The 113339-nt window shown below is 70.4% G+C and carries 102 protein-coding genes, 3 tRNA genes and 4 pseudogenes (2 of these 109 only partly in view); 46 read left to right on the top strand and 63 right to left on the bottom strand.

Annotated elements, in window-relative coordinates:
* The 5 genes from ftsH to tilS form a co-directional block, all read right to left on the bottom strand.
* Positions 1–861: the start of an ATP-dependent zinc metalloprotease FtsH gene (gene ftsH / locus EV187_RS13550; RefSeq protein WP_130353592.1), read on the bottom strand. 1158 nt of this gene lie to the left of the window's left edge; only the first 861 of its 2019 coding nucleotides appear in the window; it begins with the start codon at positions 859–861; its stop codon lies beyond the left edge, outside the window.
* A gap of 90 nt (positions 862–951) precedes the next feature.
* Positions 952–1665, bottom strand: a complete 714-nt coding sequence (locus EV187_RS13555; protein WP_130353593.1) for a DUF2652 domain-containing protein — start codon at positions 1663–1665, stop codon at positions 952–954.
* A gap of 47 nt (positions 1666–1712) precedes the next feature.
* On the bottom strand, positions 1713–3404 hold the full coding sequence (locus EV187_RS13560) for an MFS transporter (protein WP_130353594.1): 1692 nt from the start codon (positions 3402–3404) through the stop codon (positions 1713–1715).
* Positions 3405–3477: 73 nt separating this feature from the next.
* The gene (gene hpt / locus EV187_RS13565) at positions 3478–4029 is read right to left on the bottom strand and encodes a hypoxanthine phosphoribosyltransferase (protein ID WP_130353595.1); all 552 of its coding nucleotides are present in this window, start codon (positions 4027–4029) and stop codon (positions 3478–3480) included.
* 58 nt (positions 4030–4087) lie between these two features.
* On the bottom strand, positions 4088–5137 hold the full coding sequence (gene tilS / locus EV187_RS13570) for a tRNA lysidine(34) synthetase TilS (protein WP_130353596.1): 1050 nt from the start codon (positions 5135–5137) through the stop codon (positions 4088–4090).
* Between the two features lie 90 nt (positions 5138–5227).
* On the opposite strand from tilS, the gene ppa reads away from it, so the two are divergent.
* The gene (ppa, locus tag EV187_RS13575) at positions 5228–5713 is read left to right on the top strand and encodes an inorganic diphosphatase (protein ID WP_130353597.1); all 486 of its coding nucleotides are present in this window, start codon (positions 5228–5230) and stop codon (positions 5711–5713) included.
* 117 nt (positions 5714–5830) lie between these two features.
* Here the strand turns inward: ppa and EV187_RS13580 are convergent, their stop codons facing one another.
* Together EV187_RS13580 and EV187_RS13585 are read right to left on the bottom strand one after the other, a co-directional pair.
* The gene (locus tag EV187_RS13580; RefSeq protein WP_242609602.1) at positions 5831–7153 is read right to left on the bottom strand and encodes a C40 family peptidase; all 1323 of its coding nucleotides are present in this window, start codon (positions 7151–7153) and stop codon (positions 5831–5833) included.
* A complete protein-coding gene (locus tag EV187_RS13585) occupies positions 7146–8372 on the bottom strand; it encodes a M23 family metallopeptidase (RefSeq protein ID WP_165391193.1) in 1227 nt (408 codons plus the stop codon). Before EV187_RS13585 ends, EV187_RS13580 begins: the two co-directional genes overlap by 8 nt.
* Positions 8373–8691: 319 nt before the next feature.
* Between EV187_RS13585 and EV187_RS13590 the strand changes: the two genes are divergently transcribed.
* The 5 genes and pseudogenes from EV187_RS13590 to EV187_RS13605 all read left to right on the top strand — a co-directional run bounded on the left by EV187_RS13590 (position 8692) and on the right by EV187_RS13605 (position 10909).
* Positions 8692–8767, top strand: a tRNA-Glu gene (locus tag EV187_RS13590).
* 36 nt (positions 8768–8803) lie between these two features.
* Positions 8804–8877: transfer RNA gene (locus EV187_RS13595), tRNA-Asp, on the top strand.
* A gap of 89 nt (positions 8878–8966) precedes the next feature.
* Positions 8967–9039 (top strand) — tRNA-Phe (locus EV187_RS13600).
* Between the two features lie 927 nt (positions 9040–9966).
* Positions 9967–10200 (top strand): annotated as a pseudogene (locus EV187_RS18950) (adenosine deaminase); the annotation flags it as partial.
* Between the two features lie 31 nt (positions 10201–10231).
* A complete protein-coding gene (locus tag EV187_RS13605; RefSeq protein WP_423190892.1) occupies positions 10232–10909 on the top strand; it encodes an adenosine deaminase family protein in 678 nt (225 codons plus the stop codon).
* Positions 10910–11286: 377 nt separating this feature from the next.
* On the opposite strand, the gene EV187_RS13610 is transcribed toward EV187_RS13605, so the two are convergent.
* Positions 11287–11775, bottom strand: a complete 489-nt coding sequence (locus tag EV187_RS13610) for an adenosine-specific kinase (protein ID WP_130353599.1) — start codon at positions 11773–11775, stop codon at positions 11287–11289.
* A 760-nt stretch (positions 11776–12535) separates the two neighbouring features.
* Here EV187_RS13610 and EV187_RS13615 point away from each other — a divergent pair.
* From EV187_RS13615 to EV187_RS13625, 3 genes are read left to right on the top strand one after another with little or no spacing between them, the layout of a single operon-like run.
* Positions 12536–13408, top strand: coding sequence for an N-acyl homoserine lactonase family protein (locus tag EV187_RS13615; protein WP_130353600.1), 873 nt, complete (start codon positions 12536–12538; stop codon positions 13406–13408).
* Positions 13405–13875 carry a MarR family winged helix-turn-helix transcriptional regulator gene (locus EV187_RS13620; RefSeq protein ID WP_130353601.1) on the top strand — a complete coding sequence of 157 codons (471 nt, stop codon included), beginning with the start codon at positions 13405–13407 and terminating at the stop codon, positions 13873–13875. Before EV187_RS13615 ends, EV187_RS13620 begins: the two co-directional genes overlap by 4 nt.
* Entirely contained in the window at positions 13872–14282 is a 411-nt protein-coding gene (locus tag EV187_RS13625) for an SRPBCC family protein (RefSeq protein ID WP_130353602.1), read from the top strand. Before EV187_RS13620 ends, EV187_RS13625 begins: the two co-directional genes overlap by 4 nt.
* A gap of 169 nt (positions 14283–14451) precedes the next feature.
* On the opposite strand, the gene EV187_RS13630 is transcribed toward EV187_RS13625, so the two are convergent.
* The 3 genes from EV187_RS13630 to EV187_RS13640 form a co-directional block, all read right to left on the bottom strand.
* Positions 14452–15150: a TMEM175 family protein gene (locus EV187_RS13630; RefSeq protein WP_130353603.1), complete on the bottom strand. Its 699-nt coding sequence runs from the start codon at positions 15148–15150 to the stop codon at positions 14452–14454.
* 343 nt (positions 15151–15493) lie between these two features.
* Positions 15494–16282: a MerR family transcriptional regulator gene (locus EV187_RS13635; protein WP_130353604.1), complete on the bottom strand. Its 789-nt coding sequence runs from the start codon at positions 16280–16282 to the stop codon at positions 15494–15496.
* 14 nt (positions 16283–16296) lie between these two features.
* On the bottom strand, positions 16297–17088 hold the full coding sequence (locus tag EV187_RS13640; RefSeq protein WP_130353605.1) for an alpha/beta fold hydrolase: 792 nt from the start codon (positions 17086–17088) through the stop codon (positions 16297–16299).
* 307 nt (positions 17089–17395) lie between these two features.
* Between EV187_RS13640 and EV187_RS13645 the strand changes: the two genes are divergently transcribed.
* Positions 17396–17824: a helix-turn-helix domain-containing protein gene (locus EV187_RS13645; protein WP_130353606.1), complete on the top strand. Its 429-nt coding sequence runs from the start codon at positions 17396–17398 to the stop codon at positions 17822–17824.
* 62 nt (positions 17825–17886) lie between these two features.
* Positions 17887–18330 carry a VOC family protein gene (locus tag EV187_RS13650; RefSeq protein ID WP_130353607.1) on the top strand — a complete coding sequence of 148 codons (444 nt, stop codon included), beginning with the start codon at positions 17887–17889 and terminating at the stop codon, positions 18328–18330.
* 348 nt (positions 18331–18678) lie between these two features.
* On the opposite strand, the gene EV187_RS18580 is transcribed toward EV187_RS13650, so the two are convergent.
* From EV187_RS18580 to EV187_RS18790, 5 genes and pseudogenes are all read right to left on the bottom strand, one after another.
* Positions 18679–20697 carry a TIM barrel protein gene (locus EV187_RS18580; protein ID WP_423190899.1) on the bottom strand — a complete coding sequence of 673 codons (2019 nt, stop codon included), beginning with the start codon at positions 20695–20697 and terminating at the stop codon, positions 18679–18681.
* 71 nt (positions 20698–20768) lie between these two features.
* A pseudogene (locus tag EV187_RS18955) lies at positions 20769–21398 on the bottom strand (sugar phosphate isomerase/epimerase family protein); the annotation flags it as partial.
* A 46-nt stretch (positions 21399–21444) separates the two neighbouring features.
* Entirely contained in the window at positions 21445–23208 is a 1764-nt protein-coding gene (locus tag EV187_RS13665; protein WP_130353608.1) for a thiamine pyrophosphate-binding protein, read from the bottom strand.
* Between the two features lie 11 nt (positions 23209–23219).
* Positions 23220–24119: a citryl-CoA lyase gene (locus EV187_RS13670; protein ID WP_242609604.1), complete on the bottom strand. Its 900-nt coding sequence runs from the start codon at positions 24117–24119 to the stop codon at positions 23220–23222.
* Positions 24116–25567 (bottom strand): aldehyde dehydrogenase family protein, encoded by a 1452-nt coding sequence (locus tag EV187_RS18790; RefSeq protein ID WP_130353609.1) that lies wholly within the window; start codon positions 25565–25567, stop codon positions 24116–24118. Before EV187_RS18790 ends, EV187_RS13670 begins: the two co-directional genes overlap by 4 nt.
* Before the next feature lie 307 nt (positions 25568–25874).
* Here EV187_RS18790 and EV187_RS13680 point away from each other — a divergent pair, with 307 nt between their 5' ends.
* From EV187_RS13680 to EV187_RS13695, 4 genes are all read left to right on the top strand, one after another.
* A complete protein-coding gene (locus EV187_RS13680; RefSeq protein WP_130353610.1) occupies positions 25875–28568 on the top strand; it encodes an outer membrane protein assembly factor BamB family protein in 2694 nt (897 codons plus the stop codon).
* A gap of 207 nt (positions 28569–28775) precedes the next feature.
* A complete protein-coding gene (locus tag EV187_RS13685; protein WP_130353611.1) occupies positions 28776–29429 on the top strand; it encodes a TRAP transporter small permease in 654 nt (217 codons plus the stop codon).
* 3 nt (positions 29430–29432) lie between these two features.
* The gene (locus EV187_RS13690) at positions 29433–30713 is read left to right on the top strand and encodes a TRAP transporter large permease (protein ID WP_130353612.1); all 1281 of its coding nucleotides are present in this window, start codon (positions 29433–29435) and stop codon (positions 30711–30713) included.
* Positions 30714–30805: 92 nt separating this feature from the next.
* A complete protein-coding gene (locus tag EV187_RS13695) occupies positions 30806–31255 on the top strand; it encodes a type II 3-dehydroquinate dehydratase (RefSeq protein WP_130353613.1) in 450 nt (149 codons plus the stop codon).
* A gap of 47 nt (positions 31256–31302) precedes the next feature.
* Here EV187_RS13695 and EV187_RS13700 read toward each other — a convergent pair whose 3' ends face one another.
* A complete protein-coding gene (locus EV187_RS13700) occupies positions 31303–32664 on the bottom strand; it encodes an FAD-dependent oxidoreductase (RefSeq protein ID WP_130353614.1) in 1362 nt (453 codons plus the stop codon).
* 28 nt (positions 32665–32692) lie between these two features.
* Positions 32693–33781, bottom strand: coding sequence for a Gfo/Idh/MocA family protein (locus EV187_RS13705; protein ID WP_207221844.1), 1089 nt, complete (start codon positions 33779–33781; stop codon positions 32693–32695).
* 318 nt (positions 33782–34099) lie between these two features.
* Between EV187_RS13705 and dctP the strand changes: the two genes are divergently transcribed.
* Positions 34100–35158, top strand: a complete 1059-nt coding sequence (dctP, locus tag EV187_RS13710; RefSeq protein WP_165391194.1) for a TRAP transporter substrate-binding protein DctP — start codon at positions 34100–34102, stop codon at positions 35156–35158.
* Between the two features lie 67 nt (positions 35159–35225).
* On the opposite strand, the gene EV187_RS13715 is transcribed toward dctP, so the two are convergent.
* Entirely contained in the window at positions 35226–35990 is a 765-nt protein-coding gene (locus EV187_RS13715; protein ID WP_130353617.1) for an IclR family transcriptional regulator, read from the bottom strand.
* Positions 35991–35993: 3 nt separating this feature from the next.
* Positions 35994–36752 carry an IclR family transcriptional regulator gene (locus tag EV187_RS13720; protein WP_165391195.1) on the bottom strand — a complete coding sequence of 253 codons (759 nt, stop codon included), beginning with the start codon at positions 36750–36752 and terminating at the stop codon, positions 35994–35996.
* Between the two features lie 134 nt (positions 36753–36886).
* On the opposite strand from EV187_RS13720, the gene EV187_RS13725 reads away from it, so the two are divergent.
* From EV187_RS13725 to EV187_RS13740, 4 genes are read left to right on the top strand one after another with little or no spacing between them, the layout of a single operon-like run.
* Positions 36887–38734, top strand: a complete 1848-nt coding sequence (locus EV187_RS13725) for a bifunctional sugar phosphate isomerase/epimerase/4-hydroxyphenylpyruvate dioxygenase family protein (protein WP_130353619.1) — start codon at positions 36887–36889, stop codon at positions 38732–38734.
* Positions 38731–39033 carry a Dabb family protein gene (locus tag EV187_RS13730; RefSeq protein WP_165391196.1) on the top strand — a complete coding sequence of 101 codons (303 nt, stop codon included), beginning with the start codon at positions 38731–38733 and terminating at the stop codon, positions 39031–39033. Before EV187_RS13725 ends, EV187_RS13730 begins: the two co-directional genes overlap by 4 nt.
* 8 nt (positions 39034–39041) lie before the next feature.
* A complete protein-coding gene (locus EV187_RS13735) occupies positions 39042–39962 on the top strand; it encodes a shikimate dehydrogenase (RefSeq protein ID WP_130354077.1) in 921 nt (306 codons plus the stop codon).
* Positions 39959–40633 carry a TetR/AcrR family transcriptional regulator gene (locus EV187_RS13740; protein WP_130353621.1) on the top strand — a complete coding sequence of 225 codons (675 nt, stop codon included), beginning with the start codon at positions 39959–39961 and terminating at the stop codon, positions 40631–40633. Before EV187_RS13735 ends, EV187_RS13740 begins: the two co-directional genes overlap by 4 nt.
* A 6-nt stretch (positions 40634–40639) precedes the next feature.
* Here the strand turns inward: EV187_RS13740 and EV187_RS13745 are convergent, their stop codons facing one another.
* The 3 genes from EV187_RS13745 to EV187_RS13755 form a co-directional block, all read right to left on the bottom strand.
* On the bottom strand, positions 40640–41410 hold the full coding sequence (locus EV187_RS13745) for an IclR family transcriptional regulator (RefSeq protein ID WP_130353622.1): 771 nt from the start codon (positions 41408–41410) through the stop codon (positions 40640–40642).
* 3 nt (positions 41411–41413) lie between these two features.
* The gene (locus tag EV187_RS13750; protein ID WP_165391197.1) at positions 41414–42154 is read right to left on the bottom strand and encodes an IclR family transcriptional regulator; all 741 of its coding nucleotides are present in this window, start codon (positions 42152–42154) and stop codon (positions 41414–41416) included.
* A 185-nt stretch (positions 42155–42339) separates the two neighbouring features.
* Positions 42340–43302, bottom strand: a complete 963-nt coding sequence (locus EV187_RS13755; RefSeq protein ID WP_165391198.1) for a ThuA domain-containing protein — start codon at positions 43300–43302, stop codon at positions 42340–42342.
* Positions 43303–43592: 290 nt separating this feature from the next.
* Between EV187_RS13755 and EV187_RS13760 the strand changes: the two genes are divergently transcribed.
* On the top strand, positions 43593–44543 hold the full coding sequence (locus tag EV187_RS13760) for a YncE family protein (protein WP_130353624.1): 951 nt from the start codon (positions 43593–43595) through the stop codon (positions 44541–44543).
* A 125-nt stretch (positions 44544–44668) separates the two neighbouring features.
* On the opposite strand, the gene EV187_RS13765 is transcribed toward EV187_RS13760, so the two are convergent.
* From EV187_RS13765 to EV187_RS13775, 3 genes are all read right to left on the bottom strand, one after another.
* A complete protein-coding gene (locus EV187_RS13765) occupies positions 44669–45232 on the bottom strand; it encodes a carboxymuconolactone decarboxylase family protein (RefSeq protein ID WP_130353625.1) in 564 nt (187 codons plus the stop codon).
* Positions 45222–46127, bottom strand: a complete 906-nt coding sequence (locus EV187_RS13770) for an NADP-dependent oxidoreductase (protein ID WP_242609606.1) — start codon at positions 46125–46127, stop codon at positions 45222–45224. Before EV187_RS13770 ends, EV187_RS13765 begins: the two co-directional genes overlap by 11 nt.
* Before the next feature lie 61 nt (positions 46128–46188).
* Positions 46189–47391, bottom strand: a complete 1203-nt coding sequence (locus tag EV187_RS13775) for an epoxide hydrolase family protein (protein WP_130353627.1) — start codon at positions 47389–47391, stop codon at positions 46189–46191.
* A gap of 593 nt (positions 47392–47984) precedes the next feature.
* Here EV187_RS13775 and EV187_RS13780 point away from each other — a divergent pair.
* The 4 genes from EV187_RS13780 (at position 47985) to EV187_RS13795 (ending at position 52790) form a co-directional block, all read left to right on the top strand.
* Complete coding sequence (locus tag EV187_RS13780) at positions 47985–49007, top strand: glycosyltransferase family 4 protein (RefSeq protein ID WP_242609607.1); 1023 nt, start codon at positions 47985–47987, stop codon at positions 49005–49007.
* Between the two features lie 155 nt (positions 49008–49162).
* Complete coding sequence (locus EV187_RS13785) at positions 49163–50299, top strand: glycosyltransferase (RefSeq protein ID WP_130353629.1); 1137 nt, start codon at positions 49163–49165, stop codon at positions 50297–50299.
* A gap of 2 nt (positions 50300–50301) precedes the next feature.
* Complete coding sequence (locus EV187_RS13790; protein ID WP_130354079.1) at positions 50302–51327, top strand: glycosyltransferase; 1026 nt, start codon at positions 50302–50304, stop codon at positions 51325–51327.
* Complete coding sequence (locus EV187_RS13795; RefSeq protein ID WP_130353630.1) at positions 51324–52790, top strand: glycoside hydrolase family 130 protein; 1467 nt, start codon at positions 51324–51326, stop codon at positions 52788–52790. The genes EV187_RS13790 and EV187_RS13795 overlap by 4 nt, the downstream gene beginning before the upstream one ends.
* A 50-nt stretch (positions 52791–52840) precedes the next feature.
* Here EV187_RS13795 and EV187_RS13800 read toward each other — a convergent pair whose 3' ends face one another.
* The 3 genes and pseudogenes from EV187_RS13800 to EV187_RS18400 form a co-directional block, all read right to left on the bottom strand.
* Entirely contained in the window at positions 52841–53116 is a 276-nt protein-coding gene (locus tag EV187_RS13800; protein WP_130353631.1) for a hypothetical protein, read from the bottom strand.
* A 53-nt stretch (positions 53117–53169) separates the two neighbouring features.
* Positions 53170–53487 (bottom strand): annotated as a pseudogene (locus tag EV187_RS13805) (three-helix bundle dimerization domain-containing protein); the annotation flags it as partial.
* A gap of 22 nt (positions 53488–53509) precedes the next feature.
* A complete protein-coding gene (locus EV187_RS18400) occupies positions 53510–53647 on the bottom strand; it encodes a hypothetical protein (protein ID WP_165391199.1) in 138 nt (45 codons plus the stop codon).
* Positions 53648–53705: 58 nt separating this feature from the next.
* Between EV187_RS18400 and EV187_RS13810 the strand changes: the two genes are divergently transcribed.
* Complete coding sequence (locus EV187_RS13810; RefSeq protein ID WP_130353633.1) at positions 53706–54590, top strand: alpha/beta fold hydrolase; 885 nt, start codon at positions 53706–53708, stop codon at positions 54588–54590.
* A gap of 170 nt (positions 54591–54760) precedes the next feature.
* Here the strand turns inward: EV187_RS13810 and EV187_RS13815 are convergent, their stop codons facing one another.
* The 11 genes from EV187_RS13815 to EV187_RS13865 all read right to left on the bottom strand — a co-directional run bounded on the left by EV187_RS13815 (position 54761) and on the right by EV187_RS13865 (position 65215).
* The gene (locus EV187_RS13815; RefSeq protein WP_242609608.1) at positions 54761–55978 is read right to left on the bottom strand and encodes an acetyl-CoA C-acetyltransferase; all 1218 of its coding nucleotides are present in this window, start codon (positions 55976–55978) and stop codon (positions 54761–54763) included.
* On the bottom strand, positions 55975–56628 hold the full coding sequence (locus EV187_RS13820; RefSeq protein ID WP_130353634.1) for a CoA transferase subunit B: 654 nt from the start codon (positions 56626–56628) through the stop codon (positions 55975–55977). The genes EV187_RS13815 and EV187_RS13820 overlap by 4 nt, the downstream gene beginning before the upstream one ends.
* Positions 56628–57407 (bottom strand): CoA transferase subunit A, encoded by a 780-nt coding sequence (locus EV187_RS13825; protein ID WP_130353635.1) that lies wholly within the window; start codon positions 57405–57407, stop codon positions 56628–56630. Before EV187_RS13825 ends, EV187_RS13820 begins: the two co-directional genes overlap by 1 nt.
* Positions 57400–58623, bottom strand: a complete 1224-nt coding sequence (gene pcaDC / locus EV187_RS18795) for a bifunctional 3-oxoadipate enol-lactonase/4-carboxymuconolactone decarboxylase PcaDC (protein WP_130353636.1) — start codon at positions 58621–58623, stop codon at positions 57400–57402. The genes EV187_RS13825 and pcaDC overlap by 8 nt, the downstream gene beginning before the upstream one ends.
* Positions 58620–59825 (bottom strand): lyase family protein, encoded by a 1206-nt coding sequence (locus EV187_RS13835; protein WP_130353637.1) that lies wholly within the window; start codon positions 59823–59825, stop codon positions 58620–58622. Before EV187_RS13835 ends, pcaDC begins: the two co-directional genes overlap by 4 nt.
* The gene (gene pcaG / locus EV187_RS13840; protein ID WP_130353638.1) at positions 59822–60409 is read right to left on the bottom strand and encodes a protocatechuate 3,4-dioxygenase subunit alpha; all 588 of its coding nucleotides are present in this window, start codon (positions 60407–60409) and stop codon (positions 59822–59824) included. Before pcaG ends, EV187_RS13835 begins: the two co-directional genes overlap by 4 nt.
* Positions 60402–61259 carry a protocatechuate 3,4-dioxygenase subunit beta gene (gene pcaH / locus EV187_RS13845; RefSeq protein WP_130353639.1) on the bottom strand — a complete coding sequence of 286 codons (858 nt, stop codon included), beginning with the start codon at positions 61257–61259 and terminating at the stop codon, positions 60402–60404. Before pcaH ends, pcaG begins: the two co-directional genes overlap by 8 nt.
* Before the next feature lie 34 nt (positions 61260–61293).
* On the bottom strand, positions 61294–62478 hold the full coding sequence (locus EV187_RS13850; RefSeq protein WP_130353640.1) for a 4-hydroxybenzoate 3-monooxygenase: 1185 nt from the start codon (positions 62476–62478) through the stop codon (positions 61294–61296).
* Between the two features lie 107 nt (positions 62479–62585).
* Complete coding sequence (locus EV187_RS13855) at positions 62586–63341, bottom strand: IclR family transcriptional regulator (RefSeq protein WP_130353641.1); 756 nt, start codon at positions 63339–63341, stop codon at positions 62586–62588.
* Positions 63342–63378: 37 nt separating this feature from the next.
* Positions 63379–64158, bottom strand: coding sequence for a hypothetical protein (locus EV187_RS13860; protein ID WP_130353642.1), 780 nt, complete (start codon positions 64156–64158; stop codon positions 63379–63381).
* A gap of 127 nt (positions 64159–64285) precedes the next feature.
* Entirely contained in the window at positions 64286–65215 is a 930-nt protein-coding gene (locus EV187_RS13865) for an AraC family transcriptional regulator (protein ID WP_165391200.1), read from the bottom strand.
* Between the two features lie 271 nt (positions 65216–65486).
* On the opposite strand from EV187_RS13865, the gene EV187_RS13870 reads away from it, so the two are divergent.
* The 3 genes from EV187_RS13870 to EV187_RS13880 all read left to right on the top strand — a co-directional run bounded on the left by EV187_RS13870 (position 65487) and on the right by EV187_RS13880 (position 67064).
* Positions 65487–65894, top strand: coding sequence for a DUF7882 family protein (locus tag EV187_RS13870; RefSeq protein WP_479722874.1), 408 nt, complete (start codon positions 65487–65489; stop codon positions 65892–65894).
* A gap of 70 nt (positions 65895–65964) precedes the next feature.
* The gene (gene cmtR, locus EV187_RS13875) at positions 65965–66306 is read left to right on the top strand and encodes a Cd(II)/Pb(II)-sensing metalloregulatory transcriptional regulator CmtR (RefSeq protein ID WP_130353644.1); all 342 of its coding nucleotides are present in this window, start codon (positions 65965–65967) and stop codon (positions 66304–66306) included.
* On the top strand, positions 66306–67064 hold the full coding sequence (locus tag EV187_RS13880; RefSeq protein ID WP_242609609.1) for a cation efflux transmembrane domain-containing protein: 759 nt from the start codon (positions 66306–66308) through the stop codon (positions 67062–67064). Before cmtR ends, EV187_RS13880 begins: the two co-directional genes overlap by 1 nt.
* Here EV187_RS13880 and EV187_RS13885 read toward each other — a convergent pair.
* Entirely contained in the window at positions 67043–67393 is a 351-nt protein-coding gene (locus EV187_RS13885) for a gamma-glutamylcyclotransferase family protein (protein ID WP_130353645.1), read from the bottom strand. The two genes, EV187_RS13880 and EV187_RS13885, sit on opposite strands and share 22 nt — an antisense overlap.
* Positions 67394–67490: 97 nt before the next feature.
* Between EV187_RS13885 and EV187_RS13890 the strand changes: the two genes are divergently transcribed.
* Complete coding sequence (locus EV187_RS13890) at positions 67491–67703, top strand: hypothetical protein (RefSeq protein ID WP_130353646.1); 213 nt, start codon at positions 67491–67493, stop codon at positions 67701–67703.
* On the opposite strand, the gene EV187_RS13895 is transcribed toward EV187_RS13890, so the two are convergent.
* From EV187_RS13895 to EV187_RS13905, 3 genes are read right to left on the bottom strand one after another with little or no spacing between them, the layout of a single operon-like run.
* Entirely contained in the window at positions 67700–68740 is a 1041-nt protein-coding gene (locus EV187_RS13895; RefSeq protein ID WP_130353647.1) for a PHP domain-containing protein, read from the bottom strand. The two genes, EV187_RS13890 and EV187_RS13895, sit on opposite strands and share 4 nt — an antisense overlap.
* Before the next feature lie 20 nt (positions 68741–68760).
* Positions 68761–70065, bottom strand: a complete 1305-nt coding sequence (locus EV187_RS13900; RefSeq protein WP_130353648.1) for an ABC transporter permease — start codon at positions 70063–70065, stop codon at positions 68761–68763.
* A complete protein-coding gene (locus EV187_RS13905) occupies positions 70062–70757 on the bottom strand; it encodes an ABC transporter ATP-binding protein (protein WP_130353649.1) in 696 nt (231 codons plus the stop codon). Before EV187_RS13905 ends, EV187_RS13900 begins: the two co-directional genes overlap by 4 nt.
* A gap of 237 nt (positions 70758–70994) precedes the next feature.
* Here EV187_RS13905 and EV187_RS13910 point away from each other — a divergent pair, with 237 nt between their 5' ends.
* Positions 70995–71957 carry a LacI family DNA-binding transcriptional regulator gene (locus EV187_RS13910; protein WP_242609610.1) on the top strand — a complete coding sequence of 321 codons (963 nt, stop codon included), beginning with the start codon at positions 70995–70997 and terminating at the stop codon, positions 71955–71957.
* A gap of 112 nt (positions 71958–72069) precedes the next feature.
* On the opposite strand, the gene EV187_RS13915 is transcribed toward EV187_RS13910, so the two are convergent.
* Both EV187_RS13915 and EV187_RS13920 read right to left on the bottom strand, forming a co-directional pair.
* Complete coding sequence (locus tag EV187_RS13915) at positions 72070–73965, bottom strand: adenylyl cyclase (protein WP_130353651.1); 1896 nt, start codon at positions 73963–73965, stop codon at positions 72070–72072.
* 222 nt (positions 73966–74187) lie between these two features.
* Positions 74188–75231 (bottom strand): zinc-dependent alcohol dehydrogenase family protein, encoded by a 1044-nt coding sequence (locus tag EV187_RS13920; RefSeq protein WP_130353652.1) that lies wholly within the window; start codon positions 75229–75231, stop codon positions 74188–74190.
* 158 nt (positions 75232–75389) lie between these two features.
* Between EV187_RS13920 and EV187_RS13925 the strand changes: the two genes are divergently transcribed.
* Positions 75390–76436: an EamA family transporter gene (locus EV187_RS13925; protein ID WP_130353653.1), complete on the top strand. Its 1047-nt coding sequence runs from the start codon at positions 75390–75392 to the stop codon at positions 76434–76436.
* Positions 76379–77080, top strand: a complete 702-nt coding sequence (locus EV187_RS13930; RefSeq protein ID WP_130353654.1) for an alpha/beta fold hydrolase — start codon at positions 76379–76381, stop codon at positions 77078–77080. The genes EV187_RS13925 and EV187_RS13930 overlap by 58 nt, the downstream gene beginning before the upstream one ends.
* Before the next feature lie 369 nt (positions 77081–77449).
* On the opposite strand, the gene ypfJ is transcribed toward EV187_RS13930, so the two are convergent.
* Entirely contained in the window at positions 77450–78316 is an 867-nt protein-coding gene (gene ypfJ, locus EV187_RS13935; RefSeq protein WP_130353655.1) for a KPN_02809 family neutral zinc metallopeptidase, read from the bottom strand.
* A 306-nt stretch (positions 78317–78622) separates the two neighbouring features.
* Positions 78623–79573, bottom strand: a pseudogene (gene pip, locus EV187_RS13940) (prolyl aminopeptidase); the annotation flags it as partial.
* A 111-nt stretch (positions 79574–79684) separates the two neighbouring features.
* Between pip and EV187_RS13945 the strand changes: the two are divergent.
* The 4 genes from EV187_RS13945 to EV187_RS13960 are packed head-to-tail and all read left to right on the top strand — an operon-like array spanning position 79685 to position 82242.
* Entirely contained in the window at positions 79685–80179 is a 495-nt protein-coding gene (locus tag EV187_RS13945) for a DUF427 domain-containing protein (protein WP_130353657.1), read from the top strand.
* Positions 80180–80210: 31 nt separating this feature from the next.
* A complete protein-coding gene (locus EV187_RS13950; RefSeq protein WP_130353658.1) occupies positions 80211–81221 on the top strand; it encodes a malate dehydrogenase in 1011 nt (336 codons plus the stop codon).
* 28 nt (positions 81222–81249) lie between these two features.
* Positions 81250–82059 (top strand): glycoside hydrolase family 16 protein, encoded by an 810-nt coding sequence (locus EV187_RS13955; RefSeq protein ID WP_165391201.1) that lies wholly within the window; start codon positions 81250–81252, stop codon positions 82057–82059.
* A gap of 9 nt (positions 82060–82068) precedes the next feature.
* On the top strand, positions 82069–82242 hold the full coding sequence (locus tag EV187_RS13960) for an HPP family protein (RefSeq protein ID WP_130353660.1): 174 nt from the start codon (positions 82069–82071) through the stop codon (positions 82240–82242).
* On the opposite strand, the gene EV187_RS13965 is transcribed toward EV187_RS13960, so the two are convergent.
* Complete coding sequence (locus tag EV187_RS13965) at positions 82223–83032, bottom strand: TetR/AcrR family transcriptional regulator (protein ID WP_130353661.1); 810 nt, start codon at positions 83030–83032, stop codon at positions 82223–82225. The two genes, EV187_RS13960 and EV187_RS13965, sit on opposite strands and share 20 nt — an antisense overlap.
* A gap of 74 nt (positions 83033–83106) precedes the next feature.
* Here EV187_RS13965 and EV187_RS13970 point away from each other — a divergent pair, with 74 nt between their 5' ends.
* Positions 83107–84090 carry an ATP-binding cassette domain-containing protein gene (locus EV187_RS13970; protein ID WP_130353662.1) on the top strand — a complete coding sequence of 328 codons (984 nt, stop codon included), beginning with the start codon at positions 83107–83109 and terminating at the stop codon, positions 84088–84090.
* On the top strand, positions 84087–84938 hold the full coding sequence (locus EV187_RS13975; protein ID WP_130353663.1) for an ABC transporter permease: 852 nt from the start codon (positions 84087–84089) through the stop codon (positions 84936–84938). Before EV187_RS13970 ends, EV187_RS13975 begins: the two co-directional genes overlap by 4 nt.
* Positions 84939–85007: 69 nt before the next feature.
* On the opposite strand, the gene EV187_RS13980 is transcribed toward EV187_RS13975, so the two are convergent.
* The 9 genes from EV187_RS13980 to EV187_RS14020 all read right to left on the bottom strand — a co-directional run bounded on the left by EV187_RS13980 (position 85008) and on the right by EV187_RS14020 (position 96813).
* The gene (locus EV187_RS13980) at positions 85008–87137 is read right to left on the bottom strand and encodes an acyl-CoA dehydrogenase family protein (protein WP_130353664.1); all 2130 of its coding nucleotides are present in this window, start codon (positions 87135–87137) and stop codon (positions 85008–85010) included.
* 204 nt (positions 87138–87341) lie between these two features.
* The gene (locus EV187_RS13985; protein WP_130353665.1) at positions 87342–87737 is read right to left on the bottom strand and encodes a DUF7144 family membrane protein; all 396 of its coding nucleotides are present in this window, start codon (positions 87735–87737) and stop codon (positions 87342–87344) included.
* Between the two features lie 50 nt (positions 87738–87787).
* The gene (locus EV187_RS13990; protein WP_130353666.1) at positions 87788–88225 is read right to left on the bottom strand and encodes a hypothetical protein; all 438 of its coding nucleotides are present in this window, start codon (positions 88223–88225) and stop codon (positions 87788–87790) included.
* A 108-nt stretch (positions 88226–88333) separates the two neighbouring features.
* Positions 88334–88765 (bottom strand): DUF7144 family membrane protein, encoded by a 432-nt coding sequence (locus EV187_RS13995; protein ID WP_130353667.1) that lies wholly within the window; start codon positions 88763–88765, stop codon positions 88334–88336.
* A 160-nt stretch (positions 88766–88925) separates the two neighbouring features.
* Positions 88926–90809, bottom strand: a complete 1884-nt coding sequence (recQ, locus tag EV187_RS14000; protein ID WP_130354082.1) for a DNA helicase RecQ — start codon at positions 90807–90809, stop codon at positions 88926–88928.
* Between the two features lie 195 nt (positions 90810–91004).
* Positions 91005–91619 carry a copper resistance CopC family protein gene (locus EV187_RS14005; protein WP_165391202.1) on the bottom strand — a complete coding sequence of 205 codons (615 nt, stop codon included), beginning with the start codon at positions 91617–91619 and terminating at the stop codon, positions 91005–91007.
* A gap of 32 nt (positions 91620–91651) precedes the next feature.
* Entirely contained in the window at positions 91652–92359 is a 708-nt protein-coding gene (locus EV187_RS14010; RefSeq protein WP_130353669.1) for a YcnI family copper-binding membrane protein, read from the bottom strand.
* Between the two features lie 74 nt (positions 92360–92433).
* Positions 92434–93024: a hypothetical protein gene (locus tag EV187_RS14015; RefSeq protein ID WP_130353670.1), complete on the bottom strand. Its 591-nt coding sequence runs from the start codon at positions 93022–93024 to the stop codon at positions 92434–92436.
* A 123-nt stretch (positions 93025–93147) separates the two neighbouring features.
* Complete coding sequence (locus EV187_RS14020) at positions 93148–96813, bottom strand: ExeM/NucH family extracellular endonuclease (protein WP_242609649.1); 3666 nt, start codon at positions 96811–96813, stop codon at positions 93148–93150.
* Positions 96814–97084: 271 nt separating this feature from the next.
* On the opposite strand from EV187_RS14020, the gene EV187_RS14025 reads away from it, so the two are divergent.
* On the top strand, positions 97085–98041 hold the full coding sequence (locus EV187_RS14025; protein WP_130353672.1) for a DMT family transporter: 957 nt from the start codon (positions 97085–97087) through the stop codon (positions 98039–98041).
* 77 nt (positions 98042–98118) lie between these two features.
* Here EV187_RS14025 and EV187_RS14030 read toward each other — a convergent pair whose 3' ends face one another.
* Positions 98119–100656, bottom strand: a complete 2538-nt coding sequence (locus EV187_RS14030) for a DEAD/DEAH box helicase (RefSeq protein ID WP_130353673.1) — start codon at positions 100654–100656, stop codon at positions 98119–98121.
* A 105-nt stretch (positions 100657–100761) separates the two neighbouring features.
* Here EV187_RS14030 and EV187_RS14035 point away from each other — a divergent pair, with 105 nt between their 5' ends.
* Complete coding sequence (locus EV187_RS14035) at positions 100762–103101, top strand: beta-galactosidase (protein ID WP_207221847.1); 2340 nt, start codon at positions 100762–100764, stop codon at positions 103099–103101.
* A 36-nt stretch (positions 103102–103137) separates the two neighbouring features.
* On the opposite strand, the gene EV187_RS14040 is transcribed toward EV187_RS14035, so the two are convergent.
* Positions 103138–103866, bottom strand: a complete 729-nt coding sequence (locus tag EV187_RS14040) for an LGFP repeat-containing protein (protein WP_165391203.1) — start codon at positions 103864–103866, stop codon at positions 103138–103140.
* A 224-nt stretch (positions 103867–104090) separates the two neighbouring features.
* Positions 104091–104768, bottom strand: a complete 678-nt coding sequence (locus tag EV187_RS14045; protein WP_130353675.1) for a TetR/AcrR family transcriptional regulator — start codon at positions 104766–104768, stop codon at positions 104091–104093.
* A 97-nt stretch (positions 104769–104865) separates the two neighbouring features.
* Here EV187_RS14045 and EV187_RS14050 point away from each other — a divergent pair, with 97 nt between their 5' ends.
* The 3 genes from EV187_RS14050 to EV187_RS14060 all read left to right on the top strand — a co-directional run bounded on the left by EV187_RS14050 (position 104866) and on the right by EV187_RS14060 (position 109733).
* Positions 104866–105183 carry a hypothetical protein gene (locus EV187_RS14050; RefSeq protein ID WP_207221873.1) on the top strand — a complete coding sequence of 106 codons (318 nt, stop codon included), beginning with the start codon at positions 104866–104868 and terminating at the stop codon, positions 105181–105183.
* A 75-nt stretch (positions 105184–105258) separates the two neighbouring features.
* On the top strand, positions 105259–107337 hold the full coding sequence (locus EV187_RS14055) for a lipase family protein (RefSeq protein WP_130353676.1): 2079 nt from the start codon (positions 105259–105261) through the stop codon (positions 107335–107337).
* Positions 107338–107594: 257 nt separating this feature from the next.
* Positions 107595–109733: a hypothetical protein gene (locus tag EV187_RS14060; protein ID WP_130353677.1), complete on the top strand. Its 2139-nt coding sequence runs from the start codon at positions 107595–107597 to the stop codon at positions 109731–109733.
* On the opposite strand, the gene EV187_RS14065 is transcribed toward EV187_RS14060, so the two are convergent.
* A complete protein-coding gene (locus EV187_RS14065) occupies positions 109730–110521 on the bottom strand; it encodes a DUF1353 domain-containing protein (protein ID WP_165391204.1) in 792 nt (263 codons plus the stop codon). The two genes, EV187_RS14060 and EV187_RS14065, sit on opposite strands and share 4 nt — an antisense overlap.
* Before the next feature lie 71 nt (positions 110522–110592).
* The gene (locus tag EV187_RS14070) at positions 110593–111513 is read right to left on the bottom strand and encodes an AEC family transporter (RefSeq protein WP_130353679.1); all 921 of its coding nucleotides are present in this window, start codon (positions 111511–111513) and stop codon (positions 110593–110595) included.
* Between the two features lie 181 nt (positions 111514–111694).
* Between EV187_RS14070 and EV187_RS14075 the strand changes: the two genes are divergently transcribed.
* Positions 111695–112159 (top strand): aromatic ring-opening dioxygenase LigA, encoded by a 465-nt coding sequence (locus tag EV187_RS14075; protein ID WP_242609611.1) that lies wholly within the window; start codon positions 111695–111697, stop codon positions 112157–112159.
* Positions 112160–112170: 11 nt separating this feature from the next.
* Positions 112171–113339 carry the 5' end (the start) of a phosphoketolase family protein gene (locus tag EV187_RS14080; protein ID WP_130353680.1) on the top strand. Its footprint extends 1234 nt past the window's final position, so 1169 of the gene's 2403 nt are visible here — the first part of the coding sequence; the start codon lies at positions 112171–112173; its stop codon lies off the right edge, out of view.

Raw genomic sequence — 113339 nt, forward strand, 5'->3', positions numbered from 1 at the left:
CAGGGTCTGCTCGCGCTCATCGTGCCCGCCGCCGAGGCCGGCGCCGCGGTGACGGCCGACCGCGTCGATCTCGTCGACGAAGATGATGGCCGGCGCGTTCTGCTTCGCCTGGTCGAACAGGTCGCGCACGCGGCTCGCGCCGACGCCGACGAACATCTCGACGAAGTCCGAACCGGAGATCGAGTAGAACGGCACGCCCGCCTCACCGGCGACGGCGCGCGCGAGGAGCGTCTTGCCGGTTCCGGGAGGGCCGTAGAGCAGCACGCCCTTGGGGATGCGCGCGCCGACGGCCTGGAACTTGGCCGGCTCCTTCAGGAACTCCTTGATCTCGTGGAGCTCCTCGATCGCCTCCTCGGCACCGGCGACGTCGTCGAAGGTGACCTTGGGGCTTTCCTTCGTCACGAGCTTGGCCTTGGACTTGCCGAACTGCATGACGCGGTTGCCGCCGCCCTGCATGCCCGACAGCATGATCCAGAAGAAGAGGCCGATGAGCACGAGCGGCAGCAGGATGCCGAGCATCGAGAGGAACCAGTTCGGCTGCGGCACCTCGTCGTTGAAGCCGTCCTTGGGGTTCGCCGCGTCGACCGCGTTGATGACGTCCTCGCCGCGCGGAGTGACGTAGTAGAACTGCACCTGGGAGCCGAGCTCGTCGTCGGGCTCGGCGAGCGTGAGGTCGACCCGGTTCTCACCGTCGACGATCTTGGCCGCCGCGACCTTGTCGTCCTGCAGGAGCTGGAGGCCCTCCTGCGTCGACACCTCGCGGAATCCCGAGGCCGTGATGAGGCTCGATCCGATCCACACGGCGACGATCGCGAGCAGGATGTAGATGATCGGCCCGCGCAGGATCTTCTTCATGTTCATGGTGCTGCAAGGCTACCTCGGCGGCCCTGAGCGTCGGCTCACTGTTCGCTGAGGGCTGTGCAGCCCGCTGCTTCACACCCTCTTCATCGCCTATTGAGCGGATGCCTCGCGGCGGTAGCTTCGGAGGCCGAGCATGTACGGCAGGCCCTTGCCCACCGCTGCGAAGGTCCTCCCGACGCGACCCTGCAACGATGGCGCGGGGAGCGGCTCGGCCGAGCCGTCGAGATCCTCGACGTCGACGAAGTACGCGTGCACGGTTCCGAAGCCCTCGAGTTCTGGCGACACCTCGTGCACGGGATCGGGCAGCACGCCCTCGCCGATGCGGTAGAGCTCCTCGGAGACCAGGACGTATTCGGGGATCCCGACCGGGTTCTTGAGCAGGCGATGCACGAGGATGACGTCGATCCCGACGAGCTTGATGCGCTCGCGGATCGTCTGGGTGGCCACGTCTCCGATGTGCGCGACGAACTTCAGCTTGAGGTCGGCGGCCCCTTTGCAGCCCGTGCAGGGGCACAGGTTCGCCGTGACGTACTGCCGCTCGAGGTGGAAGGCCCGATGCATGGCGGTGGCGGCCTGGAGGATCTCGGCCATGGTGGTGCCGGTGTCACCGTCGGCCTGGCGGGAGAGGAACGCCGCGTCGCCCTCGATCTCGATGAGGTCGAAGCCGGGGGCGGCGTCGATCATCTTCTCGAGCATCCGCGCGGTGTTGACCTCGGCGTGCGCGAGACTCATGCGATGCGAGCTCATGTACTCGGTGTAGCCACCGATGTCCGCGATCAGCAGGACCGCACGGCCGGATTCCATGCCCAAGGGTCGCACCTCGGCCCGGGGTTCTCAAGAGCCCGAACGGGTCACGCCGGCGCCGGCGGCTCCTCGAACGGCTCCTTCGGCTCGTAGCGCTCGAGGCGGTCGTCGACGACCGCCGCCGCCTGCTGGGCACTCGGCGTGTACCCGAGGACGACGGGGAGGAACCGGTCGGAACCCAGCGCCTGCAGCTGGAGCTCGCTCCTGGCGACCACGGTCGCCGTGCGGCGGCTGCGGCGCAGCAGGGCGATCTCCCCGAAGCCCTCCCCCGGGCCGAGCGTGGCCACGACCCGCCCGTCGCCCACCACATCCGCCTCGCCCGACTCGATCACGTAGTACCGGTCGCCGACGTCGCCCTGACGGAACACCACCTGGTCCGCGGCGACGGTGACGGGTTCGAGGCCGCGGGCGAGCTGTTCGACGGCGGGCAGCGGCAGGGGATGGAACATCGGCACCTCCTGGAGCAGTCCGATGTCCGCGTCGAGCACGTCGACGGATCGGTCGAGCCGTCGCAGTCGCCGCCACGACACCACCGCGAGCACGGGGCAGACCAGCCCGATCGCGATCAGCGCGTTCTGGACCCCGATCCATCCGACCAGCGTCGACGCGACGACGGCACCGATCCCGATGAACACCGCCACCAGGCTCTCGAGCACCCCGAAGACACGTGCGAGCACCTCGTCAGGCGCCATGCGGGCGATCAGCGTGAACCCGGCGAGGTCGATCAGGGCGTTGCCCACGCCGATGAACGCCAGCAGGCCCAATGCCGCCGACTGCTGCGGGACGAGGGCGACGAGGGTGAGCGGAAGTCCCCACAGGCCGACGCCGACGGCGTACCAGGCGCCCAGTCGGCCGGAGCCGACGAGCAGCGAGGCGAAGAGCGACCCGAGCACCGCGCCCACCCCCACCGCGGTCATCAGGGCGCCGACGCCCGGCTCGCCGGTTTCCAGCAGCTCGATCGCGACCACGACGGAGAACACCGTGAGCGCGCCGCGCGTGAGGGCCTGCGCCGCCGCGAGACCGAGGATGAGGGTCAGGTCGCGGTTCTTCACGACCACGCGGACACCCTCGACGGCCTCCTTGGCCAGGTTGGGACGGCTCGGCGCGGGCGGTCGCGGCGGGGCGTCGTACCGCAGTCGCACGAGCAGGGCGGCCGCCACGAACGAGGCGCCGGCCGCGACCCAGAACACGACGTCCACGCCGGTGAACTGGAGCAGCACCGCCGCGACCAGTGGACCCACGAGGGTGGCCGCGGAGTCGAGCAGTCCGCGGACCATGTTGGCGCTGGCGAGCTCGTACCCGGTGCGGCACAGCGACGGCAGGAGCGCGGAGTGCGCCGGGCGATAGAGGGTGGCGGCGATCGTGGACAGCACGGCGAGCGCGTAGATCACCGCGGAAGGCCCCGACACCGCGACGACCACGGCGGCGGCGGCCGTCGCGGCGCCGCGCACGATGGACACCAGGATGAGCACCCGTTCGCGGCGCCCGCGGTCGGCGATCGGCGACAGCAGCGGCGCGAGGATGGCGGACGGCACCATGCGCAGCAGCCCGACGAGTCCCACGGCCGCCGCGCCGCCGTCGCGGTAGGCGACGATCCCGAGCGCCACGGTGAATGCCCACTCGGCGGTCCAGGCGCCGAGGAAGCTCAGTTGGGCGCGGCGGAGGCTGGGATTGCGCCAGTTGCTCGTGAAGGCAGCGCCAGCGTCGCCCAGCCTGCTCCGCCGTCGACCCTCGGCCATGAGGATGACTCTAGGGCCTGCGGTCCGTCGGAGTCAGGAGACACGAGCCTGCGCTCGCCCGGCTGGGCCAGGCTCAGCTGTACACGTGCGGCGCGAGGATCGCGACGTCGCGGAGGTTGCGGTAGCGCTCCGCGTAGTCGAGTCCGTAGCCCACGACGAACTGGTTCGGGATGTCGAAGCCGAGGTACTTCACGGTGACGTCGACCTTCGCGGCATCCGGCTTGCGGAGCAGCGCGCAGATCTCGACCGACTCGGCCCCGCGCGACTCGAGGTTGCCGAGCAGCCAGCTGAGGGTGAGTCCGGAGTCGATGATGTCCTCGACGATGAGCACGTGGCGCCCGGTGAGGTCGGTGTCGAGGTCCTTCAGGATCCGCACGACGCCGCTCGAATGGGTGCCCGCGCCGTACGACGACACGGCCATCCAGTCCATGCTCACGTGCGGGCGCAGCTCGCGGGCGAGGTCGGCCATCACCATGACGGCGCCCTTCAGCACGCCGACGAGCAGCAGGTCCCTGCCCTCGTAGTCCGCCTCGATGCGCCGGGCGAGCTCGGCGAGCTTCTCGCGGATCTGGTCTTCGGTGACGAGCACCTCGGTCAGGTCGCCGTCGATCTCGCGCGCGTCCATGCCTGCTCCCTGGTTCGTGGGCGAACGGATGCCACGAGCCTACGCCGTGGCGCCCGGCTCAGTGGTCGTGCGGCAGCACCTCGGTCGAGCCGCTCGTCGAGAACACGACGTGACGGCCCGCCCGCGTCGCGCGGACGCCGCCGGGGAGGTCGAGCGGTCCCTGTCCGTGCCAGTCCGTCACGAGGCGGGCGACGTCGAGGGTCTGCGCACGCGTGAGCGAGACGCCGAACTCGCTCCCGACGACGTGGCGGATGATCCGCTGCCGAAGGGCCGCCGGGTTGGCCGCCAGCACCCCGACCGACAGCGCGATGCCGGCCTCGGCGGGCTCGCACACCTCCTCGATGAACTCGTCGATCTGGCTGGTGAACGCCTCCTCGTCCTCGCGGAGCTGCTCGGCGGTGCGGGCGAGCGCCTCGGCGATGCCGGGTCCGAGCTCGGCCTCGAGCACGGGCAGCACCCGTTCGCGCACGCGCACGCGCGTGTAGGCGGGGTCGGCGTTGTGGGGGTCGTCCCACGGCGCGAGTCCCGCGTCGAGGCACGCCTGGCGCGTGGTCGCGCGACGGATGCCGATGAGCGGGCGGGCGTACCGGCTCGAGCGGGCGGGCATGCCGGCGAGGCTCGCGCTGCCCGAGCCGCGGGCGAGTCCGAGCAGCACGGTCTCGGCCTGGTCGTCGAGGGTGTGGCCGAGCAGCACCAGCGCGGCTCCGGTCTCGGCGGCGATCGCGTCGAGCGCGGCGTACCTGGCGTCCCGGGCGGATGCCTCGGGGCCGCCCTCCCCCGTCACCTCGACGCGCCGCACGACCACGGGGTCGAGACCGAGCTCACGGGCGGTGCCGGCCGCCGCCGCCGCGACCTCGGCCGAGGCATCCTGCAGCCCGTGGTCGACGATCACGGCGCCGGCGCGGAGCCCGGCGCGCGGCGCCTCGAAGGAGACGGCCGCGGCGAGCGCGAGCGAGTCGGCGCCGCCCGAGAGCGCGACGAGCACGAGCGGCGGGTCGGAGGCCGGGCCTGCGGCGTCCGGAAGCACCGCCCGCACCGCACGGCGCACGTCGGCGATCGGCGGCGTCAGTCGGGGGCGACGCTCGGCTGGAGGCTCCTCGGAAGGCATCAAGTAACCTTATTCCGCCGATCGCGCCCCATTCGGACCGGGCGGCGGGCCGAGCCTCGAGAACGAGCTTCCAGAACAAGGAGAACCAGCATGGGCGAGTACGCCGCCATCATCGAGATCCCGAAGGGGAGCCGCAACAAGTACGAGGTCGACCACGAGACCGGTCGCGTGTTCCTCGACCGCGTGCTGTACACGACGTTCGTCTACCCCACCGACTACGGCTACTTCGAGGACACGCTCGGCGACGACGGCGACCCGCTGGACGTGCTCGTGCTGCTCGACTACCCGCTGTTCCCGGGCGTCGGCGTGAAGGTGCGCCCCGTCGGCGTGTTCCACATGACCGACGACGGTGGCGGCGACGCCAAGGTGATCGGCGTGCCCGCGGGCGACCCGCGCTGGAACCACATCCAGGACGTCGAGGACATCCCCGAGTTCACCCGCAAGGAGATCGAGCACTTCTTCGAGCACTACAAGGACCTCGAGCCCGGCAAGTGGGTCAAGACCGAGGGCTGGGCGAACGCCGAGGAGGCCGAGGGCCTCATCCGGAAGGCGATCGAGAAGTTCCCCGGTCATTGACCAGGGCGTGAACCGAGCGGATGCCGCGCGCTCGCGGCATCCGTCGACGACGACGGGGCGAGCCTGACGGCTCGCCCCTTCTCGCGTCCGCGACGCGGGCCGGTGCGGTTGCGGGGGTCAGCCGGCGGGCCGGGCGGCCGCGGAGGGCGACCCCCAGATGAAGTAGTTGCGCACCGGCACGCCGTCGCGCGGCGCCTCGATGATGCGGCCGCCGCCCAGGTAGATCGCGACGTGGTAGTAGTCGCCGCCCGAGCCCCAGAAGAGCAGGTCGCCGCGCTGGATCTGCGAGAGCGGCACGGCGAGGCCGCGGCCGGCGAGCGTGCGGTACTGGTTCGTCGCCGAGTGCGTGCCGATGTAGATCCCCGCCTGCGCATACGACACCTTGGTGAGGCCCGAGCAGTCCCACACGTTCGGGCCCGCCCCGCCCAGTCGATAGGGCTCGCCGAGCTGCTGGCTGGCGAACCAGATGGCCGTCTCGACGGCGCCCGCGTTCGGTGGAGCGGGCGCCGGCGCGGGGGCCGGAGCAGCGCCGCCCGACGAGCCACCGGTGCTGCCGCCCGGGGACGCCGGCTGCTGCGCTGCGGCGGCGGCCGCTGCCGCCTGCTGGGCTGCCGCGGCTGCCGCGGCTGCGGCGGCTGCGGCCGCGGCGCGGGCCGCCGCCTCCGCAGCCTCGCGCGCCTGGCCCTCGACCCGCTGCCGTTCGAGCTCGGCCGTGGTGTCCTTGAGGGCCGCGAGCTGCGCGTACAGCTCGGTCGACTTCTGCTCCTGCACGGCCACCGCGGCGCTGGCCGCGTCGGCGGCGTCGCGGGCCTCGTCCGCGCGGGTCTCGGCGAGCGCGGCGAGCCGTTCGCGCTCGGCCGCGGCCTCCGCCGCCTGGTCGCGCAGCGAATCGGCGGTGTTGCGATCGGCCACGGCCTGCATGTAGACGTCGTGCGATTGCTCGCCGAGCTTGGACGCCATGCCCAGCTGCTGGAGCAGCTCGGTCGCGTCCTGGCCCGAGAACACGAGCTCGGCGGTGAGGTCGGCGCCGGCCGTCTTCGCGAGATGCGCCGCGAGCAGCCCGGCCCGCATCTTCGAGATCTCGGCCACGGCGTCGGCCGCGTCGGCCTGCTGCCCGAGCGTCCGTTCGCGCTCCGCCGCGCGGTCGCGCTGGTCGATGGCGACGCGCCAGGCCTCGTCCGCCTCCATCGACGCCTGCACCGCGGCATCCGCCGCCTGCTGCAGCCCGGCGAGGAGCTCGCCGACCCGGGCGATCTCGGCCTGCTTGGTCTGCTCGTTCTGCTTGGCCTGCTCGATCTCGCTCCACGACGGGTAGTCGGGCTCGGCCATCGCCGGCCCGCCGGCGGCGACGATCGACGCGGTGACGGCCCCGATGGCGACGGTGGAGAACACCGTCGCGGGCTTCACCCGGGAGATGGGTCGCGTGCGGTTCTCAACCAAGGCCGATCCCCCGATCCGCCATGAACGGGATGGGATTGATGCGGCCGCCGCCGCTCCACACCTCGTAGTGCAGGTGGCATCCCGTCGACGCGCCCGTCGTGCCGCTCGAGGCGATGTTCTCTCCGGACTCGACCCACTGGCCCACTCCGACGAACGTGCCGCCGGGCCGGATGTGGGCGTAGCCGGTCCAGATTCCGCCGCCATGGTCGATCTGCACGTAGTTGCCGTAGGTGCCCGAATAGCCCGCGAAGCGCACGACGCCGCTGTTCGCCGCGAAGATGGGCGCGGAGCATCCGGTGCCCAGGTCGACGGCGTAGTGGAACGAACCGGAGCAGCCGCCGCCCGAGCAGATCGAGCCGCGTGCGCCGTAGCCCGAGGTGATGCGGCCCGCGGCCGGACGCGCCCAACCCGACGAGGCGACCACGCCGGGGCTGCCGGCGCGCATGGCCTCCTCGCGCCGACGCCGCTCCTCCTCCTGTCGGATCCGTTCGCCCTCCTGGTAGGCCGCGGCGGTCTTCGCCTCGGTGTCCTGCAGGAACTTGAGCTGCTCCTCGAGCTGCACCTTCCTCGCCTGCGACTCCGCGAGGGCCGCCTCCGCGGCGGCCTGCGCGGCCTGCGCGATGACGAGGGCCTCCTCGGCCGCGATGCGGAGCTTCTCGCGCTCCGCCCGGGCGACCTCCGCCTGGCCCGCGAGGGCGGTCGCCGAGTTCTGCTTCTCCTGCGCGCGGTTGTAGATACCCGAGGTGCGCTCGACCATCTTCTCCATGCTGCCGAGCTTGGCGAGCAGGGCCTCGGTCGCGGCGGCGTTGCCCGCGTCGAGGAACAGGTTCACGCCCACGTCGCCGGTGCCGGCGCGGTACAGCTGCGCGGCCACCTGGCCGGCGTTGCGCTCTGCAGCCGCGGCCTCGGCGGCCGCGGCATCGGCCTGCGCCTGGATCTGGTTCGCGCGCATGACGGCGTCGTCGTGCCGCTGCTGCGCCTCGATGAGCTCGTCCGTGCGGCGCTCGGCCTCGGCCCGGGTCACGGCAACGTTCGTCTCGAGCTCGGCGATGAGCGACGTGATCTGCTGCACGGCCGCGGCGCCCGCCGCCGTGTTCGCCTTCGCGGCCTGCAGCTCGTCCCACGTCGGGTAGGTCGCGGCCTGCGCGCTCGCCGGCACCGCGACGGCTCCGACCACGGCCAGCGTCGCGATCGAGAGACCGGCCAGGACGTGTCGCACCCGCGCGCGCAACGCCCGCCCGCCTGGCCGGCGATGGCCCCGATCCGGGGTCGTCGCGCGGGCTCGGGCGAGCGGTTCGCGGTGTGTGGTTCGGTCCATGGTTCCCCGTCCACGCGGGCTCGAAGCCCCGCGCTCCTCGCTCTCGTGCGGGCAGTGGCAGCCTTCACGATAGGGGCGGTGCTTGCGCGATCCGGGCATTTGGCGCGCGTGTGGCGGATGCCGCCGACGGAGCCCCGAGGCATCCGGCGCCCTCGTTTTGCGCTCGCGCACGATGGCACGTATGCTTGCTTGTCGGCGGTCATGCCCAGCAGGACCACCCGGCCCCATCGTTTAGTGGCCTAGGACACCGCCCTTTCACGGCGGCAGCACGGGTTCGAATCCCGTTGGGGTCACCACGAAGGTCGCAGTACAATTCAATAGCTTCACATCGAGGCCCTGTAGCGCAGTTGGTTAGCGTGCCGCCCTGTCACGGCGGAGGTCGCGGGTTCAAGTCCCGTCAGGGTCGCTCAGGCGACAAGCCCTTTCCCTTACGAGAGAAGGGGCTTTCTCCTTATCGAGGCACTGCCCCCGGTTTCGATCGGTCGGATGCCCCGAGGCTCTGTAGCTCAGTTGGTAGAGCGTTCGACTGAAAATCGAAAGGTCACCGGATCGATGCCGGTCGGAGCCACAACGAAAAGCCCCGGTTATCCGGGGCTTTCTTGTCGTGTCTGGGCAAACTTTCGGATGCATGCGCATGCTTTGCCCACGATGCCCACACGCGCATCGTTGTGCGCAGCCTGAGCGGCGCCACCCAGGTGACCACTGTCGGCCGACGAACTCTCAGACCTCGAGACCCTCGCGCAGCGGATCGGCGTGCACGGCGCCCGGTATAACGAATCGCAGATGCAGTTACGTCAACCACTGACCCCGTTGCCGATGCACAGCGCTGAAGAAGTGCAGCTGCGGTCCTGGCCGGTGATCAGAAAGCCACGGGCCTGCGGACGTCCGATGATGGGCCGGTATTCGGGCCGCCCGCCATCTGCGTGCAGCCGTTCGCGACCGCCTTTCGAGCCCTTTCTCGTCCGATGGTGGCCAGACGGGATCGTCGGGTGGTCGCGGCAGCTGCACGAGCAGTGCGGGTCTCACAGGCGGCGGACAAGAGATAATGCTGCAGGTCCTCCTCCACCGAACGCCGCTCAAACCCGGCTGCCTGGGCCGCGTTCTGGTTCGCGCTGGCCGGCCTCGTGCTCATGCCATCCCGCTGTTCATCGGGCTGATCCTCGGCCGCGGCACCGTCTGGTAGGTGACCGGCCGATGGATCCGCTTCGGGACGTCCCCTAACGGACTAGCTGACAGACGCGTGCGTATGGACTGGCTGACAGACGCGTGCGCGGTGACGGCGAGGGGTGCCATGCTTCTGATGGGGTCTTCGCGGAACTAGCAACTCCCAAGCCGCGTCGACGGGCGTGCCGATAGCCGATCCCTTCACGCTGCAGCCGCTCGGCGCGCAGCTGCGCAGCTTCCGCCGGCTGCCTACCGAACGGAGCGGACGATGAAACTGCCAGTCGCAGAGCTGCACCTCCACCTCGAAGGAACCCTCGAGCCGGAGTTCATCATGGATGCCGCCACAAGGAACGGCGTCATGCTGCCATGGAAATCACTGGACGAACTGAGATCCAAGTACAGCTTCACCGACCTGCAGTCGTTCCTCGACCTGCTGTACATCAACCTCGAGGTCCTCCGCACCCGCGACGACTTCGAGCAGATGACCCGCAGCTATCTCCGTCGTGCTGCGGCTGCCGGTGTTCGCCACGCCGAGGTGTCGACCGACATCCAGGCGCACACCCGGCGCGGCATCCCCATCGATGTCGTGGTTGCCGGTGTCAGGGCCGCACTCGATACGAGCGAGGCCGACCGACTACGGCATCAGCACCAAGCTGATCATCTCCTTCTTGCGCGACCGCCCGCCTGTCGAAGCGGTCGACCTGCTCACCCAGCTGCTCGAGAAGGACGCACGATTCGACGGGATCGGCCTGGACTCGGCCGAGATCGGCTATCCGCCAGCGCTGTTCGTCGACCTCTACGACCTTGCCCGCGCGAACGGGCTGCACATCGTCGCGCACGCAGGGGAGGAGGGCCCGCCGCAATACGTCACCGACGCCCTTGACCTGCTGCACGTCGAACGCATCGACCATGGCAACCGCAGCCTCGAGGACGAAGCACTCATCGCCCGGCTCGTCGCAGAACGGATCCCGCTCACCGTGTGCCCGCTCTCGAATGTCAGGCTCCGCGTCGTCGACGATCTTGAATGGCACCCCATCCGAAGGATGCTCGCGCACGGACTCAACGTCTCGGTCCACTCGGACGACCCGGCATACTTCGGTGGTTATATCGACGACAACATCGACGCGATCATCGAACGATGCGGCGTGACGAGCGATGAGCTCGCCCGCCTGGCGCGCAATTCCATCGACTCGTCGTTTCTTGATGCAGAAGGGAAAGCCCGCCTTCGCTTGGAAGTCGATGTGTGGAGCGCGGCGCAATCACCGTCTCGATGAGCGGAGCAAGATCGTTGCCGAGCAGAACTGTCGAGGTTCCGATCGCGCGGCCGCACGGCCAACCACTGCAGCGACCGGGACATGACTGGCGACCGGTCTGTTATCGCCGTGGTGGGAACGAGCGATGAAGCGGTAACGAGCCGTGCCCCATTCCGTAGTTGACTGCTTCGTCACGTCTTCATCTAGATGTTCGCCTGCACTCGATCCGTGGCTTGTCTGCTTGGAGCGGACCTTTCGAGTGATCCGGAAGGGCGTCAGCAATCGTTCGGCGGTCGGCCCGACGCGCGGCTCGCGCGACCCGCCGACGCGGTGGCACTCCAGATAGCCGGTGGCACTCCAGATAGCCGGTCCCTCTGCGCCCGTCGGTCCGATCCGCGTCAGAGCTTGTAGCCGATCGCGCGAAGTAGGTCTTTGCGGTCCGTGACATCCTGCTCGTTCTCGACACCGACCGGGGGTTCGCCGTCGATCACTCCAGCCACGCCGCGGCCGGCGTCGGTGACGGCGACGAGGATCTGCACCGGATTCGCCGTGGCGCAGAAGATCGAGCACACCTCTGGCACCGCTTTGACCTGGTTGAGCACGTTCACGGGGAACCCGTCACGCAACATGATCACGAAGGAGTGCCCGGCACCGACGGACATCGCTGCCGCGACCGCGAGGTCCACGAGTGAGCCATCGTTGCCGGTGCGCCTGACCAGCCGCGCACCGGAAGCCTCACAGAACGCCACTCCGAACTTCAGGGCGCCGCCGACCCCGGCGAGCGCCTCGTGCAGGTCTTCGACCGTCTTGATGAAATGAGATTGACCGACGATGACGTTCACGTCTTCCGGCTTCTCGAGCGGGACGATCTCGATGTCGACAGTCACGGTGAGCCTCCTTCGACGCCGTCAGCATAGACCCGTACCAGTGCCGCCGCGCCGGCGTCGTTTCGATCAGCTCCTGTGCCTGCTTCTCCTTCGCCCAAACGGCTGAGCGCTGGCGATCGCCGACTCGTCCGTGAGACGGTCCCTGTGCGCCCATAGTCGCGGCGAGCCGAATACACGCTTGCGCGAATCGTGCGATGCCCGTTTACCTCGCCCGATGAAGATGCCCGCTGAAGGGACGCCAACCGCAACAGGGATGTCCGTCGGGAAGGTCAGGTCATCCGACGGGCGCGCCCGATGCCGCTTGAGAGCCGTGCCCACATACTGCCCACAACTGCCCACCATTGATCCGGATGCACGGTGATCACATCGCGTCCAGATAGCCCGAATTCATCGGGCTGTCGGTCCCCAGCCCACAGATTGCGTTGCATCCACGCGGACTGAAAATCGAAAGGTCACCGGATCGATGCCGGTCGGAGCCACAAATGAAACCCCCGGTTCGCCGGGGGTTTTCTCGTCGCGCTGGGCAACTCCCGATGTATGCGCATGCTTTGCCCACAACGCCCACACGCGCGTTGTTCGTGTGAATCCCTGAACGGCTGCTCGTGATGCGAAGAGACTCGCTGCCGCCCCCGCCGTAGCCGACGCCCAGGATATCCTCGGGTCCCCGGACGGCGGTCGGGATCATGAATATCGCGAAGCGGAGCGCGGTGTGGTAGATATATGACACGACACTAAATGACACGACATGCAAAGGATTCGAATGACCCCCATCCGCCGCATCTCGGTGCTGAGCACCGGAAGCGTCCAGATCAGGCCACAGCACGTCGAGTCGAACGGCACTCCGCTCATGTGGTGGTTGAACACCTCGACGAAGTGGACCGCACCACGGCCCATCAACGTCTACGTCATCGAGCACGAGGAGGGGCTCGTGCTGTTCGACACGGGCCAGGACCGCCGCTCCGTGACCGACCCCGACTACTTTCCGAAGGGCTTTGCCGGTCACATCTACGCACGCCTCGCGAAATTCGACGTGCCGGCCGAAGGGACGCTCAGCGAAGGCCTGCGCGGTCTCGGCTACAGGATCGACGACGTGCGCACTGCGGTGCTCTCGCACCTGCACCAAGACCACATCGGCGGTCTGCCGGAGCTGGCCGCGACCGCGGCCGAAATCGTGGTGAGCGCTGCCGATTGGGCGGAGATCGCCAAGCCCCGCGCCGTGTTCGCTGGACTGCTCGAGCAGCACATCGACCTGCCCGGCCTGCGCTGGACGAAGGTGACGCCGCGATCCGTCGACGACCCGTCGATCGCCCCCTTCACCGCCGCATACGACCTCTTCGACGATGGCAGCCTGGTGCTCGTGCCCACGCCCGGCCACACGCCAGGCTCCCTGTCCTTGCTGCTGCGCCAGCCCGGGATGCCGCCCATGCTGTTCGTCGGCGACCTCACCTACGACGTCAAGCTTCTCGAGGAGGAGCGCATCCCGGGCGTCGGCCACCGAGCGGGCCTGCTGGAATCGACCCGCGCGGTGAACGCCCTCAATCGTCGCCACCCCGATCTGTTGATCCTGGCTGCGCACGACCCCGCCGCGGCCCCCATGCTCCGGCGCGCGCTGGTGGGGAGGGTGACGTCGTGACCCCGGCCGAACTCATCCGCTATCTCGTGCTCGCCGCCCAACGCGAGGGCAACCGGCAACTCGGCCACGCCCTCCGTGCGCTCGGCCTGACCCCGGCGCAGTCCGAGGTCCTCCGTATCCTCGGCGAGCACGAGCCCCTCACCCTGAGCGGTATCGGCGAACTGCTCGTCTGCGAGAGCGGCTCCAACCCGAGCCGCCTCGTCGACCGCCTCGTCTCGGCCGGTCTCGTCGAGCGCGTCGCGTCCGCGGGCGACCGGCGCCAGGTCACGCTGACGCTCAGCCCGGAGGGCAGGCAAGCCGAGTCGCGTGTACGCGAGATCGAGACGGCGCTTTACGCCCGCATCGACGCGGCCCTCGAGGGCGTTGACACCGAACCGGCGCTCGAACTGCTGCGCCGCCTGAGCACGGGCCAACCCGCCGGCGAGGCGCTGGCCAAGCGACTCGCGGCGACAGAAGCTGCCCGATGAGCATCGGATCCCGAACGATCGCCGCCCCCGCAGAGCCCATTCGCGGCATCCTGTTGCGACCGCTCGCCCTGCCGGAGTGGAATCCGGCGTTCCTCGCGATCGGCGGCAGCGCCGACGCGGCGATCGGTCACATCCATTCGCTCACGGTCACCGGCGGCCTCCGCGGCGAGTTCCGGTACACCGCCATCGAGCCCACCCACGTGGACATGGAATGGAACGTGCCAGGCATGCTCGAGCACTGCTCATGGGTGCTCGAGCCAGAGCGCCGCGGCACACGAGTGAGCCACGAAGTGCAGCGCACCGGACCGCTCGCGATCGTATTCCGCAGCCAGACGGAGGCGCTGCCGCGCCTTCGGCTCGACCGCCTCTCGGACGTGGCCACCGGGCGCACACGGCTCACGGCCTGACGACACTCGGGACTCGCGACGCCCGATGGGCCGCTGGCGCACCCCCGCTCTTTGCACGCGAACGCTCGCGCCCGGGCATCCGTTACCCACTCGAGGGCTCTGATTCACGACAGATGGCCACTTGCGACAGGATCTCGACGAGGTCAGCGTCATGGCGGGCGGCAGATGGTCAACCGCCTTTCGGCGAGTGATCGCGCCCGTCGTCGTCGCCGCCGCCGCCGCGGAGGAAGGCCGGTCCCTGGTCGAACCCGTGGCTGGTGAGGCCGTAGAAGGCAGGCAGGAACAAGAAGATCACCGACGCCACCAGCGGGTGGATGAGCACACCTGCCGTTCCCGCCGCCAAGTACAGCACGACCCCGATGAGCGCGCGCGGCCGCTCGCGCGCGAAGTACGAATCGTCTACCTCCTCCTTGGTGAGCTCGGGGTGCCGTGCCAAGTGGGAGAAGAACACCAGCCACGACAGGCACAGCAGCGCCCCGACCAGCGCGTAGAGCGCGACCGCGACCCGCTCGTCCGCCAGGTTGCCCGTCCTTGCCGTTTCCGCGATCACAGCTGTCGGCCACGGCACCAGCGCGAGCGTCGCGAGGATCCCCAGATTCGCCCATTGCAGGCCGCGGTCCATCTCCCGGATTCGGGTGAAGGCGGCCTTGTGGTTCAGCCAGATCACCGCCAGATACGTATACGAGGCCGCATACGCCAAGTAGGTCGGCCACTCACCCAGCAGGGCATCCAGCAGCCCTCCGGGCTCGGTCTCAGGCGGCCTGAGATCAAGCACGAGCAGCGTGATGACGATCGCGATGACCGCATCGCTGAAAGCCACCGCACGGCTGGTGTCCGACCGGGTGGCCTTGCTTCCCCGCTTTCGCATGCGGCCCTCGTGTTCTCCTGTCGGCGAGCCTCTCCAAGAGGCGTTCTCGGCTGCGAACGCCGCCACACTAGGCGCCGTCGACCGTGCGGCAGAGGGACTTCACAGACGCCGACGCCGGGAGTACAGTGTGGGTCCCGCAGCTCAGCCGTTTCCGCATCCCCCTGGTCGATGCCAGCGACGAGGGCACTTACGATCGGCGGGGTGATCTCCGTGATGCTGATCGGCGTCATGCTCTGGTCGCAGATCCGAACGGCCGTGGCGAGCTGCCCCGTCACTCGAGGACCCTTCAGCGGGCTGGTGTGGGAGTACCGGACCGTGATCCTCCGAGGGGTGGGTAGCGGTCTCAGCGATCGCCTCGGATCTGCTCTTCGGGGACTCGTTCGAGCTGCGTCCAGCCACGCCACCCGCGTTCCTCGAGGATCGACAGGAGCCGTCCGGCGACCGGCGTGGAGTCGGTCATGGCCGCGTCGAGCAGGGCCGAGAACGGGTCCGACGCATCGGCGCCGCCGATCTCCACCTCACCGCTCTCGACTGCGCGGATGCGGAGCTGCTCGATGATGTCGGCGAGTTCGACGACTCGGGGATCGTCCGGCGGCCATTCCGGCGCGGAGCTCAGGAGGCGATAGAGCCTGGTCATGTCGGGGTTCTCGTCCAGCTGGCGGTGCTTCTCGGCGATCACGGCGTCGATGTCCGGAATCTGCGCGGCGAGCATGATCCACGCGTCCCGCTCGAGCTCGACGTAGGTCTCGCCGATCCCGAGCACGCGCAGCCGGTCCAGGTAGTCCACGACGACTTGGGGGAGAGCCAGGTTGTCGCCGGCAGCGAGCTTGGCGATCCGCATGCGGTTGCTCTGGAGACGACGGATGTCGGCGCTCAAGGCCTTGTCGATCTCCTCGACTGCTCGGGCGAACTCGTCGGGGCCGGCGACGAGGAGTTCCTGGACGCGGGCGAGGGGGACGCCTGCATCGGCAAGCACGCGGATCCGGATCAGCCGCACGACGGCGGCTGCGTCGTAGCTGCGGTAGCCGGAGTGGTCGCGTTCGGGCTCGGCGAGCAGGCCGATCTGGTGATAGTGCCTGACTGTTCGCACCGTCACCCCGGCGTAGGAGGCCAGTTGGCTGATCGTGAGCATGGCTCCAGACTGCCTCAACCGGCGACGCCGCGGAGCGCCGTGGCGATCGCGCGGAAGTCCTTGCGGAGGATCGCGCCGTGATTGCTCGCGACCTTGGCGTGAATCGTGATGTGCGGGTTGCGTTCGGCCACCGCGGGCACGCTGGCCCGGATCTTCTCCTGCCCATCGCCTTTGCTGCCGAACGACGTTCCGGATGCGAGGACATACCGGGTCGGGACGGTGATCCTGTCCATCACCGGACCGAGTTCCCGTTCGCGCGCGAGCCTGCCGGTTTCGATGTTGCTCTCAGCCATCTCCAGGGCGGTCATTCGCGGCGTGAGTCCGGTCACCCGGAGGGGCACCATCAGCCATTGCAGGCGACGGAAGGTCGTTCGGATCCCGTGCTCCATCTCGTCGGTGAGCCAGTCGTGCGGCTGCGCCCCATCGACCAGCACCGCGCCGATCGTCCGGTCCGGATTGCGGCTCGCCCAGTGTGCGGCGACGAAGGCGCCGTACGACCACCCGACCACGAGCGCCCGGTCGATACCTCGAGCGTCGAGCACGGCATCGACATCGCGGACGGCGGCCTCGAACGAATAATCCGCCGAACGTCGGGACGTCCGCCCCCGAGCCCGCTCGTCGTAGGTGATGTGCCGCCAGTCTGGCCCGAGTTCGGCGATGACACGCCTCCAGTAGCCCTGGGTCGCGAACTGGCCGTTGAGATAGATCACCGGCGTCCCGGAGCCACCCGAATCGGTGACGGCGAGAGCAGTGTCGTCGACCGGCACCATGCCGGTCCACTTCGGGGTCGCGGTCGCGCTGATCATGGCGTCTCCGATCCGTCTTGCAATGTGGGACCAGCATGCAGGGTTGACGCTGCGTCAGGGTCAACCTGACGGATGGGTGCTCACCAGCCTGGTCCTCGTTCGGTCAAGTGCTCACGGGTGGCCAGAACCAGGCCGATCACGCGCGCGTGCTGCGACGTTCGCTGAGGGATCCCTTTGCGTGCGCACCGAGGTCATGGGCTGGTGTGCAGTCTTTCTGGACATGCTTGTGATCTGCGAGGAGCGCAACTGCGTCGCATGGTCTCTCGTAGGACCCAAGCATTCGCGTCGTTTCGCCTAGCCTTGGAGGGTGAGCCGCGAAGCCGAAGAGCTCAATCGGCGCCTGTTGCGTGCCCGTGACGCGATGGACCGGTCCTACGCCGAACCGCTCGACGTGCGGGCGGTGGCTGCCGTGGCCCACATTTCGCCTGCCCACTTCAGTCGCTGCTTCCGCGCTGTCTTCGGTGAGTCACCCCATCGCTACTTGCAGCGGCGGCGGGTCGAGCGTTCGATGTTTCTGCTGCGCGAGAGTGACCGCACCGTGACCGACATCTGCTTCGACGTAGGCTTCAGCAGCGTCGGGACATTCAGCCGAACCTTCCGTGAGATCGTCGGGCAGACGCCGAGCGCGTATCGGGAGGGGCACGGACCGATCGTGGCGCCCCACTGTGTCCAACTTGCTGCCATGCGACCTCGGAGCAGCGCTGGGCGCCCAGCACAACAGAGCACGATTGGATAAGCCACCCCAAGTGACGGCTGCATAAGATCGGGCCCATCACGAGAACGGAGCGGGAGAACAAGATGATAACCGCACTGAATGTCGCTTCCATCTACGTCCTGAGCCAGGATGAGGCGCTCGATTTCTACGTCAACAGGCTGGGTCTTGAGAAGGGCAATGACGTGCAGCAGGGCGACTACCGCTGGCTCACCGTTCGCGTCCCTGGCGGCGGAGCCACCGAGATCTCACTTGAGCGGCCCGGCCCGCCGCTCCACGACGAAGAGACGACTGAACGAATCCGCGAGTTGATCACCAAGGGCGCTCTGAGTGGCCTCGTCTTCATCACCGACGACGCGCGCGCGATGTACGAGACGCTCCGCGAGCGCGGCGTCACCGATTTCACCCAGGAGCCCACCGAGCACTTCTACGGTACTGACATGGGCGTTCGAGACCCCTTCGGCAACCCCATCCGGATTCTGCAGCAGGGAGAGGTCGCCCAAGCGGGTCCTGTACGGGACGCCGGATGACCAAACGACGCCGGATGTCCCAATAGGGGGATTCCGCTGCGGGCAGCGGGAGCTAGTCGACTTCGAGGTCGACCACCTACCCGGTGAAGCGCGGGACGGGCGGTGCTGTCAGGCCCGCATCCTCTCTGTGTCCGCCGAGCCGAACGTTCGCTTGTGGGCGAATGGTGCGATGCCCGCATACCTCGACCGGTGAAGATGCGCGCTGAGGTACGCCAACCGCAACAGGGATGTCCGTCTGGAAGGTCGGCTCAAGAGACAGGGTCGCCCGAGGCCTCACCGGATCGATGCCGGTCGGAGATACAAGTGAAACCCCGCGGTTCGCCGGGGGTTTTCGCGTTCTCACCCTCATCATCTGACCAGGTGGGCCGCATCGAGGTGGCCGCGGGCAGCGCTGATCGCGAGGCGGGCGTGCTCCTTCGCGCCGACCTGCGCCACGAGCATCGCCCGCGGGATCTCCAGCGCGAACGGGATGCCCGCAGGCAGGGCCGCGAGGATGCCGAGCATGTCGATCTCACCCTCGCCGGGAAAGAGCCGCTCGAAGCGTGCCGTGTGGATCAATCCTGCCGTGGTGGCCGGAATCTCGCCGGGGGCGTCGCACACGTGGGCGTAGTGGAACCACTCGGGCGGAAGCCCTCGCAACTCCTCCACGCTGGATCCCGACCGGGCGAAGTGCAGGAGGTCGATGAGCAAGCCGGCGTTGGGTTGATCCGCCGCCCGCAGGACCCGGGTGGCCTCCGTCAGGTTCGGGGTCTCCGTCCACGACGGAAACTCGAGGTCGATGGTCAAGCCGAGCGGCTCGGCCAACTGACACAGCTCCGCGAATCGATCGGTCTTGCGCGAGAAGTCCGAATCGGGCAGTTGGGTGATGACGTGACGGGCTCCGAGCTCGACACCGGCTTCCAGGAAGCGCAGGTAGTCGCGGGGGCTGTCTCCGGATGTGATACGCGCGAGTTCGATGTCGAGGACCTCGATGCCGGTCGCTGCGAGGTGCGTCTTTGTGGCCCGCATCAACGCCGGATCGTACGCCAGCGGGTAGTGGGGCTCCTGCGCCGTGACCTTGGTCATCCGCAGGCCCACATACCGATAGCCGGCCGCGGCGGCGGCATCGACCAGCTCCGGAGGCGACAGGCTCAGCGCGGTCAGGTGAGCGAGCGAGTAGTCGTGCCGGTGTTCGGTCGTAGCCTCCGTCGGCGTGCTCGCCAGCATGCGCAGTCGCTGGCGGCGGTGCGCGGCCATGCGCAACGGAACACTGTGGAGGTCACCGAAGGCGTCGTAGCCGTCGACGCGCTGAACCACCTCGAAGAAGACGCGGGAGCCGAGCATCTCGGTGAAGAAGTGCAGGAACTCACCACGCTCGCCGCGGTCGTACAGGATCGAGTTCTCGCGAAGGCTGTCGACGAATCCGGCCGGCAGGGAAAGGCGGGCGTCGAGGTCGTCGTAGTAGTTGCCCGGCATCTCGAGGATCGGTGCCCCGCGCTCACGCATGATCCTCGCGCACGCGATCGCGTCATCCGTGGCGAAGGCGACGAGTTGAGGACTCGACACCCCGGGTGCCCAATCGCCACGACGGAGCGGCGTGGTGCTCAACGCGATGCGAACGCGTCCGCTGGGATCCGTCGCCGACCAGTTGCGGATGAGACCGAAGGGGGCCGTGACCTCCGTGGACTCCCCCGGCACGAGGCCGAGCACCGTACGGAAGAACAACGCGGACTGATCGAAGTCGTCGATCGACTCCGTGATCGACACGTGATCGATCTGCCCGAGCAGTGGGGATGGACCGGCCGGTGCCCCGGTCGGACGGAAGTCGTCCAGCCAGCTGGACTCGAGGGTGGAGTCGCAGAAGAACAGGGCGATGCCATCCGGTGCGGCCACCGAACTCAGGTCGGTCTCATCGGGTCCGCGGGGCCTCGCGAGCTTCGGTGCCAGCAACCTGTCCGCACGTCGCATCGAGGCGGTCGGGTCGGTGCTCTCCACTGCGAGCGCAGAGATCGATGCGGTGGCCGGGTCGATCGATCGTTGCGGGGCGAGATTGAGCAGTACTCGAGCATCACCCTGCTCCCACAGCTGCACCGGCTTGGAGCGATGCTGGCCGGTATGGGCGAATCCGAGCGCGCCGAGCGCACGTGAGAGCAGGGGGGCGGAAACCTCGTCCACCGCGAGCTCGGCGAACGCGAAACCGGCGAGCCGAGGAGCCGGTGGCAGGTCGCCGTTCGACGGCGGCTCGGTGACCTCCGCCGAGCCACGCATGGCCACCGCCTCCGCGAGCGCACGCATCGAGCGCATCGCGTCGGTGGCGGCGTGCCTGGGATCCTCCTGTTGATAGACGTCGTTGAAGACCTCGAGAGCGATGGTGCCGGCGTATCCCATGGCGAGGACTGGCTGAGGAAGCCCGCCACGTCGAGCGAACCCTGTCCCGGGAACATCCGGTAATGGAGGCTCCACTCGCGGACATCCATATTCAGTCGCGGTGCATCCGCGAGCTGGACGTGGAACACCTTGTCGCCCGCGATCGGGGCGATGACCGCTGGGTCGTTCTCGATCGAGAGGATGTGGAAGCTGTCGAGACACAGGCCCAGCGCGGCGTGGTCGACCTGCTGGACGATCCGCCAGGCATCCTCGTGCGTCCGGATGCGTCCCCGTGGCACGGCTTCGTACGCGAGCCGCAGTCCGCGCTGCTCCGCGCGGTCCGCCAGGTCATTCAACTGCTCCACGGTGAGATCGTCGTCGTCACGTCCCGTCGAGGTTCGCGAGGAACAGCACACGAGGACGCGCGCGCCGAGCTCGGCCAGCAGGTCGAACTTCCGCTCAGCGTGACGCAGGCTGGCGGCGAACAGGTCGGGAGGGACGGTCTCGACATGGAACGGCTGATAGACCTCGATCGAGAGGCCGAGGCCCGCAGCCTCCTCGGCCAATCGGCCAGGAGACCACGGCGACATGATGAGGTCGTACTCGAGCATCTCCACCCCGGCGAAGCCCGCCGCGGCGGCCGCGCGCAACTTGTCCTCGAGCGTGCCCGACAAGCACACGGTCGAGATGGAGACGTTTCGAGCATCGGGAACGAATCTCATGAGTGGACCGCCGAACGATCGGTGAGGCGAATCGCTGACCGCGGAGTCAGTGCGTCGCGACGTGCTCGACCGTCTCACCGGGCGAGTAGATGTCGAGGATGTTCCAGTGGCCCGTCGTCGGCGTCGGCACGTTGACCATCGCCACGTCGATGACGACCGGGCCCTCCAGCGCGATCGCTCGCTCGAGGGCGGGCTTGAACTCCGCTGCGGAGTCGACCTTGATGCCGGTGACCCCGTACGCTTCCGCGATCGCCGCGAAGTCGGTGTACATGGGATCGTCGGCGTCTCCGAACACGGTCCCGTACGTCGTGTCGAAGGCGGCCTGCTCGAGCCCCGCGATGGTGCCGAAGGCGTTGTTGTTCATCACGACCCAGACGACGGGGACCTTCTGCTCGCGCGCCGTGGCGAGCACCGCCGGGTTCTGCCCGAAGCCGCCGTCGCCCACGAGCGAGACGACGACGCGGTCCGGGCGGGCGATCTTGGCACCGACGGCGGCCGGCGCGCCGAAGCCCATGGTCGCGAAGCCGCCCGGTGTGAGGAACGTGCCAGGAGTGAGGATGTCGAACTGCTGACCGACCCCGTTCTTGTTCCAGCCCACATCCGTGGTGATGATCGCGTCCGGCGGCAGCACCTCCCGAGTCTCGGAGAGGATCCGCTCGGGCCGCATCGGCCAGTCGTCGGAGACCTGCGCATCCGCGTTCTGGAGCTTCACCTGCGCGCGGTTCACGGCGATCTGCGCGAGCAGTTCGTCGCGCTGCACACCTTCAGGAGCGAGTCGGCGCGCGACGCGGACGAGCACGGTCAGCGCGGCCTTGAGGTCCGCCAGCGCGCCGATCGCGAGCGGGTAGTTGCGCCCCAGCTCAGCAGGATCGATGTCGATCTGCATGAGCTTCGTGCCCGGGATGTCGAAGGTGTACTCGGCATACCATGAGCTCGAGTCGGCTTCGGCGAACCGGGTGCCCAGCGCGAGGATCCAGTCGGCCGTGCGGGTCGTCTCGTTGGTGAAGGCCGTTCCCCAGAAGCCCGTCATGCCGAGGACGAGGGCGCTGTCGTCGGGCATCGCACCCTTGCCCATGAGGCTGTGCGCGACGGGGAGCGACAGCAGCCCGGCGAACTCGGCGAGCTCGGCTGCCGCATCCGCCGCGATGATGCCGCCACCGACGTAGAGCACGGGCCGTTCCGCCTCGAGCAGGTTCTGCACGATGCGCTCGGCGACCGTTTCGTCGAGGCTGGGCCTCGCGAGCGAGCGGGTGTTGCCGACCACCTTGTCGAACAGCTCGACGTCGATCTCCGCGGAGAAGACGTCCATCGGCACGTCGACGAGCACGGGCCCCGGGCGGCCGCTCTCCGCCAGGGTGAAGGCCTTGTCCAGCACCTCGGCGATGAGGTGCGGCTGATCGACGCGCCACGCACGCTTGACGAAGGGCCGGTAGATCTCGTACTGCGCCGCATCGGCGTGGAGATTGATCTCCTGGTGCGGATGCTTCCCGAAGTAGTGCGTGGGGACGTCGCCGGCGATGACGACCATCGGGATGGAGTCGAGTGCGGCGTTCGCCACCCCGGTCGTGGCATTCGTCAGACCCGGACCGAGGTGAGTCAGGACAACCCCCGTCCGCTTGGTCACCCGCGCGTAGCCGTCCGCCGCATGAGCGGCGATCTGCTCGTGACGCACGTTCACGAAGGAGATCCGGTCGCTCTGCTCCAGCGCCGCGAGCAGTGCGATGTTCGTGTGCCCGCACAGCCCGAAGACGTGCTCGACGTCGCGCGCTTCCAGGTAGCGGACGATCTGGTTGGACACCAGGTCCTTCATGTGGGTCTCCTTCATCTGTCGAGGTCGTTGGGAAGGGGTCGGCGCGCGGGACCCGTGTACGTGTAGCCGATGGATTTCGGCATCGGACCCTTGATGCGCCCTCCCTGCGTCATCTGCTCGACGGCGTGCGCCAGGATGCCGACCGAGCGCGCGAGGATGAAGACACCGCGTCCCTGTTCTGGAGTCAGGCCCAGCTCGCAGTAGATGATGGCCGTCACCCCGTCGACGTTCATGGGAATCCGCTTCGGTCTCCCCTCGCTGATCGCGTCCTCGACGGCGCGTCCGATCGCCGCGAAGCGGCCGTTCACGACCCCCTCCGCAGCCGCGGCGTCGACGAGCGACAGCAGGCGCGGCGTGCGCGGATCGAGCGGATGGAATCGGTGGCCGAACCCGGGGAAGTAGCGGACACCCGCGTCGCGGTGGCGCTGCAGGACGAGCCGGGTCGCTTCGTCGAGGTGCACCATGTCGTCGAGATGCCCCACACGCCGGAGTTCGGCGTCGATCTCGAGGTACAACTCCATGCACTGCTGGCCGGGACCGCCGTGGACGTCGTCGAGCACATTGATCGCCGAGGCCATCGCGCTGTTGACGGGGGCACCGCAGGTGGTCGCCATCCTGGCGATCGCGATCGAAGGTGCCGCGGGTCCGTGGTCGACGGACGCCACGAGCGCAGCCTCGAAGAGGGCCGCCTGTGCACGCGACGGCAGCTCGCCTCGCAGCATGAGCCAGATGGTGTCGACGAACCCGACGTTTCCGATGAGCTCCTGGATGGGATAGCCGCGAAGCGAGATCTCACCCGGGCGGACGTCGATGATGTCCGTCTGCCACCAACGTCGTGCTTCGTCGACGAGCTCCTGGGGCGACGCGGTCGTCGGCACGCGCTCGTCACCGTGATCAGTGGTCGTGCTCACGGCGCGGCTGCCATCGTCGCGTCCGCCGACTCGAGCACGGCGTCGTAGAAGTCTCCGAACAGCTCCTCGTCGGACGGCCGATCCTCCGCAATGGTGCGCGAGACCCACGTCGTGTTCAGGTAGTGACGGAGGGAGACGTTCTCGGATGTGATGTTGCCTCCCCACGTGCCGCATCCCATCGACGAGGTCATCGGCATCCCGTTCGTGAACGATCCCGCGTTCGCCTTCGAGTTGGGCTGGCGGACCATGATGCGCGACACCGGCATTCGACGCGCGAAGTAGTCGATGTGCGCGTCGTCGGTCGACGCGATGCCGCAGGAATGGCCCTTGCCGCCGATGTCGTAGAGGCGCTTGGCGAGCTCCACCCCGTCTTCGAAGCTCCCCTCGTAGGCGTGGACCGCCATCAGTGTCGTGAGCTTCTCCTTGCAGAACTGCCGGTCCTCGCCGATACCGTCGCCCTCGACCAGGATGAACCTCCGGTCCGCCGGGATGTCGAACCCCGCGGCGTTCGCGAGTGCTTGCGGTGAGACCGCCACGGTGTCGGGCAGACGGTGTCCTTCCTCGTCCCACATCACCGACTGCAGCGCCGCGCGCTCGTCCGCTGAAGCGAGGTAACCGCCTTCTGCCTGGAGCGCTTCGAGCATCTCGCGATATCTCGCCGACGGCACCAGGACGTTGCCATCCGCCGAACAGCCCGAGCCGAAATCCGAGGTCTTCGAGAGCATGCAGTTGCGCGCCGTCTCCTGGAGGTCGGCCGTCTCGTCGACGAACTCAGTCGCGTTCCCCGCGCCCACGCCGTACGCGGGCGTGCCAGAGCTGTACGCCGCCCGGACGAGCCCTTGGCCGCCGGTCGCGATCACCAGGTCGGACCGGCGCATGATCTCCTGCGACGCCGCGAGGCTCGGAAGGGTGATGCACTGCAGGATGTCGGACGGAGCGCCCTCCGCCTCCAGCGCCTCGCGCATGAGCCGGACGGTCTCGAAGGTCGTGTGCTTCGACCGCGGGTGCGGTGAGAACACCACCACGTCGCGAGCCTTGATCGCGTAGATGGCGTTGCCGGCGGGGGTCAGGTCGGGGTTGGTCGTCGGGACGACGCATCCGATGACGCCGACCGGCTTTCCGTACTTGACGAGCCCCTTCTCGGCATCCTCCTCGATGATGCCCACCGAGGGGCTCCGGAGTGCGTCACGAAGGACGCCGCGTATCTTCATCCGCTTGTTCATGCGACTGTCGAAGTCGCCGAGGCCGGACTCCTCGATGCCCATCTCCACCAACCGACGGAACGCGGAGCGGTTCGCGACCGCCCATGCGACGGCCTGGACCAGACGATCGACGCGGTCCTGGTCATAGGTCTCGATGATCGCGAGCGCCGCCCGCGCACGCGCGAACACCTCCTCGAGTTCCTGTTCCTGCTCGGGCGACAGGGATTTCGGTGCTGAAGCAGCCATGACAACTCCGTCCATGGGCGTGGGTGCCGACTGCCGCATGGTAGGCACACGCCGTCGTCGTCGACAAAGCGTGTCCCATTGGGCAGAAAGGGCATCGGAAGTCCGGTGGGCGAGGCCGCACGACGGGGGCAGTTGTACCACTCGATGGGTCGCACGATTGCCCGCTCCAGCTTCCAGGGTTAGCGTCCGAGCGCTGGCCGGAATGACCGACCCCGCAGGTCGGGCAGGTCGGGCGGCATCCCCAGGTGACGTCGGAGGGGCGCGAGCCCCTCCGACGTCGGATCAACGACGATCAAGGAGTCAACGGATGCGCAAACGACTGACCATGAGGTTGGGAGCGGCGGGAGTCGGGGCACTGGTCGTGCTCGCCGTGGCCGCCTCACCCGCCTACGGACTGGTGCGACCCGCCGAACCCGTCCCGCCCGCCGGGCTGACGGGCCTGGAGCCGACCGGCGCCGACATGCCGACCGTCGGCGGCAATCTCGGCAACCAGCACTACTCGGGGCTGACCCGGATCACGAAGCAGAACCTGAAGGATCTCGCACCCACCTGGCGAACCCACGTGTCGGCGGTCGCGCCGGCGTCCGATGACGCGGGGCAGCAGACGACCCCGATCGTCGTCGATGGCGTGATCTACCTCGACACCCCGAGCGGCGGCGTGATCGCCGTCGACGGCGCGACGGGTGATCCTGTCTGGAAGTGGGAGAACGACGTCTACGGGCTGTCGGGCACGCGCCGAGGCGTCTCGGCCGGCGATGGCAGCATCTTCACGCTCGCCGGCGGCAACCGCGTCGTCGCGCTCGACCAGGCCACCGGGGAGGAGATCTGGGCCGTGCAGCCCACCGGCCCCCAGGGTGAGGATCTCGGACGCGTCGGGAAGGTCGCGACCGTGTACTTCGACGGGATCGTCTATGCCCACGCTGCAGACGGCGACCGCGGCGCCGTCGTCGCCCTCGACGCGACGGACGGTTCGTATCTGTGGCACTTCTTCGGCGGGCCGAAGCGCGGCCAGCAGTTCACGGGGGTCGACGGCGTGACGTTCGACGCGTCGCAGACGTGGGGTCCCGTGCTCCCCGACGGCACCGACTGCGCCGAGGAGGGCGGCGCCACGTCATGGATGCACGGCGCCGTGGATCCCGAGCTCGGCATGTACTACATGACGTTCGGGAACGCCCGCAGCTGCACCTCCTCGCAAAACGGGTCCCTCCGTCCCGGCGACAACCTCTTCTCGAGCACGATGGTGGCCGTCGACGCCACCACGGGCGAGTACAAGTGGCACTACCAGTCCATCCGCCACGACGTCTGGGATATGGACAACGTGCACCCGCCGACGCTGGCCGACATCGAGATCGGCGGCGAGGAGCGAAAGGTCGTCTTCTACGGCAGCAAGTCGGGCCATCAGTTCGTGCTCGACCGCACGAACGGCGAGCCGGTGCTCCCGGTGATCGACGAGCCGATGATCACCGACTCGCGGCAGAACCACGCCGTGACCCAGCCCTTCCCCGCGACGCGGCTGCTGCCCGACTGCGTGGTGTGGCAGAAGCTCGACCCGGACGACATCCCCGGAGACCCCTGGCGTGCAGTGCCCAACTACAACGGCTACCAGCCGGACGCGGACGGGAACCTCGTCTTCGATCCCGACAGCTATGTCGCCGTGGACGAACCGTTCCTCACCTATCCCGAGGGCTCCCCGTCGGACCATCGCGAGGGCTGCATGTACGACCCCCAGTGGGACGCGCCGATCCTCTCGACCACCAGCCAGAACGGCGGCGCCGACTGGTCGAACCACTCGTACAGCCACAGCACGAATCTCGTCTACTACCCGTACGGCACGAACCCGGTGGCGCACTTCAACGGCGCTGCCGCGAACGGCCTGCGGCCCATCGGGCAGTACCAGACCGGAGGCATCCTCGCCTACGACGCGTCGACCGGCGAAGTCGCGTGGCGCAACCACCTCGGCACCGACATGTCGCACGGTCAAGGACCGCTGACGACCGCGTCCGACCTGCTCTTCGTCGGGCAGATCGATGGCAGGGTGCTCGCCATGGATGCGGCCAGCGGCGACGTGCTCTGGGACTTCCAGACGGGATCCGGAATCGCAGCTGCGCCCGTCACCTACGAGATCGACGGTGAGCAGTACGTGGCGGTGTTCGCGGCCGGGTCCACCAACCCGTACGGCGGGTCGGTCACAGAGGGCGACTCGCTCTGGGCGTTCAAGCTCGGTGGGAGCTACACGACCGAGTCCGGGAGCCAGGAGGCGCCGGACACGGCACCGCTGACGATCCGTCGCCCGGTGGGCGGCGCTGCCGTCGCGGGCGAGACGGTCGGCAACACGGTGCTCCTCGCACGGACCAGCCGCACCGCCGACACCGCATCAGCGCGCGACAGCGTCTCCCAGAACGGGATGCAGCCCACGCACCTGCGGGTGCCCGTCGGCACCACGGTGACGTTCCGCAACCCCGGAGCCGAGACGTTCCCGAACTTCCCGAACCTGAAACCGCACTGCGCGACGCAGTTCTTCGAGGGCGAGTTCAACGTCGAACTCCAGCCGGGAGAGACGTACCAGCACACGTTCGACCGTGCGGGCGAGTACTTCTTCAACGACTGCACCGATCCGCGTCCGACCGGCAAGATCGAGGTGTACCTCGAGCCGCAGGATCAGCCGGGGTCGCTGACCTTCACGCCGAGCAGGCTCGAGCTCGGCTCGGGAACCGGGCTCTTCACCGGGGTGAACGGCAAGGTCACGGCGCAGTTCGAACTGCCCGCGGGAACCGAGTACGAGGGCGGTGCCGTCCTGCTCACGCCGCTGTCGCCGACTCCGATCGCGGCTTCGAAGGTGACGGCGAACGCGAACCGCATCATCGTCCAGTTCGACGCCGCCGACGTCGACAACAACGTGCCGACAGGGGAGGTGACGCTGACCCTGAGGGCCAACGTGCGCATCGCGCAGGGGGTTCAGGAGCAACTCGCTTCGAGCGCGACGGTGACCGTCATCAAGTAGCCGATCTCCCACGCGCACCGATCCGTCTCCGTCGTCCTCGACGGAGACGGATCGGCCTGTGCGCACCGTGTCCCATTCGGCGAGACTCGACTTTGCACACACCGGATCGCAGACCAGAGTCGCAGGGGCAGCGATGTGCGCGAGCACGCTCGGCCCCGCATCAACAGAGAGGTTGGCAATGCACCCTGACACCGTGGCGGTGACGCCATGACCGACAAGGACCCGGGGCCGGAGCCCGAGGAGGGCGAGCCCGTCGAGCCCGAGAACGCAGCCAAGGCGTCGGAGGCCGCCCTCGGAGACTCCATCTACCCGCACACCGACACCTTCTACGCAGGCCCCGAGCTCAACAAGGGCGTTCCCGCCGACCCCGTGTTCATCCGGGTCCTCTCCGCGATCGAGATCGCCATCGGCGTCACGCTGTTCGCCTTGATCGTCTTCGGCGTCATGTACCAGGTGCTCGGACGGTACTTCCCCTCGATCAGCTGGGTCGGCGCCGGCGAGGTCGCCCTCATGTCGATGATCGCGATGACCTTCATCACGACCGGATACCTCGTGGGCCGCAACGGCCATATCGTGCTCGAGATCTTCGACGAACTGCTCGCCGGAAGGCGGCTCTTCGTCGCCCTGCGGGTCACCTCGGCGGTCATCATGGTCGCCACGAGCCTCGCCCTCGCATACGAGGCCTTCGTGAAGATCGAGACCGAGTGGGGCAGGCTCAGCGCGGCGATGCACGTGCCGGTCGGGACGCTGTACCTCTTCGCCCTGGTCGGGTTCCTGTCGGCGGCGATCCACTCCACCTTCAAGATCCCTTTCGCGAACCGTCCGGAGCGCAAGCTCGACATCGGCGAGATGGAAGGCTGATTCTTGGACCTCTGGCTCTACTTCCTGCTGTTCGTCGTCCTCCTCCTGCTCCGGGTGCCCGTCGCGTTCGCGATGATCGCGTCGAGCATGCTGTACTTCTACAGCCACGGCCTGTCGGCGGGCTACGCGATCTCGTCGATCGTGAACGGGATCAACAGCTTCCCGCTGCTCGCGGTTCCGCTCTTCATCTTCGTCGGCACCATCGCCAACCATCTCGGCATCGCCACGCGGCTCTACGACCTGGCCCGGGCGCTCCTGCCTCGGCTGCGCGGCAACCTCGCCTACGTGAACCTCGGCACTGCGATCGGCTTCTCCTGGATCAGCGGCTCCGCGCTCGCCGACGCCGCTTCGACGAGCAAGGTTCAGATCCCCCAGATGCTCAAGGCCGGCTACCCATACGGATTCTCGGCGGGCCTCACGGCATCGGGTTCGCTCATGAGCACCGTCATGCCTCCGAGCATTCCCGCCGTGCTGTTCGCCGCGACCGCGTCCATCTCGACCGGTGCCCTCTTCGCCGGCTCGATCATCCCGGCCATGCTCATGGCACTCGGATTGGCCGCGTACATCTTCTTCTGGGTGCGCCGGCACCCCGACGTCGCGGTGAGCCGGCCGTTCGTCGGTTCGATGCTCGCCAAGGCGGCCGTGCGAGTGATCGGACCGGCCATGCTGCCCGTGATCATCCTCGGCGGCATCTTCAGCGGGCTCTTCACCCCCACCGAGAGCGCGGGCATCGCGGCGGTCTACATGCTCGTCCTGGGTGCGATCTACCGCACGCTGACCTGGCGGGTGTTCTGGAATGCCGCGAAGGAGACGGTCGTGATCTCCGCTGGGATCCTCCTGATCCTCGGCGCGTCGAACCTCATGGGTCAGGTGCTCGCCCGCGAGCAGGTGTCGCGGACGTTGGGCGAGTGGCTCACGGGATTCACCGACAACCCGATCGTGTTCCTGCTGATGCTCAACGTGCTGCTGATCCTGCTCGGCATCCCCCTCGAGGCCCCGCCGGTGATCCTCGTGCTCGTGCCGATCCTCATGCCGATCATCGCGCAGTTCGGAATCGATCCGGTGCAGCTCGGCGTCATCATGATCCTCAACCTGATGATCGGATCGCTGACGCCACCGGTCGGCGCAGTGCTGTTCGTCGTCGGGTCGATCACGCGCAGGCCGATGGGGGAGCTGTTCCGTGGCATCCTGCCGTTCCTGATCCCGCTCGGAATCGTCCTGCTGCTCCTGACCCTGTTCCCGGTGATCGTCACGAGCCTGCCGACGCTGCTCGGCTTGATGTAGCGCGGCCGCCTGCCTCCGATGCGCTCCGCGGCGCGGAGCCCGCGACGCGGGACATCGGAGGAACCCGGATGGTCGCCGGAAAGGAATGACGCATGGCCAGGAAGCTGTTCGTGCTGAACGGCTCGAACCTGAACATGCTCGGTCTGCGCCAGCCCGAGCTGTACGGCTCCGCGACGCTGGACGACGTGCGCAGCGACTGCGAGCGGGTAGCAGGCGAGCTGGGGTTCGAGCTCTTCTTCGCGCAATCCAACGCCGAGCACGAGATCGTCGAGTGGGTGCACGACGCCTTCCGCCAGCAGGCGATCGTCGTGATCAACCCCGCGGGCTTCAGCTTCCGGTCGGTGCCGCTGCTCGATGCGCTCAGGATGCTCGCCCGCCCCGTCGTCGAGGTGCACATCACGAACATCCACGCCCGCGATGCCGTCTACCAGCACTCCCTCATCTCGTCGGTCGCGCGCGTGGTGATCGCAGGCGCGGGCGTGTACGGATACGAACTTGGGATCCGCGCCGCCGACCGGTTGGCGCCCGAAGGCGGCGAGTGACGGCGTGATCTCCGAAGCGGCGGTGATGTTGCGATCGGGGCGGCGGCTCAGCCGAGGGCGATCGCGTCGGCGGCCTCGATTCCGAACACCAGCGCCTTCGTCAGTGCCGTCCCCGTCATGTAGGACGCGCCGTGGAAACCGCCGACGACCTCGCCCGCGGCACAGAGTCCGTCGATGCGGCTTCCGTCGACGCGCTTCACCGAGGTGTCCACCGCGACGCTGAGTCCGCCGAAGGTCGACGTCATCGCCGTCACTGCCGGGTACGCGTAGAACGGCCCGGTTGCCACGGGCACGAGCGCGCCCACGCCGTTCACGAGACCCGTCCGGCCGAGCGGGTCGTCATGGCGACCCGACACGCTCCCGTTGTACTGCGCGACCGTGCGCTCGAGCCGTTCCGGAGGGATTCCGAGCTCGCGGCCGAGCGCCGGGATGGTGGGTGCGCTCACGAGGTGCCCGAGCTCCTCGAGCCGCTCCATGTCCGAGAGCGGAACTCCGGGCTTCGAGCGTGCCCGCACGACGGAGTCGAAGATCTGGAAGGCCATCCGCCCCGGCTGGCTCAGCACCGCGGATCCGAGGTCCTTGTACGACTCGGACTCGTCGGCGAAGCGCTCGCCGCGAAGGTTCACGAGGATCGCACCGAGATAGTTGGCGGTCAGCAGCTCGTGCTCCTCGTCGTTCGTTTCGGCATGCTGGCCATAGGTGCCTGCGACGTGCCCGACGTCGGCCAAGCCGGCACCGAGCATCCATGCCATTCGAAGCCCGTCGCCGGTGTTGCCGACGCCGCCGTACGGCATGGCGTCAGCCTGGTCCGGCACGAACAGCTCGAGCAGCTCGCGTGAGCGCGAGAACCCGCCGCTGGCGAGGACGACCCCCGAGTTCGCCACGAGGACTCCGCGCTCGGACCTGATGCCGACCACCCTGGAGCCATCGGTGACCAGTCCATCGGCCGCGTGCGCGGGGAGGATCATGGCACCCGCGGCCACCGCCTCGTTCTCGAGGTGCGCGAGCAGATCGCCGATGCGGATGAGATGCGCCCGCGCGACCGTCATCCCGGCACTGACCTTGAGCTCGTCGGTCCACGCTCCGGCACGATCGATCGCGGCGACCGCGTTCGCCTGCCGGTGGACGAGCGCCTCCAGCAGCGCCTCGTCGGCGTAGCCCCCGCCGGTCTCCGACATGTCCGCGAGGAAGAGGTCGTCGGAGTCCTCGACGCCTGCACGGCGCTGGAGCGTCGTGCCGGACAGGGCGAACCATCCTCCGCTCATCGCGGAGCTTCCTCCGAGCCGGTCGCGCTTCTCCACGAGGGCGACCCTCCGTCCGTGCGCCGCGAGGCGCCGCGTCGCCGCCAGGCCCGCGAGTCCGCCGCCGACGACGATCGCGTCGAATTCCCGGCCCTCTCGCTCCGTCATCGCCGGGCCTCCCCGTCATGCGATGGGGTCACGATCGCTCCGACGCCTCGGTATCGGCCAGGAACCCGGCGACGTCGACCGTTTCGCCGGTACGGCCGGCGAGCGCTGCCGCCTCGACCAGCGCGAGCGTGCGTGAGGCATCCTCGGCTGAGACGAGTGGCTCCGCCGATCCGCGCGCGACCTCGACGAAGTGGTCGAGCTGTGCCTGGAACGAGCCCCGCGGCGCGACGGGAAGGTAGGTGCGCGACAGTGGCGAGTGCCAGTCGGCGGGCACGGAAGGGTCGTAGGCGTACTTCGCGAGGTTCGGCACCGACAGCGCTCCGCGCGTGCCCACGATCCGGTAGGCCACCCCATCGGGCAGGAATGGGAAGGCGAGCGTCTCCTCGGTGGCCTGGTCCCAGCCCCACGGCGACGCCCCGGCGTCGGAGGCTAGGAGGCTTCCGACCACTCCGCTCTCGAACCTGAGGTTCAGCGACACCGTGTCCTCGACCTCGAGACCGCGCGCATGCGAGCTCCGCATCGCCTGGATCTCGGCGACCTCGCCGCACAGGTACCGCAGAAGATCGAGGTCGTGCACGACGTTGATCAGCGTCACGCCGGCGCCCGCCTCGCGATGCCAGGGGGTGTCCGTGAAGTACGCGTCCTCCTTGCGCGCAGACCAGAGACCACTGACGGCGACGACCTGTCCGAGTTCGCCGTCGCGGATGGCGCTGCGGGCGCGCGCGACCGCGGGATGGTGCCGCCGATGGTGACCGACGAGGAGTCGTCCATCCAGACGGGTGACGGTGTCGACGAGCAGGCGGGACTCCGCGTACGTCCTGGCCACGGGCTTCTCGAGGAGTACCGCGACGCCGGCCTCGAGGCATTCGACGGCCGTCTCGACATGGAGCGGGTTCGGATTGGCGATGATGACTGCATCGAGCCGCTCCGCTTCCAGCATCCTCGCGGCGTCCGCGTACGCGGGACACCCGAGATCCACGTCGAGAGGCGGGACGGGGTCGGCGATCGCTGCCAGGGCCGCGCCGGACGCCGCATGGATGAAGCCGATGTGCTGGCGCCCCATGAAGCCGGCTCCGACCACCCCGATGCGAACGGGCACGGGTTCGGATGCGGTCACGGCGCCTCCCTGCATCGTCGCCGTCGCGATGGTCCGGACCGAGCGTATGCCACGATGGAGCGACGCGCTGGAGTCGTTCCATTCAGCGGCGAACGCCACCGCCGACAGCCCGGAACCGGATGTTCCACTCGACGGGACATGGCTTTGCGAACCGATCGAAGTCCGTCAGAGTCGGCACTGCCACCGGGCCGTAACCTGACAGCGTGGTCGACGAGGATCTCGCCCCGTGCGAGCGGTGTCGACCGGATGTCGCGCTCCGGCCATCGAATGTCACGTCAGAGCTCGCACGAGGACGTGCGCAAACAAGAGGAGAGTCCCATGGGCACAGCCCGCTCGACGCGCCGAGGCCGAATCGCCGCGTCGGTGCTCGCAGCAACCACCCTCGTCGTCACCGGCTGTGCCGGAGGCGGCGGCGCTCCCGAAGAGACCGGCGACGCGGGCGCGTCTGAGAACAAGCCCGTCACACTCAGTGTGGCGACGAGCCAGAACGAGCAGACGCCGAACTACTTCTGCGGCGTCGAGCTGCTGAAGGAGCGCCTGGAGGAGGCCGACATCGGCTTCACCGTCGACCTGTATCCGGCCAGTCAGCTCGGACCGGACGCCGACCGCTTCCCGCAGGTCCAGGCAGGTGACATCGACATCGACCTGCAGGGTGCATCCGCGCTCAGTGCCACGTACGAGCCGATCGGCGTCGTGGATGCCGCGTACGCGTTCAACGACGTGGACCACGCGTTCGAGTGGATCGATGAGAGCTCGGAGGACCTGTTCTCGGGCTTCCACGAGGCCACGGGTGTCAACATCGTCGACGGCTGGTACTTCGGCAACCGTACCTTCACGACCAAGGACGTCGAGGTGCACGGCCCCGAGGACCTGGCGGGCGTGCCCATCCGGTTCCCGAACTCCCCGATCTTCCTCGCGAACGCGGAGGCGCTCGGTGTGACCAACCCCGTCTCGGTTGCGGTGGAGGAGGTCTACACCGCCCTGCAGCAGGGGATCGCCGTGGGCCAGGAGAACCCCATCGTCGCGACGCGCTCGTCGAGCTACGACGAGGTCCTGAACACCGCGATCCTCAACGACCACAACGTCGGCATCCACTGGATCCTCGTCAGCGACAAGACGTACGAGAAGATGAGCGAGGAGCAGACGGCACTGCTCGAGGAGACGATCCACGAGATCCGCCCCGAGAACCGCGAGTGCGTCGATGAGGCGACCGAGGAGATCCTCGACGAGTACCGCGCGAACGACGCGTTCACGGTGATCGAGCAGGAGGACATCGACATGGATGCCTTCATCGGCCAGGCGGAGGAGTACTTCGAGGGATACTTCACCGGCGAGAACCTCGAGGCCTACCAGGCCATCCGCGAGACCGCCGGCTGACTCCGGCGACCGGCGAACGGGGTGGGTGCGAATGGGCACCCACCCCGTTTCCGTGGTGGTCACCGGATCAGTGCTGGCCTGCGGCGGCGATCCGACGACTCAGCGTGATGGCCGCGGCATGAACGGCCGGCGCGATGCGATCCGGAACCACGTTCGAGACCGAGCCGGTCGCGGAGATCGCGGCGATGGGCGCCCCGCCTTGGCCGAGGATCGCGCTCGCCGCGCAGGCGCGGCCGTTCACGCTCTCCTCCTTCTCGGTCGCCACCCCGAGCCTGCGGATGTCCACCAACTCGCGCAGGAACGCCGACGGTTCGGAGACGGAGTGCCGCGTGTGCACGTCCGGTCGACCCTGGATGATGCGCCCGACGACATCTTCTGGAGCGAACGCCAGGATGGCCTTTCCGAGCGCCGTCGCGTGCGCGGGGAGGCGGCCGCCGATCCTCGCCAGCGGGGTGCAGGTGGGCTCTCCGTGCACGATCGCGACGAAGACCACGTCGGCGCCGTCGAGAACAGCGAGGTTCACCGTTTGACCGGTCGCGTCGCGCAGCTCGGTCATCACGGGGAGCGCGAAGTGGCGAAGCCTTCGCGGCTGCTCGACGCTCTGGGCCAGCTCGAAGAGGCGGACACCGAGAAAGAGCCTGTCGCCGTCGCGGTCGAGGAAACGCTGCGCGACGAGGTCGGCGGCGATCCTCGAGACCGTGGACTTCGGAAGGTTGGCGCGCCGGGCCAGCTCCGAGACTCCCAGCCCTTCGTCGTGCTCGCCGAACGCGTCGAAGACGGCCGTCACACGGTCGAGCACGCTGACCGACTCGGTCCAGTCGGCGGTCCGCATGTCTCACGCAGCCGAGAGTCGACGACTGACGGACGTGCCTGCGGCACGCACCAAGGGCGCGACGCGATCCGGGTCCATCGCTCCGCTGGGACCGGCGATGGAGATCGCGCCCAGCACGATGCGGTCACCCGAGAGCACGGGACTCGCGACCGCGAGGATGCCGGGGTACGAGACCTCCAGGTCCGTCGCCACGACCGCAGCGCGCACGTGAGTGAGCTCGTCGCGGAACCGGTCGGCGGCGGTGTCGATGAGCGGCGCACTCACGCGGTCCACGACGCCCTGGTCGGCGCAGAAGGCGAGGTAGGCCTTGCCGCTGGCGGTCGTCAGTGCGGGCGAGTGCATGCCGGCGCGGGTGGGGAGCATCGGAAGGCGGCCGGCGACGGCGGCGATCGACACCATGTCCGTCCCCTGCTGGACCCAGAGCCCGACGCGTTCTCCCGTGATATCCCGGAGTTGCCGGATGACGGGCGCCGCGGCGGTGAGGAGCCGGCGAGGGAGGCTCGCGCGGGCACCGAGCTCCCAGAGACGGAGCCCGAGCGTCACGCCGTCGTCCGTGCGCTCCAGGTAACGCTGGCCGGTCAGCTCCGCGACGAGGCGCGAGACGGTGGATTTCGGCAGGTCGGTGCGCATCGAGAGATCGGTGATCGAGATCGAGCCGCCGGATTCCTTCACCGCGTCGAGGATCGCGATCATGCGACCGAGCACGGAGACCGGTGCGCCCGAGGGAGCGGGGATCGTGTTCCATTCGGCGAGACTCGTCATCGAGTATCCCCTTCCAGCGGCTTGAATCGTCGTCGATCGCCCTTCGACTTCGAACGTACTAGTTAGTACAGATCCATGCAATGCTGTTCCGAGAAACCCGCGGGTACCATCGCCGGTGGCCGCAGAAAGGCGCCATGCGCACATCGATCGCCACGGTCTGCCTGAGCGGCACACTCGATCAGAAGCTCGTCGCGGCACACGAGGCGGGATTCGATGGAGTCGAGGTATTCGAGCCGGATCTGGTGGCCTCCCCCCGGTCGCCTGAGGCGATCCGCGCGCGAGCCGAGCAGCTCGGGCTGTCGCTCGACCTGTACCAGCCCTTTCGCGATTTCGAGGGCGTCGGCCCCGAACTCCTCGAGCAGAACCTTCGTCGAGCGGCGGCGAAGTTCGCCCTCATGAATCGCCTGGGCATCGCGACCATGCTGCTGTGCAGCAATGTCGCGACGGCCCGCAGCGGGGATGAGCAGCTCGCCGCGGTCCAATTGCGGCAACTGGGGGACGTCGCCGACCGCTTCGGTGTTCGCATCGCCTACGAGGCGCTCGCCTGGGGCCGATTCGTCGACAGCTATGAAGCGGCCGCCCGAATCGTGCGCCTCGCCGACCATCCACGCGTGGGCCTGTGCCTGGACAGCTTCCACATCCTGTCGAAGGGGCATGATCCCGAGGCGATCGAGACCATACCCGCCGACTCGATCTTCTTCGTCCAGATGGCCGACGCCCCACTCCTCTCGATGGACGTGCTCTCGTGGAGCCGGCACCACCGCCTCTTCCCAGGCGAGGGCGGCTTCGACCTCGGGACCTTCATGGCGCACCTCGTCCGCACGGGCTACGACGGTCCCGTCTCGCTCGAGGTCTTCAACGACACGTTCCGCCAGGTCGATCCGCTCGCTACGGCGGTCGAGGCCCGACGCTCACTGCGCTGGCTCGAGCATGTGACGGCCCTGTCCTTGGGCTCCGCTGCCGGCGGCGGCGCCGCTCGGATGTCGACCGCCTCGCTTCCGGCCGTCGCGCCGCCTGCCGACGTGAACTACGTGGAGTTGCGAACCGGCGAGCTGCAGGAGCTCAGGCGCCTCCTCATGCAGTTGGGCTTCCGCTCCCATGGAGAGCACCGGACCAAGCGCGTCGAGCTGTGGTCGCATGGGGCCGCTCGGGTCGTGATCGGAGCGCCGGACTCCGAGCACGTGCAGCCGACGGTGGCCGGCATCGGCCTCTCGGTGAGGGATCCGGCCACCGCATTGCGACGGGCGAAGGACCTCTTCGCGTCCGAGGTTCCCCGGGACGAGCGACCAGGCGAAGAACCGCTCCTCGGTGTTCGAGCTCCCGACGGGTCGGAGGTGTTCTTCGGCGCCGAGGGGGCAACGGAGCCGAGATGGGTGAGTGAGTTCGGCATTCCCGGACACGATGACCCGCACCTGATCGAACGTGTCGATCACGTCAACCTCGCCCAGCCCTGGCAGCGCTTCGATGCCGCGGTGCTCTTCTTCCACTCGGTGCTCGATCTCGGCGCCGAGGCATCGATCGACGTGGCCGCACCGGTGGGCCTCGTACGCAGCCAGGTCCTTCGCAGTGCCGACGGAATCCTGCGAATCGCCCTGAACCTGGTGCCCTCAGGAGCCAGCGACGATGCGATCCTCCCGCAGCACATCGCCTTCGCGTCCTCCGATGTCATCGCGCTCGCCCGAGGGGCGCGCGAGCGCGGCTTCGAACCGCTCGACATCCCCGGCAACTACTACGACGATGTCGAGGCGCGCTACCAGCTCGAACCCGGCCTCATGGAGGAGCTCAGGGAACTGAACGTCATGTACGACCGGGACGAGGACGGGGAGTTCCTGCACTTCTATACCCATCCCATCGGGACCGTGTTCCTCGAGGTCGTCGAGCGACGTGGAGGATACGCCGGATATGGCGCGCTCAACGCGCCCGTCCGGCTCGCTGCCCAGTACGAGCATCGCCGCGTCGCAAGTCAGGGAGCTCCCGCGTGATCCGACACGTCGCCGTCTTTCGATTCGTCCCCGAGTTCACGACCGAGCATCGGGAGCACTGGATGGCGCTCGTGCGGGCCCTGCCGGACCGGATCCCCCAACTGCGCAGCATGACCGTCGGTGCGGACGTGCTGCGTGGCCCGGCGTCGTACGAGCTCGCGATCGTCGCCGACTTCGATGATCTCGACGGCTTGGAGGCCTACACGCGGCATCCGGCACACGCCGAGGTGCTGAGGATCTCCGCACCGGTGAAGGCATCGCTTGCGACGGTCGACTTCGAGATCCCGGATGCGTCGTGACCGATCAGATGCGAGCCCCCGGATCTCCTCCCGGGCCGCGGCCCGGACCGTTCCTCGTCGGCCTGATCGGCGAAGGCATCGGAGCATCGTTGACCCCGGCGATGCATGAAGCGGAGGCCACGCAGATGGGACTCGACTACGAGTACCGCATCTTCGACCTCATCGAGCTCGGCCGGCCAGCCGGCGACGTCGGAGCGATACTCGCCGAGGCGAGGGCCGACGGCTTCACGGCGATGAACATCACCCACCCCTGCAAGCAGCTCGTCCTCGAACTCGTCGATGAGCTGGACGCGGATGCCGCACACCTCGGAGCGGTGAACCTCGTGGTGTTCGACGACGACCGCCTGGTCGGGTACAACACGGATTGGATGGGGTATCGCGACGGTCTCACGACGGGCCTGCCGGGAGCGTCGTTCGAGCGCGTCGTGCAGATCGGCTGCGGCGGCGCGGGCGCTGCGACCGCATACGCGCTCCTGACGAAGGGCGCGGAGCGGCTCGAGCTGTCGGACGTCGACGACACTCGCGCGGAGGATCTCGCCGCCCGGATGCGCGCCCATTTCCCGACGCAGACCATCGTGACGCTCGAGCCGGGCGACCTTCCCCAGGCCATCGCCCGCGCAAGCGGCGTCGTCCATGCGACACCGTTGGGGATGCTCCACCATCCGGGGACGGCGTTCGACCTCGACCTGCTGCGGGAGGGAGCCTGGGTGTCGGATGTCGTGTACCGACCGCTCGAGACGGATCTCGTGCGGCAGGCGGCCGAGCGAGGGCATGCCGTGCTCGACGGCGGTCGGATGGCCGTGGGCCAGGCATGCGCTAGTCTCCGAATCATCACGGGCATGCTGCCCGATCGTGACCGGATGCAACGGCACTTCCGTGCGCTCATCAGCGCTGAGGAGCAGTTCGGCGCTGGAGGGGGCCAACAATGAGCGAGCGGTTGAGCGAGGTCAGCGACAGCGGGATGACCGAGCGTGCCATCCGGACCCAGGGCGACATCCTCGAGGTCGCCACCGCCGAGTTCGCAGCGAACGGCTACGCGGGTGCGCGGGTCGACGAGATCGCCGCCCGCACGCGCACGACGAAGCGCATGATCTACTACTACTTCGGCTCGAAGGAGGGGCTCTACCTCGCGGTCCTGGAACGCGTGTACGCGCAGATCCGACGGGTCGAGCGCGGCATCCACATCGACGAGATGTCACCGGACGAGGCGCTGCGCACGCTCGCGGAGGCGACGTACGACCACCACACGACGCACGAGGAATTCATCCAGCTCGTCAGCATCGAGAACATCCATCGGGCCGAGCATCTGCGTCAGTCGCAGACGATCCTGCGCGAGAACGTCACGGCCATCACCCTGCTCGAGCAGGTCATCGAGCGAGGTGTGCGTGAGGGCATCTTCCGCGACGATGTCGATGCGCTGGACGTGCACATGGTGATCAGCGCCTACGCGTGCTTCCATGTGGCCAACCGGCACACGTTCGCTGCCATCTTCGATCGGGACATGCTCGACCCCGCGCTCCAGGAATCGCACCGACGACTCATCGGCGACATGATCGTCGCCACGATGACGGATCGTCGCAGCGCCGGAGGCGAGCGCTGAGGGGCGTCAGACCGCCCTCGACCCGCCCGGGGCCAGGCGACGCGTGAGCATCAGCGCAGCAGCCCGGATGGCCGGAGCGAACCGGTCGGCATCGAATCCGTCCGCGCATCCCGAGACCGACACCGCCCCGACGAGCCTGCCCGAGGGCGCGAACACCGCGCTCGCCGCGCAGGACACGCCGGCCCCGAATTCCCCGACCTCGGTCGCGAGTCCGCCCCCTCGGATGTCGTCGAGCTGACGGCACAGCACCGCCGGATCGCGGATCGTGTGGGCCGTCCATGCCTCGAGTCCTGCGGCGACGACCTCCTCGACGTCGGCAGCGGGTGCGTGCGCGAGCACGGCCTTCCCCAGCGCGGTGGCGTGGATGGGGAGCCGCCCGCCGATGCGGACGGTCGGCGGTGCTGCGAAGCGACCGCGCATGACGGCGATGCAGACCATCTCGCGCCGGTCGCGGATGGCCAGGTGCACGTTCTCCCCCGTCGTGGTGCGAAGGTCGGCCATCACCGGCAGGGCGGCGGCCCTGAGCTCCCGCGGCTGCTCGGCGAGCTGCCCGAGCTCGAAGAGCCGCAGGCCCAGATGGATCCGCTTCCCATCGCGCTCGAGGTATCTCTGCCGCACGAGCGTCGCGACCAGCCGGGAGACCGTGGACTTGGGAAGGCCGGCGCGCAGCGCGAGCTCGGAGATGCCCAATCCCCGGTCGTCCTGGTCGAAGGCCTCGAGGATGGAGGTCATGCGGTCGAGGACGCCGAGCGCGTCGCCTGCGGCAGCGTCGCGCATGGATCACGCCACCTGCAGTGCCAGCCGGTGCGTGAGGGCGAGCGCCGCGTGCCGCACCAGCGGCATCATCCGGTTCGCGTCCATGTTCGTCACCGGGCCCGCGACGGAGATCGCGGCGACCGGCAGCCGTTCCGGTGACAGGACCGGGCTTGCCACCCCGACCACTCCGGGGAACGTCTCGCAGCGGTCGACGGCGACGGATTCCGTGCGAACCGTGGCGAGCTCCCGTTCGAGCATGTGACGCCGCTGGGGGTCGAGGCCGGCCATCACGCTGGCGAGGATGGACTCGTCGCTCGTGAATGCGAGGACCGCCTTGCCGAGCGCGGTCGTCGCCGAAGGCACTCGGACTCCCGCCCGGGACGGGACCGGTCGCAACCGGCCCCGCACCGAGATCACCGAGAGCATGTCACGCCCCTCCTGAACCGCGACGTTCAGGTGCTCGCCGGTCGCGTTGAACAGCTCGGCCAGCACCGGCAGTGCCGCGATGCTGAGGCGCCGCGGGGTGCTGGCGCGCGCTCCGAGCTCGAAGAGCCTCAGGCCGATCACGACTCCGTCTTCGGCGCGCGTCAGGTATCGCTGCCGGATGAGGTCGCCGACGAGCCGTGACACGGTGGATTTCGGGATGCCGGTGGCCAGCGCGAGCTGGGTGATCGTGGTCGTGCCGTGCGACTCGCGGACCGTGTCGAGGATGGCGAGGATCCTGTCGAGCACGGACACCGGCTCGTCTCTGAGAGCGGATCGCATGAGTGCAGTATCCGTCGAGTTCACGGGGGCGGCAAGCGCGCCTCGCATCGACGCTGCCATGGTCCCACTCACTGGAACATCGGCGTCCGTGGGCGCCATCGCGTGGCGCGCAGCGGGGGCCCGAACTCGTCCACGCGGACGGGTTCGGACCCCTTCTCGTCGGGCCAGCGTGCCGTGATGCGGCGTCAGGCCGCGCAGAACGGCTTGATGCCCATGGCGCTTTCGAGGCCCCCCAGCACGTGCTGCTTGAAGAACTCGTCGCCCGCCAGCGGAGCATCGGTCCAGGCAGCAGCGTCGTGACCGAGCGTCGTCAGCCACGCCCGACCGCCGTCGTAGTACTGGCACCAGCTCACGGGGTGGGATTCGCCGTGGCCGGCCGGGGTCGCCTCGCTCGTGGCCTGGTCGACCTCGAGCAGCACGTTGACGAAGCTGGGATACGGCACCAGGTTGTACCACTCGTCCTTGAACGCCCACGTCTCCGGCAGGAACGACGTCGAGACGTCGTTGCGGTTGATGGTCTCGACCGTTCCGTCGCGGTTCGGTCCGTGGTTGTAGAAGTTCGCTCCGCCCAACAGGCCTTCGTAGTACGGCCAGTGGTACTCGGCTCCGAACGCGTTGTGGATGCCGACGAAGCCGCCGCCGCCGCGGATGTACTGCATGAGCGTCGTCTGCGCCGAGTCGTCCAGCGTGTCGCGGTTGGAACTCAGGAACACGACCGCCTGGTAGTTGTTCAGGCGGAACTGCGAGAGGTCCTCGGTGTAGTCGGCTGCGATCCCTCGCTCCGCCGCCCAGGCGATGAGGGCGGCCTGGGCGATGTTGTTGGCGTTCAGCGGCGGGTTCAACCCCGGTGCCAGCGGCGTGCCGAGGTGGGCGTGGCGCGGACCCGCGGTGCGGCTCCAGATGAGGATGCGCTTCGGCTCATCCGCGGTCCAGCCGTTGCCCCATTCGTTGTAGCAGGCGGGATCGGCACCGCGGCACACGCCGTAATCCTTGATCTCGTCGAGGTAGATCTGGCTGGCGGTCGCGGGCTGTCCGGAGAGTCCGTTCCCGGGGTCCTTGTCATTCAAGGCCGTTCCCCCGACCGCCATGCCCGCGCCGAGCGCTGCCGCGGCGACGAGGGCGACTCCCGAGCGTATGAGCGATTTCATGTGATCTCCTTTGATCGTTCGTGCTGATGCCTCGGGTGCGCCAAGCGCGATCGGCCCGGGGGTGGTGTGAATCTAGGCGTCCCCGAAGCCGGCGGGCAAAGCTCGTTCCACCCAGTAAGCCGGCCGGGTCCTGCAGCCCGTGAGATCCGTTTCAGGCGCTCGCCAGGGGTGGATCGGTCGGCTCTCGCCTGGGCGACGAACCTGCGTCGATGGCCGTCGCCCGTCTCAGTGGATGGATCCGGGATGGACACGGACGTCGGACGTGCCCTTCACTGGAGAGCGGAGGCGCGATGGACGACGGACGATTGCTCGTCGTATGCAAGGACGACAGCTCGCTCGAGGTGATCGACCTGGAGATGTCGAGAGCCGCGGGGGCGGTGCTCGCCTCGGGCTTCACGCCGCATGAAGTCGTGGCGACGCGCGACGGACGACGTGCCTACATGCCCGTCTACGGCGACACGGGCGTCGGGTCCGCGGGAAGCGACGGTCAGCGGGTCGATGTCGTCGATCTCCTCACGTTTCAGCTCGTCGGCGCAATCCGGCTGCCCTTCCCGAGCCGTCCGCACCAGTCCGGTCTGCTCCCGAACGGTCGCGTGATCGTCTCGACGGAGCTCGACGAATCAGTCAGCGTCATCGACCCGCGAACCCTCCGCGTCGTCGCGCGGCTGCCGACCGGCCAGGCGGAGTCCCACACGTTCGCGGTCAGCGTCGACGGACGTCGCCTCGTGACGGCCAATGTCGGGCCTGGGAGCGTGAGTGTCATCGATGTCCCGTCGCGTAGGCTCCGCGGCGTCGTGCCGGTCGCAGGGAAGGTGAATCGCATCTGCCTCGAACCCGATGGACGGCTCGGCTACACGGCTGACCAGGGTTCGCCTCGCATCGCCGTCATCGATGCACAGCTCATCGAGCAGGTCGCCTCCATCGAGCTGCCATCGATCGGATTCGGCACGGCGGTGACGTCGGGCGGTTCGCACCTCGTCGTGGCGCTCAGGACGGCGTCGGAGATCGCGGTGGTCGATCTCCGATCCCGCGAAGTCGTGCATCGAGTCGCGACGCCGGATCACCCGCAGGCGATCGTCCTTCATCCGGACGGCGTCCGCGCGTACTCCGCTTGCGACGCCGCCGCCTGCGTCGTCGAGGTCGACATCCGGGCGGGGCGGCTGCTGCGTCGCATGGAGACCGGTCGCAATCCCGATGGGATCGCCTGGTGCCCGCGCCCCACGCCGGCCTCGAAGGACTGATACGCCGTATTCATCTGGCCGTCGCTCCCGAGCCGCGTGATTGCGCGGCATCCGCGCGGACTGGAACTCGAAGAGTCACCGGATCGATGCCGGTCGGAGCCATTTGCAACCATGCGTACTCATGCTCAGAGCTCCGCCGACTCCGGACCGAAGTCGCTCGGGACTTGCTCGGTCATTCGGGACGGTCTCGGCGCGGTGGGAGCCTCGTCTGCCACAGGTACGGCTCCCTGCGCGAGTTTGAGACGAGTCCAGACGTTCATGTTGATGATCACCGCGGCGATCTCAGCGACCTCCTTCTCGTCGAAGTGGGTGCGGAGCTCATCGTGCAGCTCGGCGAAGTGCGAGATGTCGTACTGCGTGAGGCCCTCGCAGTACGCGAGCGCGACCTTCTCGGCGTGCGAGAACCTGTCACTCTCTCGCCAACTCGGGAGATGGGCGACCACATCCGACGGGATCCCCAGTCGGGCTGCCACCTCGGTGTGAAGGATGAGACAGTACGAGCACGGGTTGAGCTGGGCCACCCGCAGGCGCAGGAGTTCGGCAAGACGTGGACTCAACGACAGCTCGGCCCTGTAACCGAATCGCGCCGCCATCTGCTTCGCGAGGTCGTGGAACGGCGTGAGGTCGGGATCGAAGCGGGTGTTCTCGAACCGAACTCCCGACCGGCGGATCTCCCTGTCAGCGCGCATCCGCCGCGCTGTCGTTCGAGTCGGCGACCGTCACCGCGATGATCGTCCGGCCCCGAATGCGCTGGCCGGGCTCGAAGGCCGCAGCGGCTTCACCGAGCGGGCGTACGGCGCCGACGATCGGCCTGAGGCGACCGTCCTGAAGCCGCCGACCCAGATACACGAGGCGAGCCCGGTCGGGCTCGACGACGAAGAAGATCGCCTGGCCAATCCGCGGCTGTCGTGGCGGGGGCTCGGCCATGGTGACGATCCTCCCGCCGGCACGCAGGACGCCGAGGGACCGCTCGAAGACCTCGCCGCCGATGACGTCGAAGACGACGTCCACCGGGTCGATGCCCTCGAGGTCGTCGGATTGCAGATCCACGAATGCGTCGGCTCCGAGCTCCATCACGAAGTCTCGATCCTGGGCGCGGCCCGTGCCGACGACCCGGGCGCCGGCATCGCGAGCGAGCTGCACGGCGATGGAGCCGACGCTGCCGGCCGCGCCGTGGATGAGGACGGTCTGCCCTGTCTCGAGGCATCCGTGATCGAAGAGTCCCTGCCATGCCGTGAGGCCGGAGATCGGCACAGCGGCTGCGGTGACGAAGTCCACGCTCGCCGGCAGCGGTGCGAGGTTGCGCGCCTCGACGGCGACGTACTCGGCCAGCGAGCCGTTGCGGGTCCAGTCCGTCAGACCGAACACACGCTGCCCGACGGTGAGCCCGGTGGTGCCGAAGCCCAGTTCGGCGACGACACCTGCCACCTCGTGACCCGGGACGCTCGGGGAGCGGTCCCGCCCCGCACGGTCGACCCAGGTGCCGGCCCACGTCAGTTCGCCGCGCGTGAAGCCGGCTGCGTGGACGCGGACGACGACGTCGTTCTCGAGGCTCGGCGGGTAGTCGATGTCGGTAAGCGTCATCGATTCGACGCCGTCCCCCCTCTTGGCCACGGTGATGGCCTTCATGACGAGCTCCCCGCCTTCAGCGCAGTGAACGGAACGCAGCCCTCAGTTCATCGGTGAAGAGTCCTGGTTCCTCCCAGGCGGCGAAGTGGCCGCCCCTGTCGGCCTCGCTGAAGTAGGCGAGGTCGGGATAGACCGCTTCGACCCAGCTCCGGGGGGAGGCCCAGATCTCACCAGGGAATGTCGTGAAGCCGACCGGCACGCTCACCGGCGGCGGCGCCTGCCCGCTCGCCAGCGATGCGGCCAGTGCTCGTGCGTCCTCCCAGTACGACCGTGCCGCCGAGTCCGCCGTGCCGGTCAGCCAGTACAGGGTGATGTTGTCCAGGATGTGGTCCCGCGTGAGATTGCCCACCGGCGCGTGGTCGACGAAGGCGCGGGTGATCTTGTAATAGCTGTCCGTGTCGTGGTCGAGCATCCAGCCCGCCAGCCCGACGGGTGAATCCAGCAGGGAGTAGCTGATCGTCTGCGGTCGCGTCGCCATCTCGAGGAAGTAGCCGAAGCCGTCCTCGCGGAACGTCCCGAAGGCCGTGGCCGCGGCCCGTTCCTGTTCGGATTCCCTGGGCAGGTGATCACCGACCGCGAGCGCCGCGGTGAGCAGGTTCAGGTGGTACCCGGCGAGGCCCTCGACCGCCTGCCGGCCCATCAGATCCGTGACCAGCGCACCCACGTCACCGCCCTGGGCGACGTAACGGGTGTAGCCGAGGCGGCGCATCAGCTCCGCCCACGCACGAGCGGTGCGGGCGGAGTCCCACCCGAGCTCGGTCGGCTCACTCGAGAACCCGTAACCGGGCAACGACGGCAGCACCAGGTGGAATGCGTCGTCGGCGGTGCCGCCGTGCGCGGTCGGGTCGGTCAGCGGGCCGACGGTCTCCAGCAGCTCGATCACCGAGCCGGGCCAACCGTGCGACATGATCAGCGGCAACGCGTTCTCATGCGGCGACCTGACGTGGATGAAGTGGACCTGCACCCCGTCGATCTCGGTCGTGAACTGCGGCAACGCGTTCAGCTTCGCCTCGCACCGCCGCCAGTCGTACTCGTCCGTCCAGTACCGGGCCAGCTCCTGCAACGTCGCGAGCTGCACCCCCTGAGAGCGATCCGAAACCAGCTCTTGGGTGGGCCAGCGCGTCGCAGACACCCGCCGACGCAGATCATCCAGCCGCTCCCCGGGGATCTCGACCTGGAACGACTGGATTTCCGACGTGGTACCGATGGTGTTGCTCATGATGTCTCCTCAAGCGCAGCGGCCTGAAGGCACCACCGATCCCAGTCGTGGAGAGGTCCGGCTCATGCCAGGCCGCAGGGGTGGTTTGGGATCTCGCTTCGCGCGACCTGAGGGGTCGATGACCTCGCCAAGGGTACTCTCCTGCTCCGCATCTCGCACCCGTCGAAGGCCCGACTGCTGGGGACCCCGAGTCCGTCGGAGTCCTCGTGCGCTTCGCCGAACTCATCGGCCCCGCCGGACACTCATTGCCCCGCCGCACGAGTCCGGGCCGGGCTGAGCGACTCCTCGCCAGAGGATCGGCGACTCATCGGGTAGGGCGGCCCCAGGTTCCGACGGGCGCTCCTCCGGGCCGATGCTGATCCAGATCTCGATGGGGTCGGGCGCGCCGACCGACCACGTGCTTCCAGCCTCCGGCGCGGGGATGGGGCGTAGTGTCGCAGCGTGACGAGAACAGCTCCAGCGCGGCTCGGCGGGGACACGTTTCGTCGTGCTCGGTGTGCCGATCGCAGGAGTGCTCGAGCCGGTGACTCCATCGTGATGGCCGAGATCGGTGCCGGCGCGCGGCGCGAGCGGCCCCGGCGATGAGGGTGGCGATGCTCGGCCCGATCGCGTGGCGCACGCCGCCGCGGCACTACGGCCCGTGGGAGCGGGTGACGAGCCTGCTCACCGAGGGGCTCGTGCGCCGGGGCGTCGACGTCACCCTCTTCGCGACGGCCGACTCGCGGACGTCGGCGACGCTCGAGTCGGTGGCTCCGCATGGCTATGCCGAGGACGCCGACATGGACGGCCGGGTATGGGAGGCACTGCACATCGCGCATGCGATGGACCTCTCGTCGGGGTTCGACCTCGTGCACAACCAGCTCGACTGGCTTCCGCTCGCCTTCGGCGCCCAGTGGGGTGCGCCGATGGTCACGACGATCCATGGCTTCTCGGGTGACGCGATCCTCCCTGCCTATGAGCGGGCGCGTTCGACGTTCGTCTCGATCTCGGACGCCGACCGCTCGCCCGCCCTCACCTACGCGGCGACGGTGCAGCACGGCATCGACATGGCCGAGTTCGACACGCCGGATGTCGCCACGACGGCGACGGCGCGCGACGACCTCGTCGTCTTCGGCCGCATCCACCCCGACAAGGGCATCGCTGACGCGATCGAGATCGCCGCCCGCGTGGGGCGTCGACTCGTCATCTGCGGAATCGTGCAGGATGCCGCGTACTTCGCGGATCAGGTCGAACCACGCGTCGACGGTGACCGCGTCGTGTATCGCGGATCGGTGGGCCCCGAGGAGCGGACCGAGGTGCTTGCGTCGGCAGCAGTGCTGCTGCATCCGATCCACTTCGCCGAGCCGTTCGGCCTCTCGGTCATCGAAGCCATGGCATGCGGAACACCCGTCGTCGCCTTCCGACGAGGTTCGATGCCCGAGGTGGTCGAGGACGGCTTGACGGGGTTCGTCGTCGATGGTGTCGCCGAGGCCGTCGAGGCGGTGCCTCGCGCCGCCGCCCTCGACCGCACCGCCGTGCGGCGGCGAGCGCGCGAGCGCTTCGACGTGGAGCGCATGGTCGACGGCTATCTCGAGGTGTACCGCACCGTGCTCGGACGAACGGGGAGGCTCGCATAGCCGTGGTGTATGGTGCGGAGCACAGCGCGCCCCTGCTCCCGGGCCGCGTGAACCGGACCGCGGCAGCGCAGGCGTAGTTCCACGAGGGTTGCCGTTGGCAGACGTCTCGAAGGCACCGGGCATCGACAGGTGCTCGGCCGAAAGAGAAGGTCGCCATGCCCCGCTACGGATTCCTCTCCACCTACCCGCCGACCCGTTGCGGGCTCGCGACGTTCACCGAGGCCCTCGCGGGCGCCCTCGTCGGCAACGGAACCCGGGATGCCACGATCGTGCGCGTGCTCGATTCCCCCGTCGACCGATCGGATCCGACCGTCGTCGGCCGCATTCCCACCACGCGCGAACTCATCGCGGACGACATGGTCAGTCTCGGGGCGTCGGTTCGCGCCCTCGAGGAGTGCGATATCGCGATCGTGCAGCATGAGTACGGCATCTACGGCGGACGTGACGGCGACGAGGTCGTCACGCTGCTCCGGATGCTCGGCACCCCGACGATCGTCGTCCTGCACACCGTCCTTGCGGCGCCGTCGAGGAACCAGCGCGAGGTGCTGGAGTCGGTCTGCGAATCCGCCGCAGCGGTCGTGGTCATGACCGAGAACGCACGCGACATCCTGATGAGGACGTACCGCGTCATGCCGATGAAGGTCCGCGTCATCCCCCACGGAGTCCCCGTGCAGCACGCGGCCTCCGCGCCCAGGCGCAACTCGACCAAGCGGGTGCTGACGTGGGGGCTGATCTCGCCCGGCAAGGGCCTCGAGTGGGGCATCCGCGCGATCGCAGAACTCGGCGACCTCACGTCCCCCGTCGAGTACGTCATCGCCGGTCAGACCCACCCGAAGGTGGTCGCACGCGACGGCGAGCGATACCGCGAGGCACTGCAGCGACTCATCACCGAGCTCGGGCTCGACGACACCGTCACGATGGACGACCGGTACCTCGACGCTGCACAGCTCGCCGACCTGGTGACGACGGCGGACGTCGTGCTGCTGCCCTACGACTCTCGCGACCAGGCGACCTCCGGCGTCCTGGTCGAGGCGATCGCCGCCGGGGTGCCCGTCGTCTCGACCGGATTCCCCCACGCGGTCGAGCTGCTCGGCGGCGGGGCCGGCCTGATCGCCCGGCACGGCGACCCGGAATCGATGGCGGCCGCGATCCGCACCATCGTGGAGACCGAGGAGACGGCCAGGCAGATGCACGAGGCCGCCCTCCGCGATGCGCACGACTCGTCGTGGCCGGTCGTCGGCGAGCACTATCGCGCGCTCGCCGCCCGGATCGCAGCGGCGCGCGCCGCGTGACCATGTCGGGCCGCGCGCCGTCCTATTCCCACCTCGTCGCGCTGATGGACGAGCACGGCATCTTCGAGCATGCGCTGTTCGACGTCCCGCGTCGGGGCGATGGCTACTGCGTCGATGACGTGGCTCGCGCCCTCATCGTGCTGGTACGCGAACCGGACCAGACGCCCGAGCTCGCCGCCCTCGCCGAGACGTGCCTCGGGTTCCTGGAGGATGCGGTCGAAGTCGACGGCCGCGCGCACAACCGCATGGCGGCCGGCGGCGGCTGGACCGACGACCCCGCGCTCGGCGACTGGTGGGGCCGCGCGCTGTGGGCGCTCGGCGTCACGGCCGTCCGTGCGCCGACGGAGACCGCGCGCACGCGCGCACTGGTCGCGTTCCACCGTGCGGCATCCGCCAGGTCGCCGCACGGACGGGCCATGGCGTTCGCGACACTCGGTGCCGCCGACGTGCTGGCCGCACACCCTGACGACCTCGCCGCGTGCTCGCTGCTGCTCGACGGAGTGGCGACGATCGAGATCCCGCGAGACGACCCCTGGGGCTGGCCGGAGCCTCGACTCCGCTACGCCAACGCGGTGCTTCCCGAAGCCCTGCTGGCCGCCGGGATGGCGATGGTCAGCCCTCGTATCGTGAGCCGCGGGCTCGGGATGCTGCGCTTCCTCGTCGGGGTCGAGACGGCCGGCGGACGCCTCTCCGTGACGGGTGCCGGCGGTCGTGGTCCCGGGCAGACGGCGGCCCAGTTCGACCAGCAGCCGATCGAGGTCGCCGCCCTCGCGGATGCCTGTGCACGCGCGTTCGACATCACGGACGAGTCGTCGTGGCGCCACGCCGTCGCCGCGTCATGGGCGTGGTTCATGGGCGACAATGACGCGACGACCCCGATGTTCGACGAGGAGTCGGGTGCCGGTTTCGACGGACTGGAGAAGGACGGGCGGAACGAGAACCGCGGGGCGGAGTCGACGCTCGCGGCGCTGAGCACCTATCAGCAGGCCCGGCGCCTCGGCGTCCTCGAGACGGTGCGCTCACGATGATCCACGCACACCCGGCGCACCTCGAGCACGATCCGTCACGAGTCGTCGGCAGGTTCTTCCTGCCGGGAGACGGGCTCCCATCGTCGCACTCGCGCGTCACGCAGATCGTCGCTCGCGTTCTCGACAGCCCCCCTCGGCTCACCCAGGAGACCGCCGCTCGTCTCGTTGACGAGCTCGCGGAACGACACGCGGGGGCGGCCGAGCTGATCCTGGCGAACGCCCGGGCGGTCGGCAGCCGGGTCCGGAACTCCGCCGTGCTGACGGAGTCCCAGGCACTCGTGGTCGGTGCGGCGTTCACGGCGGAGTATGCGGTCGAGGGAGCCGCGCTCTGCAACCCGAGCGCAGTCGCGCATCCGTCCCAGGAAGGTCTCGCTCCCGACGACCTCCGGGTGGCGATCGCGCTCCGCTGCATCGGCGAAGGACACATCTCGTCGATCGGCTTCGCCGAAGCCGTGATCGGCGCCGACGGCACGTGGACATTCTCGCCGAGGGCGGCGCCGATCACCGGCCCCGTGGTCTCGGGAGGTGACTGGTCACGGCTCCACTTCGGTCGCGCACTCGAGCACGAGGGCCATCTCGGCGATCTCGCGAACGCGGTCGTGGGCAACCTGCCCGAACGCTTCACGAGCGTCGAGCTCGAGCAGGCGCTGCTCGCGCTGCCGGAACAGCTCTCCACACGTCCGGACAGCCGTGAGCCGACGCAGTCGTTGCGCGACATGGCGGCATCCGCGTATCGCGCCGAGTTCCCCGAATCCGTCCCGCTGAGTGCACGCGTGCTGCTCCCCGTCGCCGCCGAGGAGGACCACGGCATCGAGGATGCCCGCTTCGTCCGTTTCACGGACGTCGACGGGACCATCGGGTACCGCGCCACCTACACGGCCTACGACGGGCGGGACGTCGCACCCAGGCTCATCACCTCTCCCGATCTGACCTCGTTCGCCGTCCATCGCCTCACCGGCACCGGCGCTCACAACAAGGGCATGGCACTGTTCCCACGCCTCGTCGCCGGCCAGCACCTCGCCCTCAGTCGCACCGACGGTGAGAACATCTCGCTCGCGCGGTCGGCTGACGGCGTGATCTGGGACGACCTCGGTATCGTGCATCGCCCCATGGAACTGTGGGAGCTCGTGCAATTGGGCAACTGCGGTTCCCCGGTCGAGACCGACGCAGGGTGGGTGGTGCTCACCCATGGAGTGGGACCGCTGCGCACGTACTCGCTCGGCGCACTCCTGCTCGACCTCGACGACCCGTCGCGGGTCATCGCGCGCACGACCATGCCGCTGCTGGAGCCGACCGGCGACCTGCGGGATGGCTACGTCCCGCGGGTCGTGTACTCGTGTGGCGCGATCCTCCACCGGGGGACCCTGTGGATCCCCGTGGGCGTGGGGGACGCCCGCATCCGGGTGTTCTCCGTTTCGATCGATGAGCTCATCGCGTCGATGACCCGGCCTTCTTCCAGCTGACGCGTTCGTGACGCGCGAGTACGGCGCTCACGTCCGCAGATCGGACTCCGTCACGAGTCCGAATCATCCGTGATCCGGACCTGGCTGAGGAAGCATTGCTCGACCACGTCGTCCAGGTCCTCACCGGAGCCGAGGACATCGACGCGTCCCGACGGATCCTCCGATCCGTATGCGATCCACCGCGCGTTCTCGTGGAAGACCGCGCCGAGGTAGAGTCCGTCGGGATCATCGTCGCCGACATGGACCACGAAGCCGAGAGCCTCGGAGAGCGGGAACGCCGTCACGGTGAGGGCACCCTCGCTGAGGTAGATCCGCGGCGCCGCCATGCGTGCAGGGTACCGCCGGGAACGAACGGACGGAAGGCGCCGCCGACCGGCGGTCAGACCGATCCGCCGCCGAGGTCGCCGAAGAGGAATCCCGCTCGCTGCTCGCGTGCCGTCCGCTCGATCTCCATCGGGTCCATCTCCGCGGCGTCGTCCGCGACCACGGCCGGGCCGCCGGGATCGCCGGCGGCGACGCTCACCGGATCGGCCTCGCCACGGAGGCGCTCGTCGGCGGCGTGCTCGACGAGCGCCGGAATGTACTCACGCACCCGGCCGGCCTCGAGGCGGGCGAGCTCCTCGTCGACCACCTGCTGCACGCGATCGCGAGCCAGCGTCGGGAAGCGCTCGGTCAATCGTGCGATGACGTTCTCGACCGCGTGGTGCTCAACGGATCACTCATGCGTGCATTGTCTTCCGGTCGCGGGCATCGAGCAACGGCCGGCCGGTGAAGAGCACATGAACACGCTGGTGGATCCTCCGGTCGAGCCGGTGGTGCCGGACGCCGCCCGCGCCGACCTCGAGCGTGCCCTGCATCGTAGAATCACCGTGAGATCGGCGCTGAACGGCAGCGCGCACGTGGATCGGGGGCCGCATGGTGGAGGCGGACTCGCCGCACCGGGAACGGCGAAGCCCTCGGCATCCCGCATCGACCCTCACCGAACGGTGGACGAGGATCGACGGCGTCGACGTGTTCTATCGCGAAGCCCCCGGCCCGCCCGGCGCGCCCGCGATGGTGCACGTGCACGGGTTCGGCCTCTCGGGGCGATACCTGCTGCCGACGGCGGAACGCCTGAGCGACGAGTTCCACACGCTCGTTCCCGACCTGCCCGGATTCGGCCTGAGCTGGCGGGCGCCCCGAGCGCTCGACATGCCCGGCCTCGCCCACGCCGCAGCGAGCTTCCTCGACGATCGAGGGGTCGAGTCGGCCACGCTCGTGGGCAACTCCATGGGCTGCCCGGTCATCAGCGAGTTCGCCTACCGCTATCCCGAGCGGATCGACCGGGCGGTGCTCGTGTCGCCGGCCGGAGGCAAGTACAACCAGCCGCTGATCGGCGCGATGACCCAGATCGCGCGCGACGGGACGCGAGAGCCCAACCAGTTGATGCGGGTGGCCGTTCCCGACTACCTGCGCTTCGGCATCCCCAGCACGGTGCGGATGTTCCGCGCCCTCACCCGCTACCCGACCCTGGAGCGCCTGCTCGGCCTGCGCATCCCGACGCTCATCGTCGTCGGGGACCGGGATCCGCTGATGCCGCCCCCGTCGGTCGTGCGCGAGATCGCGGCCAAGACCGACAACGACTCCGCGGTGCTGGTGATGATCGAGGGAGCGGCGCACGCCATCAACTTCAGCCATCCCGCCGAGCTCGCCCACATCATCCGCCTCTTCATGGCGGATCGGCCGATCGTCGACGATCCCGATGCGCCCGGCAACGCCCGCGCGGTGGAGCTCCACCGGGGGACCCGTCCCCCCGCGTGACCGCGGCCGACAGCGACCGAGAGACCCGCACCGCATGCAGCTCCGCCCCGAACGCCCCGGCGACGAGGACGCCATCCACCACCTCACCGCGATCGCCTTCGAACCCATGCCGTTCGGCGACGGCTCGGAGGCGCAGGGGTAGCGACCGCCCTCGGCGCCGCTCCAGCGCGTCACGCGGCTCGTTCGAACACCGCCGCGAGGGCCTGCCCGCCACCGATGCACATGGTCTCGAGCGCGAGCTCGCCGTCGAGTGCGGGCAGCTCGTGCGCGAGGGTCGCGAGCATGCGGATGCCGGTGGCGCCGATCGGGTGCCCGATCGAGATGCCGCTGCCGCGCGGATTCAGTCGGGGATCCTCCGCATCGAGGCCCCAGTCGGCGAGGCACGCGAGCACCTGCACCGCGAAGGCCTCGTTGAGTTCGATCACGTCGAGGTCATCGAAGCGGATGCCGGCGCGCCGCAGCGCGAGGTTCGCCGCGGGAACGGGAGCCACGCCGAAGTGCAGCGGGTCGTTGCCCGCCACCGCCCACGACCGGAGCCGCAGCATCGGCGTGAGCCCGAGCTCGGCCGCGCGCTCGGGCGTCGTGACGATGCACGCGGCGGCGGCGTCGTTCTGCCCGCTGGAGTTGCCGGCCGTCACGGTCGCCGCGGCATCCGCGCGTTGCAGGAGGGGGCGCAGGGCGGCGAGCGCCTCGAGCGACGTGTCGGCCCGAGGATGCTCGTCGCGATCGACGGTCACGCTGCCACGCCGCCCCGAGACCTCCACCGGCACGAGCTCGGCGTCGAACGCGCCCGACTCCTGGGCGGACACCGCCCGCCGGTGCGAGCGCAGGGCCAGGGCGTCCTGGACCTCGCGAGGGATGCCGTACTCGGCGCGCAGCACCTCGGCGGCGCCGACGTTGCCCTCGGGCGTCGGGAACCGGGAGCCGCCGACCGTCGCCCGCCCCCGGGCGAGCGCGTCATGCAGCATGAGCCCTCCGCCCGGGATGCCGCGACGGCCCTCGACCGTGTAGAGCGGCGCGTTCGACATCGATTCCGCTCCGAGGGCGATCACGACGTCGGCGATACCCGTCTGCACCTCCATCGCCGCGTTGGCGACCGCCTGGAGCCCCGAACCGCAGCGACGGTCGAGCTGGTAGCCGGTCGTCGTCTCGGGGAAGCCGGCGTCGAGCGCCGCGACCCGGCCGAACGCCGGCGCCTCCATCGTCGGGTATCCCTGCGCGCCGATCACCCCGTCGACCACGGCGGGGTCCAGGCCCGTGCGGTCGAGGAGCGCGCGCAGCACCGTCGTGGCCAGCTCCAGCGCCGACGCGGGCGCCAGCACGCCGCCCATGCGTCCGACGGGCGTGCGCAGCGGCGAGCAGACGACGACCTCGCGCAGCTCGGTCACGACGTCGCCGACAGCTCGGCGGGCACGCGGAGCGGTGCGCCCGTGGCATCCGTCACCTGCTCGACCGTCACCCCCGGCGCGAGCTCGACGAGCACGAGCCCGTCGGCGGTGACGTCGATCACCGCCAGGTCGGTGATGATCCGGTCGACGCACGCCCGCCCGGTCAGCGGCAGCGTGCACTGCTCGACGAGCTTCGCCGAGCCGTCCTTCGCGATGTGCTCCATGACCACGATGACCCGCTCGGCGCCGTTGACGAGGTCCATCGCCCCGCCCATTCCCTTCACCATCCGGCCCGGCACCGCCCAGTTGGCGATGTCCCCGTGAGACGACACCTGCATCGCCCCGAGCACCGCGGTCGTGATACGGCCGCCCCGGATCATGCCGAAGCTCGCGGCCGAGTCGAAGTACGCGGCCCCGGGCAGCACGGTCACGGTCTCCTTGCCGGCATTGATGAGCTTCGGATCCTCCTCGCCCTCCCACGGGTAGGGCCCGACGCCGAGGATGCCGTTCTCGGAATGGAGGACCACCTCGACCCCGTCGGGGAGGTGGTTGGGGATGAGCGTCGGCAGGCCGATGCCGAGGTTCACGTAGGTGCCGTCCTGCAGCTCGCGGGCGGCGCGGGCGGCCATCTCGTCGCGGGTGAGCGGCATCAGGCGTCCCTCCTCGGACGGGTGGTGACCTTCTCGATGGGCAGGTCGGCGGACTCCTCCGGACTCAGCACGACGATGCGGTCCACGTAGATGCCCGGCAGGTGGATGTCGTCGGGATCGAGCACGCCCGGTTCCACGAGCTCGTCGACCTCGGCGATGGTGAACCGGCCGGCCATGCCCGCGAGCGGGTTGAAGTTGCGCGCGGCCTTCTCGAACCGCAGGTTGCCGTGCCGGTCGCCGACGGCGGCCCGCACGAGGCCCACGTCGGTGCGGATCGCGCGTTCGAGCACGTACTCGCGCGTGCGGCCGAACGCGTCGAAGGGGCGCAGCTCCTTGGGGTCGCTCGCGAGCGCCACGGAGCCGTCCGCCGCGTACCGGATCGGCATGCCGCCGTCGGACACCGCGGTGCCCGCGCCGGTGGCGGTGTAGAACGCCGGGATGCCGACGCCGCCCGCGCGGAGCCGTTCGGCGAGGGTGCCCTGCGGGGTGAGCTCGACCTCGACCTCGCCGCCGAGGTACTGGCGGGCGAACTCCCTGTTCTCGCCGATGTACGACGCGATCACGCGCCGGATGCGACCGGCGGCCAGCAGTTCGCCGAGGCCCCAGCCGTCGACGCCGCAGTTGTTCGAGACCACCTCGAGGTCGCGGGTGCCCTGCGCGAGCAGCGCCCGGATCAGCACGATCGGCACCCCCGACAGCCCGAACCCGCCGACGGCGAGCGATGCGCCGTCGGGGATGTCGGCGACCGCCTCGGTCGCGCTCGCGTACGTCTTATCCATCGGTCTCCTCGGCGTGGGTCTCTTCGGTGAACACCTCGCGCGCGATGGCGAGGGCGGTGTTGGCCGCCGGCAGGCCGGCGTAGAGGGCGGTGTGCAGGATGACCTCGGTGATCTCGGCACGCTCGAGCCCGTTGCGCCGGGCGGCCCGAACGTGCATCCGGATCTCGGCCTCGTGGCCGCCCGTGACGAGGCTCGCGAGCGTGGCGATCGAGCGCTCGCGTCGCGACAGGTCGGGACGCGACCAGATCTCGCCCCACGCGTAGCGGGTGATGAAGTCCTGGAACGGCGCGGTCTCGGGAGTGGCGGCCGCGACGGCGGCGTCGACGTGGGCGTCGCCGAGCACGGCACGGCGCACGGCCATGCCGCGGGTCGCGGCGTCGGCCGGCGCGGCGGGGTCGCCCTCGGAGGCGCCGGTCGCGGCATCCGTCGACGCCACCCGTTCGGCGATGAGCGCGGCTACCTCGTCGGGCCGGTCGAGCGGCGGCAGGTGCGCCGAGCCGGCGAGCTCGACGAACCGCGCACCCGGCACCTCGGCGGCGAGCGCGCGCATCGCCTCAGTCGTGGTGACCCCGTCGTGCTCGCCCGCGACGAAGAGCGCGGGCACCGCCAGCCCGGTGGCCTCCACGGTGCGATCGAACCCGCCGAGTGCCTCGCAGCAGCGTGCATAGGACTCGTCGTCGACGTCGACGAGCAGGCGCAGCGCGCGCCCGCCCGGTCCGTCGGGCTCCCGCTCGAGGTAGCCGGGAGCGAACCAGCGCTGCGCGCTGCCCCCGACGAGCGACGCCGTGCCCGACGCCCGCACGCTCGCGGCCCGCTCGGCCCAGCCCTCGGCGGTGCCGATGCGGGCCCCGCTCGCCAGCATCGTGAGGCTCGCGATCCGGTCGGATGCCGCGACCGCGAGCTCGAGCGCGATGACGCCGCCGAGGGAGTCGCCGGCGACGTGGAAGCGTCCCCCGCCCACCTCGTCGACCACGCGCAGCACGCCCTCGGCGAGCTCGGGGATCGTGAGCGGATCGCGGGCGACCGGGCTGGCGCCGTGTCCGGGGAGATCGACCCGGAGGATCCGCACGGCGGGGAGCGTCGGACGCAGCGCCGCGACGACGCGGTCCCACAGCTCGGTGGTGGTGCCGAGCGAGGGCAGCAGCACGAGGAGCTCGGTCGCGTCGGCCGTCGGAGCCGCCGCGGTCACCGATCCGGTGAGGCGGGGAACGGTCATGGTGCGACCTCCGTGGCGGCGCGGTATCGGGCGACGGCGTCGTCGACGACCGTTCCGGCGGCAGCGACGACCGCGGCGCGGTCGCGCACGAGTTCGGGGCCGAGCGCCAGGGTGCGCTCGATCGCGTCGTGCACGACGGCGAGCCCGGCGACGAGGTCGGCGGCGGCATCCGCGCTCTCGGCAGCCAGGCGCAGCAGCGATCGGAACGCCTGCCACTCGGCATGCCACTCCCCCGTGGGCCGGGCGTCCGCCGACACGGCCGCCGCGTGCAGCGTGGCGACGAGGCCCGCGGCCCGCAGTCCGTTCGCGGTGAGCAGCACGGCGTCGACGGGATTGCGCTTGTGCGGCATGGCCGATGATCCGCCGGCGCGCGCGACCGCGACCTCGCCGATCTCGGTGCGGGCGAGGAACGCGACGTCACGTCCGAGGCGGGCGCAGGCCGCGACCACCGCCGCCGCGGCGTTGCCGAGGGCCAGCACGGCGGTGCGGTCGGTGTGCCACGCGCGTCCCGGGTCGTCGAGGCCGAGCCGTGCGGCCGTCGCGGCACGCAGGCGGGGCGTGACGCCGGGCTGCCGCTCGTCGAACGCGAGCCCGGTGCCGACCGCGCCGCCGAGCTGCACCGGGAAGGCGACGGCGTGCACGACCTCGATCGCGCTCGTGACGGCGTCGAGCCAGGTCGCGACCTGCGCGCCGACCGTCGACGCCTCGGCATGCTGGCCGAGCGTGCGGGCCATCGAGACGGTCGCGCGCTCGGCATGGGCGAGTCGGGCCAGGCCCTCCCCCGCCGCGATCAGCCGGGCGCGCCCGGCGTCGAGCACGCGCTTCGCGACGAGCACGAGGGCGGAGTCGAGGATGTCCTGGCTCGTGGCGCCGTCGTGCACGCGCGATCCCCATCCCGGGTGGGCCGCGTCGGCCTGTGCGCGGAGCTGTACCACGAGCGCGATCACGGGCACGCCGCCCTCGCGCGCACCGGCGAGCAGCGCGTCGGCGTCGAGCGCCTCGACGCGGAGGGCATCGGCCACGGCCCGCGACGCGCCGCGGGCGGCGTCGGCGTCGGCCGCGTCGGACACGTCGCCCCACGCGAGCACCAGCGCGCGTTCCACGTCGACGAGTGCTGCGAGCACGGCGTCATCGGATGCCGCGGCGGCCGCCCCGCCCAGGGGCTCGAGGAGCCCCCAGTCGAACGCCGCCGGTGCCGTCATCGCGCGACGCCCTCGAACTGGAGGAACACCGTCTCGCCGTCGCCCTGCAGCCGGATGTCGAACCGATAGCCGCCCGAGGCGTCGGCCTCGGCGATGAGCGTCCCGCGCCGCGAGGCGTCGACGCTCGCGAGGAACGGGTCGCGTGCGTTGCGCTCGTCCTCATCCGCGAAGTAGGCCCGGGTGAAGAGGTGGTGGGTCAGTCCGCGGGCGAACACGGTCACCAGCACGTGGGGTGCGGCATCGGGGCGCGCGGCGCCGGGCTTGATCGTGGTGAACGCGTAGTGGCCGTCGCGGTCCACCGCGGTGCGCCCGAAGCCCGTGACGCCGTGGCCGTCGCGCTCGAGGCTGCCGCGCACGGCGATGGGGCGACCCGCGGCATCCGCGTGCCAGATCTCGACGACCGCGTCGGGCACCGGATCGCCCGCGCCGTCGTACACCGTGCCGTGGAAGCGAACGGCGTCGGGATGCCACGGCGGCGCCACGTCGGGACCGCCGGGGTAGGGCAGCGCGTAGCCGAAGAACGGACCGACCGTCTGCGACGGGGTCTGCAGGAACGGGCCCTGCGGCGACGGGGTGTCAGGCATGATCGGCGTCCTCCGGTTCCATCCAGGTGGCCCGCGACCCGGTGAGCACCACGTCCCACCGATAGCCGAGCGCCCACTCCGGTTCGCTCACGTCGTGGTCGTATCGTGCCACGAGCCGCTCGCGCGCCGCAGGGTCGACGATCGACTGGTAGATCGGGTCGAGCGCGAACAGCGGGTCGCCGGGGAAGTACATCTGCGTGATGAGGCGCTGCGTGAACGCCGAGCCGAAGAACGAGAAGTGGATGTGCGCCGGCCGCCACGCGTTGCGGTGGTTCTTCCACGGGTACGCGCCCGGCTTGATGGTCGTGAGCCGGTACCCGCCGTCGTCGCCGGTGATCACGCGGCCGACGCCCGTGAAGTTCGGATCGAGCGGCGCGGGATGCTGGTCGCGCTTGTGCACGTAGCGGCCGGCGGCGTTCGCCTGCCAGATCTCGACGAGCTGGTTGCGCACCGGGCGGCCGTCTCCGTCCAGGATCCGCCCCGTCACGATGATGCGCTCGCCGAGCGGCTCGCCCGTGTGCTGGATGGTGAGGTCGCCCTCCTCGGCGGCCACGTCGGTGTGCCCGAACGCTGGTGAGACGAGCTCGATCTCCTCGGGGTGAGCGCGCACGAGCTCGTGCGTCGGATGCCGCAGCGTCGTCGAGCGGTAGGGCGCGAAGTCGCGCGGGGGATGCACGGGCACTGCGCGGCCGGCGGCGGACGCGTCCTCGCGGACGGCCCGATGGCGTTCGGCGATCTCGGCCGAGATCGTCGCCTGCTCGAGCGTCGGCTGGCCGCCGACGACGACCCGATCGGCGGCGGGCTCGAGGCCGGCGTGGATCTCGGGTTCGTCTCGGTCGATGTCGGTCATGGTGCTCCTCGGGTGGACGGGGGTGCGGGTCGACTCAGAAGGGAAGGCCGGCGTACTGCTCCGCCAGGCTGCGCATGGCGTGCTCGGAGCCGGTCACGTACTCGAGCTGGCCGACCTGGCTGCGGTAGCGGAACGCGCGCGCCGAGGCATCCGGAACCTCGTGGTGCACGTGCAGCATCTCGGTCATCCACTGGGAGAAGTGCTGCACCTTCCACTGGCGCGCGAGCGCCCGGTCGCTGTACCGGTCGAGGCCGGTGGAGTCGCCCGCCCGGTGGTCGAGGAGGGCTCGTCCGAGCATCGCGACGTCGGCGATCGCCGAGTTGAGGCCCTTCGCGCCGGTGGGCGGCACGATGTGGCCGGCGTCGCCGGCGAGGAACATCCGCCCGCTCGACATCGTCGAGACGACGAAGCTGCGCATCGGGGTGATCGACTTCTCGGTGATCGGGCCCTCCTGCAGCTCCCAGCCGTCGACGCCGAGACGTGTCTGCAGCGCGTCCCAGATGCGGGCGTCGCTCCATGCGTCGATCGACTCGTCGGGGCCGACCTGCACGTAGAGGCGAGACACCTCGAGCGAGCGCATGGAGTGCATGCCGAATCCGTCGGCGTGAAGCGCGTAGATGAGGTCGTCGGTCGAGGGCGGCACGTCGGCGAGGATGCCGAGCCAGCCGAACGGGTAGCTGCGCTCGAAGACCTGCAGGTCGCCGGCGGGCACCCGCTGGCGGCAGATGCCGTGGTAGCCGTCGGCGCCCACGACGAAGTCGCACGCGAGCTCGTGCACCTCGCCGTCCTTCGTGTAGATGACCTCGGGACGCTTGCCGGCGATGCCGACGGGCTCGACGTCCTCGGCCTCGAACACGATGCGCGAACCGAGGCGCTCGTGCTCGGCGAGCAGGTCGGCGACGAGCGCCTGCTGGCCGTAGACGGTGACGGTGCGGCCGACGAGCTCCTGGAAGTCGACGTGGTGCCGCTGGCGCTCGAACTGCAGGTAGATGCCGTGGTGGGTGAGGCCGCGCTCGCGCAGCCGGGCGTCGAGGCCGAGCTCGGCGAGGATGTCGACCGATCCCTGTTCCAGCACGCCGGCGCGGATGCGGCCGAGCACGTGCTCGCGCGACGAGCGCTCGAGGATCGTGAACGGCACCCCGGCCTGGCCGAGGATGTGGCCGAGCAGCAGGCCCGCCGGGCCCGCGCCGATGATCGCCACTCCGGTGGTCTGGTGCACGGATGCCGCCTCTTTCGCGTCGCTGGGAGGATGGGTCGATCCTCGCCTTTCCCCCGCCGCGCCGGGGCGCGACTTCCACCCAGTGGAAGAATCGGACGGTCGCGGCGTCAGGGCCGCCAGCCGAGCGCCGTCGAGACGCCTCGCGCTGCCATCCGCACGCCGAGCGCGAACTGCGGCTCCGACACGCGCTCGACGTGCGCGATGATCGACACCGCCGCGACGACCTCCCCCGAGGCATCCCGCACCGGCGCGGCGACCGAGAACGCGCCCGGCGTCAGCTCCTCGACCGCCGTCGAGATGCCGATCGAGCGGATCTCGGCGAGGCGGATCCGCAGCTCCCGCTCCTCGGTGAGCGTGTTGGGCAGGTACTTGCGCGGATGCGACGCGAGCACCTCGCCGAGCACCTCCGGCGGCGCGTGCGCGAGCAGCACGAGGCCGACACCCGTCGCGTGCAGCGGCAGGCGCGATCCCACGTCGGAGATCACCGGCACGGCGTCGCGCCCGGAGAGCCGCTCGAGGTAGATCGCCCCGAGGCCGTCGCGCACCGCCAGGTGCACGTGCTCGCGCGTGGACTCGAGCAGGTCCTCGAGGTACGGCAGCGCCGCGCTGCGCAGGCGACGGGCGGTGGGCTGACGAGCGCCCAGCCGCCAGAGCTTGAGGCCGAGCCGGTACCGTCCGTCGTCGCCGCGCACCAGGCCGCCCCACGCGACCCACTCGGCGACCAGGCGGTGTGCGGTCGACAACGGCAGACGCGCCCGCGCGGCGATCTCGCTGAGCGAGAGGTCCTCCCCGGTGGCGAAGGCGTCGGCGATCGCGAAGAGCTTGTCCGCGACCGAGCGATCGTCGGCAGCACGACCCGACATGCGCCCACTCTAGTGACGACGCGCGCGAGGCCGCCGGTCAGAAGGCCCTGAGGCCCAGCGCCACCGTGCCCGCGGAGCTGAGCCGCGCGACCGCGAGCCCGTAGCCCCTCGCGCCGTACTCGACCGCCAGCCCGTCGAGCGGGAAGATCCCGTTCACCGTGCACGCGCGGCGGAACGGACCGTTCGGCAGCACCAGCACGAGGCAGACGTCCACGCCGTCGACCGTGCGCACGAAGTACGCGGACGGCCCGTCGGTGCGGACGGCGAGCAGCCGCACGGACGACTCGTCGATGTCGTCGTCGAGCCCCGCCACCCTCGGTGCCTCGTCCGCGAGCGGGAGCCGATCGAAGAGCGGCAGGAGGAGCGTGTCGCCGAGCGGAACCCCCGGAGCCGGCGTCCACTCCGCGTAGAGCGTCGGCGACGAGGTCGAGCGCTCGGGCACCCGCTGGCCGGCGGTCCACCCGAGCGCCGCACCGAGCGAGATCCCGACCAGCCCCGCGACCGCCGCCCACCGCACGACGCGGCGACGGTTCGCGTGGTCGTCGACGGGCGCGGCGGGCGGCTGCGCGAGCTCTGCGGCATCCGACCCCGCGGCCTGAACGCCCGCTGTCTGCCCCGAGGACTCCGCCGCCGCGGTCGCCACCTCCGCGTCGACCGGCGCGTCGGCGTCGGCGCCCGCCTCGGTCGGCGTCGTGTCGCGGTCGGCCTGCTCCGCCGCGGCGAGCGCGGTGAGCTCTGCGGCCGCTCGCGCGCGGTCGGCGTCGCTGGAGTCGGCGCCGTACGCGATCCGCTGCAACGAGCGGAGACGGCGCTCCATGGCGTCCACCTGGTCCCCTTCACCGCTTCGGGCCAGCATGCAACACGGATCGCCCGGCGGCAAGGGCGGCAGAACGGGGTGCCACGGCGTCGCGGGTCGCCGCCCCGCACCGGCGTCAGCGTCAGCGTCAGCGGCGCAGCGTCTCCGACGGGTTCTCGCCGAAGGCCCGCCGGTACGCCTCGGCGAATCGCTGCAGGTGGGCGAACCCCCAGCGCCGGGCCACCTCGGCGACGGTGGCCTCGGGCCCGGCGGCCAGGAGGTCGGCGCGCGCGCCGTCGAGCCGGATCCGCCGCAGGACCTGCGCCGGCGACTCGCCGAGGTCGCGGGTGAACGCGTAGTGGAGGCCGCGCGTGGAGATGAACGCGGCCGCCGCGACATCCGAGATCGTGATGGGCTCGCCCGCGTGGGCGTGCATGTAGTCGACGGCGCGCCGGACGACGGCCGAGCCGCCCTTCCGGCCGTCGGCCTGCTCGAGCCAGTTGGTCGGGAACGCGTGCAGGAACGCCGTCGCGAGGTGGCGGAAGGTCGCCTCCGCCAGCAGTGGCTCGTCGAGCATCTCGGGCGACGCGTCGAGCGTCGAGCGGATGCCGCGCAGCAGCGTCGCCCAGTAGACCGCGAGCTCGGGCGACAATGGCGCCGTGCCCGTGCGCCGCAGCCTGAGCGACGCGTCGCCCGACGCGACCCGTGCGATCTCCTCGACCGCGGCGAGGTCGAGCACGACGATGCTCGCGTGATGCGTCTCCCAGCTGGCCGCGAGTTCCTCGGCCGGCGCGAGGAAGTGGCGGGGATCGATCTCGGTCCGCCCGTGGGACAGGCGGTAGCCGCGTCCGCCGCTCGCCACGACGGTCAGATCGGATGACCCGGTGATCGCCGCTCCGGGCACGTCCCATGCCGCGTCGACGAACGAGAATCGATCGGCCGTCGCGACCTCCATGCGAACGCTGACGCTCGCCCGGTCGACGGAACCGTACCGGAGCGCCGGGAAGAACCCGCCGAGGGCCTGCTGGACGCCGTCGAGGTCGTGGAACGACCGGGATTCGCGCTGCAGCCCGACCATGCTCGGCTCCTCTCGTCCGGCGCTGTGGCCGGGCATCCATCGTAGGACCTGCCGGCGGATCAGCGAACGGTCCGATTTCAGTACGGCTCGGTCCGCAATCGGACGGACATGCCCGGGTGGCGCGGCATCCGGTCACGGGGACCCTAGCGTTGGCCGCGGGCAAGCGGAACGGCGAACGGGGGACGCGCCGCTCCGCACTCGGCTTCGGCCGCCCGCCGCATCGGATCACCCGACGATGCGGCAGCAGCATCGACAGGAGACCCCCGTGGGCATGCTGGTCTACAACGGTCGAATGACCCTCTCCGTGGACGACCGGGTGCTCGCGCACCTGCAGGTCGTCGTCATCAACAAGCTCCGCCGACGCGAGTCGTTCACGTTCACGTGGGACGACGGCTCTCAGGAGGCGGTCTGCTGGATCGGTCCCTCGATCCCGCTCGAATTCGTCTACGCCGGCAATCGCCGGCCCCTGCTGAATCGCGAGTGGCTCGAGCTCATGGCGTCGTCCGCGAACGCGAACTCCGGACTCGTCGTGATGCCGGAGCCGACGCCGACCACCCGCATCGACGAGCCCAGACGACCTCACCAGCCGCAGCCCGAGGAGCCACGGCGGCCCGCGCGGCCGAGCCGGCCGTCGCCGGAGCCGGCGCCCGCGCCGACCGGCGAGCCCGTCAGCGCCTGAGCCGCTCCGCAGGCCGGCTCGTGCGTTCGACCCGACCGTCGCGCCGTCGCAGCCGCGGTAGAGTCAGCACATGCTGACCATTGCGACCCGCCTCGACGTGATGAACCGCGTGGGCCGAGCCCTGGCCGACCCGACGAGGTCGCGCATACTGCTGAGCCTCCTCGACGCTCCCGGATACCCGGGCGCCCTCGCGCGAGAGCTCGACCTGACGCGCACGAACGTGTCGAACCACCTGGCCTGCCTGCGGGGCTGCGGGATCGTGGTGGCGGTGCCCGAGGGTCGGCGGACCCGGTACGAGATCGCCGATCCGCACCTCACCCGCGCGATCGGCGAGCTCATCGGCAGCGTGCTCGCCGTCGACGAAGGGGCCCCGTGCATGGACGAGCGCTGCACCGTTGCGGGCTGCTGCTGATGGCCGCCGATTCCATGCCCGCAGGGGTCGACCGGTCCATCTCGCCCCGCACGGCGCTGCTGCGCCGACGCATCCGATTCATCGTGGCGTTCACCATCGCCTACAACGTGATCGAGGCGACCGTCGCCCTCCTCGCCGGCGGCGCGGCCTCGTCGGCGGCCCTCATCGGCTTCGGGCTCGACTCCATCGTCGAGGTGCTCTCGGCGGCGGCCGTGGCCTGGCAGTTCGCCGCGCCCGACCCCGAGCGGCGCGAGCGCACGGCGCTGCGCGTCATCGCGCTCTCGTTCTTCGGCCTGGCCGCCTACGTCTCGGTCGACGCCGCGCTCTCGCTCGCCGGACTGCGCGAGCCGGAGCACAGCCCGGTGGGCATCGCGCTCGCGGCGATCAGCCTCATCGTGATGCCGACGGTGAGCTGGATCGAGCGACGCACCGGGCGCGAGCTCGGGTCCGCGTCGGCCGTCGCCGACTCGAAGCAGACCCTCGTCTGCGCATACCTCTCGGGCGCGCTGCTCGCGGGCCTGCTCCTCAATTCGCTGCTCGGCTGGGCATGGGCCGACTCGGTCGCGGCGCTCGTGATCGCCGGCTTCGCGATCCGCGAGGGCATGGAGGCGTGGCGCGGCGATGCATGCGCCGTGCCGGTCGCCGCCCTCACGGGCGAGCGGGTCGTCGAGCACGACCACCACGGGCACGACCACAGCCACGAGCAGGGGCCGGCGGATGCCGCTGGCCCGCCCGATCACTCGCCGGGGCGCACGTAGACCCACGCCTCGCGTCCCGACGCGAGGCGCACCGAGACGCGGTGGTAGTCGTCGACCTCGTACGCATCGGCCGCGTCGAGCTGGTCGGCGGACAGTTCCAGCACCGCACCGGCGACCCGGTCGTGCGCGTCATCGGTGCGCTCCAGGATCGGATGCTCCGCGCTCCCGCTGAGGGCCACCACCGCCGGGTCCGTGATGCGCAGCACGCCGAGCCGCCAGCCGACCAGTTCGTCGTCGCTCGTCGGAAGCTCGGCGCCGAACGTCGCGCGCTGCACCTCGGGCAGGCGAAGCGTGCCGTAGCTGAACAGGGACTCGCTCCGACCGGCCATGCCGACATGCTGCCATGCGTGGCTCCGAGCCGGAGCATCCGCCGGTGCGGCTGTCAAGGGGCGGGCGGGGCCGCCGCCCGCGTGCGACGCTGGCTCGATGGACACTCAGGATGCACCGATCCAAGACGGCAGCGACGAGGCGACGAACGCCGAGAAGATCGCGGGCCTCGCCCAGCAGATGCGCGCCGACGCCGACGCCGGAATCGTCGACGACCTCCGGGGAATGGCGCGACAGCGGCTCGAGGAGGCGCAGCTGCCCACCGACGAGGCGACCGTCGACCAGGTCGTGGGCGGCATCCGCCCGTCCTAGGCGGCGCGCTTCTTCGATCCCGCCCACTCCAGCAGGCGGTCGACCGGCCAGGTCGTGACGATGCGATCGGCGGGCACCCCGTTGGCCTCCGCGCGCGCGGCCCCGAGGTCGAGAAACGAGAAGTGGCCGGGCGCGTGCGCGTCGGTGTCGATGCTGAAGCGGCATCCGGCCTCGAGGGCGACCTGGATGAGGTCGTCGGGCGGGTCCTGCCGCTCGGGCCGCGAGTTGATCTCCACGGCGACGTCGTGCTCGGCACAGGCGGCGAAGACCGCACGGGCGTCGAAGGTCGACTGGGGGCGGGTGCCGCGGGAGCCCTCGACCAGGCGCCCGGTGCAGTGCCCGAGCACGTTCATGCGCGGATCCTCGATGGCACGCAGCATCCGCTCGGTCATCTCGCGCGACTCCATGCGGAGCTTCGAGTGCACGCTCGCGACGACCACGTCGAGGCGATCGAGCAGCTCGGGGGCCTGGTCGAGCGTGCCGTCGAGCAGGATGTCGGTCTCGATGCCCGAGAGCAGCCGGATGCCGCCGCCGCCGAGCTCGTCGACGGCGTTCAGCTCGTCGAGCACGCCGAGCTGCTCCTGCAGGCGCTCGGCGCTCAACCCGTTCGCGACCGTGAGATTCGGCGAGTGATCGGAGATCACGAGGTACTCCAGTCCGACGAGCCGCGCGGCGCGCGCCATCGTGGCGATCGGGGTCGTGCCGTCGGACCACTCGGTGTGGCTGTGCAGGTCGCCCTTCAGCTGCGCTCTCAGCCCCAGCCGCGACTCCGCGATCGCCGGGCCGCTCCGCTCCCGGAGGTCGGCGAGGTAGGCGGGCACCGCTCCCCCGACCGCCTCGGCGATCACCGTGTACGTCGTGTCGCCGATGCCCTTCGTTCGCTTCAGCCGCCCGTCGCGCACCCGGGCGGCGAGCTCGTCGGCGGAGTACGCGCCGATGACGTCGGCCGCCCGCCGGAACGCCTTCGACTTGAACGAGGAGGCGCGGTCGCGCTCCAGCAGGAAGGCGATCTCCTCGAGTGCGGCCACGGGGTCCATCCGCCCATTCTGGCCCTGCGTCACTCGTATCGCAGCGATTCCACCGGGTCCTGTCGCGCGGCTCGCGCCGCCGGCAGGGTTCCGGCGAGGAAGGCGACCCCCATCACCACGAGGATGATCACCGCGATCGACACGGGATCGAAGGCGATGAGCGTGAGTCCCGGCAGGTTGGCGAGCAGGGCTCCCGAGAGCGCCGAGCTCACCGCGGTGCCCACCACGACGCCGACCAGCGCGCCGATCGCGCTCCCGAGGAAGCCGATGAACACGGCCTCGAGGCTGAACAGCCCGAAGACCCGCCCGCTCCCCATGCCCATCGCCTTCATCAGGCCGATCTCGCGGGTGCGTTCCTGCACCGACATCAGCAGCGTGTTCACGATCCCGAAGCTCGCGGCGAGCAGCGCGATGACGGCGAACGCGTTGAGCACGAGCACGATGCCGTCGATGACGGCCTTGAACGAGCCGAGCTGCTCCTCGACCGTGGTCGAGTCGTACCCGGCCTCGGTGAGGCGGTCCTGCAGGGCGGTGACCGCCTCGGGCGTGGCGGCCGGGTCGTACCAGACCGTCGCCTGGGTGAACGAGTCCTGGTCGGCCGGGTCGAGTCCGGTCGACTGCGCGGCGAAGAGCGCATCCGTGTACGCGTCGTTCGGCACCACCGAGTCGGTCGTTCCGAGGCTCGCCTCCGAGACGCCGACGACTTCCGCCTCGAGTTCGTGCTGCACGCCGTCGCCGTCGGTGACCGCGATCGCCACCGTCTCGCCGATCGCGGCATCCGCGGCGTCGAAGCCGAGCGCGTCGACGTACGAGTCGGGGATGACCACCTGGTACCCGGATGCCGCGGCGTCGGGTTGCTCGCCCGCGGCGAGCTGGAGCCGCATGCCGTTCACGAATGCACCCACGTCGATCACGTAGCGCGTGCCGTCGCCCGCGACGACGTAGTCGGCGTCGATCGACTTCACGGGCTGCACGCGCTGCACGCCGTCGACGGCGGCGAGCTCGTCGAGCTGCGAACCGCCGATGGGTGCGACGATGCTCGTGCTGCCGGGAGGGCCCGGCACGGGGGCGCCGGCGACCGCATCGGGATCGTACTCACGCGGGCCGTCACCGGCATCCGTGGCGTTCTCGGCGATCTTCGTGACCGTCATGACGTCCTCGGCGCCGATCGCCGCGACCGTGTCGTCGATGTACCGGTTGATGCCGGTTCCCAGGCCGTTCGTGATGGTGAGCGTGAACGCGCCGACGAAGATCGCGAGGATCGTCAGGATGGTGCGGGTCTTGGACCGGAAGGTGTTGCCGATCGCGGAGCCGACGAGGTCGAGCGCCTTCATGCCGCCACCGCCTCGTCGTCGACGATGCGTCCGTCGCGGATGTGGATGCGGCGGTCGCACCTGGCCGCGAGCTCCTCGTCGTGCGTGACGACGATCAGGGTGATGCCCTGCTCCCGGTGCAGTCCGAAGAGCAGGTCCTCGACGACCGCGCCGGTGGCGGTGTCGAGGTTGCCGGTCGGCTCGTCGGCGAAGATGATCCGCGGGTCGTTCACGAGCGCGCGGGCGATCACGGATCGCTGCTTCTGGCCGCCCGAGAGATTCACGGCGGCGTTCCTCGCCTTGTCGGCGAGCTCGAGCTGCTCGAGCACCGCCAGTCCCCGGCGGCGGCGCTCCCGGCGCCCGACGCCCGCGATCTTCAACGGGAGGACCACGTTCTCGAGCACCGACGCGTTCGGCGTGAGGAAGAACTGCTGGAAGACGAACCCGAACGTGGTGTTGCGCGTGCGGTTGAGGCTCGCCCCGCGCAGCGTGCCGGTGTCCGCGCCGGCGAGTTCCACGGTGCCGTCGGTGGGCGTGTCGAGCAGGGCGAGCACGTGCATGAGGGTGGACTTGCCCGATCCGCTCCGGCCGATGATCGCGACGCTCTCGCCCTCGTGGATGTCGAGGCTCACCCCCTTGAGCGCATCGAAGCGGTTGGACCCGCGGCCGTACGACTTGCGCACGTCGCGGGCCGAGAGGATGGGGGTGGTCACGATGACGCTCCTTGCTGGCGTGGGCGGGTCCCTCCAGCCTGACGGCCGTGCCGGCCCCGGTCATCCGCCCGGCGCAGTCACTCCGCCTACTCCCCCGGGGGTACGACCGATGCCGCGGAGTGCGGATGCCGCTGAGTGCGTGCGCGCGCGTCGTGCGCCTGTCGTGGGGCCCGCATCCCGGGCGCCCGCGCGACTAGGGTGCAGGCAGGCGATGGATTCGGAGGAGCCGTGGGCGGGGTGACGAGCGCGGACGTCGCGCGCGAGAGCGGGGTGTCGCGCACGACCGTGAGCTACGTGCTGAACGGCACCGCGGGCACGTCCATCTCGGAGGCCACGCGCAGGCGCGTGCTCGAGGCCGCCGAGCGGTTGGGCTACGCGCCGTCGGCCGCGGCGCGCACCCTGCGGAGCGGCCGCAGCGATCTCGTGCTGTGCGTGCTGCCCGACTGGCCGGTGGGACCCGTGGTCGAGACGATGCTCGACCACCTCGCCGACGAGCTCGCCGAACGCGAGCTCTCGGTGCTCGTGCACCATGTGCGCGGCGAGCGGCCCCTGTCGCACCTGTGGCGCACCGTCACGCCCCGCACCGTCGTCGGCCTCGCCCCGTTCGAGCCCGGCGAGGTGCGAGCCATGCGGCAGGCCGGCATCCAGGTGGTCGGCGACGACGGCGCCGGGCGGGGGGCGGCCATGGTCGACCCGCAGCCGCTCATCGGACGGCTGCAGGCGGAGCGATTGGCGGCGAGGGGCTGCCGTCGCGTCGGCTACGCCACCACCGACGACCCGCGCGTCGCCGACTTCGCGGAACGGCGGCTGGCCGGCGTTCGCGCCGCGTGCGTCGAGCGGGGGCTCTCGGAGCCGGTCGTGATCCCGGTGCGCGTCGATCCCGCGGCGGGCGCCGAGGCGGTCGCCGCGTGGATGCAGGCCGACGTCGACGGCGTCGCGGCCTACAACGACGACGTCGCCTTCGCCGTGCTCGCGGGGGCCCGCGCCGCCGGTCTCGCCGTTCCGGCCGACCTCGCCGTGATCGGCGTCGACGACGTGCCGCTGGCCGCGCTCGCCTCGCCGCCGCTGACGACCGTGACGCAGTCGATCGAACGCGAGGCGTCGTACCTCGCGGCGTGCGTGCTCGCCGCGCTCGACGGCGAGGACGCCCCGCCGCGCCCCCGCGACGCACCCGCGCTCGTCGAACGCGACTCGGCCTGAAGGCTGCGGGTTGAGGCGTCGCGAAACGACCCCGGCGCGAGCGAGTCGTCGGTGACAGCGCGCCCCGGGGCATCCGGGGCGGCCGTCACCGACGACTCGGCGGATCAGCGCGTCACGGCAGCGGGAACTGCGTGACGTACTGCGGCACGCCGATCACGGTGGTGTCGGCGGTGCCGCCGACGCCGTTCACGACGTGGTTGATCACGCCCGCGCTCAGGTTCACCGTCATGATGTGGTGCAGCGATATCCCCTCGCCCTCCGGTGCCTCGAACCCGTTCTCGGTGACGATCGACGGGTTGTTCTGGTTGAACACGTAGACCCCGGCGCCGTGGAGCGCGTGCTCGGTCACGTCGTCGGCCACCTTGTAGCCGGGGTAGCCGAGCGTTCCGTCGGGCTGCGTCCAGTCCGCCTGGGTGGGCGGGTCGTACGGCAGCTCGTTCTGGTAGAGCACCGTCGTGCCTCGCTCGCCGTTCCAGACGGTGTTGAACTGCTGGAAGTGCTCGACGAAGAGGCCGGTCGCCGTGACGTCGTCGCCGTTCACGACCACGCCGGTGCGCCCGGTGTTCGTGTTCCAGCGGTCGGTGTCGCCGTTGACGCCCTCGGTGAAGCCCTCGACGCCGTGGTCGCCGCGCCACACCCAGGTGTGGTCGATGAGCACGTGATCGCTGTTCACGACGAGCGCCGTGTCCGCCTTGCCGATGTGCGGTCCGCCGACGCGGAAGTACACGTCGGACAGCGTGATCGGGTTCGCGGGGTCGACCTTCTTGGCGTGGCCGTCGCCGGACTGGCCGACCTGCAGCAGCACGGGCGACTCGACGGTGCCGGCGTCGATCGTGACGCCCGCGACGACGATACCGGGGGCATCGGCGACCTTCAGCGGCACCGCACCGTCGACGGCGGTGAGCGTCGCGTGGCCCATGCCGAGCACGACCGTGTCGGCGCGCTTGACGTTGATGGTGCTGTCGACGTCGTACACGCCCGGCGTGAGCAGCAGGTGCTTGCCCATCGCGAGTGCGGCGTTGATCGAGCCGACGGAGTCGCCCGGCTTCGCGATGTGGAAGTCGGTGATGGGGACGGTGCGGCCCGGCGTCTCGCCGTCGGCCCAGGTGACCCCGCGGCTGTCGGTCTGCGCCTCGGGTACGCGAACGGCGTAGCGGCCGTCCGCGTCGACGAAGAGGTACGGCTTCTCGCGGCTGACGGGCGTCTCGTCGAGCGTCGTGTACGGCGGGTTCGGGAAGGCCGCGTCATCCGGGGCGCCCTCGACGCCCGAGAAGACCTGGTTCCAGACCGCGTTGGACCAGCCGGCGACCTCGCTGTTGCGGGTCAGCCACTGCTGCTGGGACCCGTTGATCACGAACGGAAGACGGGAGTCGGCGATGAAGCCGCCGCTCGCGTACTGCGGGCCGGCGGTGCAGTAGTCCATGAGCGAGAGGTTGCCGCCCGAGACGTCGAGGCGGCGCATCGACACCGCCTGCGAGACGGCCCAGAAGTTCGCGGAGGCGCGGCATCCGTCCTGCCCGGCGCCGTTCACCTGCAGCGAGAGGTTCGAGATCGTGCGCCAGAAGTTCACGAGGGCGAGGCAGTTCGACGTCCCGCCGTCGGCGAGGCAGCGGTTGTAGACCTCGATCTTGCCCGTGATGTCGACGTCGCCGGGGGAGGCGCCGAGGCCGGCGATCTCCGTGTAGTAGCCGACGCGCGCCTGCAGTGGATGCTCCGCGGTGCCGTAGGCGCCCGGCAGGAAGAGCACGCTGTGGCGTGCGGTCGACATCTCGGCATCGACCTGGGCGGTCACGAGGTCGTCGAGCATCGCCTGCACCTCGTCGAGCGGTGTGTCGGGCGAGACGACGGCGACGTTGGGCCCGAAGTCGGGCGCGAACGGGTCGACCTGCTGGCCGGGAGCGGCCTGCGCCGCTCCCGCCGTGCCGGCCACGGCGATCATGGCGGCCGTGACGGCCAGTGCGGCGGCCGCACCACGCGGGATGCGCGTGGGCCTGGGGTGGGTGCTCATCGGGATGTGTCCTCCTCGTCGAGGGCTTGCGCGGACGCCGCTCGTGCCGGTCGACGGCGTCGGGCACTCCATGGGTGACTCGTGTCACCCCGCGGCGTACCGCCCACGTTAGGGATCGCGGCGCCGTCGCACAAGAGGGTCGCCCACGATCGCAGACCGAGGCGTCGGCGGGTCCGGGCCCTCGCTCGACTCCCGCGCCCGCTCGAGTGGCACCGCCCGCGGCTAGAGCTCGACGACCGTCATGCCCGAGCCCGGGCCGCCCGCCGTGCCCATGGCGGCGAGCGCCTCGGGCACCTCGTCGAGCGTGATGCGGCGCCCGACGAGCTCGATCGGCCGGAAGTCGCCCGACGCCACCGCGCCGAGCATCGACGGGTACTCGCGCGCGGCCATGCCATGACTGCCCATGATCTCGAGCTCGCCCGCGATCACGGCGTCCATCGGCATCGCGGCGAGCGCGTTGTCGCCGAACATCAGGCCGACCTGCACGTGGCGGCCGCGCTTCCTGAGGCTCCGCACCGAGGCGAACGAGGTCTCGGTACTGCCGAACGCGTCGACCGACACGTCGACGCCGCCGCCGGATGCCGCGACGATCCGCTCCGCGGCTCCCTCGCCGCCGCGCACCGGCACGGCTCCGAGCCGCTCGGCCGCGGCGAGCGCGGCATCGGACACGTCGACCCCGTAGACGGTCACGCCGGCCGCGACGGCGATCATGATCGCCGACAGGCCGACGCCGCCGCATCCGTGCACCGCGATCTGCTCGCCCGGGGCGAGCCGGCTTCGCGACACGATCGCGCGGTAGGCGGTGGCGAAGCGGCATCCGAGCGACGCGGCCTCGACGAAGCCGAGCGAGTCGGGGAGCCGGATGAGGTTGAGGGCCGCCTCGTCGACGACGACGTACTCGGCGAACGAGCCCCAGTGCGTGAAGCCCGGCTGCGACTGCGCATCGCAGACCTGCTCGTTGCCCGAACGGCACTCCGCGCACCGTCCGCAGGCGCAGATGAACGGCGCGGTGACGCGGTCGCCCACCCGCCAGCCCGCATCGGCATCGACCTCGGCGCCGAGCTCGGCGATCTCGCCGGCGAACTCGTGCCCCGGCACGTGCGGCAGTGCCACGGTGTCGTCGTGGCCCATCCAGGCGTGCCAGTCGCTGCGGCAGACCCCCGTGGCGCGCACGCGGATCACGGCGCCGCGCGGCGGGCACGCCGGCTCCGGCACGTCCGCGAGTCGGGGGTTCTCGCCGAAGGCGTTCACGAGCACGGCGCGCACAGGGGTCCTCCGTTTCGGGTCGACGGACGTCGCGGCGGCTCGGCGTCGGGTCGCCCGGCGGATGCCGCGGGGGCGGGGCATCCGTCGCAGCACATCGTGCGCGACATCCGCGAGCATACCCGGCTCGTGCCTCGACGCAGATTGTGTAACAATATGGGATGCGTTTCGTGGTTGCGGTGCTGCTCGCCTCGGTGTGCTTCGGCACGACGGGCACGGCCCAGGCCCTCGGGCCCGACGCGAGCTCCGCGTCGGTCGGCGCCGCGCGCATCCTCATCGGCGGTGGCGCGCTCGGACTCGTCGCCCTCGCCCTCCACGTCGCCGGGCGTCGGCGCGGTGCGACCGGGACATCCGCCGCGTCGACGTCCGGCGTCGCAACGCGGCATCCGCTGCCCTCGTGGCTGCTGGTCGCGGTCGGCGCCCTCGGGGTGCTCGCCTACCAGCCGGCGTTCTTCGCGGGGACCGCGGTGAACGGCGTCGCCGTCGGCACGGTGGTGGCGCTCGGTTCGGCCCCGATCATCACGGGCGCCCTCGACTGGGCGCTGCGGAGCCGCTACCCCGGGCACCGCTGGCTCGTCGCGACCACGATCGCGACGGCGGGCGTCGCCATCCTCGCGGGGGCGTCGGAGCCGGGGCGCGCGGCGGCCGATCCGATCGGGCTGCTGGCCTCGCTCGGCGCCGGGTGCGCCTACGCGGTCTACACGCTCGCGGCGAAGGCGCTCCTCGATCGTGGCTGGACGCCGATCGGCAGCATGGGCGGGCTGTTCGGCGTCGCGGCGGTCGCGAGCGCTCCGCTCCTCCTCGCAACGGATGCCTCGTGGCTCGCGACCGGGCCGGGCCTCGCGATGGCGCTCTGGCTCGGGCTCGTCGCCACGACCCTCGCCTACGTGCTCTTCGCCCGTGGCCTGCGCGGACTGGCGCCGGCGACCGTGTCGACCCTCACCCTCGCCGAGCCACTCACCGCGGGCATCCTCGGGGTCGCCGTGCTCGGCGAGACGCTCAGCGCCGGCGGGGTCGTCGGCCTCCTCGTACTGGCCGCCGGCATCGTCGTGCTGGCCACGGCCGGCGCCCGCCGCGCGCCACGGGACGTGGCGGCCCGGGCCGACGGCACACCCCCTCCGATGTCGGCGGGCGGCGATAGCGTCGAGCCATGGACGTCATCCTCATCCCCGGTTTCTGGCTCGATGCATCGTCGTGGGAGCGGGTGACGCCGCTCATCGAAGAGGCCGGTCACCGGGTGAATCCGCTCACCCTTCCCGGGCTCGAGGCGGCCGACGCCGACCGCTCGGGCATCGGCCTGCGCGACCACATCGACGCGGTGGTCGAGATCGTCGACGCCGCTCCAGCCGATGCGCAGATCGTGCTCGTCGGGCACTCCGGCGGCGGCGCGATCGCGCACGGCGTCGTCGATGCCCGGCCCGATCGCATCGCGCACGTCGTCTACGTCGACGCGGGGCCACTCGGCGACGGCCTCTCGATCAACGACGAGCTGCCCGTGGTCGACGGCGAGATCCCGCTGCCCGACTGGTCGGTGTTCGACGATGCCGACCTCGTCGACCTCGACGACGCCCTGCGCGCCGAGTTCCGCGCGCGCTCGATCCCCGAGCCCAAGGGCGTCGCCTACGACCCGATCTCGCTCGGCGACGAGCGTCGCTACGACGTTCCGATCACGATCATCGCGTCGGAGTTCCCGAGCAGCGCACTCGTCGAGTGGATCGCCGCCGACTCGCCGTTCACCCGCGAGCTCGCCCGGGTCAAGCAGGTCGCCTACGTCGACCTGCCCACCGGGCACTGGCCGCAGTTCACCAAGCCCGTGCAGCTGGGCCAGGCGATCGTCGCGGCGCTCGCCTGACCGGTTCGACGATGTCGCCTCTTTCCTCGGCCCGGCATCGCAGCGTGATCAAGATACGGGCGGTGCGAGGAACTCCGACACGGCGGTGGTGATCCGGTCGCGCGGGACCTCGTCGCTCGCGGTCGCGACCCCGTCGCCGGGCTGCGGGCCGTAATCGCCGAAGGCGGCGTAGGCCGTGAATGCGGCGAGCGGGCGCGAGTCGAAGGACGCGAGGTTGAGCGGCGGCTCGGTGATGACGACGGTGGCACCGGCCTCGGCGACGATGCCGCTGAGCCCGCCATCACCGTGTGCGCGTAGACGAGGAACACCACGACGGCGAGCGCGAGCGCGGCGACCACGGCGAGCGCGATGCGCCCGACGCGCCCGGGGTCACAGCTGCGAGGCCGAGAACGTGTCGCAGGCGCCCGCGCCCTGCTGGAACCCGGTCAGGAACCAGCGCTGGCGCTGCTCGCTCGACCCGTGCGTGAAGGAGTGCGGGGTCACCTGTCCCTGCGTCGCCTCTTGGATGCGGTCGTCGCCGACCGCCGAGGCCGCGCTCAGCGCGTCGGCGATCTGGGCATCGGTGATCGGCTGGAGGAACGGGGTGCCGCTCTCGTCGGGCACCTCGGAGGCGTTCGCCGCCCAGGCCCCCGCGAAGCAGTCGGCCTGCAGCTCGACGCGCACGGCGTTCGACGTCGGGCCGGTCTGCCCGTCCTGCGCGCGCTCGAGGATGCCGGCGAGGTTCTGGATGTGGTGGCCCCACTCGTGGGCGACCACGTACATCTCGGCCAGCGGTCCGCCGCTCGAGCCGAACCGCCCGCGCAGCTCGTCGTAGAACGAGACGTCGATGTAGATGGTCTGGTCGGGCGGGCAGTAGAACGGCCCAGTGGCCGACGAGGCGCTGCCGCAGCCGGTCGTGGTGGCCTGGTCGAAGAGCACGAAGTCCTGCGGGCCGACGTAGTCCAGGCCGAGCTCGGGACCCTCCTGCGCCCAGTAGGCGTCCAATGACGCGGCGGCGCCGACCATGCGGCACTCGACGTTCTCGTTCGCGTCGGCGCCGGTCTGGCACTGCTCGAGCGAGGACTCCGTCTCGGGCGCCGCGCCGCCGCCCACGAGCCCCGTGAGGTCGACCCCGAGGAACTGGGAGATCACGAAGAGCGCGATCACGCCGAGACCGCCGCCGACGGCGATGCCCGTGTTGCGTCCGCGCTTCGAGACCCTGCCGCCGCCGATGTCGGAGTTCGGGTTGAACGTCATGGTCAGACGCTACCGTGCGGCGCGCTTGCTCCGCCCCGCGGCGCCGTTCTCGGGCGACGGGTTGACATCGGCGTCCGATCTCCCCTCGTCGTCGTCAGTGTCCCCGTCGTCGTCATCATCATCGTCCGCGTCATCGTCATCGTCGTCGTCGTCCGCGTCATCGTCGTCATCGTCGTCGTCGTCATCGCGGGCGTCGCGATCGTGCTCGTCATCGAGCGCCTCGTCGTCGGTGTCATCGTCGCGGTCGTCGCGATCCTCGTCGTCGCGATCCTCGTCGTCGCGATCCCCGTCGTCGCGGTCGTCGCCGGCGAACCGATCCGTGGCCCGGATGAGCGCGTCGAGGATCCCCGGCTCGTCGAACGCGTGCCCCGCATCGGCGATCATCCGGAACTCCGCCTCGGGCCACGCCAGGTGCAGGTCCCACGCCGTCATGGGCGGCGTGCACATGTCGTAGCGCCCCTGCACGATCACCGCCGGGATGCCGGCCAGCCGGGACGCATCGCGGATGAGCTGCCCCTCCTCCCACCATCCGCCGTGGCGGAAGTAGTGGTTCTCGATGCGCGCGAACGCCGTGGCGTACTCGGGCTCGGTGAAGCGCGCGATGGTGTCGGCCTGGGGCAGCAGCGTGATCGTCGACGCCTCCCAGCGCGACCACGCGATCGCCGCCGGCCGATGCACCTCGGGATCGGGATCCGCCAGCAGCCGCCCGTACGCCTCGATCAGGTGGCCGCGCTCCGGCACCGGGACCGGCGCGAGGAAGTCCTCCCACAGGTCGGGGAACACCGCCGACGCGCCGCCCTCGTAGAACCAGTCGAGCTCCTGGCGGCGCAGCGTGAAGATGCCGCGCAGCACGAGCTCGGTGACGCGCTCGGGGTGCGTCTGCGCGTAGGCGAGCGCGAGCGCGCTCCCCCACGATCCGCCGAAGACCTGCCAGCGTTCGATGCCGAGATGGTGCCGAAGCCGCTCCATGTCGGCGACGAGATGCCACGTGGTGTTCGCCGACAGGTCCGCACCCGGCTCGCTCGCGTGCGGGATCGAGAAGCCGCAGCCGCGCTGGTCGAACAGCACGATCCGGTAGCGGGCCGGATCGAACAGGCGACGGTGCACCGAGCTGGTGCCCGCGCCGGGACCGCCGTGCAGGAACACGACGGGCTTGCCCTCGCGGTTGCCCGAGACCTCCCAGTAGATGTGCTGTCCGTCGCCCACGTCGAGCATGCCCGTCTCGAGCGGCTCGATCTCCGGATACAGGTCTCTCATGACCTCACGGTAACGACGAGCGGATGCCCCGGGCGGATGCCGCGCCGCGCCGCCTTCCGCTCCATGCACGGTCCGCCGTCGGCTCTCAGGATCGCGACCTACGCTCGCCGCATGCGCCCCGTTCCCGTCCCCGCCGGTCCCGGCCAGGAGTCCGTCTGGGACTACCCCCGCCCGCCGCGCGTCGAGCACGTCGACGTGCGCGTGACGATCGACTTGGGCGGCGAGCGCGTCGTCGACACGCGCGACGTCGTGCGCGTGCTCGAGACGAGTCATCCGCCGGTCTACTACCTGCCGATCGCGGCTTTCCGGGCCGACGCGCTCGTCGCGGCCGACGGCGCCTCGTTCTGCGAGTTCAAGGGCGCCGCGCGGTACCACAGCGTGCGCGGCGGCGGCACCGTGGCCGAGCGCGCCGCGTGGAACTACCCGTCGCCTTCGCCCGGGTTCGAGTCGCTCGCCGACCGCGTCGCGGTGTACGCCGGCCCGATGGACGCGTGCACGGTCGACGGCGAGCGGGTGGTGCCGCAGCCGGGACGCTTCTACGGCGGCTGGATCACCTCGAACGTGGTCGGCCCCTTCAAGGGCGGCGCGGGGTCGCTCGGCTGGTGACCACGTCGGCGCCGCGGCGTAGGCTCGCAGCATGAGCGTCAAGCCGGTCACGATCACCATCACGGGCGCCGGAGGGCAGATCGGCTACGCGTTGCTCTTCCGCATCGCCGCTGGCGAGTTGCTGGGCCCCGACACGCCCGTGCGGCTGCAGCTGCTCGAGATCCCGCAGGGCGTGCGGGCGGCCGAGGGCGCCGCGCTCGAACTGCAGGACTGCGCGTTCCCGCTGCTCGCCCACGTCGACGTCCACGACGACGCGGAGGCGGCCTTCCGCGGCACGAACCTCGGGCTGCTCGTCGGCGCGCGTCCGCGTACCGCGGGCATGGAGCGAGGCGACCTGCTGGTGGCCAACGGCGGCATCTTCGGGCCGCAGGGCGAGGCCATCAATGCCGGCGCCGCCGACGACGTGCGCATCGTGGTGGTCGGCAACCCCGCGAACACGAATGCCCTCATCGCCGCGGCCCACGCACCCGATGTCCCGGCCGACCGCTTCACCGCGCTCACGCGACTCGACCACAACCGGGCACTCGGGCAGCTCGCGACCACGGTCGGCACGCCCGTCGGCGAGATCCGCGATGTCGCGATCTGGGGCAACCACTCGGCGACGCAGTTCCCCGACGTGTCGCATGCGACGGCGGGCGGGCAGTCGGTGCCCGCGCTCCTCGCGGCCCGCCTCGGCGGCCCCGACGCGGCGCGCGAGTGGCTCGTGGATCACTTCATCCCGCGCGTCGCGAAGCGCGGCGCCGAGATCATCGAGGTGCGCGGCTCGTCGTCGGTCGCCTCCGCGGCGAGCGCGACGATCGACCACGTCCACGACTGGGTTCTCGGCACCACGAACGGGTGGACGAGTGCCGCGGTCGTCTCCGACGGGTCCTACGACGTGCCCGAGGGGATCGTGTCGTCGTTCCCGGTCGAATCGGTCGACGGGGCGTGGCGCATCGTGCCGGGCCTCGAGCTCGATGCATTCGCGCGGCACCGCATCGCGGTATCCGTGGCCGAGCTCGAGGACGAGCGCGACGCGGTGCGCGCGCTCGGGCTCCTCTGACCCCCGACGCCCCGGCGAGAGGCTTGGCATGACGGAAACGCTCGACCTGGCACCCTACGTGCTGGCCGTCGACGAGCAGTTCGACGGCGACGACCTCGACGACACGCGCTGGTTCCCGTACTACACGCCGCACTGGAGTTCGCGCGCGGCGACCCGAGCACGCTACGAGGTCTCCGGCGGCACCCTGAAGCTCCGCATCGACGCCGACACGCCACGGTGGTCTCCCGAGTTCGACGGCGACGTGCGGGTGTCCCACCTGCAGACCGGGCAGTTCTCGGGGCCGGTCGGCAGCGGGGTCGGCCAGCACCGCTTCCGGCGGGGCCTGGTGGTGCGCGAGGCGCAGGACGAGGAGCGACTCTGGCTGCCGCACTTCGGCGTCATCGAGGCGCGGGCCCGCGGCATCCGCCACCCGTCGGCGATGGTCGCACTCTGGCCGATCGGGTTCGAGGACGAGCCCCGCGACTGCGGCGAGCTGTGCGTCTTCGAGATCTTCGGCAGCGAGCTCGACGACGAGGGCGGACTCGTCGGCGTCGGCGTAAAGCCGCAGAACGATCCGCGCCTCGAGCTCGACTTCGAGAAGGTGCGTGTCGACGGCGACCTCACCGAGTTCCACGACTACGCGGTCGAGTGGCTGCCCGATCGTCTGCGGTTCTTCGTCGACGGGCGGCTCGTGAAGACCGTCGAGCAGGCGATCCGGTATCCGGTGCAGCTCATGCTCGACGTGTACGAACTGCCCGCGGATGCCCCGCGCGATCTCGACGCCCTGCCGTTCGTGTTCGAGGTGGCGCACGTGCGCGAGTACGTGCCGCGCGAGTGGCCGCCCGCCGGCGCCTCGTAGGCTGGGCGCATGGCCTCCGAATCCACGCCCGGCGCACGACGCAAGCAGCTCATCATCGGACTCGCCGTCGGCGCGCTCGTGGGCGTCGGCATCAGCTTCTGGACGGGATTCTGGCTCTGGCTCGCCGCGGGCCTCGCGGTCGGCCTCGCCGCGGGCGCGCTGATCAAGCCCCCGGCGGAGTAACCGACTCAGCCGGCGCGTGCCGCTCGGCGAGCAGGGCGACGTAGGCCTCGATGCCGTCGATGACGCGCGCGAGCCCGAACTCGAACGCCCGCGCGGGGTCGGCGGCGGCGCCGTACTCCTCGCCGGCGGCGGTGCCCACACGGCCCGAGATGGGATACCTCGAGGGGTCCATGATCTGCTCGAGCACCGGGGCGTTGCGCGCCCACCACTCCTCGTCGCTCTCGGTCGACGTGCGGTGCAGCCGCTCGGCGTCCACGTAGGCGCGCGCCGGCCCGGCCACGAATCCGGTCACGAGCGTGATCACCTGGTCCATGTCGAGGTCGCTGAGTCCGAGTCCCTCGATCGCGCGCAGGCTCCACTCCCAGCGATCCGAGACGTTCGGCCCGAGCGGAGGACGACTCGTGTCGATCGAGAGCAGCCACGGATGCCGCAGGAACTCGTTCCACGTGAGCCGCGCGACCTGCACGAGGCGTTCCCGGAGCGACCCGGCGGGTTCCGGCAACGGCTCCTCGCCGGCGGCGCGGTCGACCATCAGGTCGATGAGCTCGGCCTTGCCCGGCACGTAGGTGTACACCGACATCGGCTTGAGTCCCAGCCGCTCGGCGATGCGGCGCATCGACAGCGCCTCCATGCCCTCCTCGTCGGCGATCTCGATCGCAGTGTCCACCACGACGTCGACGCTGGTGCGCTGCTTCGGGCCCCTCGACCCCACCGGATCGCCGAGCCGATGGCGCCACAGCAACCGAAGGGTGCGGTCGGGCTCGCCGTGCCCGGTGGATTCGCTCGACATGGGGGCTAGCCTACATTCTCCGTATGGTGTACGGTCATAGAATAACACCGTATAGCGTACGTTGAAGGGAAGCGATGACGCCGACTCCGACCCCCACTCCACCTCCGACCCTCCTCGCCCACGGGCTCCGCAAGCGCTACGGGTCGACGACGGCGCTCGACGGCTTCGACCTCGCCGTCGCCCGCGGGACCGTGCACGGACTGCTCGGACCGAACGGCGCGGGCAAGACGACGGCCGTGCGCTGCCTCGCCACGCTGACCGACTTCGACGAGGGCACAGCGAGCATCGATGGGCTCGACGTGCGCCGGCAACCGACGTCCGTTCGCGAGCGCATCGGCCTGGTCGGCCAGTTCCACGCGGTCGACGAGGCGCTCACCGCACGCCAGAACCTCGTGCTGTTCGCCCGGCTCAGCGGGGTGTCGAAGCCGAGGGCCCGGCGACGCGCCGACGACCTCCTCGCGGCCTTTACGCTCGCGGATGCCGCGGACCGTGCCGTCTCGGGCTTCTCCGGTGGTATGCGCCGTCGCCTCGACATCGCCGCGAGCCTGGTGCTGACCCCGGCGATCCTCTTCCTCGACGAGCCCACCACCGGACTCGACCCGCGCGGTCGCGCCACCGTCTGGCAGGCGATCCGCGAGGTGGCCGCAGCGGGCACGACCGTGCTGCTCACCACGCAGTACCTCGACGAGGCCGACCAGCTGGCCGACTGCATCTCGGTGATGGACCACGGTCGAGTGATCGCCGAGGGCACGCCCGCCGAGCTCAAGCGCCGCATCGGCGGCGACCGGGTCACGATCGTGCCGGCCGACGGCGCCCGGCTCGCGGATGCCGCGCTCGTCGTCGGCCGGGCGACGGGCACCGAGCCATCCGTCGATGCCGACACCCGCGCGGTCACGGTCGAGGTCGCCGACGGCGCGGCCGCACTCGCCCCGATCGTGCGGGCGCTCGATGCCGAGGCGCTCGAGGTCGACGACGTCGCCCTGCGCCGACCCACGCTCGACGAGGTGTTCCTGCACCTCACCGCGCCCGCTTCCGACCCCAGCAGGGAGGCACGATGACCACGACGACCCCGCCGACCCCGTCCCGACCCGCCATCGCCGCGGCGCCCGGGTTGCGCGACCGCCGATCGAACCCGTTGCGGGAGGGCGCACTCATCGCCGGGCGCGACCTCCTGCACTGGGTGCGCGAGCCCTGGGGCTTCGTGTTCGGCCTCGCGTTCAACCTCATGCTCGTCCTCATGTTCGGCTTCCTCTTCGGCGGTGCCATCGAGGTGCCGGGCGAGGGCGACTACATCGCCTTCCTGCTGCCGGGCATGTTCGCGCTCGCGATGCTGTTCGGGCTCGAGGCGACGATGACGGCGATGGCCGAGGACTCGAAGCGCGGCATCACCGACCGGTTCCGATCCCTCCCGATCGCCAGCGCCTCGGTGGCCCTCGGGCGTGCCCTCGCCGACCTGGCGAACTCCGTGGTCGGCCTCGCCGTGCTCATGATCGGCGGTCTCCTCATCGGCTGGCGGCCCACGACCGGGCCGGCCGAGATCGCCCTCGGCGTGGTATTGCTGCTCTGGCTCCGATTCGCCCTGCTCTGGGTCGGGATCTTCCTCGGACTGCGCTTCCGCGGCACGGGTGCGACCACGGCCGTGCAGGTGCTCGTCTGGCCGATCGGCTTCCTCTCGACCGTGTTCGTGTCGGCCGAGACCATGCCCGGCTGGCTGGGCGTGATCGCCGAATGGAACCCCGTCTCGGCGACCGCCACGGCGGCCCGCGAGCTGTTCGGCAACCCCACGGGTGTGACGAGCGGGTGGCTCGCCGAGTACGCCGTGCTCGCGGCATCCGTCTGGCCGCTCGTGATCACGCTGGTCTTCCTGCCGCTCGCGGCGTCGGCCTACCGGGGCCTGCGGCGCTAGGCCGAGGGCGCGGCCGAAACGCCGAAGGCCGGACCCCGTGCAGGGGTCCGGCCTTCGCGTGAGCGGATGCTAGCGGCTCGCCTTCTCGGGAACCGGCAGCGTGCCCGCGGCCCGCCGTGCGGCGTAGTATGCACGGGCCTCGTCCTGGCGCTCCTGCTCGGCGCCGCTGGCGATCTGCGCGCGCAGGTGCTCGGGACGGTAGCCGAACGCGTCGACGAGGTCCTGCGCGTGCGGGCGCAGGCGCTCGATGAGCCGGTCGATGTAGGCCGTCACCGCCTGGGCGCGCTGCGGCGACAGGCGTCCGTGGATGAGGTACCAGGCGAGGTGCTTCTCGATCAGGCCCAGGCCGAAGAGGTCGCGCACCCAGGTGAGCACCTGCTTCGTGCCCGGGTCGGTCGTGTGCGCGAGTCCGCGCGTGAAGGCCTCCCACTGCAGCAGCTCGGCGTGGGCGCGGGCGGCCTCGATGAGCTCGTTCTGGTTGCGGTTGAATGCCGCCGCGGCATCCGCCTTGGGCAGCTTGCGCGCGTCGCGGAGCCGGCCGGCGATCTCGGCGATCATGGCCTCGACGCGGTCGGTGAGCAGCTCGCGCTGCGTCTCCTCGTCGCGGAGCTCGGCGACCGCACGGCGTGTCGACCCGAAGTCGGCGATCGTCTGCGCCAGGCGCCGGAGCCCGGTGCCGTGATAGGCGCGCTCGGCGGTCTGCGAGACCACGTACCGCGCCATCGCGCCGGCATCCGCGTTGGCGAACTGCCGTGAGAAGTCGGTGAGCAGGCGCTTCGCGACGAGCTGCAGCAGCACGTTGTTGTCGCCCTCGAACGTCACGTAGACGTCGAGGTCCTGGCGGAGTCCGACGATGCGGTTCTCGGCGAGGAACCCCGCGCCGCCGCACGCCTCGCGCGCCTCCTGCAGCGTCTCGAGGGCGTGCCACGTGGACAGGGGCTTGAGCGCGGCGGCGATCGTCTCCAGGTCCTGGCGGTCGTCGTCGGTGTCGGCCTTGCCGGAGAAGACCGCGTCGAACTTCACGAGGAACTCGTCGTGCGCGAAGACCTGCGCGTACGTGGTCGCGAGCTTCGGCAGCAGGCGCCGCTGGTGGCGCTGGTAGTCGAGCAGCACCTCCTCGTCGGTGTCGCTCGCGGCGTTGAACTGGCGGCGCTGGTTGCCGTACGTGATGGCGATCGTCAGCGCCATGGCCGCGGCGGAGGTCGCCGCGCCGTCGAGCGAGACGCGCCCCTGCACGAGCGTGCCGAGCATCGTGAAGAACCGGCGGCCGGGGCTCGCGATGGGGCTCGAGTAGGTGCCGTCCTCGGCCACCGAGCCGTAGCGGTTCAGCAGGTTCTCGCGCGGCACGCGCACGTTCGTGAAGTGCAGGCGTCCGTTGTCGATGCCGTTGAGCCCGCCCTTCAGGCCGTCGTCCTCGCCGCCGATGCCCTTCAGGAATCCGCCCTTGGCGTTGCGGAGCGGCACGTAGAACGCGTGCACGCCGTGGTTCACGCCCTTCGTGATGAGCTGGGCGAACACCACGGCGGCGGTGCCGTGCAGCGCGGCGTTGCCGAGGTAGTCCTTCCATGCGCCGCGGAACGGCGTGTCGATCACGAACTGCTGCTTCGCCTCGTCGTACGTCGCAGTCGTGCCGATCGCCGCGACATCCGAGCCGTGGCCCGTCTCGGTCATGGCGAACGCCCCCGGGACCTTCAGCGACATGATGTCGGGAAGGAAGGTGCGGTGGTGGTACTCCGTGCCGAGGTGGAGCACCGCGGCGCCGAAGAGCCCCCACTGCACGCCCGACTTGATCTGCAGGCTGGGGTCGGCGAGCACGAGCTCCTCGAACGCGGCGATGTTGCCGCCGTGGTCCTCCTCGCCGCCGAGCTCCTTGGGGAACGCCTTGTGCACGGCGCCCTGCTCGACGAGGGTCTTGAGTTGGCCGAGCACCCGCTCGCGGTGCTCCGCCATGGGCTGGCCCTCGATGCGCTGGAGGTCGGGCTTCGCCGCGCGCTCGCGCGCCGCGACGCGGATGTCCGCCCACGTACCGAGGAGCTGTCGGCCGAGCAGTTCCACGTCGATGCGCGGCGACGCCGGCTGGGCGTCGGCGCGAGGGGCCGGGATCGGCGCCGCGACCTCGTCGCGCGCGGGCTTCGGGGGCACGGTGGCGGGTCGCTTGCCCGAGGTCTTCGGGGTGCTGCGGGATGCCGTGTCAACCATCGTCGGTTCTCGTCCTTCGTGTGCGGCGGTCAGGCTCGTTCCACGGTAGGACGGTGCGCGGCGGCGCGGAAACGGGGCGTCCGCGGCCTACAAACCGCTCGCGCGACGCCTCGCGGTCGACTGTCGAGACCCTACAAACGCGGGTTCGTCACGCGTTGCAGTGTCCACAAGCGGATGCCGCGGCATCCGCTCGCCCGTTTCGGCTCACTCGCGGAAGAACGCGGTCGCGCGCCGCGTCCAGAGCAGGATGAGCACCACCACGGCTATCGCGATGCTGAAGTACTCGCCGATGGCCCCGGCGGGGTATGCGATCGCGAGGAACACCGAGCCGATGATCGACAGCATCTGGAAGATGGTCATGACGATGCGCGACGCGTTGTTGCCGCGCAGCAGGCCGATGGCGACCACGATGACGACGACGCCGACCAGGATCGTGAACAGCGCGGAGGCGATCAGCTGGCTCGCGCCGCCGAACTGCTCGACCGTCGCGGCGACGCTCGTCTGGAACAGCAGCAGCGTGCCGCTGAACACGTCGAGCGCACCCGAGATCCACGCGAGCACCGCGACGAGGGTCACGCCCCCGGGTCGTTCGATCGCCATGACCACTCCTCACGTCGGCGCCGCCGGGACGCGGCGCATCTGCTGCGATGCTAGTCCGAGGCGACCTCGCTGGCGCGGAAGAACGCGCTCGCCGGCCGCGTCCAGAGCAGGATCAGCACGATCGCCGACACGAGCACGCTCGCCCACTCGCCGACCGGGTTGCCGAGGTTGGCCACCGCGAGGAACAGCGACTGGATCAGCGAGAGCGCCTGCAGCACCGTGACGATCATGCGCGCGACCCACCGGCCCAGCCAGATCAGGAAGGACAGGGCCAGCACCACGACGCCGAGGAGGATCGAGCCGATGGCGGCGGCGAGCACGCCGTTCGGTCCGCCGAACGCTTCGCTGATCTCGGGGTTGCCGCCCTCGAACATCAGCAGGATGCCGGTGATGACATCGACGACACCCGAGAGGCCCGCCAGCACGGCGACGATCGCGACCCCGATCGGCCGGTGCACTGCGTTCGCTTCCGCTTCCGCTTCCGACATGATGCGTTCCCCAATCGCTCGCCGCCGCCCCAGTGCGACGGTCCTGGGCCGATGCTAGCGCGGCGACGGATGCCGCGGCGAGAGCGCCGCGGCATCCGTCATCGATCCTCAGCTCGTGGGCTGGTCGGGTGCGAGGCCCTTGAAGTAGCGCGTGGCCTCTCCCGACCAGAGCAGCATCAGGATGGCCAGGGCGACGAGTGCGCTCACGATCTCGGTGGCGAGGGTCGACGGCTGGGCGATGCCGATCCAGATCGAGCCGGCGAGTGAGAGCGCCTGCACGACCGTCGCCGCGATGCGCGCGACCGCGTTGCCCCGCAGCAGGCCGAATGCGATGAGCAGCATGAAGATGCCGAGCACGATCTCCATGATCGCGATGGTGGTGGCGATGCCGGCACCGCCGAATGCATCGGCCACGTCGGGATCGGACTGCGTCGCGAGCAGCACGATGCCGCCGATGACGTCGAAGGTGCCGGCGATGATCGCGAGTGCGGCGACGATCGTGACGCCCAGCGGACGCTTCGGGCCGAATTGGTCGGACATGGCGCTCCCTGTTCGAGATCACGGATGCCGCGGCCGCGGCCCGCTGAGCGTGATCCTAGCCGCACCAGGTGTCCGCCAGGCGGCGACGCGTCGCCCCGGGACGACCGCAGCGCGGGTGCGGCGCGGGTGCCGGCGCGGGTGCCGGAGGCGGCGCGACGCTCTACGCCGCGCCCACCACCGCCAGCAGCGCCTCGCCGTAGGCCTCGAGCTTCTTCGCGCCGATGCCGCTGATGCCGTCGAGGTCACCGAGGCTCGAGGGCCTGGCGACGGCCACCGCCCGCAGGGTGGCGTCGCCGAAGACGATGTACGCAGGCACGCCCTGCTCGCGGGCCTCCCCCGCGCGCCACGAACGGAGCGCCTCGAAGAGCTCGGCCTGCGCCGGCTCGAGGTCGGCCGCGGCGGGCGCGGCCCTCGGTCCGCGCGAGCGCGCCACACGCTCGGGCTCGGTGCGGAGCATGACGTTGCGCGCACCCGACAGCACCTCGGACGCGGCATCCGTGACCGTCAGCGTTCCGTACTCGCCGTGCGTGGCGAGCAGGCCCTGCGCGAGCAGCTGTCGCACCACCCCGCGCCACTGCTGCTCGGAGAGGTCGGCGCCGATGCCCCACGTGGCCAACGCGTCGTGGCCGTACTGGCGCACCCGAGGCGTCTCCTTGCCGCGGAGGATGTCGATGAGGTGCCCGGCCCCGAACTTCTGCCGGCGCTCGCGCTGCAGTCGCACGATCGTGGACATCAGCTTCTGGGCGGGCACCGTGCCGTCCCACGCGGCGGGCGGCTCGAGGCACGTGTCGCAGTTGCCGCACGGCTCGCTGGCCTCGCCGAAGTACGCCAGCAGGTTCTGCCGACGGCACTGCACGGTCTCGCAGAGCGCCAGCATGGCGTCGAGATGCTGTGACAGGCGTCGTCGGTGCGCCAGGTCGCCCGGGCTCTCGTCGATCATGCGGCGCTGCTGCACGACGTCCTGCAGTCCGTAGGCGAGCCACGCGGTCGCGGGGGCGCCGTCGCGACCGGCACGGCCCGTCTCCTGGTAGTACCCCTCGACCGACTTGGGCAGGTCGACGTGCGCGACGAACCGCACGTCGGGCTTGTCGATGCCCATGCCGAACGCGATCGTCGCGACGATCACGACGCCGTCTTCGCGGAGGAAGCGCTCCTGGGTGCTGCGGCGCAGCGCGGCGTCGAGACCCGCGTGGTACGGCAGCGCGTTCACGCCGTTGGCGGAGAGGTGGGCGGCGATCTTCTCGGTGCTCGCGCGCGACAGGGCGTAGACGATGCCCGAGACGGGGGTGCCCGAGGCATCCGTGCCCTCGCTACGCACGAAGTCGAGCAGTTGCCTGCGCACCTCGAGCTTGGGGGCGATGCGGTACTGGATGTTGGGACGGTCGAAGCTCGACACGAAGTGCCTGGCGCCGTCGAGCGAGAGTCGCGACGTGATCTCGCGATGCGTGGCCTCGGTGGCCGTCGCGGTGAGGGCGATGCGCGGCACATCGGGCCAGCGTTCGGCGAGCTCGGAGAGTGCGAGGTAGTCGGGGCGGAAATCGTGGCCCCACTGCGCCACGCAGTGCGCCTCGTCGATCGCGAAGAGGGCGATGCGGCCGCCCTCGAGGAACCGCTTGGTGGACTCGGAGTTGAGCCGCTCGGGGGCGACGTAGAGCAGGTCGAGCTCGCCGGCCAGGTACGCGCGCTCGACCTGGGCCCGCTCGGCCGGTTGCTGGCTCGAGTTGAGATAGGCGGCGCGCACCCCGTTGCGCACCAGGGCGTCGACCTGGTCGTGCATGAGCGCGATGAGGGGCGACACCACGACACCCGTGCCCTCGCGCAGGAGCGCCGGGATCTGGTAGCAGAGGCTCTTGCCGCCACCGGTGGGCATGAGCACGACGGCGTCGCCGCCGCCGGCGACCTGGGCGATGATCTCGGCCTGCTCGCCGCGGAAGGCGTCGTAGCCGAAGACGGTGTGCAGCGCCTCGGCGGCCGTGTCGAACCGCGGCGGCGCGGCGCTCACGACGCGGGGAACCGACGACGCGGGCCCCGCCGGCGTGCGCATCGGCGCGGCCGCGGGTGCCCCCCGGCGAGCCGGGAGTTGTGGCGCCCAGCCGTCGTCGGCGGGCGGCGCCCAGTCGTCGTCAGCCGGCGGGAGCTCGTCTGGATCCCAGGGGACCTCGTCGGGGTCGTGGGATTCGGGGTTCCAGCTCACCCGTCGAGTGTAACGAGCGCCCCCGACGGGTGAGCCGGATCATCCTCAGGCGCGGCGACGCACCACGAGCCAGGTGCCGATGGCGGCGATCGCGGCCAGGAGCACGCCGCCGCCGATCCACAGGGCGTCGAGCGGTGACGAGGTCGCCGCGGCATCCGACCCCTGGGTCGTCGCGTCGGTCGAGGGCTCTGGCGTGCTCACCACGGCGTCGCCGGCGCTGCCTCCGCCGCACGCGAGCGGCTCGTCCGATCCGTCGCCGAGCTCGACGCCCTCGGCCGGCTGCCACGTGAACGCCCACGTGCCCGAGATCGGGTGGCCGTCGGTCGAGACGACCTTCCACGCCACGGTGTACTCGCCGGGAGCCCCGAGCACCACCTTCGTCTCGGCGGAGGGACCGGCCACCGCAGTGCAGCCGTCGCTGTAGAAGCGCCCGTCGGGCCCGCGGACCTGGATCACGGCGCCGTCCTCGACCTCGAGCAGGTCGTCGTTGGTCTCGAGCGACACGGTGCCGGGCTGTTCGGTCAGCACCGCGCCAGCGGCCGGCGCCGACGACACGAGGTAGTTGTGGGCCGCTGCCGGCAGCGCGGGCACCACGACCAGGGCAGCGGATGCCGCGACGAGCAGCGCGATGCCGGAACGGCGTGCTCTCCGCGGCGCCACCGCACTTGCGCTCGGGCGGGACACGGCGAGCATCAGACGTCCGATCGCGGACGGCGAGCCGTGATCGCGAGGACGATGCCCACGACGCCGACCACGAGCCCGCCGATGCCGAGCACGCGAGCCACCGTGTCGGTCGAGCCGCTCGCGGCATCCGAGGCGGTCGCGGTCGCCTCGTCGTGGTCGCCATGCTCGTCGGGCGTCGTGTCGGCGACGTCGTCGGTCGCACCGCCGTGACCGTGCTCGTCACCCGTGGCCTCGGTGACGACGATGACGGGGGCGGGGCTCTCCGGTTCCTCCTCGCCCTCCTCGGCGACCTGGTTCCAGTTCGTCTCCCCGACCTCGCAGGTCTGCAGCACCGGGAACGAGAGCGTCTCACCCGCGGCGTCGTCGGGCAGGCGCATCGAGAGCTCGATGGTGTCGCGGTATCCGTCTTCCACCGGCGTGATCGCCGTGTACACGACCTGCGAGGTGCGGTCGCCGTCGGCGACCTTCTCGATGGTGTAGTTCGGGTTGAGCGTCGGCGAGACGCTCTCGATCGACTCGGGGATGTCGATGGCGAGGGCCGTCGTGGGCGAGCCCTCGCATCCGTGGCCGAACGCGAAGGTGAGCACGGTGTAGCTGCCGGCCGCGGTGCCGCTCGGGGTCACGGTGACGTGTGCGCTCGCGACGAGCGGCACGGCGGTGAGTGCGAGGACGGCCCCGGCGGCGAGGCCGACGGCGGAGAGGCGTGCGATACGCATGTTGGAGGGTTCTTTCGTGGTCGAGGTCGGGCGCGCGTGAGGGCGTCCAGGTGTGATTCGGAGTCGTCAGCGGATCAGGCCGCCGCCGCCACGGCCGGGGGACCACGGGACCCCATCGCGGCGTGCAGGAGGGCGCCGACGAGGCGCGGGCGCGGGCCGTCGACGGGAATGCGGAGCGTCGGCGCGACGACCGGCGTCGGCACCCGGGTGAGCCGCCGAACGAGCACGCGAACGGCTCCGCCGATGGTGTCCGCGATGCGGTCGGCGAGCACGAGCGCGGCGAGCGTGATGGCGGCCGCCACGAGGTGGGCGGCCGGCATCCAGGCATTGCCGTGGTCGACGGCGGCGACGGGCGGAGCCGGCAGCTCCAGGCCGGCATGGTGGTGACCGGCGTGCATGGTGGAGGCGAGGGGGGTGGCACCGCCCATCGCGTAGGTGAGGTGCAGGGCGGCCTGCGCGACGAGCGCCGACACCGCGGTGCGCGCCAGGCGTGCCCGTGCTCCGCTGAGCGCCATCGCGAGCGGGACCGAGAAGGCGAGGGCCACCATCAGCGCGACCGGCCCTGGCGGGGCACCGCCGCCGACCGTGTGCGCCAGGGACGCCGCGAAGATCGCGAACACGGCCACGGCCGTTCCGCGAGCTGCGCGAGCGCCTCGAGAAGTCACCCGACCAGCTTAACCGGCGGCCCTCGACGGGAACTGGAGGTCGGATGCCACGGCGGCACGTCCCCTCAACGCGGGAACGGCCCCGGGCATCGCGCCCGGGGCCGTCCTCGTTCAGGGATCCGACTAGCCGACGTTCAGCACGAACGAGCTCGTGGTTCCGGTGGTCGGCACGTTGATGTCGAACCGCGTGGGTCCTGACGTGCCGGCCGGAATGGTGAACTCGACCGTGGCCTTGCCGATCTCGTCGACCGTCGGGGTGTAGGCCCGGTCGACCGGCGAGGTGTCGAGCTGAGCACCGCCGAACGACACCACGACCGTGCCGGCAGCCGGCTCGTTGCGGCTGAAGTCGAGCGACGACAGGTTCACCGTCACCAGCTCGCCCGGTGCGTAGGTGCCGTCGCCGGCGACCTGCACGCCGACGGCCCGCTGGGCGTTGTCGGGCGAGATCGTGTTCTGCGGCTGCGCGGCGAAGTAGTCGACCATCGACTCGAGGTCGATCTTGCCGCTGTCGGCCTTGTTCGTGCCCAGCGCGAGGGTGAAGAAGTTGTCTCCACCCGCTGCGAGGAACGAGTTGGCGCCGACCGAGTAGGTCGCTGCCGGATTGATCGGAACGCCGTTCAGGAGCAACTCGGTGACTCGGTTGCCCGCCGGACCCGCCGGGTTGTACGTGTACTCGAGCTCCTTGTTCACGCCGAGCTTGAGGAACGGACGCGTCGCACCCTGTGGCTGCCACTGCTCCTCGAGCACCTGCTTGACCTGGGCCCCTGTGAGGTTGAGCGTCACCAGGGTGTTGGCGAACGGTTGCACGTCGGCCGCCTCGCGGTAGGTGACCTCGCCACCCGCCAGGTCGGCGCGCAGGCCGCCCGGGTTCATGAAGGCGATGTCCACGTCGCGAGTGCCGTCCTCGTTGAGCGACCAGAGCTGCACGTCGGCCACGAGGTTGCCGAGCGTCGACTCACCACCGCGGTTCTCGGGCAGCGACTGACCGGGCACCGGGGCCGACGCCACAGCCCGACCGAAGTCGGCGGTCGCCGTGCCGAGCACCACGTTGCCGAGTTGGTTGGCAACCTTGACGGCCTCGTCGACGATCGGCTTGACCGCGGGGTCATCCGCGTACAGCGCAGTCGCACCATCCATGAGGTTGAAGATCTCGTTCTTCATGGTGAAGGTCTTGGTCTTCTTGTCGTACTGGATGTCCATCTTGGAGAACCGCTCGCCGTACTGCCCGCTCGAGATCACCGGCATCGGCTCGTGGTCGAACTGCGGGCTGTCAGCGCGGGTGATCACGTGGTTGTACGCGAGGTGCGTGTGCCCCGAGACGATGGCGTCGATGTTGCCGTTGACGCCGAGCACGATCTCGCCGAATCGCGAGCTCCCGTCGATCGCCGACGACTTGGCCGTGGTGGCGGCACCCTCGTGCACGAGCAGCACCACGATGTCCGCCTCGCCGTTCTCGTCGATGCCGTCGCTGAGCTGGTCGGCCACCCGATTGGCTGCCTCGGTCGGGTCGCCCACCGTGATGTCGGCGATGCCGTCGGGGCTGACCAGCGAGGGCAGCTCGTCGGTGACCGCGCCCACGAAGCCGATGGTCACGCCCTCGAACTCCTGGGTCCAGTACTCGGGAAGTGCCGGCTCGGTCGTGCCCTTCTTGTAGATGTTGGCGCCGAGGTACTCCCAGAGCGCGAGCGGCATCACCCGGTCGGTGAGGTCGGCGAAGCCCTGGTCGAACTCGTGGTTGCCCACCGAGCTCACGTCGAGGCCGGCGGCGTTCAGCCCCTCGATCGTGGGAACGTCCTTCTGGATGAACGACGTGAACGTCGATGCGCCGATCATGTCGCCGGCGGCGGCGAAGATCGTGTTCGGGTTCCCGCCGCGGATCTGCTTCACCGCGGTCGAAAGCGCGGCGATGCCGCCCGATGGCGCCGACTGCTCGATGCGGCCGTGGAAGTCGTTCACGGTCACGAGGTCGATGTCGACCGTGGCCGGAGGAACCTCCGACCCGACGCCCACGACGATCGGGTCGTGGTCACTCGACCGGAACGGCGTGCCAGGCTCGGCGGCGGTGCCGAAGTACTCGCGTCCGGCCCACTCCGGGGAGTTGATCGACCAGACCGCCGCGTTCGTGACGCGGGTGTTCGCGGCCGGGGACGCGATCACGTGGTCGAGCGAGCCGAGCTCACCGTCGAACGTGTAGGTGTACTGACCGCGGGCCTTCGTGAGGAGCACGTCGCTCCAGCCCTCCTCCGTGAAGACCTTGATCGGGTCCTCCTTGGCGTAGGAGTTGAAGTCGCCCACGAGGTAGACCGCGTTCTTGCGACCCTCGGAGAGGCTGTTCGCGAACGTCAGCAGCGACTTCGCCTGCTCTACGCGCTCGTCGTTGAAGGCATCCTGTCCCGTCTGGGGTGTCGGGTCGGTGCCGCTCTTCGACTTGAAGTGGTTGGCGACCACGGTGACGAACGTCTTGCCGTACTTGAACGTCTGCGCGATCGGCTCGCGCGCGATGTCCCATACGGTCTCGTCGATGATGGTCTTCGCCTCGCCCGACGGCGTCACCGCGGCGGGCTTGTAGATGATCGCGTTGGAGATGACGTCGGTGATCGCGGCGTCGTGGAGCGCGGCGGGCGTGCGTACGTAGTCCCACACGTTCGGACCTGCCGCGGCGTTGAGGCCCGCCACCAGGTCGGCGAGCGCCTCGTCGGGAGCCTCGCCGAGCTTCACCGAGTTCTCGATCTCCTGCAGCGCCACGACGTCGGCGTCCAGGCCGTTGATCGCGGTGACGATCTTCGACTTCTGGATCGCGAACTCCTCTGCGGTCCGCGCGCCGCGGGCGTCGGGGTTCTGGGAGGTCAGCGTCGTGAAGTAGTTGAGCACGTTGAATGCCGCGACCGTGATGTCGCCGCCGACCGCGGGAACGGTCGCCGGACGCAGGTTGGCAGCCGTGAAGGTCGGCTTCAGGTTCGGCGCACTCGCGTCGGTGAGCGGCGTCGGCGGCTGCAGGCGCCAGTTGCTGAAGCCGAAGCTCAGCAGCGAACCGCCGGCCGGGAAGGTGATGGCGTCGCCGTTGCGCACCACCACGTCCTTCGTGAAGTAGGGCTGGTCGCCCGGGTGCGAGGCGTCGCTGACCGAGACGCTGTAGCCGTCATCGAGGATCAGGCGGGCGTTGTTGTTCGCGGTCGTGATGGAGTTCGCCGCCGTCGTGCCGGGCGCCTGCGACTCGAACGCCTCGACCGGCATGGCCGTGCCGGCGCTCGTCCAGAGCTCGCCGAAGCTCTGCAGGTTGTGGCTCGACACCACGCGGTACACGCTCGAGGGGCGCACGAGCATGCCCTCGAACGCCTCACGGGCGCTGCCGAGCACCGTGTTGGGCAGCGGGGTCACCGCGGGCACGCCGACGCCGGCTTGGACCAGCTGGACCGAGCCGGCTGCCGAGGCGGTGATGCGGGTGACGCCACCGCTCTCGTTCACCAGGCCCGTGACGGAGACGCGGTCGCCGATCGCGACGCCGGCAGCCGGGTTGCTCTCGAGGAGGATGAAGATGCCGTCGGAGGCGTTCGGCGTGGCATCCGTGGGCCCGCCCGAGCCGGCGGTCTGCACGTAGATGCCGCGGAACCCACCGGTGCGGTGGTCGCCGGTGACGATACCCTCGACCGTCACGGTCTGGCCCGCGAGCGGGGAGGTCGCGACGTTGGTGCCCTGCACCTGCGCGATGGTGTGGCTCGGCTCGGCGGCGTATGCCGGCGGCGCGGCGAGGAGTCCCGCCACGATCGTGCCCGCCGCGGCGACCGCCACGGCTGACAAGCGCTGTATGGTGCTGCGACGTGGCATGACTCTCCTCTGAATTCCACCCCGGGAAGGCACCCGCGCGGCGAATGGTTCGGGTCGTGCGTGCGCGAGTGCTGGTCGAAGCCTAAGCACCGCCGCCCACGGTGCCAAGGGGGTTCCATTGCAATATCCGCACGTTTTCACACAGAGTTCACGCCGCGCGCGCAGATGTGCATCGTCCCTCCCCCCGGCTGCTCGGATGAGCACGCCTTCCGGGCGCCGCTACATTTGAACGGTCATGCTCACCGCCGTCTTCTCGCTCGCCGGAGCACTCGTGTTCGGCGCGGCCGACTTCCTCGGCGGGCTCGCCGCGAAGCGGGTGAGCTCGGTGCTCGTGACCGCGGTCGCCGCCGTCACCGGCTTCGTGCTGCTCGCGGCCGCGGCGCCGTTCCTCGGCGGAGTATGGAGCGCACACGACGTGCTCTGGGGCGTGCTCTCCGGTGTCGCCGGGGCGGTGGCCATCTCCCTGCTCTACGCCTGCCTCGCGATCGGACCGATGAGCATCCTCTCGCCGCTGACGGCGGTGGTCTCGGCCGTGGTGCCCATGGTCTGGGGACTCCTCATCGCAGGAGAGCGGTTCGCGCCGCTCGGGTACTGGGCCCTCGGGCTCGCACTCGTCGCCGTCGTGCTCGTGGGCTTCGTGCCCGAGCGCGGGGCCGTGCGGCCGAGCCTCCGCGGCATCCTGATGGCGATCGGCTCCGGCGTCGCGATCGGCACGTTCTTCGTGACGATCGACCAGACCTCGGAGGAGAGCGGCGTGGTGCCGCTCCTCCTCAACCGCGCCGTGACGGCGACCATCATGTTCGCGGCCGTCGGCGTGCTCGCGCTCGTCGCGGCGTCGCGGGCGGCCACGCGCCACCCGTCCGCCGCCGATGCGGGCCCGGTCGGCGCGCGCTCGACCGAGCGGATGCCGCTCCCGGCGCCCGTGGGAACGGCCTTCGCCCCGGCGCGATCGGCCACCGCGTCGGGCGTGCGCCTCGCGATCGCGTGCGGCGTGGTCGACGTGACGGCGAACGGCCTGCTCCTCATCGGCATCCGCGCGGGCGACCTGTCGGTCGCGGCGGTGCTCGGCGCGATGTACCCCGCCGGCACGATCCTGCTCGCCGCACTCGTGCTGAAGGAGCGGATCGCGCCGGTGCAGTGGGCGGGCCTCGTGCTCGCGCTCGTCGCTGCGGGCATGCTCGCGCTCGCCTAGGCCCGCCGCAGTCCGCCGCCGCAGTCCGCCCCCGCCGCCGCCGCCGGCCGCCCGCCTGCCCGGACCGCAGAGCAGGACTAGAGCCGCACGACCTCGGTGACGCGCACGACCGCGGCGCCCTCCTCCGCCGACTCGCGCAGGTCGACCTCGGCGCGGATGCGCCAGTCGTGGTCGCCGGCCGGGTCGTCGATCGTCTGCTCGACGCGCCAGGTGCCGGCCGCGGCATCCGACTCGTCGATCGCGACCAGCCGCGGCGAGCGCGCGGCCGCACCCGTGAGGATGTCGTCGTGCTCGGCGTAGTAGCGGTCGAGCGCGTCGGGCCAGCCGGCGTCGGGGTCGAGCTCGGCGAGCTCGTCGTCGCGCTCGAGGGCGGCCAGCTGCACGCGCCGGAACAGCTCGTTGCGCACGAGCACGGTGAAGGCGCGGCGGTTCGTGACGACCGAAGGCGGAGGAGGCGGCACGACGGCGGCCTCGTCCTCGGGCAGGTGGCTCGACGGGTCGACGAGCTCGTTCCACTCGTCGACGAGGCTCGAGTCGACCTGCCGCACGAGCTCGCCGAGCCACTCGATGATGTCGAGGAGCTCCTCGTCCTTCGCCTCGGTCGGCACCGTCTGGCGCACCGCGCGGAAGGCGTCGGAGAGGTACCGCAGCACGAGTCCCTCGCTGCGCGCGAGCTGGTAGAACGAGACGTATTCTCCGAACGACATGCTGCGCTCGAACATGTCGCGCACCACCGACTTCGGACTGAGCTCGAAATCCCGCACCCACGGCTGGCTCGACGCGAAGGTCTCGAACGCCTGGGCGAGCAGCTCGTCGAGCGGCTTCGGCCAGGTCACCTCCTCGAGCAGCTCCATGCGCTGCTCGTACTCGATGCCCTCCTGCTTCATCGCGCCGACGGCCTCGCCGCGGGCCCTGTACTGCTGCTGCGAGAGGATCGGGCGCGGGTCGTCGAGCGTCGACTCGATGACGCTCAGCACGTCGAGGGCGTAGTGGCCGGTGCCGATGCCCTGGCCGCGCGCCTCGTGGGGGTCGAGCAACTCGATCGCGGCGAGCGCGAACGGCGAGAGCGGCTGGTTCAGGGCGAAGTTCGGCTGCAGGTCGACCGTGAGGCGCAGGTCGGCGAGACGGCCCGGCGCCGACGCGGGCACGATCTCGACGACGCCGGCGTCGCGCAGGGTGCGGAGGATGTCGAGCGCGCGGCGCGCGAGCTCGAAGGTGCGGGAGCGCGCCTCATGGTTGTCGAACACGAGCGAGCGGATGTCGCCGGCGACGTCGTCGCCGCGGCCGATCACGTTGATGAGCATCGCCGCCGTGAGCTTCAGCTGCGGTGCGAGGGGTTCGGGCTCGGCCGCGACGAGTCGCTCGAACGAGCCCTCGCCCCAGGTGATCTGGCCGGCCGGCGCCTTCTTGCGCACGATCTTCTTGAGCTTCTTCGGGTCGTCCCCCGCCTTGCGGACGGCGGCCTCGTTCTCGATCTCGTGCTCGGGCGCGAGCACGACCACGGTGCCCGCCGTGTCGTATCCGGCGCGACCGGCACGCCCCGCGACCTGGTGGAACTCGCGGGCGCTGAGCTGGCGCATCCGCTGCCCGTCGAACTTCGCGAGCGCGGTGATGAGCACCGTGCGGATCGGCACGTTGATGCCGACGCCGAGCGTGTCGGTGCCGCAGATGACGCGGAGCAGCCCGCGCTGGGCGAGCGTCTCGACGAGGCGGCGATAGCGCGGCAGCATACCGGCGTGGTGCACGCCGATGCCCGCGCGCACCAGCCGCGAGAGCGTCTTGCCGAAGCCGGTGGTGAAGCGGAATCCGCCGATCGCGTCGGCGATCTCATCGCGCTGCTCGCGCGTGATGACCCTGATGGACGACAGGGCCTGCGCTCGTTCCATCGCCGCGGCCTGCGAGAAGTGCACGATGTAGACGGGCGCCTGGCGGGTCTCGAGGAGCTCCTCGACCGTCTCCTGCACGGGCGTCCTCGCGTAGGAGAAGTGCAGGGGCACCGGGCGGTCGACGCCGGTGACACGTGCGGTCTCGCGACCGGTGCGCCGGGTGAGGTCCTCGGCGATCGCGGTGACGTCGCCGAGGGTCGCCGACATCAGGATGAACTGGGCCCGGTGGAGCGTGATGAGCGGGACCTGCCACGCCCAGCCGCGATCGGGGTCGCCGTAGTAGTGGAACTCGTCCATCACGACCTGGTCGATCGCGGCATCCGGACCCTGACGGAGGGCGATGTTCGCGATGATCTCGGCGGTGCAGCAGATGATCGGGGCATCGGGGTTCACCGAGCTGTCACCGGTGACCATGCCGACGTTCTGGGCGCCGAAGATCTCGACCAGCTGGAAGAACTTCTCGCTCACGAGCGCCTTGATGGGCGCGGTGTAGTAGCTGCGCCCCCCGTTGGCGACGGATGCCGCGTGCGCCGCGACCGCGACGAGCGACTTGCCCGTGCCGGTCGGCGTCGAGAGGATCACGTTCGCGCCGGAGACGATCTCGATGATCGCCTCGTCCTGCGCGGGGTAGAGCGCGAACCCGCGCTCGTCGGCCCACTCCACGAACGCGTCGTACATCGCGTCCGCGTCGTACGGGCGCGGGGCGCGGTCGAGCAGCGGCTGGGTCATCCGTCCGAGTCTGTCACGCGCGGCGGGAGGCACCGCACCGGCGCGTGAGCACGACGGCGCGCGTGGTAGAACTGGGAGCGCACACCGTCGAAGGAGCCGCACGTCGTGACATCCGCCGCTCCGCTCGGCGTGACGCATCGCCCGCACGACCGCCCGCTGGCGCGTCCGGCGTTGAGCAACGCGACCGACCGGCACGACCGGTTCGCCCTCACGAACCGGTACGTCGAGGTCGACGGCCGTCCGGCGATCCCGGTCTCGGGCGAGGTGCACTACAGCCGGGTGCCGCGCGCCGAGTGGGAGGAGCGCCTGCGGCTCATGCGCGCCGGCGGCATCACCGTGGTGGCCACCTACGTGTTCTGGAACCACCACGAACCCGAGCGCGGGCATCGAGACTTCGGCGGCGCACTCGACGTGGCGGCGTTCGTGGCGCTGTGCGGACGGCTCGGATTCGACGTCGTGCTGCGCATCGGCCCGTGGTGCCACGGCGAGGTGCGCAACGGCGGGTTCCCCGACTGGGTGCAGGACGCCCCCGTGGCGCACCGCACCGACGACCCCGCCTACCTCGCATTGGTCGACGAGTGGTTCGCCGCGCTCGGCGCGGAGCTCGCACCGCTGTGCGGACCCTCGAGCCGGGTGATCGCCATCCAGCTCGAGAACGAGCTCTACGACCAGCCCGCACACCTGGTCACGCTCAAGCGCATGGCGCGCCGCCACGGGCTCACGGCGCCGATCGCCACCGCGACCGCGTGGGGCGGCGCCGACCTGCCGGCGGGCGAGGTCCTCCCGCTCTACGGCGGCTACGGCGACGGGTTCTGGGTCGACGCCGACCAGCCGTGGGACACCACGTTCCGCGAGCACTTCTTCTTCTCGCACGCCTGGGACGATCCCGGCATCGGCGCCGACCTGCGCGACCACCCGGGCGTGGGGCGCCACGACCACGGCGTCGTGCCGCGGCTGCCCTCCCCCGACTTCCCCGCCGCCACGTGCGAGCTCGGCGGCGGCATGGCGACCGCGTACCACCGCCGCCCGCTCCTCGGTGCGCTCGACATCGCCGCGGTCGCCCACGGCAAGATCGGCAACGGATCGGGCTGGCAGGGCTACTACATGTACGCCGGCGGGACGAACCCGCGGCCCGGCCTCCAGGAGTCGCAGGCGACCGGCTACCCCAACGACCTGCCGGTCTTCGACTACGACTTCCACGCCCCGATCGGCGCGGCCGGCGACCTGGCACCGAGCCACGCCGAGCTCCGGCGCCAGCATGCCTTCCTCGCCGCGTTCGGCGAGTCCCTCGCCGACATGCCGTCGACGCTGCCCGACGTGCTGCCGACGGGCGTCGACGACGCCGAGACGCTGCGCTGGGCCATCCGCTCCGACGGGGCATCCGCGTGGGTGTTCGTCAACCGGCAGCAGCCGTACGAGCCGCTCGACACCTGCCGGGGCGCCCGGTTCGCGATCGGGCTCGACGCCGAGACCGTGGTGTTCCCGCAGGAACCCGTCGACGTGCCGTCGGGCACCATCGCGCACTGGCCGGTGAACCTCGAGCTGGGCGGGGTGCGCCTGCGCTGGGCCACGGCCTCGCCGCTGACGGTGCTCGACCCGCGCGACGACCCGACGCTCGTGCTCGTCGCCGAGGCCGGAATCCCGGTCGAGCTCGCCGCCGACGGCGCCTCGATGACGGATGCCGCCGGCTCGACGCGCGGGGTCGCGCCCGGCGTGTTCCGGGTCGACGCCGCCGAGCCACGGGGGGTCGACGTGGTGCAGGGCGACGCCCGCCTGCGGGTGCTCGTGCTGCCCGCGGCATCCGCGCACGACCTCTGGGTGCTCGATGCGCCCGATGGGCGCCGGCTCGTGCGCAGCGCCGCGCCCGTGCACCTGGACGACGACGGCCGGCTCGCCGTGCGGTCGCCGCAGCCACCTGACGTGGAGGCGTTCGACGTGTCGGCCCGCGCGTTCGTCGCCGTCGCCGTCGCCGTCGACGCGTCCGGGCCCGGAGCGGAGGTCGCGCTCGCACCCGAGCCGATCGACGTCGGCGAGCCACCGCCCGCGACCTACGGCGAGCGCGCCGGCCGCGCCGCCGCGCCCGATGCCGCCGCGATCGCGCGGCACGGCTCGACCTGGTCGCTGCGCCTGCCGGATGCCGCGCCCGGACGCCCCGTGCTGCACGTCGACTGGGCGGGCGACGTCGCGGTGCTCGAGGTCGACGGACGCGTCGTCGCCGACCGGTTCTGGGACGGCACGCCGTGGACGATCGGACTCGACGCACTCGACCTCGCGCCCGGTGCCCACGTGACGATCCGCATCGTGCCGCTGCATCCCGAGGCGGCCGTTCGGCTTCCCGCCGAAGCGGAGGCGCGTCGGCGGGCGGTCGACGGACCCCTCGTCGCGCTCGACCAGGTGCGTCTCGTGAGCTCGCCCCGCTGGCGGGAGCTCCCGGCGGGGGACTGACCGCCGGTGCCCTCGTCGCGTCAGGCGTGCGTCGCGTCAGGCGTGCGGCGCGAAGCCGGACGGCACCTCGTCGAGGGAACCGCGATCCGCGCCGCCGGGTGCGCCGGATGACGCCGACGCCTCGGATGCCGTGATCGTGATCTCGGGGCCGCCGGCCGGCGACCAGGCGATGGTGCCGTGCTCGAAGCATCCGCGCAGGACGCCGGTGGCATCGACGGCGGCGTCCGACACGGGCACGCCGAGCGCCGAACGCTCCCAGCCGAGCAGCGCCCAGATGTCGCGCACCATGCCGTGCACGATCGTGGCGCCGTGTCGTGCGGTCCAGGCGATCGTGCCGCCCTCGAAGTGCGCGACGCCGCCCGCCGACCCGTTGCCGGGGGTGCGGTAGCCCTCGAGCCGCAGCTCGTCGGTCGTCGGCAGGCCGAGGAACGACGCCTCGCCACCGACCTCGATCCAGCGCGCCGCGATCTCCCCGTGCACCTCGTGGGCGCCGGTGCGCTCCGACCAGTAGACCGCGCCGTGCTCGAACTCGCGACGGAAGACCTCGGCGTCGGCCGAGCGGAGGTGCAGGGCGGTCGGCTCGCCGAGCCACGGGTGCTCGGCGCGCTTGGCGCTGATCGCGGGCACCGCGACCAGCATCCGGTTGGCGGGGTCGTAGCGCACCGCCGTGCGGAAGTCCGACCAGCTCACGGCGCGATCGAGCCGCTTCGGCAGGAGGCCGGCCTGGGCAGGGCGCGCCTGGGTCATGGCCGCGGGTCGCGTCATCCGGTGGTCCATCGTGCTGTTCCGCTCGTCGGCCGGGCGGAGCCCGGAGTGCTGTCCCGGGCCTTCCGGGGAAACGGGGGAAGCCGGCCGGCACCTGGTCCAGAGAGACGAGGTGCTGACCGGCTATCCGATCGCCGGCCGCGGTGACAGTTCCCCCTGCGGTCCGCGGCCCGACGATCGAGTCCCACGCTACGAGCGAGGCGGTGGGCCTGGCATCAGGGTTATCACTGAACTTCGGAGACGCGGCGCACGGATGCCGCAGGCACACCGCGCGGCGTCGAGGCGGCGTTCTCGGCGGCGGCGGCGGCGACGGCGATCGCATCGCGGGCGAGCGCCGTGGCCGACTCCACCAGTACGGCGCGGCGCCGGACCGCGCGATCACCGGCGCCGGCCGACCCGCCGCCGATGAGGAACGCGTCGAGGTGCCCGAGCACTGGCCAGGCGTTCACGAGCGAGACGATGGTGAGCAGGAGCTCCCCGGCCGCGGCTCGGTCGACCCCCGGCAGGAGCTCGCGGAACCGCTCGACCTTCTCGTCGTGGTACGCCGCGCGCGCCGCATCGGCGGCCGTCGCCGGACCTCGTTCGAGGCCCTCCCAGAACACGAGTCTCGGGATGACCCCGTCGGCGAGATGGTGGTCGAACAGTCGGCCCGCGTAGTCGCCGACGGCGCCGGGGCCCGCGCCGAGCATCGGCACCTCGTCCATGGAGCCGCGCAGGCGGTGGGCGAGCACGGCCGCGAACAGGTCGTCCTTCCTGCCGAAGTACTGGTAGATCCGCTCCTTGTTGACCCCCGCCGCTGCCGCGATGCGGTCGATCCGGGCGCCGGCGAGCCCGTGCTCGCTGAACTCCGTGGTCGCGGCATCGAGGAGCAGTCGCTTCGTGCGTTCCGTGTCCCAGGCCATGGCTCCATCCTACCGATCTCCAACCGGATAGTTGCGAATTCTCCCGACCCGTGCTTCAATTACAACCGTTCAGTTGGAAATGACCGAAGGAGTCGACATGACCACCGCCCCCACCCCCGTCACGCAGTCCGCACCCGCGGATCCCGCCGGCACCCACGGCGCGGCTGCTTCGCCGTCCGCGCCGCCGTCGGTGCACGTGCGCGCCGTCATCACGTGGCTCGCGATCTTCCCGCTCGTCGCCGTCGGCATGATGCTCATCGCGCCGATCTCCGAGTCGTGGCATCCGGTGCTGCGCGCCTTCGTGCTCACGCTCGTCGTCGTACCGCTCGCGGTGTACGTGGTGGTGCCATGGCTCCTGCGCCGCCACGTCGCGCTTCGCCGTCGCCGGGCCCCGCGTTCGGGGGCGGGTGCTTGATCCGGTCGTCGAGCGCCCACTAGCGTTCGCACAGGCCGACGCACCAGGCGCACGCCGACGACACAGGAGGATCACATGCTGATCGCCCAGCAAGCGGGCTCGGAATCGGCGAAGGCACCCGAGGACGGCACTTTCGACGTGGCGTTCGTCGTGGTGCACGGCATGGGCAACGCCTTCAAGAGCCAGATCCTGCTCGAGTGGGCCGAGCCGATCCTCGAGCGCATGGACTGGGTCGCGCGCGACCGGGTCATCGGCGCCGACGAGACCCACGGCGTCACGATCCACGACTCCGACCTCTCGGGCGACCTGCCGATGGTGACGGCCACGGTGCGGTTCCCGAAGCGACGCGATCCAGCCGTGCCGGATGCCCCGGGCGAGACCGTCGAGCGCAAGGTGGCGATCCTCGAGGCGCGCTGGTCGGAGTCGTTCGTGCCGATGACCCGTGCGCAGGTCTTCCGGTGGGCCGTTCCGTTCATGTGGCGGGCGATCACGCGCACGCTCGACCTGTTCTGGAACACCATGGTCGTGCTCTCGTGGCTCACGCTCGTGCACCACCTCGGCGCACCCCGGGCGACGCTGCTGCTCCCTCGAACGCTCAACTTCCTCGTCGACGCCATCCGGCTCGTCGTCAGCACGATCGCCTTCGTGGTGGTGTGGGTCTTCCTGGTGCTCCTCGGCGTGGTGCTCACGCCGATCCTCCCGCTGCTCAGCCCGCTGCTGCTCATCCCGTGGTTCAAGGACGTCGCGCAGGGCGTGCTCGACGGACTCGTCGAGTCGATCGGCGATGTCGCCTCGTGGAAGGAGCGCCCGGTCCGCGCCTCGGCGATGCGGCTCGTGGTGCGCGATGCGCTCGCCCGGGCCAAGGAACTCGTCGGCGACGGCGATGTCCACCTGTTCGCCCACTCCCAGGGCGCCGCCGTCGCGACCTTCGCGCTCTTCGAGGAGCTCGATCCCGCCGAGTTCAACGTGCGCCGGCTCACCACCGTCGGAGCCGCCGTCGTGCTGCTCGGCCGTGAGAAGTGGCAGGGCCGCAAGGACGCGTACACCCCCGTGAAGACCTGGATCGACCGGAATGCGGCGAACCGCAAGGCCGGCAAGCCGCACGTCGCGTGGTCGAACCACTGGGCCATCTGGGACCCGTTCTCGGCCGGCCCGATCACCGACACGAAGGCCGAGGCACGGAAGCGCTGGCAGGCCGCCTACTTCCCCACCCCCGAGACGGTCGCGCTCGGACCGGAGGAGCACGCCGTGCACAACACGAGCCAGCCGTGGCTCGATCACGGCGTCTACTTCGCGAACACCGTGCAGGTCGTGGAGCCCACCGTGCGGCACCTGCTCGGACCCGACTTCCCCACCGTCTCCGAGCCCGTCGACTACATCCGCAACCGGCTCGTGGTCATCGACAAGAAGTCGCTCGGGCTGAGCACGATCGCCGCGCTCGTCATCGCGGCAATCCTCCCGGGCCTGTCGGGCGCCTCGGCCTTCTTCGCCTGGTTCCTGCAGGCGGTCGCCGACGGGATCGGGTGGGTGATCGCGCTGGTCCCCGGTCTCGACGGATCGGCGGCGTCGGGATCCGTCGCGCTCCTCATCGATTCGGGCGGCACGCCGCCGAGGCTGTCGCCGATCGGCTGGATCGTGGCGTCGGCACTCGTCGCGGCACTCCTGATCTGGCTGAACCAACTCATGCAGAAGCAGACGGAGCGCTCGATCGTGTGGGACCGCTGCCCGCTCGACGTGCGCACCTGGCTCGTGCTGACCGCGATCCCCCGCGCCCTCTACGTGCTCGGTGCAGCGGTGGTCGTGTGGTTCGCGATCCTCGACTGGTGGGAGCCGCAGCCCGACACGGCGTGGCTGGTGGTGAGCGCCGTGCTCATCGCGATCGTGGCCGCCTTCGTCATCGTCGAGCCCCGATTCTCGCCCGCCCCGCGGGTGGTCCCCGAGCAGGAGACGCTCGACGGTCGCGCGACCGTGGTTCCCCCGACCGAGCGGATGCGCCTCGGACTCGCCATCGCGAGCGACGACTACCAGCGCGAACTCGCCGAGCGACGCGCGAACCTCGCTCCCGAGGGCGCGTGGGCCACCTGGTGGGCGAAGCACTTCCACGGCTGGACGCCCCAACCGGTGCGCGAGGCATCCGACACGACCGTCATCTGAACAGGCCACGTGCAGCACTCGCGCTCCGACGGAACCGGCGCGTCTCTTCCCGCCGCACTCAGTGCCAGCCCTGATGCGCGTGCCGCAGCGTGCCCCCACACTCGTGCCAGCAGGTGGCGTGGCGAGTTTTACGCCATCTCACACGACAACTGGATTCCACGAGGGACAGCCCGCTTCCCCTACTCGCCGGCTGATCCGTGACCCGTACACCCTTCTTCGACGCTCTGCAGCTTCGCCTCGAGGGGACGATCATGAGAATGGCAACGAACCAGAGCCGGACCCGTCGCACGTTCCACCGGACCGGTGGCACGCTCAGATGGGCTGAGCGGCCAGGCGGCCGCGATCAGAAGTTCGACACCGTGCTCGTGCTCGTCCACGGGATGGGCGCGGCCTTTCGGAGCGAGATCCTGCTTGAATGGTCGGAGCCGCTCCTCCAACGGATGGACTGGCTGGCGCGGGACCGCGTCATCGGCGGGAATTCGAGCCACGGCGTGACGATTCACAATTCGGATCTCGTGGGCGACCCACCGATGATCACGGCCACCGTGAAGTTTCCGGGCCCGGAACCGGAGGTGCCGTACGCGCCGACCACGATCGAGCACAGCGTTGCCGTACTCGAGGCCCGATGGTCGGAGTCGTTCGTCCCGATGAAGCGAGCGCAGGTCTTCCAGTGGGCGATCGCATTCCTCTGGCGCGCCATCATCCGCATGCTCGCGCAGTTCTGGGGAACCATGGTGCTCGTTCCCTGGTACACGCTGACGAATCACCCGAGGAGCATCTGGCGGAATTGGCGGCAGCTCGGGTTTCTTCGATTCCTCGCGATCCCCGGCGTCGTCGTCATCGACCTCGTCCGTCTCATTCTGGCCTTCACTGCGTACGTCGTCGTCTCGGCCTTCGTGTTCGCACTCGGCATCGTTGCTTCGGCGATACTTCCGCTCGTCTCGCCGCTGCTCCTCATTCCGGCGTTCAAGAAAGCAGCGCAGGACGTCATCGATGGAATCGTCGAGTCGATCGGCGACGTCGCCGCATGGAAGGAACGGCCGGTCCGGGCGATGGCGATGCGTCTCGTGGTACGCAGCGCGCTCGAGCGTGCTCGGGAACTGGTGCGGGATACGGGCGAGGTGCATGTCTTCGCCCATTCGCAAGGGGCTGCGGTCGCGACGTTCGCGCTCTTCGAGGAGTTGACGCCGTCCGACTACCAGGTGAAGCGTCTGACCACGGTGGGAGCGGCAGTCACGCTGCTCGGCCGAGACAAATGGCGCGGTCGCCCCGATGTGTACACGCCAGTGTCGGATTGGCTACGTGTGACCAAGGACGCGCCGGTGGAATGGGCCAATCACTGGGCCATCTGGGACCCCTTCTCCTCCGGTCCGATCGCCGATACGAATCTCGGAGCCCGCGCTCGCTGGAGGAATGCGTACTTCCCGGTCCCAGACGACAGCGAAGGCCCGGAGGAGCATGCCGTCCACAACACGAGTCAGCCGTTCACCGACCACTCGGTCTACTACAAGAACATCGTCCAGGTCGTCGATCCCACCGCCCGAAGCGTCCTGGGTTCGCGTTTCCCGTCGCCGAAACCGACCGTCGACTATGTGGACAACCGACTCTCCGTCGTGGACAAGAAGTCGAACGGGGCCAACATGCTCGCATCTCTCCCGATCGCGGCGATCCTGCCCGGCCTCCCACTCACGGCCTCATGGCTGATCTGGGTGTACTCGGGGATCGCATGGCTGGTCGGGTGGATTCTCGGCCTCATTCCCGGGTCGAAGGTGACCCCCGAGAGTGCACAATCCGCGATCGGTTTCCTCGTCTCAGGTGACCCGAAGATGCCCCTGTCGGCCTGGGGGTGGGTGATCTCTTCGTTGCTTCTCCTCGCGGTGCTCATCTGGATCAATCAAATGGTCTCGTGGTTGAGTCTTCGCTCACGGGTGTGGAAGCGATGCCCACGAAGCCCGAAGCTGTGGCTCCTCCTGTGGTCGATTCCGCGGGTCTTCTTCGTCGCTGGCGGTGCTGTGGCGCTCTGTGTCGCCGTCGTCCACTGGGGGGCTCCGCTCGGGGGCGATGTCGTCACTTGGCTGTGCATCCTCATCGTCGCTACGGCCGTCTTCGTGTTCATCGAGCCCCTCATCGCTCCTGTCCCGATGATCGTTCCGGCTCGCGGCCCGGCAGGCCCAGCTGCCGAGGCACCCGCTGCGCGACGGCTCCTGGCGGTGATCGCAGAAGATGAGTTCCAAGACGATCTGCGACTCCGCAGGGAAGGCCACAAGGCGGAGCGCGAGGAACTCCAACGCCTTGCCGACGAGCGGAAGAAGGTCCGACGCGACGCCGCGGCGGCTCGCAAAGACACCCTCCGGTCGAGTCGGCCGAGCGCAGCAGCGAAGGCGTCGGCGACCTAGGACCCATCGGCCGCCGACTCCCGATCCGCTTGGACCGTGGGCCGAATTACGTCGCGCGGGTCGCCGCCCGCCAGCACCTCGACGAACGCCTCGATCAGACGGAACGGCGCGATCGACACGAGATGCAGGGCGATGAGGGGTGCGAGCACGGCGCTCGAGTAGGTGAGCAGCAGCACGAGCGAGGCGAGCCCGGCGGCCGCCCACGGCAACGCCAGGAGCGCCAGCGCCGGCACGACGAGCAACCACCACGGATTCCAGAACGCCGCCACGGATGCCCCGAGCACGACGAGTGCGCCCACCACCGCCTGCACGATCAGCAGGATCCCGGCGGCGCCGCCGAACTCGCGCTCGCGATCGGCCGACACCCACGCCCACATGATCCACGACCGCAGCACCGGGACGCGCTGCTCGCGGAGCGCGGTGCGGAACACGCGGTCGTCCACGCGACGCTGCGCCAGGGCGGCCGCCGGGTCGTCGAGCTCGGCCGCCACCACCGATCGCTCGTCGTGGAGGATCGCCGGCGCCGACTGCCGGCCGTAGCTCGCGATGAAGCTCCAGAGCCACATCGGAACGGACGCCAGGTCGGTGACGCCGTGCACCCTGGGCTCGCGTGCCTCGGGCGCCGGGTCGGGTGCGCCCGGCGGATGGGCGGGCACGTGGTAGGTGCGTCCCGACACCGGATCCTCGTAGTCGAACGGTGCCCGCACGTCGAAGCGGTAGCCGTCGGCCGGCCGCTGGGCGAGCAGCAGCTCGTCGAGGGGGCGTCCGTCTTCAGTGCGGAACGGCATCGGTCTCCTTCGCTCGCAGGTCGTTATGCAGTTCGCTCGCAGTTCGCTCGCGACCATCCTGCCGTGCGGAGTCAGCCGAGGAGCAGCGCCACTGCGAAGAGCACGGGCACCGATCCCATCGTGGTGAGGAACACCGTGTCGCGGGCGACGACCTCGGCCGTCTCGTACCGCTGCGCGAAGACGAACACGTTCTGCGCGGTCGGGAGCGCGGCGAGCACCGTGACGGCGTACAGCTCGATGCCGTCGAGGCCGAACGCGAACCGCGCGAGCGCCCACGCGCCCACCGGCATGACCACGAGCTTCAGCACGCTGGCCAGCAGCACGTCCCGCCGCCCGGTGCCGGGCTCGAGGAGCCGTTGCCCGTGCAGCGAGAGGCCGTAGGCGATGAGCATCAGGGGCACGGCGGCGTGGCCGATCAGCTCGATGGGATCGAGCACGATGGGCGGCAGCTCGATGCCGGTCACGGCGACGAGCACGCCGGCGAGGGAGCCGATGATGATCGGATTCGTGAACGTCGAGCGGATGATGACCCACGCGGAGGTGCGCCCCTCGACCGTCGCCCCGAGCACCGCGAGCGCGATGGGGGCGAAGAGGAGGAGCTGGAGCAGCACCACCGGCGCCGACCACGCGGCGTCACCCAGCATGTACACCGCGATGGGGATGCCGAAGTTGTTGCCGTTCACGTAGCCCGAGGCGAGGGAGCCGATGACGGTGTGCGCGAGCGTGCGCCGCCACACGAGCAGGGAGACCAGCGCGAAGACCGCCATCATCGCGACCGCGGTCAACCCCGACACCGGCAGCAGCGCCGAGAACAGGGCACCGACGTCGGCGGTGGCGAGCACCGAGAACAGCAGGAACGGCGCGAGGACGTTGAAGTTCAGCCGAGCGAGCACCGGCCGTGCCTCGGGCGGAAGCGCGCCGGTTCGCGCAGCCAGCCAGCCGACGAAGACGGCAAGGGCGATGACGGCGAACCCGGTGAGGATCCCGATCACGCGCGCCGGCTCCGGTGCGGTGCGGCGATCGGGCGGCTCATCGTCATCGAGCCTAGCCCGCGCGCCGCACCGGAACCCCGGCCGGCCGGACGACGGGACCGAAGGCCCTTCCGTCGCGTCGGCTCCGCCCGATACGCTGCACGCGAGGGCGGGAGTCGCCCCCATTGGGAGGGGGAGCGCAATGAGCGGACAGGTGTACGAGACGGGAACGCCGACGGAGCAGCCCAGGCGGGCCGGCGGAGGCTCCCGGTTCGCCGGGATCGTCGGCATCATCATCGGGGCATTGATGGTGATCGGCGGCATCGCCGCATGGATCGGCGTGACGGTGCAGCTCTCCGAGGAGAACATCACCGTGGCCGAGGACGCGGCGTTCCTGCAGGGTGCACCGGTCGTCGACCCCCTGAGCGCGTGGGCCCAGGCCGAGGTCATCCAGAAGCACACCCTCGAGCTGACCGGCGGCAAGACCTACGCCGAGCTCGACCAGGACGACCCGCTGCGGGAGACCGCGGCCACCGCCTCCTACCTGCGCACGTCGCTGTTCACGTCGATCGTCGCCTTCGGCGTGGCACTGCTCGCGGCGGGCACGGGCGTCATCGCGATCCTCTACGGGTGGTCGCTGCTCGCCCTCGGGAGGCGGCCGGTCTGAGGGGCGAGGCGATGCAGGCGAGCGGCGGGGCATCCGTCGCCCTCGACACGGTCGACGCCTGGTGGCGCGCGGCCAACTACCTGAGCGTCGGCCAGATCTACCTCATGCGGAACCCGCTGCTCGATCGCCCGCTCGAGGCCGACGACATCAAGCCGCGCCTGCTCGGCCACTGGGGCACCTCGCCGGGGCTGAACCTGGTCTACGCGCACCTCAATCGGGCCATCGTCGAGCGCGGCACTCCCACGCTCTACGTCTGCGGCCCCGGCCACGGAGGCCCGGCGATGGTGGCCAACACCTGGCTCGACGGCACGTACTCCGAGCTGTTCCCCGCCATCACGGAGGACCGCGAGGGCATGGAGCGCCTCTTCCGCCAGTTCTCGTTCCCCGGCGGCATCCCGTCGCACGCGGCGCCCGAGACGCCGGGGTCCATCAACGAGGGCGGCGAGCTCGGCTACTCGCTCATGCACGCCTTCGGCGCGGCACTCGACAACCCCGGCCTGGTGGTGGCGTGCGTGGTGGGCGACGGCGAGGCCGAGACCGGCCCGCTCGCCACGAGCTGGCGGGGGCACTCGTTCCTGAACCCGGTCACCGACGGGGCGGTGCTGCCGATCCTGCACCTCAACGGGTACAAGATCGCGAACCCGACGCTGCTCGCCCGCATCCCCGAGGCCGAGCTGGTCGACTTCTTCCGCGGCAACGGCTACGAGCCGCTGCTCGTCACGGGCGGCTTCGACGGCGAGGACCCGATGTCGGTGCACGCGCGGCTCGCCGACGCGATCGACGTGGCCTACGAGCGCATCGCCTCGATCCGGGCGGATGCCGCAGCGGGCGCGTTCGACGAGTCCGCCCCCCGGTGGCCCGCGATCGTGCTGCGCACGCCGAAGGGCTGGACGGGCCCCCGCGTGGTCGACGGCGTGCAGGTGGAGGGCACCTTCCGTGCGCACCAGGTGCCGCTCGCCGGCGTGCGCGAGAACCCCGAGCACCTCGCGATGCTCGAGGCGTGGCTGCGGTCGTATCGGCCCGAGGAGCTCTTCGACCGGGACGGCCGGCCGAACGCCGACCTCGACGCGCTCCGGCCCCGGGGCGACCTGCGGATGAGCGCCACCCCGATCGCGAACGCCGGCATCGTGCGGGAGCTCGACCTGCCGCCGCTCGACGCCTTCTCGGTCGAGGTCGATCC

This window comes from Agromyces ramosus (genome assembly GCF_004216665.1).
GTDB lineage: Bacteria > Actinomycetota > Actinomycetes > Actinomycetales > Microbacteriaceae > Agromyces > Agromyces ramosus.

What these genes read in the sequence shown, in the direction of transcription:
- EV187_RS13555 (WP_130353593.1), bottom strand. Translation starts at nt 1,665, where the DNA reads ATGGAATCCGGCCGTGCGGTCCTGCTGATCGCGGACATCGGTGGCTAC.
- EV187_RS13560 (WP_130353594.1), bottom strand. Translation starts at nt 3,404, where the DNA reads ATGGCCGAGGGTCGACGGCGGAGCAGGCTGGGCGACGCTGGCGCTGCC.
- hpt (WP_130353595.1), bottom strand. Translation starts at nt 4,029, where the DNA reads ATGGACGCGCGCGAGATCGACGGCGACCTGACCGAGGTGCTCGTCACC.
- tilS (WP_130353596.1), bottom strand. Translation starts at nt 5,137, where the DNA reads ATGCCTTCCGAGGAGCCTCCAGCCGAGCGTCGCCCCCGACTGACGCCG.
- ppa (WP_130353597.1), top strand. Translation starts at nt 5,228, where the DNA reads ATGGGCGAGTACGCCGCCATCATCGAGATCCCGAAGGGGAGCCGCAAC.
- EV187_RS13615 (WP_130353600.1), top strand. Translation starts at nt 12,536, where the DNA reads ATGACCCCCATCCGCCGCATCTCGGTGCTGAGCACCGGAAGCGTCCAG.
- EV187_RS13625 (WP_130353602.1), top strand. Translation starts at nt 13,872, where the DNA reads ATGAGCATCGGATCCCGAACGATCGCCGCCCCCGCAGAGCCCATTCGC.
- EV187_RS13630 (WP_130353603.1), bottom strand. Translation starts at nt 15,150, where the DNA reads ATGCGAAAGCGGGGAAGCAAGGCCACCCGGTCGGACACCAGCCGTGCG.
- EV187_RS13635 (WP_130353604.1), bottom strand. Translation starts at nt 16,282, where the DNA reads ATGCTCACGATCAGCCAACTGGCCTCCTACGCCGGGGTGACGGTGCGA.
- EV187_RS13640 (WP_130353605.1), bottom strand. Translation starts at nt 17,088, where the DNA reads ATGATCAGCGCGACCGCGACCCCGAAGTGGACCGGCATGGTGCCGGTC.
- EV187_RS13650 (WP_130353607.1), top strand. Translation starts at nt 17,887, where the DNA reads ATGATAACCGCACTGAATGTCGCTTCCATCTACGTCCTGAGCCAGGAT.
- EV187_RS18580 (WP_423190899.1), bottom strand. Translation starts at nt 20,697, where the DNA reads ATGGGATACGCCGGCACCATCGCTCTCGAGGTCTTCAACGACGTCTAT.
- EV187_RS13665 (WP_130353608.1), bottom strand. Translation starts at nt 23,208, where the DNA reads ATGAAGGACCTGGTGTCCAACCAGATCGTCCGCTACCTGGAAGCGCGC.
- EV187_RS18790 (WP_130353609.1), bottom strand. Translation starts at nt 25,567, where the DNA reads ATGGCTGCTTCAGCACCGAAATCCCTGTCGCCCGAGCAGGAACAGGAA.
- EV187_RS13680 (WP_130353610.1), top strand. Translation starts at nt 25,875, where the DNA reads ATGCGCAAACGACTGACCATGAGGTTGGGAGCGGCGGGAGTCGGGGCA.
- EV187_RS13685 (WP_130353611.1), top strand. Translation starts at nt 28,776, where the DNA reads ATGACCGACAAGGACCCGGGGCCGGAGCCCGAGGAGGGCGAGCCCGTC.
- EV187_RS13695 (WP_130353613.1), top strand. Translation starts at nt 30,806, where the DNA reads ATGGCCAGGAAGCTGTTCGTGCTGAACGGCTCGAACCTGAACATGCTC.
- EV187_RS13700 (WP_130353614.1), bottom strand. Translation starts at nt 32,664, where the DNA reads ATGACGGAGCGAGAGGGCCGGGAATTCGACGCGATCGTCGTCGGCGGC.
- dctP (WP_165391194.1), top strand. Translation starts at nt 34,100, where the DNA reads ATGGGCACAGCCCGCTCGACGCGCCGAGGCCGAATCGCCGCGTCGGTG.
- EV187_RS13715 (WP_130353617.1), bottom strand. Translation starts at nt 35,990, where the DNA reads ATGCGGACCGCCGACTGGACCGAGTCGGTCAGCGTGCTCGACCGTGTG.
- EV187_RS13720 (WP_165391195.1), bottom strand. Translation starts at nt 36,752, where the DNA reads ATGACGAGTCTCGCCGAATGGAACACGATCCCCGCTCCCTCGGGCGCA.
- EV187_RS13725 (WP_130353619.1), top strand. Translation starts at nt 36,887, where the DNA reads ATGCGCACATCGATCGCCACGGTCTGCCTGAGCGGCACACTCGATCAG.
- EV187_RS13735 (WP_130354077.1), top strand. Translation starts at nt 39,042, where the DNA reads ATGCGAGCCCCCGGATCTCCTCCCGGGCCGCGGCCCGGACCGTTCCTC.
- EV187_RS13740 (WP_130353621.1), top strand. Translation starts at nt 39,959, where the DNA reads ATGAGCGAGCGGTTGAGCGAGGTCAGCGACAGCGGGATGACCGAGCGT.
- EV187_RS13745 (WP_130353622.1), bottom strand. Translation starts at nt 41,410, where the DNA reads ATGCGCGACGCTGCCGCAGGCGACGCGCTCGGCGTCCTCGACCGCATG.
- EV187_RS13750 (WP_165391197.1), bottom strand. Translation starts at nt 42,154, where the DNA reads ATGCGATCCGCTCTCAGAGACGAGCCGGTGTCCGTGCTCGACAGGATC.
- EV187_RS13755 (WP_165391198.1), bottom strand. Translation starts at nt 43,302, where the DNA reads ATGAAATCGCTCATACGCTCGGGAGTCGCCCTCGTCGCCGCGGCAGCG.
- EV187_RS13760 (WP_130353624.1), top strand. Translation starts at nt 43,593, where the DNA reads ATGGACGACGGACGATTGCTCGTCGTATGCAAGGACGACAGCTCGCTC.
- EV187_RS13765 (WP_130353625.1), bottom strand. Translation starts at nt 45,232, where the DNA reads ATGCGCGCTGACAGGGAGATCCGCCGGTCGGGAGTTCGGTTCGAGAAC.
- EV187_RS13770 (WP_242609606.1), bottom strand. Translation starts at nt 46,127, where the DNA reads ATGACGCTTACCGACATCGACTACCCGCCGAGCCTCGAGAACGACGTC.
- EV187_RS13775 (WP_130353627.1), bottom strand. Translation starts at nt 47,391, where the DNA reads ATGAGCAACACCATCGGTACCACGTCGGAAATCCAGTCGTTCCAGGTC.
- EV187_RS13780 (WP_242609607.1), top strand. Translation starts at nt 47,985, where the DNA reads ATGCTCGGCCCGATCGCGTGGCGCACGCCGCCGCGGCACTACGGCCCG.
- EV187_RS13785 (WP_130353629.1), top strand. Translation starts at nt 49,163, where the DNA reads ATGCCCCGCTACGGATTCCTCTCCACCTACCCGCCGACCCGTTGCGGG.
- EV187_RS13790 (WP_130354079.1), top strand. Translation starts at nt 50,302, where the DNA reads ATGTCGGGCCGCGCGCCGTCCTATTCCCACCTCGTCGCGCTGATGGAC.
- EV187_RS13795 (WP_130353630.1), top strand. Translation starts at nt 51,324, where the DNA reads ATGATCCACGCACACCCGGCGCACCTCGAGCACGATCCGTCACGAGTC.
- EV187_RS13800 (WP_130353631.1), bottom strand. Translation starts at nt 53,116, where the DNA reads ATGGCGGCGCCGCGGATCTACCTCAGCGAGGGTGCCCTCACCGTGACG.
- EV187_RS18400 (WP_165391199.1), bottom strand. Translation starts at nt 53,647, where the DNA reads ATGCAGGGCACGCTCGAGGTCGGCGCGGGCGGCGTCCGGCACCACCGG.
- EV187_RS13810 (WP_130353633.1), top strand. Translation starts at nt 53,706, where the DNA reads ATGGTGGAGGCGGACTCGCCGCACCGGGAACGGCGAAGCCCTCGGCAT.
- EV187_RS13820 (WP_130353634.1), bottom strand. Translation starts at nt 56,628, where the DNA reads ATGCCGCTCACCCGCGACGAGATGGCCGCCCGCGCCGCCCGCGAGCTG.
- EV187_RS13825 (WP_130353635.1), bottom strand. Translation starts at nt 57,407, where the DNA reads ATGGATAAGACGTACGCGAGCGCGACCGAGGCGGTCGCCGACATCCCC.
- pcaDC (WP_130353636.1), bottom strand. Translation starts at nt 58,623, where the DNA reads ATGACCGTTCCCCGCCTCACCGGATCGGTGACCGCGGCGGCTCCGACG.
- EV187_RS13835 (WP_130353637.1), bottom strand. Translation starts at nt 59,825, where the DNA reads ATGACGGCACCGGCGGCGTTCGACTGGGGGCTCCTCGAGCCCCTGGGC.
- pcaG (WP_130353638.1), bottom strand. Translation starts at nt 60,409, where the DNA reads ATGCCTGACACCCCGTCGCCGCAGGGCCCGTTCCTGCAGACCCCGTCG.
- pcaH (WP_130353639.1), bottom strand. Translation starts at nt 61,259, where the DNA reads ATGACCGACATCGACCGAGACGAACCCGAGATCCACGCCGGCCTCGAG.
- EV187_RS13855 (WP_130353641.1), bottom strand. Translation starts at nt 63,341, where the DNA reads ATGTCGGGTCGTGCTGCCGACGATCGCTCGGTCGCGGACAAGCTCTTC.
- EV187_RS13860 (WP_130353642.1), bottom strand. Translation starts at nt 64,158, where the DNA reads ATGGAGCGCCGTCTCCGCTCGTTGCAGCGGATCGCGTACGGCGCCGAC.
- EV187_RS13865 (WP_165391200.1), bottom strand. Translation starts at nt 65,215, where the DNA reads ATGGTCGGGCTGCAGCGCGAATCCCGGTCGTTCCACGACCTCGACGGC.
- EV187_RS13870 (WP_479722874.1), top strand. Translation starts at nt 65,487, where the DNA reads ATGCTGGTCTACAACGGTCGAATGACCCTCTCCGTGGACGACCGGGTG.
- cmtR (WP_130353644.1), top strand. Translation starts at nt 65,965, where the DNA reads ATGCTGACCATTGCGACCCGCCTCGACGTGATGAACCGCGTGGGCCGA.
- EV187_RS13880 (WP_242609609.1), top strand. Translation starts at nt 66,306, where the DNA reads ATGGCCGCCGATTCCATGCCCGCAGGGGTCGACCGGTCCATCTCGCCC.
- EV187_RS13885 (WP_130353645.1), bottom strand. Translation starts at nt 67,393, where the DNA reads ATGGCCGGTCGGAGCGAGTCCCTGTTCAGCTACGGCACGCTTCGCCTG.
- EV187_RS13890 (WP_130353646.1), top strand. Translation starts at nt 67,491, where the DNA reads ATGGACACTCAGGATGCACCGATCCAAGACGGCAGCGACGAGGCGACG.
- EV187_RS13895 (WP_130353647.1), bottom strand. Translation starts at nt 68,740, where the DNA reads ATGGACCCCGTGGCCGCACTCGAGGAGATCGCCTTCCTGCTGGAGCGC.
- EV187_RS13900 (WP_130353648.1), bottom strand. Translation starts at nt 70,065, where the DNA reads ATGAAGGCGCTCGACCTCGTCGGCTCCGCGATCGGCAACACCTTCCGG.
- EV187_RS13915 (WP_130353651.1), bottom strand. Translation starts at nt 73,965, where the DNA reads ATGAGCACCCACCCCAGGCCCACGCGCATCCCGCGTGGTGCGGCCGCC.
- EV187_RS13925 (WP_130353653.1), top strand. Translation starts at nt 75,390, where the DNA reads ATGCGTTTCGTGGTTGCGGTGCTGCTCGCCTCGGTGTGCTTCGGCACG.
- EV187_RS13930 (WP_130353654.1), top strand. Translation starts at nt 76,379, where the DNA reads ATGGACGTCATCCTCATCCCCGGTTTCTGGCTCGATGCATCGTCGTGG.
- ypfJ (WP_130353655.1), bottom strand. Translation starts at nt 78,316, where the DNA reads ATGACGTTCAACCCGAACTCCGACATCGGCGGCGGCAGGGTCTCGAAG.
- EV187_RS13945 (WP_130353657.1), top strand. Translation starts at nt 79,685, where the DNA reads ATGCGCCCCGTTCCCGTCCCCGCCGGTCCCGGCCAGGAGTCCGTCTGG.
- EV187_RS13950 (WP_130353658.1), top strand. Translation starts at nt 80,211, where the DNA reads ATGAGCGTCAAGCCGGTCACGATCACCATCACGGGCGCCGGAGGGCAG.
- EV187_RS13955 (WP_165391201.1), top strand. Translation starts at nt 81,250, where the DNA reads ATGACGGAAACGCTCGACCTGGCACCCTACGTGCTGGCCGTCGACGAG.
- EV187_RS13960 (WP_130353660.1), top strand. Translation starts at nt 82,069, where the DNA reads ATGGCCTCCGAATCCACGCCCGGCGCACGACGCAAGCAGCTCATCATC.
- EV187_RS13965 (WP_130353661.1), bottom strand. Translation starts at nt 83,032, where the DNA reads ATGTCGAGCGAATCCACCGGGCACGGCGAGCCCGACCGCACCCTTCGG.
- EV187_RS13970 (WP_130353662.1), top strand. Translation starts at nt 83,107, where the DNA reads ATGACGCCGACTCCGACCCCCACTCCACCTCCGACCCTCCTCGCCCAC.
- EV187_RS13975 (WP_130353663.1), top strand. Translation starts at nt 84,087, where the DNA reads ATGACCACGACGACCCCGCCGACCCCGTCCCGACCCGCCATCGCCGCG.
- EV187_RS13980 (WP_130353664.1), bottom strand. Translation starts at nt 87,137, where the DNA reads ATGGTTGACACGGCATCCCGCAGCACCCCGAAGACCTCGGGCAAGCGA.
- EV187_RS13985 (WP_130353665.1), bottom strand. Translation starts at nt 87,737, where the DNA reads ATGGCGATCGAACGACCCGGGGGCGTGACCCTCGTCGCGGTGCTCGCG.
- EV187_RS13990 (WP_130353666.1), bottom strand. Translation starts at nt 88,225, where the DNA reads ATGTCGGAAGCGGAAGCGGAAGCGAACGCAGTGCACCGGCCGATCGGG.
- EV187_RS13995 (WP_130353667.1), bottom strand. Translation starts at nt 88,765, where the DNA reads ATGTCCGACCAATTCGGCCCGAAGCGTCCGCTGGGCGTCACGATCGTC.
- recQ (WP_130354082.1), bottom strand. Translation starts at nt 90,809, where the DNA reads ATGCGCACGCCGGCGGGGCCCGCGTCGTCGGTTCCCCGCGTCGTGAGC.
- EV187_RS14010 (WP_130353669.1), bottom strand. Translation starts at nt 92,359, where the DNA reads ATGCGTATCGCACGCCTCTCCGCCGTCGGCCTCGCCGCCGGGGCCGTC.
- EV187_RS14025 (WP_130353672.1), top strand. Translation starts at nt 97,085, where the DNA reads ATGCTCACCGCCGTCTTCTCGCTCGCCGGAGCACTCGTGTTCGGCGCG.
- EV187_RS14030 (WP_130353673.1), bottom strand. Translation starts at nt 100,656, where the DNA reads ATGACCCAGCCGCTGCTCGACCGCGCCCCGCGCCCGTACGACGCGGAC.
- EV187_RS14040 (WP_165391203.1), bottom strand. Translation starts at nt 103,866, where the DNA reads ATGACGCGACCCGCGGCCATGACCCAGGCGCGCCCTGCCCAGGCCGGC.
- EV187_RS14045 (WP_130353675.1), bottom strand. Translation starts at nt 104,768, where the DNA reads ATGGCCTGGGACACGGAACGCACGAAGCGACTGCTCCTCGATGCCGCG.
- EV187_RS14050 (WP_207221873.1), top strand. Translation starts at nt 104,866, where the DNA reads ATGACCACCGCCCCCACCCCCGTCACGCAGTCCGCACCCGCGGATCCC.
- EV187_RS14055 (WP_130353676.1), top strand. Translation starts at nt 105,259, where the DNA reads ATGCTGATCGCCCAGCAAGCGGGCTCGGAATCGGCGAAGGCACCCGAG.
- EV187_RS14060 (WP_130353677.1), top strand. Translation starts at nt 107,595, where the DNA reads ATGGCAACGAACCAGAGCCGGACCCGTCGCACGTTCCACCGGACCGGT.
- EV187_RS14065 (WP_165391204.1), bottom strand. Translation starts at nt 110,521, where the DNA reads ATGCCGTTCCGCACTGAAGACGGACGCCCCCTCGACGAGCTGCTGCTC.
- EV187_RS14075 (WP_242609611.1), top strand. Translation starts at nt 111,695, where the DNA reads ATGAGCGGACAGGTGTACGAGACGGGAACGCCGACGGAGCAGCCCAGG.